This window comes from Paenibacillus sp. FSL P4-0081 (assembly GCF_000758565.1).
Lineage (GTDB): Bacteria > Bacillota > Bacilli > Paenibacillales > Paenibacillaceae > Paenibacillus_AQ > Paenibacillus_AQ phytohabitans.
In genome coordinates, this window is the sequence record NZ_CP009280.1 from 5,822,148 (window position 1) to 5,937,490 (window position 115,343).

A 115,343-nucleotide genomic window follows, 5' to 3' on the forward strand; every position below is an offset into this window, starting at 1 on the left:
CGGTAAGACTGCCAGTGCTCATGAATATCCTTCGGCAGCGTACTCTCATTCACTCCGTGGTTCATATAAGACAGAAGTGCCGTTCCGTCGATGCCTACCCAGTGGAACAAATCATAAGGGAACAGATTCGTATCATTCCAGCCGAGTTTGGTCGTCATGAAATAGCGGACCTTGCCATGCTTCAGAATCTGCGGCAGGGAAGCGCAATACCCGAAGGTGTCCGGCAGCCATTCAATCTCGGATTGCCGTCCGAATTCCTCCTGATAGAACCGCTGCCCATACAGCATCTGCCGCATCAGCGATTCCCCGCTTGGAATATTCAGATCCGGCTCCACCCACATACCGCCAACAAGCTCCCAGCGCCCTTCAAGAATCCGCGCCTTCACCTTCGCGTACAATTCAGGATCATTATCCTTCAGATAAGCGAACAGCTGGGGCTGGCTCTGGGCGTAGCGGTACTCCGGGTATTCCTCCATCAGCGCATGAACCGTCGAGAAGGTCCGGCTGGTCTTGCGAACAGTTTCCCTCGTGGGCCATAACCAGGCAATATCGATATGCGACTGCCCGACCATATGGATGAAGCCTTCGCTGTTGCCGCCGATTTCCCGGACTTTCCCGGTCAGCGCCTGCTCAATGTCTCTGATCCTGCCGCCGTCCCGTCCATTCTCAGGTCCCATAGACACATACGCATCCATCGCCTGATACAACGCCTCCAGGATACGGACGCGCCGGAAATCCTGTTCCGGCAGCAGCAGCGCCGAATCACGGATCACGGTAACGGTATACATCAGCGACTGCACCGGCAGGTTAACCCTGACGAGCGCAGCGGTTATAGACCGGACCGGCGGCTGAATCACCGCCTGCTTGTTCAGCGGATCATCCGGCTCGGGAATCGGATCGTAGAGTTCGATCTCAAGCTCCGGGTTTCTTCCGTCGGCAACAGGGTCAAGTGAAACGAAGGTATGATTGCGGTCCAGCCCCTGCCGTGAAGCTCCGCCTACACGCAGCAGCCCTTCTCCGCCGGAGTGGAAGATGATCCCTGTGTCCGCACCCGTCCAATCCGCCGGAATATCAAGCGTCGTGCGGAACATATAAGTCGTTCCCTGTACGCTCGGGAACAATCCGAAGGCTTCGCTGCCCGAATACGGCTGTAATTCGTCATACTGCCCCGGCTGCCGGTAGGTTGTGGAGAAGACCTTCCAGTCTTCAATCGCCCGATATTCCAGCCATTGCGCTTGTGAACATTCACGGATAAACCTGTCTATTCGTTCCACATCTAATCGTTTCATCCCTAATCCTCCATGACGGCAAGCTCTATATCGAGCGTATCGTTGACGTTCCTTCCTACTCCGATCCGGAAGATCCCCGGTTCAACGACCCGCTTGTACTCCGCCCCGATATAGCTCAAGTGTTCAGCACTGAGCCTGAAAGTGACCCTCTGCTTCTCTCCCGGTTCCAGAACAATCTTGCGGAAGCCCTTCAATTCCTTGGCCGGTCTGGTCACCTTACTGACCCGGTCGGAAATATATAACTGAACGACCTCCGCGCCTCCGCGTAAGCCTGTATTCTCCACTTCCACCGTAACTTCAGCACTTCCGTCCGCCTGGATTTCAGCAGGCTCTACCTGCAGCCCGCTATAGCTGAATTCGGTATAGCTGAGCCCGAAGCCGAAGGGATAACGCGGCTGCGAATCCCCTTCAAGATAACGTACACCCCGTGAACGTTTGCCCAGATAATAGACGGGCAGTTGTCCTACGTCCACCGGGAGCGAGAGGGTCAGCCTGCCGGACGGATTCACATCGCCGAACAGAATGTCCGCAATGGCATGGCCGCCCTCCTGCCCGGGATACCAGGCTTCCAGAATGGCATCCGCCTGCTCATCGATCCAGGGCTCGGCAATAGGACGGCCGTTGATATATACGACTACCACCGGCTTGCCGAGTGTCTTCAGCTCCTTCAGCAGCTCCAGCTGAACGCCGGACAGATGAAGCGACATCCGGTCGATGCCCTCGCCGCAATCCATATCGCTAAGCCCATTCCCTGTTACCTTCGAGGCACCGGTCCGCAGATCAATGCTGCCCTCGCCAAAGTCTCTGGCGCTCGACCCGCCCAGTGCGAGTACGATCGTATCCGCCCAAGCCGCTGCCTGGAGCGCAGATTCGAACCCCTCGGTGGAACCGTCTTTGATCCGGCAGCCGGGCGCATAACGTACCCGCTCCGGCTCAGCGGAGAGCTTGGCCCGTATTCCGGCCAGCACCGTCGCCACCCGGTCACGCGGCTGCGGGGAGGTGTAATCCCCGAGCTGATTGTAGCCGGTATCCGCGTTGGGTCCGATGACAGCCACTTTTCCTGTGGCCGCAGACAAGGGGAGGATACCGTTATTCTTCAGCAGTACGATCCCTTCCGCCGCAATGTTCCGTGCCAGCTCCGCATGTTCCGGGCTGCCGATCACCTGCTCTGCCCGGTCCGGATCGGCAAACGGCTGTTCGAACAGGCCCAGCCGGAACTTCAGCTCCAGCACACGTGCAGCCGCTTGATCCACCAGCTGCTCATCCAGCCGCCCGGAACGGAGCGCCTCCAGCAGATAGCCTCCGAACATGACGCCGGACATCTCCATATCAATACCGGCGCTTAGCGCCTGCACTGCCGCATCTTCCCCGCCGTCCGCTGTATCATGGCCCGAGGCCAGCATGTCGATAGCGCCGCAATCGGTAATGACCATGCCCTTGAATCCCCATTCGCCGCGCAGGATATCCTCCAGCAGCTCCTGATTGGTTGTGCAAGGCACTCCGTCAATCTCGTTATAGGCTGGCATGATGGATACCGCACCGGCTTCCACCGCTTTGCGGAACGGGTACATATCGACCTCCAGCAGCTCCCGCTTGCCGATATGCGCCGGACCTGCATTCCTGCCGCCTTCCGAGCTGCCGTAAGCGACAAAATGCTTCAGTGTCACCCCGACACTGGACCCGCTGTCAAGCCGGTCGCCCTGTAGTCCTTCCACAGAAGCTACGGCGAATTCGCCTATGAGATACGGGTCTTCCCCGTAGCATTCCTCGGTCCGGCCCCAGCGCGGATCACGCACCACATCAAGCACAGGCGAATACGTAACTGCACCGCCTTGAGCCCGGGTCTCCAAAGCTACTGCCCGGCACATCTCCCGGTACAGATCGACATTCCAAGTGCTGCCAATCAGCAGGGGAACCGGAAATACCGTCGCCCCGATCGCCATATGCCCGTGGGAGCATTCTTCACCGATCAGCAGCGGGATGCCCAGCCTGGAATGCTCCAGCACATAACGCTGGATGGTGTTCACCGCTTCGGCTCCGGCCCGCGCCCCAAGTCCGCTCTCCAGGGTGACCCCTGTCCAGGGATCTGCCCGCAGTGTGCCATATAATGCGCCGATGCCGCCTTCGCGGATCTGGCGTTTGAAGTCTTCTGTCAGTTCTATCGTTCCTTCTGTATGATCATAGGTCTGCCACCCGAATAGCTGAACGAGCTGGCCAACCTTCTCTTCCGGCGTCATCAGCCCCAGCAGATGTTCAGTCCGCTCCTTGACGGGCTTCGCAGAGTCTTTATATAACATTTTGGCTCCCACACCCTTTCTCCTGTTGTACTCCTATTCTTTAACGGCACCCACGGTAAGACCCTGGATGAAGTAACGCTGGAAGAACGGATACGCAAAAATAATCGGCCCGGTAGCCAGTACCACCATCGCCATACGCGAGGTATCCTGCGGCATGTTGCGGAGGGCTTCCAGACTTAATGAACTGTTCTGCGAATTCTGCATAATGAACTGCATACTGGTCTCAATCCGCATCAGCATCGACTGCAGCGGCACCAGATTCGGATTATCAATATAGAGCAGGGCATTGAACCAGTCATTCCAGTACCCCAGGGTGCTGAACAGCCCGATCGTAGCGAGGCCCGGCAAGGACAGCGGCAGCACGATTCCCAGGAAGGTGCGGAACTCTCCGGCGCCGTCAATTTTGGCCGACTCAATCAGGGCATCCGGCACGCTGGTAATGTAGAAGGTCCGCAGGATCATAATGTAAAAAGCATTAACGGCCAGCGGCAGCACCAGCGCCCAAATGGTGTCCTTTAGACCCAGCATCTGTGTCACCACAATATAGGTAGGAACCAGCCCGCCGTTAAACAGCATGGTGAAAAACGCAAAAAACGCGAAGAAATTGCGGTATTTGAAGCTTTTACGTGAAATGGCATAGGCATAAAGTGAAATAATGATCAGGCTGACAAGCGTGCCAATGACCGTTACGGCAATGGTTACCCCATAGGAACGGAGCAGCGTGTCCCCTGAGCCAAATACATATTTGTAAGCTTCCAGACTCCATTTGGCCGGGATTAACTGATAGCCGTCCCGCGCAAGCGCCCCTTCGTCAGTGAAGGAGATGAGGACTACGAACAGGAACGGGAAGATACACAGTATGGCAAAGCCTCCGGCAATACAGTTGAAGATGATATTCCACACGGACGACAGCCGGTGAAAATCGCGCGATTTCACAGGATTAGCATTAGCAGACATTTGGATGACCTCACTTTCCTTCTTTTTCCCTAGAATAATGCACTGTCCTTATCGAATTTACGCACGATGTAATTGGAGGTAAGCACCAGAACGAACCCAACCACCGATTGATATAAGCCTGCAGCCGTACTCATTCCAATCTCGCCGGTAGTCTTGAGTCCACGGTACACATACGTATCGATTACGTTGGTCACACTGTAGAGCGTCCCCGAATCTCTCGGCACCTGATAGAACAGCCCGAAGTCGGCATAAAATATCTTCCCTATAGCAAGCAAGGTCATAATGGTGATGATCGGCTTCAGCATCGGCAGCGTAATACCGCGGATCTGCTGGAATTTGCTCGCCCCGTCGATCATGGCCGCTTCATAGAGGGACTTGTCTATACCCATAATTGCGGCGAGATAGACCACGCTGTTATAACCGACGGCCTTCCATAGAAATACGAATATAATAATGAACGGCCAGTATTTCGATTCCGAGTACCAGGAAATATTGCTGCCGAACATTGCGTTGAGCAGCCCCCGCTCCGAGCTAAGGAAGCTGAACGCGAAGTATCCCACAACGACCCAGGACAGAAAGTATGGCAGGAACATGCCTGTTTGATAGAGCTTGGCAAGCTTCTTGTTGGCTATCTCGGACAGCACCACCGCCAGCAGCACTGACAGGATCAAGCCAAGGACAATGAAGGCTATATTGTATAAAAGAGTATTGCGTGTGATCAGATAGGCATCATTGGTGCTGAACAGAAACTTGAAATTATCCCAGCCGACCCATTTGCTGTTGATGATGCTGGCCCAGAAGCCATCCCGGCTGAAGCGGTACTCCTTAAATGCAATTACCGTACCCACCATCGGCAGGTAGGAGAAGAATAAAAACCACAGCGTGCCCGGGAGAACCATAAACAGCAGCACTTTATTTTTCAACACATCTTTGGCGGACTTCCCTATTTTCCCCATACTCTTAGTTCCTCCTATGCCGGAAAGTTCTTCCGTTGATACAAAAAGACCAGGCCAAGTCTAATCACCCGCCCGGTCTTAAATTGAATGCTACTTATTGTTCGCTGCTTTCCAGGCGTCGATCTGTGATTGGGCTTCTGCGATGATTTTATCCAAACCGGCGGCTTTTAATTTCTCATTGGCCTTGGTCAGGTACTCTTCCGAATCTACAGATCCGGTCATCAGCGGTGCCCAGAATTCTTCCTTCACGTTCTGAACGGCGGCGATTTCGTTCGTCACCTTGGAAGTATCGAAGTTGAAGCCAAGCAGTGGTGCATTGATACCGGCATCATTGAACTTCTTGAATTCTTCCCATTTGTTCTCAGGGTCGCCTTCATTCAGATAGTTGATCATAATGTTGCCCAGGGAGAACGTCGGCATATCGTAGTTCTTCGCATCCGGGAGATTCTTGATCATGTTGTCGCTGATTTTCTCGTAATGTACGCCCTCGATGCCTGAGTCAATCATGTTGCGCAATACAGGGTCTGTATTCAGCAGGTTCAGGAATTCCATGGCTTTCTCAGGATACTCAGAGTTGGCGGAGATCGCCTGCATGGAGCCCATGACGGACCAGTTGTAGATATAAGGCTGACTGGCTGGTGTCGACACAACCGGATACCCGTAGCTTACTGACCACAGATTGTCGGCCATCGGCTGGGTGGAGGCACGGTCAGTAAACCATTTGCCGGCTTTGTACAAGTCATCCACCGAAGATGTAGTGGCTACTTCAGGAGAGATGTAACCCGCCTGATAGAATTTGCGGACGGTCTTAAGCGCTTCCTTGATCTCAGGAGTCTCAAGGATGTTGATGACCTTGTAGTCCTTGGTGTCCATATATACAGCCATCGGCATCTTCTCGATCACATAGTCAAATGGCATAATCGGCATGAAGTCCTTGACCATAGCGTACGGGGTCACTCCAGGCTCGTTTTCCTTGATGGTTTTGAGCAGCGGCTCCAGATCGGCCATCGTTTTCACGCTGGTCAGATCCAGCTTGTATTTGTCCAGCAGCTCTTTGTTGAAGCGGAAGACTTCTTGAGCCGGAAGCTCTTTATTGGCAGGAATGGCATAGTTATGGCCGTCCACCTTGGAGCCTTCCAGGAACGCCGGATCAATAGTGTCCACAATTCCCTTGCCCTGGTTCTTCAGCAGATCATCGAGCTGCAGGAACGCGCCCTTACGTGCATTCTGCACATAATCGAAGGCCCAGGAAGAGGTGAACAGGATGTCCATAGGCTCGCCCGAAGCAGCCATGACCTGCATTTTTTGCGTATAGTCCCCGAAGTCGAGCATTTTGATATCGAGTGTTGCGTTAATTTTTTCAAGCGTGTATTTATTGACTTCTGTGAGCACCTTATCCATATCCTTCTGCGGTGGCCCGATAGTGTACCAGATCAGCTCTACAGGTTTCTCCGTAGACTCGGCAGCTTTGTTGCCTCCTGAAGCCGCTTCCCCGCCTGCATTGTTCTTACTGTCCCCCCCACATGCGCTAAGCGCCAGTGAAACGGTTAAAAGCGTTGTCAACAACAAGGAGAAGTGTTTCTTTTTCTTACTCATTTGCCGTACCCCCTTTTAATTAGCCGTCCGGAAATCCAGGCCTGCCGGGCCTTCCCGGCTGCAGGTTTCCATGAGCTATACCTTTACTTTATAAGATGAAAGCATTTTCAAATAGAAGAGAAACTATATATATTCAGGTATGAAATAAAGAAATTAACCCCAAAACATAACATATATCTATCAATAAGGAGCTGCTTAGAGCAGCCCCTTGAATTCTGTCGGTGAGATGCCAACGTATTTCTTAAATTGTTTATAAAAATAGCCCATTTCCCAGTAGCCGACACTGCGTGCGATCTCATGTACCTTGTTGTTTGTCGAACGAAGCTGCTCTTTTGCTTTCTCAATCCGGTAACGGTTCAAATATTCTGCAAAGGAATCACCGGTCATTTTGTGAAACAGCTGGCCCAGATACACGGGGTGAATATTAAACATGAAGCCCAGCTTCTTCAGTGACAGATCCTCACTGTAGGATTTCTCAATGTAATTCAGCACCTGGTTCACAACCGGACTCTTCAGCTCACGGTCCAGCAGTTCGATGATGCTTCCGGCCGTCTGCATGACTGCGGCGGACAGACCCGGCAGCGAATTCGCCCTGTGGATCTCGTTCAGCCCCTGCGCAATAAGCTCCCGCTCCATTTCACTGCGGATCTCTTTAATCAGCATGCGGAAATACAGAATCCATTCCAGGGAAATCTCCCGGAGCAGCTCAGGGGTCAACCCTTCCATACATTTCGCAGAGAAATACAATTCGAGCCGCTCGGTCAGCGCCGGAAGATTCTTGGCCATAATTAATTTCGAATACTCGCTCCAGTCCTCCGGCAAAGCGGCTTCAATATCCTCCTTGCGCTCCTTCAGCTGTTCATAATAGATCAGGCTGCGCTCCGGGTAGATCTCCAGAAATTCCTGAGCCTGCTTCGCCTGCTCATAGCTGGCCGGAGCAGCCTGCACCCCGTCCATGACGGCTCCAACCGCAGCGCGCAGCCGCTGGCCGGGAGAGCCCAGGCCGGTGATTTCCTCCAGAATGGAAGCCATCTCTTCCTTCCCTTTGCGTTCGTCCGCGAAATTATGTATGAGCACCAGATCATTGTCCGAGTCCCAGAACATGAAGAACGAAGCGCGGGTACCGAGGAGAGCGGCGGCATTCTTCCGGAAGGCTTCCGTTTCCGGGTCTGCCTGGACCAGAGCAACCTCCACATACCGGCTGCTGATTGACAAGCCCAGGAGATTCAGCCGTTCGGACAGTTCGTCCGGGTCAATCTGCTTCCGCAGCCAGCGGAGCAGCACATTATCCTTCAGTACGGAGTTCGTATACTCCGACCACTCTGTATCCAGCCTGGAGACATTCAGCTTCTCGGCAATCGTCTCCAGCGTGCTCTGGAATTCCTCCAGATTGATCGGCTTGAGCAGATAATTCTCAATCCCGAGAGCCAGGCCTTCTTTGACATACATGAATTCATCATATCCGCTCAGCACAACCACCTTCAGCTCCGGACGGAATTCCTGGACCGCACGGATCAGCTCCAGGCCGGTCATCACGGGCATGGAAATGTCGGTTATGAGAATATCCGCAGGCACCTCCCGCAGCTGCTCCAGCGCCTCCTGCCCGTTCTCGGCTTGTCCCACAATCGTAAGGCCCAGCTGCTCCCAGTCCAATATATCCTGCAGGCCGCTAAGAATGAACGGCTCATCATCGACAATAAACACCTTATACATGATCTGTCTCCTCCTTGACGGGATATGGAAAAGTAATAGTGACCTCGGTTCCGGCCCCCGCTTCACTGGCCAGCTCAACCCCGTACGGCTTGCCGTACATCAGCCTTAACCGCTCATGAATGCTCCGCAGCCCGAACGACTCTGATCCGGACAATTCCCGGTTATCCTCCAGTCCCAGCCGGAGCTGGTTCAGCTTCTCCCCGGCAATCCCCAGGCCGTTGTCCGTGACAACAACCCGTATATTGTTGTGATCATCCGGATGGACCCTGATGCTGATCACGTTGCCGGTTTGTCCGGTGCGCATGCCGTGCAGAATATAATTTTCGATCACGGGCTGAAGGGACATTTTGAGTACAGGAATAGGCTCCAGCTCTTTACTGCATTCAATGGTATAGGAGAACCGGTCCTTGTAACGGATCCGGAACAGCTCCAGGTACATGCGGCAGGCTTCCAGCTCATCCTTGAACGTATACTTCACCTTCGGACGGACATACGATTTGAACAGCACAGACAGGCTGTAGATCATCTCGCCCACATCCTTCGCGCCGCTCGAAATAGCCCGCATCCGTATAACCTCCAGCGTATTATAGAGAAAATGCGGATTCACCCTTGCCTCCAGGGTAGCGATTTCCGTATGCTTCTGCTTGATTTCAGCTTTGTACACCTGATCAATGTACTGGTTCAGTTCATCCAGCATGCTGTTGAAGCTCTTGGCAATCTGGCCCAGTTCATCCTCACGGTTGTCTATAATCCGGGTGTTCAAATCCCCGTTTTTCACTTTGCGGGTGAAGCGGATAATGCGGTGCGTCCGTTTGGCAAAATTCGAAATAAACATCGCCGGCAGCAGCACGGCGAACAGAATACAGACGAGGGCAATCGTAACAATAGTATTGCGTGCGCTGCTATAGGTTTCGGCAAGCTCCTTCTTGGAGATCAGGCTGACCACCGTGTAGCCGGCCTGGCTCTGGGTCAGGCTGGTGACCAGCATTCCGCCCATGGAGATTTCCTCCCCGGAGTTCGCCCCTTGCAGCTGCAAATATTTGCGGCCGTACCCTTGACCCGAAGTGTCAAAGATGACTTCATTCTGGGCAGAGAGCACAAGAATCTCGCCTTTGAAATCCTGCTTATAATTATTCATCGCCTGCCAGATCGATTCGGAATCGAAGTAGACCAGCAGCTGGCCGATATTGAGCAGCGATGACTTATTGGTAATGGGAATCTTCACCGAGAACATAGGGGTTCTCTGCATGCCGATGCTCTTCAGCACCCAAATATTCGGCACGGACACCAGGCTCTCCTCATCCAGAACCATCGAATCCGGGACAAAGGAATGGGCCGCGTTGGTGGATACCCGTTCAAACTGCCTGCGGTTGTCATAATAGTACATCACCTGCTGATTGGCACTGTACAGCATCAGGCTGCGGATATCGGGATCATCGTCGATCTTGTTCTGGAAATACTGTACGGCGTTAGAGGTAGTCTGATCCCCGAGCAGATAGCGGTCCAGCCGGTGCTCGACATATTCGCCGAAGGGATGCTCCAGCAGAAATGTGGTGTTGCTCGCCAGACTCCCGTCCCGGTAGACATCACGCATCATATCCTGGACGGACTGGTATTTGTTCTCCACATAGTTGCTGATGCTCTCCATCGTCTTGCGCTGGATATCCATCTGCCGCTGCACCGCAGAATCCGAGATCAGCATCAGCACCAGATACGAGAAGGCAATAATCGTTGCAATGAAGATACAGGAGACAATAAGGGTGAAGCGCATAAACATATTATCTTTAAAATACTTGCGGTACAGGGAATTACTCCGCATAGTCCACCTCCCTAAAGTTTGTTAGCCTACTCTTCCGTGAAACCACTTCGTACAAACTCACTTCGGAAGCATTGGCTTCAAGTTTGTCAGCCTACGCTTATCATTATGATACACAAGAAGCGCTCCCCCCTAAATACTGTTCAGGGGGTGAGCGCCTTGTTTATGGCTTGAGCCGGCGGTCTTTCCTTACCGCCCGTCAGGCTTATTTCAAATAATTCAGCAGCATCTGCGCAGCTTCTGCCCGGGTGGCGGGAGCTTTGGGCGCGAAGGTTCCGTCAGCCCGCCCTTTCACGAGGCCAAGCGCAGCGGCTTCAGCCACCTGATCCGCTGCCCAGCCGGAGATGTCTCCAGCATCCTTAATAGACAGGCTGCCCGTTGCGGCCGGGATTGAACCCTGCTGCAGCCGGTAAGCGCGCATCAGAATGACGGTCATCTCCTCCCGGCTGATTGCTGCGGCCGGCTGGAAGGACTCCGGCGTACGGCCGGTAATCAGACCGGCCTGAACCATGCCGGAGAGTGCCTGCTGATACCAGGCGCCTGCCGGAACATCACTGAAGGAAGTGGTGCCGCTGCCGCTTAGCTGCAGCGTGCCGGCCATCAGCTGCACGAATTCAGCCCGGGTAATATCCCGGCCCGGCTGATAAGCCTGCTCCGATATCCCCTTGATCAGATGCTTCGCAGACAGCTCACGCAAGGCTTCGAAGGCCCAGTGCGTAACCGGAACATCGTTGAACTGCTTCGTATACTCCAGCAGTGCGTAAGTGCCGTTGCCGTCAAGTTCGGCTGTAAGACTGCCGGCCGCAGCAGATCCTCCCAGATAAGTGAGTGTACCGTCACTTCCTACACGGTACAAGCCAAGCAGCTTCGGATGAAGTGCTTCACCGGCTGGCCAGCTTATACTAACAGGAGAAGCGTAACTGCCGGGACGCTTAACGGTTCCATCTGCCAGGGACAGTCTCAGATCATAGTCCAGGAATTGTCCCTTAAGCGATACACCTGCTTCCGTCTTCAGCGAAGCTTGCGCAAGTGTCTTGATTTCTGCTTGCAGCACGATCTTTGCACCGTTACCCTGGGCAGCAGGTACGGCTTCGGCCAGCTGCTTCAGCAGCTCCGGTGCCAGTACCAGCCCGATTCTGTCTCCTTGCACACGCAGGGAATTCGTTCCCAGCAGCTCACCGGCGTTAACCGGAAGCTCAATTGTGACCGCTTGCTGTATCTGCACGGTAACTACACCGTTCACTGCCTGACTGCCCAGCTGTGCGGCTGATATCACTGCAGCTGCAGTCGCAGGCGCCGGTGTTGCAGCCGGTACAGGTGTTGCCGTTGGCAGAGCAGCCACCGGAGGATTGGTTGCCGTCAACGGAGGATTAGTTGGCGTCACCGGCTGTCGGTTTACATTCAGAGTAATAACCTCTGTATCCGCAGTATCCACATAAGGGCGGCCGCCAACGATGCGGGTATTCTCTACACGCGCCTTATAAACGCCCGTATCAGAAAGTTGCGCCTTGGCAATGGTCAGGCTGCTGCCAAGAGCATCCTCTATAACCAGATCATCTTTGAACCAGCTGTAGCCCAGTTCACCATATACAGAATCGGCAACAACTGTAAAGGTCACATCGTTACCTTCCATTACCGATTGGCTTGTCGCTGTAAATGAAGCAATCGCCGGAGCTTCATGCTGCGGATAGACCTTCAGTGCCAGTGGTGAGCCAACAATACGCACCGGGTCTGTGGCCTCTTTGCCGGTCAGCACAACACGATAATTCGTTCCATCCTCTTCGAATAATGGATTGAACCGGTATACCGCGCCGGTAACGTTCGGAACCGTCTGCCATTCCTCATCGGCAGCACGCTTCCTTTCCCACTCAATCGAGGCAATATCTCCTGATGTATCGACGGCAAGCGCGATCGGCTCCCCGGCAACCGTCTCAAGTACCGATGGCAAGTCCATCACAAAGGCCGGGGTCATCCATTGGATTTCCGCCGGAAAGACCTGCAGGTTATATTCCTTCTCTGCGGTTAAGCCGCCTTCGCCGGTCACAATGACCTTATAGCGGTAACCGCTCATAACTTCTGTCAGATCTGTAAGTGTCAGCGTATCGCCAGCGGCAATAACTTCACCGTATCCTTCTCCCTGATCGGCATACCAGGCATAGACTAATGTGCCGGAACCTTTACCAACAGCGCGAAGCACCCCATCCTGTCCTGCCCGGAACGAGCCTTCACTGACCACCTGTACATCCGGCGGCAGCGCGGTCCATTTCGCCTGCAGCGTAAGCGGACCATTCACCGTGTCAGAGGCAAAGTGCCATCTCGCATTACCGTTATACCAGCCTTCCAGCACATAACCTTCTCTCGCTACATTCGGTGCAGTCACAAGCGCGCCGTTCATAACCTGAACAACCTTCGCTTTCGGCTGGCCGCCGTTACTGTTAAAGGTTACATTGTACCGCTTATCCAGCTGCAGCGGCTGGGATTTGTTCCCGCTGTAATCCTCCATCACCACTGTTACTGCTTTGGTCGACGTAAAGCTAAGGCTCGCCTTCGTGGTGCGGCCGCGGATAATCATCGGCTTTTGCGCTGCTGCCCCTGATAAATAGGTTACCGCAAAAGACTTAGGAACTCCGTCTTCATAGACGTACATGTACCTCCAGTCCCGTGTGTTCGGCATTGGCAGGCTCAGTGTATTTCCATTCCAGGACCATGCTTCCGCATAAGGCTCCGACAGCTTATCAATGAACGTACCATTATAGGTTACAATATCCGAGTTGCCTGCCTGGATGGTTACAGTGAACTCGTCCCCATTAATTGGCATATCGCTGAACAATGCCGAGGTTGTCCCTTGCGGCAGGATCAATTGTCTGGAGACAGGCTCTGCGGTTGTAATCCAGTTTACCGATTTCACCGTCACCTTAACGTTCCCGGCAGCGTCTGAACCGGACCACTTGACCAGGAGATCGCCGTTCTCGGTTGATTCGGCTTCAATACCCGATACCGCCGAGTCCAAATTAAAGGACACTGTAGCCGCTTCCCCTTCTACTCCGTCCGCTCCTACAGGAATGACTTTAATTATACCGGATTTGGCTGGCAGCTGTTTGATGTAGAACATTTCGTCATATTTGCCGCCCATAAAGATGTCGTTCACATATACATTGTATTGCTTCACCTGGGAATAATCGCTGTTCAGATCCCACTTCAGAATCATTTCATTCGTATTCGGCAAGGCCTGCGAAACCACCAGATGGGTTGGCGCAGCCGGCTTCACGGCTGAACCGTCAGAGATGCGGATTTGGCCGATGTTTACCTGATAACCTGGGATTGTGCTTGCACCCGGTGTAAATACCAGGCCAAAGGCCGCGATTTCTTTACCTGCGTAAGCCCCCAGATCTACCTCTGCCGTTGCCCAGCCCATGGTTTGTTTGCCGCTGTTCTCCACAGGTACCTTGACTACCTTAGCCGGATTGTCCTTGAAGATCAGGCCTGCACTCAAGACAGAAGCATCGTCGGCTGAAGACTTGTTATAAGCAATCGACAGCTGGGACGTTGCCTGTACAGACAGGTCGCTCTTGTACAAGCGGAGGAAATTCTCCTTGTCCAGCGCCCCGTTCACAACCAGTGAACTGCCTCCGTTGAAGCCGCCGATCTGCTTATAGCTCATGCGTGAATTGTCTGTCATTGTATATTCCGGACCGTAGTCGTAATCAACCGTCAAGCGGTTGCCCAGGGTATCCTGCCACCATTGCCACGTTACAGGAATATCCTGAAGGCTCATGTTGGACCATTCTTCCTTATTTGACTTTTCCCCGTTAACATAATAGGAAATACCATGCCCGGTATTGAAATTCGTATAGAAGTTGGAATTCTGAACCACGGAGCGTTCCGCAATGACCGAAGAAATTCCCGGCCAGTAGCGGTTATCCGCATAGACATCCGCCACCGTATTCGCGGGCGAAACGGTTGTATTGCCGGGGTTCACATTCGGACCTGACCACCAGAGCTGCTCCCGCAGATGGGTCATCCACTGGTAATCATTGTCGGTGCGTTTGGAGACAGGCCACGCTTGTCCCATATCCTCGTCAAGACCGGCATGGACGAAATCAGCTCCGAGCGTAGCGATGCTTAAACGCGGAGCTCCGCCTGCTGTCAACTTGTCTTTCAGAGCTGTTCCCTGTACGCTCTTGAAACGGTCACGGCCTGCTTCAAGTCCGGCAAAGCCAATATCAAACAGATTGTAATTTGTCCCTTCATCCTCATTCATTCCAGCCAAATAGCCTATAGCTGTATTAATATGGGTACTATTCACTCCGTAATCGAAGAAAAAGGAGTTTGAGACCGGCTCTTTTGCCGTTTTATCATACAGCATCGAAATATTGTTATTACTAAAGGTTCTTGTAAAGGTATTGGAGCCGTTGTTTGTAGTTAATGAATCGTACCACTGGACATATAACCCGCCTTGTTGCAGCACCTTCATGAAAGCAATGTAATCGGGAATATCGGCTGTAGCAACATTCGGGCTCACCTCTTCCTGATTAAGGAAATAGCCGTCGAAGCCGAAGTAATTTGCCATTTCAATCATTTTCCTGGCGACCGGGAAGTCACCGTTCTCATCCTTCACAATCATTTGTTTGTAGGTTTGCTGTCCGCGGTCATTGTTGGAGAAAAACACACCGGCCAGCGACATGACACCATTCTTATGCGCGGCATCCGTATAGGTTGGATTCGGAATATTAAGCATGCCGAACTCAAACCACTTCTGCTGCCAGTCGGACTGGGCCAGATCATCGTAATATTCCGGCGGCGTATATGCCGTTGCAGTACCATGCCAATACGAATAATAATCAACATACTGCCAGAAATTGAAGTGATATTGGGCAAACTTGTTGGTATAAGGAGCATTTTCAATGAAGGCATTTCCATAATCGCCTGCGACATTCATCATCTTGACATCCGGACTCAGCTTAGGATTGGCCTGTGTAGCCGTGAAAGATGAAATCCGCTTCTGTAAAGGCACGCGGGAACGAAGCAGCTCCGCATCCGGATCGGTCTCAGGACTCCAACCCGCGATTTGATTGCTGGTGTAGCCATGTATACTCGGCTGGTTAGCTCCATGCGCGCTGTCCCCTTTGAACGGCCAGGTATCTCCGGCCAGAGCGGTCTGCGGCAGCAAGCCTGCAAGTAGCGCCGCACTTATTACGGTTGAAGTCAGTCTGCGAAGTTTGCGTGTTTGGGTATGAGATATCATTGTCCACTCTCCTCATGTAATGGGGATGATCTTCGATACTGCTAGTTCAAACGGTGTATTATTGGAAACGCATTCATAAAAAATCCTGCTGTACCCCCCTTTTATTCTTTATCCAAATTTAATATATAGCAGGAGCTGCCGGTCCAAGTAGAAGCGAAATTAAAGATACACTGGCCAAATTAAAGGAAAGTCTGCAACAGCCCATAACCAAATAGAGCATAGCTCCAATAGTCCTGAGACATGCTCTGTTTAAGTTGACGGTACATCTTACTTTTTTACTGTCAAGATTCCCTTCGGGCAGAAGCAGGAGCAGCTTATTTTATAAAATCCTGCACCAAATACAACATTTCCCTCACTATCCCGGCACAAATCCGAAATTGTTGTACAAAAGGCATCATTTCACTGCCTCCAGACGGTTTAGCAGGATAATTGCTGTATTTCGTACAACAATCCTGCCAAACACGCGGATTTTCAGCTATCGAAGTTGTACTACGTACAACATTAACGCGAATACGATGTGAACTTAAGAACCTCAGCGCTGCCGGCACGAATCCGCTGTAAGAAATCAGTAGAGCCTCCTTATCTCGATCACGTGAATCGGCAGCTTGTCCGGGCTTATTCTAACGTGCTAACGTGCGGTTCACATTGCCGGATTATTCAGTCTACATACAGCAAAAAAGCAGCCTCCGCGGGGAAGCTGCCGTTTGTTCTGCTGTCAGGCTGCTGTCATACAGGCTGCTGTACTGCAAGCTGCTGAGCCTGCGGATTACTCCGCTGATTCAGCAGAAGCCGGGTATGGATCAATCTTCTGAATTGTTCCGTCTTCATTATACTCAAGCTCGGTATATTTCACGCTGCGCTTATGGTTCACGCCGCCTGATAACGAGCTGTCGTGATAGAACAGATACCACTTGTCCTCGAATTGAACAATCGAATGATGGGTGGTCCAGCCAATGACCGGAGAGAGAATCTCGCCCTTGAAGGTAAAGGGACCCTGCGGATTCCGGCTGACGGCATACACCAGCGTGTGCTGTGTTCCTGTCGAGTAAGAGAGATAATAATACCCGTTGTACTTGTGGACCCAGGGTCCTTCGAAGTATCTCCGCTGCTCATCACCGGCAAGAATCGGGTTGCCCTCTTCATCCACAATTGAGATCTCTGCAGGCTGCTCCTGAAAAGACAGCATATCTTCGCTCAGCAGAGCCACTCGCGGCCCAATCGCCGGCGCATCCAGAGCAGGCCCTTCCGCATCCGCCACGAATGTGCCAGTCTGCCATTTCTCCAGCTGCCCTCCCCAAAGACCGCCGAAATAGATATAAGCCTGGTTATCGTCATCCACCAATACAGCCGGATCAATACTATAGCTGCCAGCGATGTAATCGGGCTGCGGGTCAAACGGGCCTGCCGGTGAAGCAGAGGTTGCCACACCAATCCGGAATATTCCGTCGTGATCACGGGCCGGGAAGAACAGATAATAGGTATTATTCTTATAGGCTGCATCCGGAGCCCAGAGCTGCTTGGAGGCCCAGGGGATCTGATCCAGATGGAGCGCCTGGCCGTGATCCACTACCGGCGAATCAAAGTTATCCAGTGACAGAATATGATAGTCTTCCATTGCATACTGGTCCCCGTTATCATTATCCGGTCCATCGTGATCCAGGTCATGGGAAGGATAAATGTAGATTTTCCCTTCATAGACATGGGCGGACGGGTCCGCAGTATAGATGTGGGTAACGAGCGGTTCATTAGGTTTCGGCAAATGTGTCATAAGACATCTCCTTTTGTATTTGTGTAATAGAATTCTGCAAAATAACCCGGAGCCGCAGCATCCGCACCCTCTCCCGAGGCGTGAAGTCCCAGGCAGACACCGGTGAATCCGCCGTTCACCTCAGGTGACAGGACGGATACATGTACCTTCTGCTCTGCGTCATGCCAGGAGATGCCATCCTCAGAATACGAGCAGGTATAGACCTCTCCGTCCGAACGGAGGCGGAGCCGTACCTCTCCGGTGCTCCCCGCCGGGTAATGATATATCTGCTTCTGGTCCCCGTCCTTGACGGTAAGCTCCATAACCCGTCTGCCACTCCGGCTGGCGAGTCCCCAGAAGATGTATCCCCGGTTGTTCAGGCGGGCGGCCAGTCCGGCATACTCCCCATCCTTCGCGGGATCAAAATCCAGACTTACGCCTATCTCCATCCGGTGATGCTTCTGGCGGATACAGGCCAACACTGCCGGCGCCTCATCATCCAGCGTGTAGGCATTCCCCCGGACGGCAAGCTTGCCATCGCGCTCTGTCCAGGAATACCGTTCCTCCTCATAGCTGCGCAGAAAAGCCCATTCCGGGCCGAAGCCTCCGCTCAGCTCCATACGCTGAGCAATGTCATCCGGACTGGAATTTTCAGCGGAGACTACGGTTCCTTCATTGTTGTCAATCACCGGCCAGCCTTCTTCCGTCCAGGTCACCGGAGCCAGGAAGGTCTCTCGGCCCAGCGGAGAGTATTTACCTTCCACCGGACGCATGCCCAGAAAGACCGCCCACCACTTCCCGGACGTATCCTCTACCAGATCCGCATGGCCCAGGCATTGAACCGGATGCTCCTTCAGCCCGCGGTGGGTCAGTATAGGTTCAGGCTTATCCTCAAACGGCCCGTAAGGGTTGCTGCTGCGGGCAATGATCTCCCGGTGATCCCGGGCGGTGCCGCCCGATGCCGTCATCAGGTAGTAGACGCCTTTGATTTTATACAGATGCGGCCCTTCTACCCATGGTCCCTCATCCCCCCGCCAGATCTCCACAGGCTCAGACAGCACTTCACCGGACTCCGGATGAATCTCGTACTGGATAATATGGGATTCATAGCCGGCTCCATTCTGCACAGTCACGTAAGCGCGCCCATCCTCATCGAAGAACAGGGACGGATCAATCCCCCCATAAGGCAGCAGGACCGGCTCCGACCAGGGACCTTCCGGCTTGTCCGCTGTCACGAAGAAATTACCGATTCCCCTCACATCCGTAGTAATCATATAAAAGCGGCCTGCATGATGGCGTATCGTAGCGGCATATATACCGTCAGAGCTGCCGCTTGTCCGCAGGTCCACCTGGGACTTCCGGGTCAATACATGTCCTATCGGCGTCCAGTGAATCAGATCCTTGCTATGGAAGATAGGGACGCCGGGAAAATACTCAAAAGAGCTGTTAATCAAATAGTAATCATCATTTACGCGGACTACACTTGGATCTGGATAGTAGCCGGAGATCACGGGGTTCCTGACATTTATTGAGTGCATAATAGCCTCCCTGAAATTGTGCGCAAGCGTTTACAATCCTCAGTACCATTCTACAAGCCGATATTATTTTTTCCCATACGCAGAATAAAGGACTTACCCCGAAAATTATGAGAATTGCCATCCTACTGAAATTGTAATTTAAACAAAGAGCCGCTGCTCGCCATTTTACTTGAAGGATTGGTCATTTTTTGCGGAATGTTTATCAAATGTTAATGAAATCTTTATGGCCTGTTCAGATTAGACTGGGTGAACGTTTATAACGGGCCGCTAGAATGAGAGAAAGCCGGCAGACACTTTAAGTACATAGAAATCTAATGAGGTGGGAGAACGCATGAGCGAATATGTGCTACAGGCACACCAATTATCCAAGCATTACAAGCATCACCCAGCACTGGACCGTGTCGACCTGTCGATACGCCGGGGCAGCATCTATGGGTTCATAGGCCAGAACGGCGCCGGAAAATCAACTCTTATGCGGATAGCGGCAGGACTGTCCAGGCCAACCTCAGGCCAAATCGAATTATTCGGATATAAGGAAGGCGCACAGCTTGTGCAGGCGAGAAAAAGGATTGGCACGACTATTGAGACACCCGCCCTTTTCCCTCATCTATCAGCCGCAGAGAACCTGGAGGTATTCCGGCTGCAAAAGGGTATCCGTGACAAAACGCAGATCCGCCAAACCTTAGCACTGGTAGGACTGGAGCAGGCCGGCAGCAAAATCGCTGCCAACTTCTCATTGGGTATGAAGCAGCGGCTGGGTCTGGCGGTTTCACTGCTCGGCAACCCTGAGCTGCTTATTCTTGACGAACCTACCAACGGACTCGATCCTGTGGGGGTTGTTGAATTAAGAGAATTATTGCTTCATTTAAATAGGGACAAGGGCATCAGCATTCTGATTTCCAGCCATATTCTGAGTGAGCTGCATTTGCTGGCAACGGATTACGGGATTATTCACAACGGGCGAATGCTGGAGCAATTGTCTGTAAGCGAGCTTCAGGCCAAGTGCAGGCAATACCTGCACATCAAGGTAGATTCACCAGAGAAGGCCATAGGAATTATACAAGAAGAATGGCAGACAACGGAATATGAACTAGATGCTGATGGTATCATCCGCTTGTATGAACCGTTCGGCCCTCCCGGCGCGCTCTCGGCTAAGCTGTTTGCAGCAGGTCTGGAAGTCCAGCAGTTCATGCCGAAGGGCGAAAAGCTGGAACGGTATTATACCAAGCTGATTGGAGGGGCGGCAAATGGCAAATCTGTTACGGTCTGAGCTGTACAAATTATACAAAGAGCCCTCGTTCCGGATTCTCTGTTTCACTTTTATCTTCGTGGCGGTCATCTTATCCGGAGTTATCCATTTTATGGGCTCAGGTCAGAAGGTTTTCAGCGGGATATCAGGGTTCGGCCAAGGTGTACAAGTGAATATGCTTGTGCTTAAAATCTCTTTAGCCGTAGTGGGAGGCTTCTTTCTCTCGGGTGAGCATGGCCTTGGGATTATGAAAATCTCGGTTGCTTCGGGGTACAGCCGCAGACAGATTTATACTGCCAAGCTGACGGCCTATTCTATCGGAATCATCATTTTGTCTTTAATCGTCCCTGTCATATGTGTGATAGCCGGCAGTTTGCTGAATGGCTTCGGAAGCCTCCCGGAAATTCCTGCCGCCCTATATTTATTTCGTACACTTGCCTTCACGATACTATATGCAGCTGCCTTTGCCTCCATGGTTGCCGTGTTCGCTGTCACAACAACAATAAGCGGCGTAACGATTGGCGCGGTGCTGCTGGTAATGCTATTCTTCGACACCCTCTCAGAGTGGCTGAGCGGCAAATGGGCCGTGTACAGAGAATTTTATGAGCATTCCGTATTTAAGCTTGTGATGGATATCACCATCCCACAGCCGACAACGTATCAGCTTACTCTCTTAATTTCGATTCCCATTGCAACCATTCTCGTATTTGCCTGGGTGGGGATCATGAGCTTCCGGAACATGGAAATTAAATAATCAATAAATTAAATCCAAGGAGACCTGACTATGAAAAAACGTATTCTCTATCTGTTGATCATTGTTGCTGGCGCAGTATTGATTTTATTCTCCATGATCGGTTTTGAAACGTCCTGATTTACGGAAATATCCAAATCATATATGATGGTCACTATATAAGATGCACTAAAGATATAAACAAAAAGCGAAAGAAGCGGAGGGGAAATTTGGAACTGTAGGAGCGGTAGCGACCGCCTTTGTCAACGGATTTCAACCGCGAACAGCGGATTAGATCAAGAAATCTGGTGACAACAACGGCCGGAAGTCCAAATGTTCACCGCAGTGACGACTAAGCTTCAAGTTCAAACCATAAGTACGTCTTATATAGAACTATATCCTACAAAAAACGGGTGTGTCCTTACTATGGCAAGTGAACGGATTATGATTGTCGAAGATGAGCTGGAGATCGCCGAGCTGATCAAGGATTATTTGGAGATCGAGCGGTATGAGGTGATCATCTGCCCTGACGGTGAAGAAGCGCTCCGGGCTTTCGGACAGTTTCATCCGCAGCTGGTAGTCCTTGATATTATGCTGCCGCTGCTTGATGGAATGGAGGTATGCCGCAGGATACGTACGGAGTCCGATGTTCCCATCATTATGCTCAGCGCAAAAAAACGGGATTCCGACAAAATCCTGGGGCTAGGTCTGGGAGCGGATGATTATGTGGTAAAGCCCTTCAGTCCAGGTGAAATTGTGGCCAGGGTTAAGGCTCAGCTGAGGCGTTTCAACGGATTAACCTTACCTTCAAAACAACAAAGTACAGTCGTATATCCCGGCCTGGAGCTTGATCTCAAAGCCTATGAGGTCCGGGTACGCAAGGAGACCGTTCATTTCTCAGCGCGGGAATTCGAGGTACTCCGCTTCCTCGCGATCCATCCCAATCAGGTGTTTACCCGTGAACAGATCTTCGGGAGTGCCTGGGGAATACACGAATACGGGGATCTGAATACGGTAACAGTGCATGTCAAAAAGATACGGGAAAAAATCGAATTAGATCCGGCCAATCCCCGGTACATTCTTACCGTTCGGGGTATAGGCTATAAATTTTACGGGGGGAACTAAATGAAGAAGCCGGGCCTCCGCTTTACGATGGTTACTTCGATGGTTATCATTATCCTGCTTCCGCTGCTTCTCGTTTGCTCTGTAGCAGTCGGCACCGGAAGCAATACCAGCTCATCCGCAGATAAATTTTATAATGAAATGATTCCTGTGGTCCTATTGGTGCTCCCGCTGATCTGCTGTACAATTTGGATGACCCGAACGATAACCCGCAAAATTCTGCTGCCTCTCCGGGAGCTTACACTCGCGGCTGAACAGATTGTGCAGGGCAACATGGATTGCCCGATCACATACCGGGCCAATGACGAAATGGGCAGGTTCAGCACTGTGTTCGAGCTAATGAGAACCCGTCTGCTGGAATCCAAGGTGAACCAGGACGCTTATGAACAAGCACGCAATGAACTCATAGCGAGCATCTCTCATGATCTCCGGACCCCTCTTTCCTCCATCAGGGGATATGTGGAAGGTCTGCAGGATGGCGTCGCACAGGATAAGGTCAAATTCGAGCGTTATTTATCGATCATCCGGGACAAGACAGACAAGCTAAACGATCTGATTGAGGATTTGTTCCGTTTCTCGGAGCTGGAGTCGGGGCAGCTGCAAATGAACTACGAAGAGATCGAATGCGATCTTCTGCTGGAGTCCATCGTGCGGCCGCTGGAATATGAATTTACTGAAGCCAGGGCCAGATTAACTGTGGTCCGTCCCTTTCCGGCTGGAAGGGTGCGGGCAGACGCGGTCCGCCTCACGCAGGTATTTAACAACTTAGTCGGCAATGCCATCAAATACGCTGGTGAAGAGGCACATATAACTATAGCCGCTTCCCATACCGGGAAGCGGCTGAAGGTTAGTGTGAGTGATAACGGTACAGAAATCGCACCCGAGCACTTGCCCCATCTCTTTGAGCGGTTCTACCGCGGGGATAAATCACGCTCCAGCCAATGGGGGGGAGCCGGCCTGGGGCTTGCCATCTGCAAATACATTATTGAAGCACATGGCGGGGACATCGGAGTTCACACCTTGCCGGGGGACGGCAATGTGTTTTTCTTTACGTTGCCGTTAATTACCTAGGCGCTCGTTTCAGACATATTACCGCCGCACCCGTCTGGCAAAATCCACGAACTGAAACTTATCCAGCCGGTGTCTGGATTCGGTATATTGGAACAGCACCGTATTCTCCAGATACACATAGTTCCGCACTACGACAATATGTGTATATTTCTTCAGATCAAGCAGGCGGTGATCCTCCTCCGTTGCAGGCTCAACGGATATCAGCTTCTTCGCATAACTGATTTTCAGCCCCAGCTCCACTTCCAGATATTCATAGATAGAGCCTGCCGCGATCTCTGCGCTTAAGAACGGCACAATATCCGCCCGGAAATAATCCTTGTCCAGAATGATCCGTTCTTCTTCAATCTCTCTGGCGCGGATCACCTTCCATACCGGGGTATCCTCCGGAACCTGCAGCTGTCTGGCCAGCGCAGAGCCGGCCGGCTCCATCACCGTTTCCTCTACCAGTGTCCGTGAGGGAGCACCGAGAGTACCTGCCATTTCCTTGAACGAGATCAGGCCGGTAACGGGAAAATCCATCCGGGTCATATCCAGCACAAACGAGCCTCTGCCTTTGATTTTGTGAATATAACCCTCACGAAACAGCAGATTCAGCGCTTTGCGCACCGTTTCCCGCGAAGTGCAGTACGCCTCGGCCAGCTCACTTTCAGAAGGCAGCTTGGTCCCCGGCAGCAGCTGGCCGGAATGGATCTGGCTACTGTATTCTTTATAGATTTGCAAATATATATTTTCTCTCATTATAGATCACCGCCCTATATTGTATCACGCCGTGGCTCTGGACGCATGGATTCAATTCGGGGGCGGGCCGGATCAACCCTTAAGATGAATAGTCAAAATACTGGTCTGCTTTGCCGCCACTGGTCCCGTCTTCTCCTCAATCTTCTCCACCATCTCCTGCCCCGCAGGAATGATGATTGGGGTAATCACCGGGTAACCGGCTGCACGGATAGCATCCATATCGAATTCCAGCAGAAGCTCGCCGGCTTTCACCTTATCGCCAATATTCTTAAGCTGGGTGAACCCGCTGCCCTTGAGCGACACCGTATTTATCCCTACGTGAATAAGTACCTGCACGCCGCTGGCATGCTCCAGAATAAGCGCATGTTTGCTCTTGATTACATGGGCGACTGTCGCATCAAACGGTGCATATACTTTCCCTTCGGAGGGTTCAATTGCAACCCCCTGACCCATCTGCCCCTCGGCAAAAGCAGGATCGGGTACCTGCGCAAGCGGTACTGCCGTACCGCTGAGCGGTGCAGCCAGCTCCAGTATGTTCACCGGCTCCTGTGAGCCTTGAACGGACTGGCGGCTGCTGAGTTCATCTTGTACGGCCGGAGGGCTGACCGTTGTTGTTCCGGCTGCTGTTGCGCCTGCGGCTACAACTGAACTCTTCTCGGCACGGCTGACGACGGCACGGCCATACAGCACAGTAGCCACAAACGGCACGATCAGCACAATCGCCATACCCACGAAGAATACGCCCCACTGGTTCGGGAAGATGGACAGGAAGCCGGGAACCCCGCCAACGCCAATGGAAGAGGCGCGGACCTGGTTAATCGTGAGCAGAACCCCGCCCAGTGCAGAGCCGATCATCCCGAAGATGAACGGATAGCGGTAGCGGATATTGACCCCGAAGATCGCCGGTTCCGTGACTCCGAGGAAGGCAGAGATCGAAGACGTCACCGCAAGTCCCTTCGTCTTCTGTTCTTTGATGACGAACATCATCGCCAGTGCCGCTGCCCCCTGTGCAATGTTGGAGAGAGCGAGCATCGGCCAGAGGAACGTGCCGCCTTCACTTCCGATAAGCTGAACGTCAACCGCCAGGAAGGTATGATGCATCCCTGTGATGACCAATAGCGCGTAGAATCCGCCATAGATTAAGCCGCCTAGAATCGCGAAATGATCGAACACATAGACCAGTCCGGAAGTGATCGCATTGGCAATGCCGAAGGTAACCGGTCCGATGATTGTGAACGCCAGGAAACCTGTAATCAGCAGAGTCACTGGCGCAACAACCAGCAGTTTAATCGAGTCATGTACCCTCTTGTTCAGGAACTTCTCAATACCGGCCAGAATATAGGCCGAGACCAGCACCGGCAATACCTGTCCCTGATAACCGATTTTCTCCAGATGCCAGCCAAACAAATTCCAGGTTGGAACCGTTCCTTCCGTAGAAGCACTGGCATAACCGTAGGCACTTAATAAATCCGGATGAACGAGAATAAGTCCGAGCACAATCCCGAGCAGCGGACTGCCGCCGAACCGGGTCACTGCCGCCCAGCCGATCAGGGCCGGTAAGAACGTGAAGGCTGTGCTGGCAATCGTATTGATAATCGCTGCTATATCTTTCCACTGCGGATAGACATCGACCAGCGACTGGCTGAAGAAGATACCCGGGCCTGTCAGTATATTATTGATCCCGAGCAGCAAACCTGCGGTTACAATGGCCGGAAGGATCGGAATAAAGATATCGGCCAGCGTCTTAATCGCCCGCTGCAGAGGATTCTGCTTACGGGCTGCTGCCGATTTCACCTCATCCTTGGAAGAACGGGCACCGCCGGTCAGCTGAATCATTTCGTCATACACTTTATCAACGGTTCCCGGACCAATTACGATCTGGAACTGGCCCTGGCTGGAAAATTGTCCTTTGACAAGGTCATTGGCGTCCAGCGCTGCTGAATCGACCTTGCTCTCGTCATAGAGCGAGAATCTTAGCCGGGTTACGCAATGCGTCGCGACCTCAATATTCTCCTTGCCCCCAACCGCCCGTACAATATCCTCTACATTCTTGCGGTCAATAGCCATATCATCACTCCTTAAGTATTAGATGTTGTTAACCACATATAGGAAGCATAAGGACTCAGCTGAAGCTCTTGTGTTAATGCAGGTGCATCGGCTGTATTACCGGTTAGAAGCTTGTCCTTACCCGCTTGGCTTAAGTCTGCCCAATGCTTGTCCGCGAACCGGAAGCTAATCTCCTTACTGCTGAAGTTCGAGACCACAACAAGGGTCTCCCCTATCCCTGTCCGGGCATAAGCGAACACCTCGGGATGACCTTCATCCAATCTGCGGAATACACCGTCGATAAATACAGCATGCTCTTTGCGCAGCGCAATCAGCGTGCGGTAATGATGGAGGATCGAATCCGGCCGCTCCAGTTCTTTTTGCACATTAATGTCCGGGTACCGCTCGTCGACCTTAAGCCAGGGCGTACTGCTGGTGAATCCGGCATTCGGACTGTCATCCCACTGCATCGGCGTACGGGAATTGTCGCGCGAACGTTCCTGCAGGATGCTGAGGGCCGCTTCCGGGCTCTTGCCCTGTTCCTGCAGAATGCGGTACATGTTCAGGGACTCAATATCGCGGAATTCTTCGATGCCCTTCCACTTCGGATTCGGCATGCCGATCTCCTCGCCCTGATAGACATATGGTGTTCCTTGAAGTCCATGCAGCGTTGTAGCCAGGAGTTTCGCGCTTTCTTCGCGGTAGACATCATCATCGGTGAATCTGGAGAGCGCCCGCGGCTGATCATGATTGTTGAAGAATAAAGCGTTCCAGCCTCCGCCCTGCTGCATTCCGGTCTGCCACTCACTGAACAGCCGTTTCAATGCCTCGAAATCATAGGGCATCAGCTCCCACTTCCGTCCGCCCGGATAATCCACCTTCAGATGGTGGAAATTGAAGGTCATGGAGAACTCCCGCTCTTCAGGGTTCGAGTAGCGGATACAATGTGCAAGGGTAGTGGAGGACATCTCCCCGACCGTCACCATCTCAAACGGGCCGAATACCTCTTCATACATGTCTTTGATGTATTCATGAACCCGTGGTCCGTCTGTATAGAACTTCCGTCCATCCCCTGGCGGTACACTCCCGTCATCATTAGGGAACTGCTGGTCCTTGGAAATTAAATTAATGACATCCATCCGGAACCCGTCCACACCCTTGCGTGCCCAGAACAGCATCATATCGCTGACCGCTCTGCGGACCTCCGCATTCTCCCAATTCAGATCGGCCTGAGTCTTGTCGAACAAGGTAAGATAATATTGTCCTGAAGCTTCATCGAACTGCCAGGCAGGCCCCCCGAACTTCGATTGCCAGTTATTCGGCACGCCGCCGTCTAGTGCCGGGTCCTTCCAGATATAATAATTACGATACGGGTTGTCCTTGCCTGAAATCGACTGTTTGAACCATTCATGCTCCGTCGAGGTATGATTGACTACGATATCGGTCATCAGCTTCATGCCGCGCCGGTGCAGCTCCTCTATCAGCTCATCGAAATCCTCCATCGTGCCAAAATCAGGGTTAATATTCTCATAATCCGCAACATCGTAACCGTTATCATATTGGGGCGAGACATAGACCGGCTGCAGCCAGACGATATCAATCCCAAGCTCCTGCAAATAATCCAATTTCTCAGTAAGGCCTTTTATATCTCCCGTTCCATTGCCTGTCGTGTCCTTGAAGCTCTTCGGGTACACCTGATACACTGTGGACCGGCGCCACCATTCTGAATACCGGGACTGGGTCAAATTAAGCACCTCCAAAAGAATTGCTGTATTTCAATCATTAAACTTGTATATACAAGGTCAAACACTTCACACAGTTTAAACCTGTATATACAGGTTGTCAATAGCGCTTATCCGTTAACGGTGTGCGGTGTGCCGTATGCGGTGTGCGTAAGACAGATGTTTGCGTAGTACAGATAAATGATATTAAGACAGGGGGAAAGGTATAAGGGGGAATGTAGCGGCAATAGCCGTGATTGCGATGATATTGAAAGTGTAGCGGGAACTGCACTAATAGCGGTGATAGTTACTGAATAGTATCTTTAACACTAATTGGCCGCGTCACTCCAGAGAGTCTCTCGTTATGCATAAGTAACAGTAATATTGGGTTAAAGCAAGGGTGCGTGAGCAATCTGCAGCGGGAAATTGTACATATATCGCAGTTGTGGCTCATTTTGATAAGTTTGTCTCTAGTCCAATATTAATTAAGTGGAAAATGTACATCTAAATTCCAATAATCAAACAGACTATAAACAATAAGTGGATAAAGAGCATCTAATTACTCCATTTCTCTAGTGAAAGGTAGATTCGGCAGAATTAATTGTACTTTTTCCACTTATTATCCTATTTCTAATATTGGATGAGAAAATAAACGTCGTTTTTCCACTTATTACGATTGGTCAGCATCGGAGGCGCGCGCGATAAGGTACAGAGCAGGTTAGTCGGACGGCTGGCGCGACAAGGTACATACCAGGGTAGCTGAGCCACGCACGAAAACGGCGATTCATCCCCATAACCCGGGGACAGATCGCCGTTTTTTGACTATACAAGCTACCTTAACTACTCCAAATAACCCTTAACCAAACCCAGCGGCAGCAGCTTCGGCTGCTCGCAGCTGGTTGCCAGCTCCGCATAGCGCTTAGTGTCTGAGCTGGTGTGGAACGCATGCATGATCTCGAGCACATGATTCGCCAGCTCACCGTTCGCGCGCGGGGTGTCTCCTGTCCCGATGCAGCGGGCCATATCCGCTACGCCAATGCCGCGGCTGTTCCCGGCATAATTGTAGATCAGCGGAATCTCCTGGAATTCCGTGCTGTGCGCCGGCCGCAGCAGGACCGGCCCGCCGAAGGTGTTCGGGTCGGGTACGATCAGTGTGCCGAGCGAGCCGTAGATTTCGATCCGCGGCAGCGTGCTGTGCCAGACATCGAAGCTCGTAATCATCGTAGCCACGGCACCGCTCGCGAACTCGATGGTTCCGGCCACATGTGTAGGGACTTCGACATCAACCACCTTGCCGAACTTCTTCTCACTGGTGATCGTCCGCGTGGCGAATGAGGTTTTGGTGATCCCGCATACCGTCTTCGCCGGGCCGAGCAAGGATACCAGCGCCGTAAGATAATACGGCCCCATATCAAACATCGGTCCGCCGCCCGCCTGATAGTAGAACTCAGGGTCCGGATGCCAGCTCTCGTGACCATGGCAGAGCATGAAGGCGGTTGCGGCAACCGGCTCTCCGATATAGCCGTCCGCAATCAGCTTGGCGCAGGTTTGCAGGCCGCCTCCGAGGAAGGTGTCCGGCGCGCAGCCGACGAACAGATTCTTTTCTTTTGCCAGCTTAACAAGCTCGGTTCCATTCTCTAGCGTTAGTGACAGCGGCTTCTCCACGTACACATGCTTGCCGGCCAGCAGAGCCTGCTTACAGACATCGAAGTGGAAATTAGGCGTTGTCAGATTCACGACAATCTCTATTTCTTCCGAAGCCAGCAATTCCTCTGTCGTCCATACATGAGGAACTCCATATTTCTCCGCTGCCTGCGCGGCCCGCTCAGGGTCCAGATCGGCACAGGCGTAGACCTCCGTATCCACAAAGGTTCCGGTCAAATTCTCAAAATAAATGCCGCTGATATTCCCGCAGCCGACGATGCCTACCTTCACTTTATGCACAATGAGTCCCACCTTGTCTCGGTTTATTTTGCTGCCCAGATGAAGCCTTTACGCATCAGTTCCTTGGCTTCCGGAATATCGAAGACATCCGCATGATGTCCAAGCGAATTATAGAATACCTTGCCCTGGCCCCAGCGTTTCGTATAAACAACCGGCATGGTGATCACACCGTTCGCCGAATGGTCGCCTTCGCTCAGCACAAAAGTCGTAGTAGCCAGTACATCTACCGCCGGATCTACATGCAGATAATACTGCTCGGACTTCACCTTGAAATCCGGGATGCCTTCCACAATCGGGCTGGAGCCGGATCTTACGATGTTCACTTCATAATCCACTCCGTCGTTGAAGGGATGCGCCACCCACTGTGACCCGGTCAAAAATTGCCATTCTGTATTGTTACGGAAGGAGTCGCACATCCCGCCGTGACAACCGGCAATGCCTACCCCGGAAGCCACAGCCGCCAGCACCGCTGACACCTGTTCACCCGCAATTTCACCCATTGTCCATACCGGCACAATCAGGCTTAATTCCTTAAGCGCCTCGGCATTGTTGAAGCTGTCCAGCGTATCCGACACCTCTACCTCGAACCCTTCAGCCTCCAGAATGCCGGCAAAAATCGCCGCAACCTCATTCGGTTCATGACCATCCCATCCGCCTTTTACAATCAATGCCTTCTTCGCCATATCAAGTTCTCCTTTTTATCCTGAAATCTAATTTGTTTTGGATTGAATAGCACGTCTATACCCTGAAGAAATTGTAATCCAAACCGGTGGCGGATGCTCGCCATTTTGCTTGTATGGATGGTCATTTTTTGCTATGTTTAGATTTAAATAGCGAAGATCAGAACAGGAGATATCATGAGAGCTTTTCACGAGAACAGAACGTATGGAACAGCTTTTCCCTTCACTGCATTTGTGAGTCACAATATAGATTTCCTGGCCCACTGGCATAATGATCTGGAGATCATCTATGTACTGGAAGGCTCGATCCGGATGGGGATCAACTCTGAAACACGGGTGCTTCAGGCAGGCGATCTGGCCGTATGCAGCAGCGGAGATATTCACTACTATGACAGCAAGGACAACACATCGAAGCTTATTCTTGTCATCTTTAACCCGGCGCTGATCGGCTTCCCTGCAGGCTGGCCCCTGAATCTGCGGCTCACCTCCCCTTTCCGGGAGAACCGGCCGTCTACACCGGAGGATGAGGTCATTAACCGGCGTCTGTCCGCGATTATGCAGGAGCTGCTGCAGGAGCATCTTCTGAAGCCTCCGCATCACGAGCAGCTGATGACCGGCCTTTTGCACGAGCTGTGCGCATTGATTCTGCGGCATATGCCGCTGGGATTAGTCAATCCTCATAAGGATAAACGGCGCATTACGAATATGAAGATCATGCAGGAGGTTCTGGAATACCTTGACGTCAATTACATGCATCCCATCACCCTTGCCGACGCCGCCAATCACGCCAACATGAGCCTGTTCTATTTCTCCCGCTTCTTCAAAAGCATCTCGGGCATGAGTTACATTTCGTACCTCAATAGTATCCGGGTCAATCAGGCCGAACGGCTGCTGCTGAATACAGACACAAGCATACTCGATATCGCGCTGGAATGCGGTTTCTCCAACATCCGCACCTTCAACCGTGTATTTAAACAGGTCAAGCAGCGGACACCAAGCGAGCTTCGTTGATCATGTGTTAATGCTGCGGTTGCAGTTCTGCTAATCATCGCTTGCTTATTTGCCGGGAAGTCACTACAATACACTTATTACAACTCTTTTAATAATAGGATTATAATCATCCGGGAGGAAGGTTGCGCTATGGTAAATCCGTCTCATAACACACAGCTGGTGAAGAAAATAAACGTGGAACTGGTTAAAAATATACTCCGCACATCCGGCACAGGCACCAAAGCCTCCATCGCCGGGCAGACCCGGCTGAGTGTAGCTACCTGCGGCACCATTCTCAATGAACTGGTTCAGACCGGGGAGATTCTGGAGCTTGGGTGGGAGGAATCCAGCGGAGGCAGACCGGCACGGAAATATCAGTTCAACGCCAATTATTCCCTCATGATCTGTATGATCGTGCGTTCGGAGGGCGGGATTCAATCCATTAGCTATGCGCTGGCGAATCTGAATGGTGAGATCATGGAGCAAACGGATAAGGTGCATGAGCAAATTACCATAGACACCCTCACGGACTGGCTGGATCAGATTATTGAGGTACACCCCAATGTTCAGGCGGTCGGCATCGGCATTCCCGGTGTAGTCCAGCAGGACCGGATTGGAATCTGTGATGTTCCGGCGCTCGCAGATCAGCCCCTTGGCATTCTGCTGAAGGAGCGCTATGAAGAGGTTGAGATTATTATCGAGAACGATATGAATCTGACGGTTTACGGCTTGTATCAGCGGCTGTTTCCGGATGCGGAGAGCCATTTTGCCGTGCTGGCCTTCTCCAAGAACCATTTCCCGGGAGCCGGCTTTATGGTGAACGGACGATTGCTTAACGGGAACAGCTTCTTCAGCGGAGAAGTGTCTTACCTGCCTTATGGCATTCCGAGGGAGCAGCAGCTGCAGCTGCTGAAGAAGGGCGGAGATTCCGGCAAGCTGGCTATACATGCACTGGTATCCATTATCAGCATCATTAACCCTGCTACGATCGTCGTCACCGGTGACAATATATCCCCAGAGATGCTGGAGGATCTGCGCAGCGGGTGCCGGGAGATTATTCCGCCTGAGCATATGCCAGAGCTGATCATCCAGAATGATACCCGCCGGGAATACATGGCAGGACTGATTACAACAACCATGGAAAGCCTGACCTACCGGTTCCAGCTGGTGGAACGGAAGTAAGCCAAATATTATATTATTTTATCATCATTCAGGAGGCATCACTTTGAAGGCTCAAGCACGCAACTCTGCTGGCAAACGTAACACTATCTATATTATGCAGCTCGTAACCATTTTTCTGGGCTTTGTCGTCTTCGGAATCTCGGAAAATATTAAAGGACCCGCAATCCCGCGGATTCAGCTCGCTTTCAACCTGGATGAAGGACAGCTGGGTACACTGCTCTCGCTGAATGCGCTGGGCTACCTGATCGCCTGCTCGTTCACTGCTATTCTCGTCCGCAAATGGGGCATCAAGGCGGTCAGCATTATTTCATTTGGTTCAATGGTTCTCTCCGGAGTACTGATTTTCCTGTCGCATACCTACCCTCTATTCGCTTCCTCCTACTTCCTGATGTACATCGGCAACGGGATGCTGGAGATTGGCCTGGCGATTCTGGGAGCACGTATTTTTGTAAAAAACACGGGGATGATGATGAATTTATCCCACTTCTTCTATGGGCTGAGTTCGACTATAGCGCCGCTGCTGGCCACCGGGGTTATGTCGCTGAGTGTGTTTGGACATATGCTGGACTGGCGGGGGATGTATCTGGTGATGCTGTCGCTCTGCCTGCTGCCGATTGTGTCGGCGCTGCGCAGTACGTTTCCCGGGGATGATCTGCCGCATGAGGACCGCACTTCCTTCAAGACCTTGATGCGCGATCCTGCGCTCTGGATGATGGTAATGATCCTGTCCTTCGGGGTTGTCTCCGAGCTCGCCGTTGGCGGCTGGCTGGTTAATTTTCTGGAAAAAGCTTACGCCTGGGATACCGTAAAGGCCTCCGGCATGCTGTCCGCCTTCTTCCTCCTGTTCTCGCTGGGAAGACTCGTTATCGGACCACTGACAGACCGGATCGGCTTCGTGCTCTCGCTGATTATTTTCTCAATGCTCTCGGCAGGTTGTACCTTTGTAGCGCTGGCCGGCGGGGAAAGCCTGGCTTTTCTGTTCGCCTTGTCCGGCGCAGGGATCGCGATCATCTACCCTACCGTCATGGCCTTTATTGCCCGCCGCTATCCTAACGGGAGTGATACTGCGATTACTTTTGTAGTCACGCTGATGGGTCTCGGCAGTGTTATCGGGAACTATATTATCGGCTGGGTGATTGAACTCGTTAAGACGGTCTATGGCCGTTCAAGCGAGCTTGGTCTGCTGCGCGGCCTGCAGGCGGGCTATGGCTTCATCGGGTTATGCGCTGCGGTCTGCTCCGTGTCGGGAATTGTGCTGTATGTGTATTTGAAGCGGAGAGGGGAACTGATCTAAGGGCAGTGGTATAACTGAACAGCGGCTCTCCTGCTCCAGAGGACCGCTGCTTTGCATTCTATCCTACGCTTATAGATATTCTTTTAGATTATTAAGGACCACCGCGTAACCATTCGCATACATATGAATCCCATCCATCGTGTAATCTTCCTTCAGATTCCCTTCCTCATCCGTCAACCCTTCATTCACATTAATGAACGCATATCCATGCTGCGCTGCTAGCTTCTCCACTTCGGCATTGGCTTCGCGTAACGCGGCATTTGTTCTGGTGCTGAACATTCCCGCCTTCATCTCTTGATCCACTCCGCTGAAATCAGCCTTAGCATTCACCGGATAGTACGCCATGACATACACCTTGCATTCCGGCAGCCTAGCTCCGATCTTCGTCAGAATCTCATTATAGTTCGCAAGCAGATGCCCGACTTGATATTCGCCGTCTGCTGAGCTGATGTCATTGGTGCCAATATTAATGAACAGCTTAGAAGGCTCCAACTCAACAATACATTCCTCCAGGGAATTTAACAGCTCACTGGTTACATAGCCTGCAATTCCGCGGTTGTAAATAATCGTCTGCTTCTCCAGCGTCTGCTGTAATTCATTAACCGGAAAATACTCCATCAGTGAGGAGCCGGCCATTACGGTCTGTCCTTTCTTGGCATATGTATTCAGAATCTTATACTTTCTTACTTTCTCTTCTTTCTCTCTTGTCATATTATTGTTCATAATCTCGTGGATAAGTTCTTCCTGCCTCAATGTAATCTCCTCCATTCTACTATTGTTATACACTATAACTGAGCTTGCAGCTCCCTCCAAATTGTGTCGGAAATATGGTAATTGATCTCAGTAGAACTAATTTGTTCTATGCACACGTGTTCCGAATATCCTATATATCGGGTGCGGGCAGAGGTGCACATCTGGTCAGGACACCTGCAAGATACCGGTTCGCCGGATCTATACTCTACAGTTGAAGGGCGGAATATTATTGAAAAAGGTTGTGGGCTTACTCCTGTCGGTTGTCATGTTGTCTTCGTTCTATGTTGCCAGTCCGGCCAAGGTATCCGCTGCAACGCCAATTGTTGTCAGTACAACGATTGTTGTTCCAGCAGGAGAGACCTTTAACGGCAATGGCCAGACTTATGTCGCCAATGCCAGTACACTTGGAGATGGAAGCCAGGCAGAGAACCAGAAGCCAATCTTCCGGCTGGAGAAGAATGCTACACTCAAAAATGTAATTATCGGTGCTCCCGGCGCAGACGGGGTGCACTGTTATGGAAACGCTACAATCTCTAATGTAACCTGGCAGGATGTGGGCGAGGATGCATTGACGCTGAAAGCCTCCGGTACAGTCAATATTACGGGCGGAGGTGCATATAAAGCTTACGATAAAGTGTTCCAGGCAAACGCTGCGGGCACAATCAACATTAAGAACTTCAGAGCAGACGACATCGGCAAGCTGGCCCGCCAGAACGGCGGAACCTCCTACGCCGTGAACTTCACACTGGACAGCTCTGACATCTCGAATGCCAAAGATTCCATCTTCCGTACAGACAGCAGCAGCAGCGCCGCAAAAATCACCAACACCCGCTATCACAATGTGCCCACCTTGTTTAAGGGCTTTGCCTCAGGTAAAACCAGCCAGTCGGGCAACACGCAATATTAAGGTGAAGTCAGCTGGCATAATTGCAACTGAATAATCAATCCAACACTTACCTCCTCTATCCATAGAAGCCAAGCGCTATAATTGGATGAGGAGGTTGATTATATGTGTGGACGCTTTACCATTACGGTCACCCTGGAAGAACTAATTGCGCACTACTTAATCGATGACAGCAAAATAGCTACGCTGAAACCCAATTATAATGTAGCTCCTATGCATAATGTTCCAGCGGTAATTGCCAGTGACGCGGGGAAACGCTTGGGGGAACTACGTTGGGGGCTGGTACCGTTTTGGGCCAAGGATGAGAAGATCGGCAGTAAGATGATCAATGCACGCGCGGAGACAGTGGCCGATAAGCCTGCCTTTAAACGGCTGCTTAAAACCAAGCGCTGTATCATTCCGGCTGATGGATTTTATGAGTGGAAGAAGGACGGGACCAGCAAGCAGCCCTATCGGATCCTCATGAGTGATGGCAGCCTCTTCTCCTTCGCCGGATTGTATGACACCTGGGAAGATCCGGAGGGAAAGAAACTAAGTACCTGCACCATCATCACCACTACCCCGAACAGTTTGATGGAGGATATTCATGACCGCATGCCCGTGATCTTGCGTCCTGAGGATGAAGCTGATTGGCTGGGGAGAGACAATGACGATGTCGAGTCCTTATTAAAACTGCTGAAGCCTTACGATGCAGCGAAAATGCGGGCTTATAAAGTCCCTTCGGCTGTGGGGAATGTACGGAATAATTCTAAGGAATTGCTTGAGGATATAGGATGACAAACAAACCCACCGAGTGTTAAGCCTGGTGGGTTTGTTTTGTCATACTGTTTTATTCTTCTGCTGCGTATTCATCTACGTTGAAGGTTAGGATCTTATCAAATACTACATACTCTGTGCGTTTAATAAACGGCCCTTTATTCCAAGCTTTGATGAAAGCATATTTGGCCGTGCCCACACCTGCATCTTTTTGGTCATACCAGTCTATAAAGGCATTCACTTCGGTCATGGACAGATCGTATTCTTTTTCGGTTCCGTTGTTAAGATAAATTGTTAGGATTGCACGCCCATTATCGGGTACTGTAGCTGCCAGTGGTATAGCCGATGTTTCATTCGAACTGATGCTTTCGCCCGCTGCATTCACTGCGGTTACTACATAATAATATTTAACATCACTGGTAACGTTAATATCAGTATAAGTAGCATTCGTTACGTTAGAAGCAATTGTTTCATAGAGCCCACCCGTTGTTGTCGATCTTTTAACATTATAACTCGTTGCATTTGTGACTGCAGTCCAACTGAGATCAATTTTCTCGATTGCTGCCGCCGCAGAAAGGTCTAATGGAGACGATAAGTTAGTATTGATTAAATAACCTGTATCATCTATATCAATAGCATCCACAATAAAATTGATACGATTGTGCCCTACTGTAACATTAACAGTGTGAGCTCCAAGGGGTAAACCGGTTTTTTCGTAAACTAGCACCTGTTTGGTGCTAGTGGTGCTATATTCAGTAAAAGTCTCGGTTACACCATCTATAGTGATAGTATTGTCAGAGTGTCGATCTGTATTGCGGTCAGCAATAAGTCTAAGTTCAGTTCCATAAAACGAAAATGAGACGTAGTTGTTATCAGCGGCCTTGGTAGTTACTTTTGCACTTCCGTTATAATAACTTGTACCTGTTGCAGTATACCAACTCCCCGTATACTTAAGCCCTGCATGTGTATCATCATACCTTTTCCAACCAGCTTCAGGAGAAGTAAGTTGGTCACCTACAGCTGCAGCGTATGTACTAGTTTGTACTGTGAAAAACAGTATTCCTGTAAAGATAACCAATATTAGTTTTGATGCTATACTCTTCCATTGTTTCACAAAATCCATCTCCTTTAATATGTATACATCAAGCCTACACTATATAAAGGCGAACAAACAGTCTGTTTTTCGACAGTAATTTACAATACACTTAAGGGTTATTGAGGAAATATGTGGATGTAATTTATGAAAAAAAGCCCTCCGGCCCGCTTAGGTCGATGGGCTACTTTATGTATGCTCTAAATTCAAATTGCCGAACAAAACGGGCAGCGGCTATCTTATTGAATTGCGACGTGTGTCCCTTTACTACTCCGCCATACTCCATGAAGTCGCGAATAGAGTACGGATCTCCTCGGACCAGACAGATACTTTGGATTGAGCCAGCGCTGCCGCTAGAAAGTCAATGTCACTCCGTAGGACTTTGTATGTATTATTCGTGCTCTCCTTTTCTCTTCTTTCGATATTTGTAAATCCAGTAAAACAAAATTAACACCAACAATAATAAAAAGAATCCGATCCACAAAGCTGCTGGATGCCAAATCATAAAGTATGTATCTCTATATTGATAATTTTCATTATTCATAAATATAGAATAATTCATTTGGAACATTATGTATATGTGGGTAAGGAAAACTTTCCTTCATTAAAAAAAACACCCTATCATCGCAGGCAGGGTGATCTAAGCAAACATACTATTCCACAGAATATTCATCTACACTGAAAGTAAGGATCTTATCGAAGATCACGTAATCCTTCCTGCTGCTGAAGGGTCCTTTATTGTTCTCGTGCTTATCAATCGCATAGGATGCTGTTCCTGTACCAGATTGCTTATTCTCATACCAAGCAATGAAAGCATTTACTTCTTCCATGCTAAGATCAAACTCTTTCTCAAGGCCAGTGGTCATCGTTACAACCAGGATCGCGCTGTCGCCTGTCGGTAGTTCTGGTGTGGGTGTTACTGTTGGCTCCGGAGTTGCTGTCGGTTCAGCTATTGCTGTAGGCTCAACGGTTGGTTCAGGCGTTGAGGTTGGCTCTAAAGTCGGTTCTGGAGTAACGGTTGCTGCTGGTTCAGGTGTTGCCGTTGGTTCGGTAGTCGGCGTAGATGTCGGTTCTGGTGTAGCGGTAGGCTCTGGAATTAATGCTCCACTATTATTTATATCAAATGCGCTTAAAACAAAATCTGTAGAAGTCCCTTTTTGATAAGTTATTGTTACCTGGTGAGCTGTATTATCTAATCCAGTTCTTTCAAATAGTAAAGTATCTGCTTGAGCATTTCCTTTGGCGGAGAAAGTATATGTAACTTCATCAATCTGTATTTTCATAGTTGTTGACTTATTTGTATTCCTCGATCCAATAACTCTAATTTTATCCCCCTCAAACCAAAAAGATGCCGATGATCCATCAACTAATGTAGCATGTGCTGATCCTGTACTGTATGCAGTATCGGTGTACTGAATCCATGTCCCTGTATAAGTAATTAGGGGATTCGAATCAATCACTCTCTTCCATCCGGCTTCAGGCGCTTTTAATTGGCTACTACCAACAGTGGCAGCAAATGTATTTTTTTGAATTCCAAAAATGATATAGCTATAATTAATATAAGACCACAGAATCCCAATTTTCTCTTCCTATTCTTCACAAACTTTCATCTCCTTTAATATGTATGCATCAAGACTACATTATAAAAGGGCGAACAAACAGTCTGTTCTTCAACATTTATTCACATTACACTTAAGTGTTATTTAGGAAATATGTGGATTTAATCTAATTGGAGTTCTGCATCTAAGGTAAGGAAACTTTTCCTAAACTAAATACTTGAGGTGTATAATAATCAGAAAAGACCCGTGGTATGGTCATGGACAAAAAGCTTAAGCAAAGCTTGAAGATCGCAGCTGTAAGACGAGAATGATAGTTGTCTGGCTATTAAATAGGGATAAGATAAAAGGGAATGCGGAGATATCTGCAGATCCAGAGCGAGTAAAGATCAATGCGATCAAGGGTCAGTTTGGGTTCCATACATTGACGTGGAGAGTATTTCACGAGTGATAGGACTACGGGTTGAAGGAGAACCGGATAAATGAAAATCCCCCACCTTCATCGGTAGGGTATGGAGTTCCATTGGGTTTATTCTACATTATTCACAAGCAGCCAACTGTAAACGGAAATTCATTTGAGGAGTTAATCGTGGGAACCCACTACGAGTTCATTCAATAATATCTCCACCTAATTTCCGCTGTAATTCTTTAACATGTTCGATGTCATCCATTTCGATATAGCTTACTAACAATTTATAATCTTCTAAATCGTCTCCTGAATAAATGTCTAGACATTCGTTAATAAATTCCGCTGATTCAGAAGAAGTATCTTTGCTGTTATGTTCGTAGTTAAACAAGTATTGAGTCGTTTCAGCTAACATCAAATCTCTACCGGCTGCATCGGTGTCACTTTTTTCATATGTATCAGAGCATCCGGCGGTTATTAAAACAGTGATTAATACTAATAAAACTGTTATACCTTTCATATTCTTCCCCCTACATATTTTACCTAAAGGTTACCATGGTACCGTAAAAGAAATAAAGATATACAGAACAAATAATGGTACGCGGAGCATTACACTGCCGATTCCTCCGTCTCGTGTAACTTACATAGGATATCAAATCCTGGGCTTTGTGTATGTGACGATAAGAAAAATTTCCCGAACGAAAAAATTACCCCACCATTTCTGGCAGGGTTAACTATGAGAAGAAGTTATTCTGCTGAATATTCATCTACGCTGAAAGTAAGTATCTTATCGAAGATCATATAATCCTTCCGATTGGTGAATGGCCCTTTATTGTTATCATGCTTATCAATGGCGTATGAGGCTGTACCTGAACCGGACAGCTTATTTTCGTACCAAGCAATGAAAGCATTCACTTCAGCCATACTCAAATCGAATTCTTTTTCAAGACCGGTGCTCATCGTTACTACCAGGATAGCCCGGTCGCCCGTTGATTGCTCTGAAGTTGGTGAAGGAGTTGGCAAAGCCGTAACCGTTGGTGTTGGCTCAATGGTTGCTTCTGGAGTTGCAGTAGGCTCTATGGTTGGGGTAGCTGTTGGCTCTACAGATGGAGTTGCAGTCGGTATCGGTACAATGTTATACAGATTAAACTCGGCAATATTGTAGGAAACTGCTGAATATTGCCAAATTACAACTGTTTTTACATTGGTAATAGGACTAGAAAGCGGATATATATTATTATCACCCGGAATCACTGAATGAGAGATACTTTGTGCAATAGTAGTTCCGTTATTATCAATAAAGAATATAGATACTTGTCCACCAGTGTAGTTAGATAAATAAAGTTTGTAAGCATTGATATCGACTGGAGTGCTAAAGTTATAGAACAAGCAATCTTTGATAGTACTATTGCTGATCTCAGGGACCATAGAAAAATAGGTTGATTCATTATTATCCGTAACGGCAGTTGTAGTACCTAATTTGTTATTCTGGTTCGAACCTATATTAATTACCAATCCATCTAATAACCCTACAGGTTGTTCTGCTGCTTTTGTTGCTCCTGGTATAAGGATAAAGAATAGTGTACACAAAACCAAAAATCCAGCTATTTTCTTCTTCAAAAACTCCATCTCCTTTAATATGTATGCATCAAGCCTACACTAAATAAAGACGAACAAACAGTCTGTTTCTCGACAGGAATTCACAATACACTTAAGGGTTATTGAGGAAAAATGTGGAAAGATATAGAGGTCATGAATCTTCTAGGGAAAATTTTCCTGATGCCATATTATGAGGTGTATAATAATCAGAAAAGACCCGAGGTTCGGTCATGGATAGAAAGCTTAAGCAGAGTTTGAAGGTTGCTGCAGTAAGGAGGGAATTGATTGTTGTATGGCTTTTAAATGGGGATAAGATAAAGGGCATTGCGGAGGTATCAGCAGATCCAGAGCGAGTAAAAATCAATATAATTGAGGGTCCGGTCTGGGTGCTTTACATTGATGTGGAGATTTCACTAGTGATTAGTCTTCGATTGAGAGTGAAACGAAAGAATGAACCGTCCCACCCCGCTACATCATTTTTGTTTATAAAGCTTGCCATCAAATGATTATTTTCTAATAGCTAAGTGAAATCAATTTGCGAGCAACGCTGCTTGAATATCTGAAACCACAATCCGCTCCGCTTCTCCCTTGTCATTAAATTCAACCGAAATAAGATAACTTTGATTTGTTTGGTCAGAATCGTATTTCACCTCTTTCAGATATTTTTTATTGAATGAGTCATAGGCAAAAGTAAGACTTCCTGACGCTTCTATAGCATTCTTTTTGTCATAAATCTTATATAAATCATTTTTGTTCATATTAACCTCTAATCCACCTGAAGTTATGAAACTTCCTTTTGAATCTTCATTCATAAGAATAGCAACCGCAGAATTCTCTCTGTATAAGACCCCGACACCATTATTATAAAACATCATTCCTCTGGACCCATCGTTCTCAGCTTCTCCAAGAACTTTTTCAACATTTGCGCGACTCATGCCGTATTGAACAACCGCTTTTTCATCGCCAACCTTTACGATTTGCTAGATCATCTGCGGTTAGCCCACTCTTTGAAGATCCACAGGCAGTCATTAAAGCCAAAAATAGTAAAGACAAAAAGATTTTACGCATGTCCATCCTCCGATATAATTTACCTAAAGTTTACCACGGGACCATAATTGAAAATAGATATACAGAACAAATAAAGGCGTACAAAGAATCACACCGCCAAATCTTCAGTCTCTTGTAACTTACATAGGATAACCAATCCTGGGCTTTATGTATGTGAAGATAAGGATAATTCCCATGAAACGAAAGTAAAGGATCCCACTAGTATTTGGTACGAATCAACCAGTTCAATCTTTATAAGCAATGCAAAATACTATTTCGTTTTATTCGTTTATTTTTTTCGTTCACGACGATTATTTGTCTTAGAATAGAACAACTTAGAATACATAAATGATCCTACAAAGATTAAAATCACTATTACCGTAAAACCAGTAATGTAGCCAACAGCTTTTACTGAAAAAGCCTCTATATTGAAGATATGAGCATATCCTATCGTAAACCAAGTTAATAAACAAACACTCATAGCGAAATCAGATACGAATTTAAGCGTTCCTAATAAATCGATAAATAGTGACTTTAATGGTTTGAAGTTGTGATCTTTGTATCGATTATGCTCTTTATATATGATATCATGGGCATCCCAGAATTCTTGATCTATCATAACTTCAAATTCTTTAAGACATTTCAAAAACTTCGCTTCGTATGCATCAGGTTGATGCTTAAATGCTCTAAATAGAGCATTTAATTCAAAATATGTATTTAGCATATTCACCGATCCGATTAAATGCCCTTTTGAACTACCTAGACCATAGTCAGTGAAAAGTTTGTTTATTAAATCATTTCGTTCCTCACTTTGTGGAAGTTCGTTTATTTCTCTTATTACGAACAAAATAGGAGAGTAAAAATCGTTGTAACTCTTTATAAGCTCAGAATGAGCCATATCTCTTTTCTTCTCTCTAAGCCTAAATTGATAACCAACAAACGCTGTGAAAACAGCTACAATAAGAACAGATGTCTGAATTCCAAATAACAATAGAATCACTCCGTAATAAAAATTTGTTAATTCGCTTCATTTTAATCCATTTTCCACTTTATGTATGTGACGACCAAGCTTGGGATGGCGGTTTGCAGCATGACGGCTAACCGGCAGCTGAAGGGTCCCATTGTATCCACACTCAAAATATTCAGCTTCACCGACGCCTTAGTCTCCATCGTAGTCACTCAATACACCCTGCTGACTATGCAGCACTCCCCCGGAGCCCTGGACAGCAGTGCTTTGCTCGGGATGGGTTTCAGCCTTTTCTTTGTATGTATAGGTATGTATATGGCTTGCACAAAAAAAGCACGCGAAAAATAATCTTCGCATGCCTTCTTTATATACAGGTAACAGAAATCGCGGATTGCGCTGCTTCTTACTCCTGCTGCCCGCCCTGATATTCGGTTTCATCCTTGCGTATTTCCCAGCCCTCCGCCTTCGCCTGTTCGAGCAGCTCCGCCGCATCATCCTGGGGCTTGTATCCGATCAGCTCCTCCAGATAACCAATGGTATAATAGTTGTCACTATTCGCCGAGGTCCCGTACAGATTCAAATATTGCAGGTCCTCATCCGCCTGAATACAGCAGTTGACCAGCTGCAGCAAATCACGCTCCGAGATCCAGATATGCCCTGCCCGCTCCGAATGGGGACGGTCATCCCCGGGGAAGTTGCCGATCCGGATATTCAGTGAAGAAATCTTGCCCTGATCTGAGTACAGGCGGCCGAGCAGCTCGATATAACATTTGCTTAATCCATAGAAGCTGTCCGGCCGGTAAGGGTCAGACGGTCCCGTTGTCTCATCCGACTTATAATAACCGGTCGCATGATTGGAGCTGGCGAATATAATGCGCCGCACCCCATTCTGCACCGCCGCCTCAAACAGCTTATACGCACCCGCTACATTCCCCTGAAGCACCTTACCGAGGAAATCGTCTTCATCCTTAATCCAGGCAAAGTGAAGCACCGTATCGACATCTTTAGTAAGCTCCGCCAGCCGTGCTTCATCATTTATGTCCAGTTGGGCGATCCCCTGCTCTTCGTCTGCCTGTATATCTGCGCCGGTAACCTCGTATCTGCCGTCTTCGTTCAGCCCTTTGAAGAGTGCATTGCCGATCCTTCCAGCCGCTCCGGTCAGTAAAAGTTTGCGTTTCATTCATCCCTTGCCCCTTTCCAGCCTGCTAGTCCTAAGCATTATTAACCGCTGGAGGGGAAAAGATTACAAACGGCTTGAATTTTACAGATCAAAATAAAATAACTCTTCAAATTTCATGTCCAAAGCAATACATAGAACAAGCGCCAGCTTAGCAGTAGGATTGAACTGTCCGGTTTCAATCGAACTTATCGTATTCCTTGAAACACCCACCATTTCTGCCAGCTCAGCTTGGGATATTTTTTGCTCTGCCCTTGCCTCCCGCAGCCTGTTTCTCAAAATCAGCTTATCATTCATGTTGACTCCTATCCTGCAATTAAAAAGTACTTTACGAAAAAATAGATGCTTAATACAGGTCCTGCGATAGCTTTAATTAAATCTAATTTCTTTTTAGTTATACTATAGATTCCGATACTTTCACAGCCTAAATACCCATAAATACCGCTACTAATGCAGTATTCGTCTCTTGATGATTATCGTATAAATTATAAACAGCCAGGATGCTAAAAATAATCAGCATACCCAGGACTCCAAATTTCCTGCCTCTATTATGAACAAATTCTCTTCCTTCGTCGTTCTTCTCTTGTCTGCTTTTTTCTAATATCAGTTCCTTTTCCATTAGAAATCCTCCTTTGATTGCGACAAGTAAACTTGGCATCTTCATTATAATACGCCAAGTTTACTTGTCAATAATCAATCCGAAATTTTACAATATAGACCAGTCAAAATAACATAAGAAAGCTAAAAATATAGCAAGAACACCAGGCTGCTCTCCCCGCTCCTTCTCCGGCTAAGCCAATCCCTCAAAATATCGCAAAACATGATGCGGAAAAACAGTTCCGCTCTTATTTTATAATGGATGCGTAGCGCTGCAATTATTGGTAAGCGGTTTCAAAAAAAGCAGGGTCATATCTTTGCGGAGGAGGGCAAGTGAACATAACTTTTGTCAAAATGATCAGAAATTGCTTAGAAAAGGAGATTCATATGAGGAAAAAAAGCTCAAAGCTGCTCCCCCTGGTGTTGATACTTTCTTTACTGCTGTCAGGCATCTCTTACGCGGATGTAACTTCTAATTACGTTAACCCGCTTATGGGCGGTGCTGATCCTACCGTGGCCAGGGCTGCTGATGGTTATTACTATTCTGCATCTTCAGGCGATAATAACATCACCTTGAAGAGGCATGAAACCATTCTCGGCGTATCTACGGCCAAAAGCAAAGTGGTCTGGAAGAAGCCCGATAACTTCGGCTATGTGTGGGGTCCATATGTCTACCGGCTGGACGGCAAGTGGTATCTGTATTTCTCTTCCGGCCCGGAGGACAGCTTCGGATATGGGCATCCAAGCTCCTACGTTCTGGAGAACGCATCACCCGATCCTTTTGAAGGAACCTGGGAGCTGAAGGGCGAATCTGCCAATGAAGACAGCGACGGCCAGGTTACGGTCAAGCAGGGACTGCTGAACACGGAAGGCTACGGTTTGGCCTGCGGCGTGGTTACGATTAAAGGGGAACCCTACTTCACCTATACCAAATACTATTATTTCGAGGACCCGCAGAACCCTGAGAATACGAAATTCGATGAAAGTCCGACGATTGTCAAAATGAAGAACCCGTGGACCCTGGAGGGCCCGGAAGGTACGGTGGCCAAACCGGAATATGATTGGGAAAAGAAAAACGATAATATCAACGAAGGCGCTGCGGTAGTCGAGAGAAACGGTAAAATTTATTTTGCCTACTCGGCCAGCAGCTTTATGAATGATAACTATGCAGTTGGCGTATCCGTTGCGGATGCATCCTCGGATGTGATGAATGCGGATTCATGGGTCAAATATCCTGAGCCTGTGATGAAAAGATCGGATGAGAACAGCTCGTATGGCCCCGGCTCTCCCCTGTTCCTGAAGTCCGAAGACGACAGCGAGGATTGGATTCTGTATCACGGCATACCGACCCACGGGCAAGGCGGCGGGAACCGAGGTATAAGAGCGCAGCGGATTCACTGGGATGATGATGATTTCATCAATCTTGGCATTCCTTCCAACCCCGGCACAGTCCTGAACAGACCTTCCGGAGAAGAGCGAAGCGAAATCTATGAAGCCGAGGAGGCAAAGCTGTCGGGAGTAGCGAGAATCCCCGGAGGGACGGCTTATGCTTCGGGCGGCGTATATCAAAAATACAATAACAGCAGCACTAATGACTATATAGAGTTTACAGTAAACACTACTGCTGGCGGGACCTACTCGCTGGATTTCAGATACAACAATAACACCGCGAATCCGGTTACCATGAAATTAGGCGTTAATGGGGGAGCAACCCGCGATCTTTCCTTCCCTTCGAATGCCGGATTTGAGGCGAATTTCGATCTGAAATCCGTTTATAACCTTCCGCTTAACGCCGGAAGCAACACAATCCGCCTGTCCGGCAAGAGTGCTTTGGCTCTGGATGCCATGATTATCAAGCGCAGCACCTTGTATGAAGCAGAAAATGCCGTGCTGTCCGGAAATGCAAAGGTTGATGCAGATCATCCGGGTTACAGCGGAACGGGATATGCCGGAGGGCTCTGGACCTCTAGCTCTGCAGTTTCCTTCAAAGTAAATGCCGCTGCTGCCGGCAGCTATTCGGTTAAGCTGGGCTACAGCCTGGGATTCAACGATGACCGGACGCTGACTATGTATGTGAACGGGCAAAAGATTAAGCAGGTCGATTTCTTCAGCCTAAAAAGCTGGGACCGCTGGGCCGACCGCTATGACAATGTTTTCCTCCAAGAAGGGGAAAATACAATCACTTATAAATATGACGAAGGCGATACCGGCAACGTCAATCTGGACTTTATAACCGTAACAGAAGCCACTACCTGGCATTATGGAGCCGAAGATGCCAAGCTGGCTGGCGGGAACGATGCTGCAGTGGTTTACACCAAAGACGGCAATCTGGGAACCGGTTATGTTACCGGGCTGTCCAAAGCGGGTTCGTCCGTGGAGTTTGCGGTAAATGTTGAGAATGCAGCCTCTTATGATGTAAAGCTGAGATATGCCAAAGAAGCAGCAGGCACAACTTATGGCCTGTACTTGAACGGCACGAAGATTAAGAATATTCCCCTCCCTTCTACCGGCGGACTTACCGTCTGGAAGGAGCAGCTTGACACGTTAAGCCTGAAGGCGGGTAAAAACACAATTACTTATAAGAATGAAACAGGAAACTCCGGCATTCTAAGTATGGACAGTATTCATCTTAACAAGCGTACTCCGTGGAGGTATCAGGCCGAAGATGCCACCCGGCAAGGAAGCCTCAAGGTTGTCAGGGATCATTTATGGTATGAGGGCAACGGGTTCGTAGGCGGATTCGAGCAGACCGGGGACACGCTGAAGTTTGAAGTAAACGTCCCTAATACGGCTGACTATACGTCGACCTTGCGGTATTCCGGTGTACAAAGTTCGAATATTACCATGTCAATGATGGTCAATGGACAGAGAATCAAGCAAGTGTCTTTAACTCCGACGGCGAATTGGGATATCTGGGCTAACAGTACGGAGTCCTTGAACCTCAAAGCCGGTAAGAATACGATTGAATTCATCCGCGAACAAGGAGATACCGGCAGATTCAATGTCGACAGTCTCACGATTGATAAGACAAGCGGCGGATTTATGAGCTCGATTGCGGGCAAGATCATTCCGGAGAAAATGGTCAAAATCCAGCCCAAGCACAGCGGAAAAGCATTGGATGTGGACAGAGTCTCCAGTGATCCGCTGGCGGTGATTAACCAGTGGTCTAACGGTGACGGTAATAATCAGCTGTGGAGATTCCTGGATCTCGGCACAGGCTATTACCAGATTCAGTCGGTTCAAAGCGGCCATGTGCTCGATATTCTTCCCGGTTCAGCGATCCAGCAGCTTTGCCAGAATATCAAAGCTGCTGGAACGATACCGGATACGCAGCAGTGGAAGCTGGAGAAAGACGGAGATTACTACAAGATCATTAACAAAAGCAATAATAAAGTAATCACTGTAGAAGGGGCGTCCAAGAGTGACGGTGCAGCAGTGAGAGTAGCAGATGATCAGGCAAAGGATAACCAGCGGATGAAAATTGAAGTCCGTAACCTCAGCAATAGTGAAATCAGTGCTCTGACCGAGCTGAACGGACGCTATGATATTACTTTTGACGCGAATGGCGGAAGTCCGGGACAGACAGTCGTTCAGGCTGCATACGGCGAACAGTTAACGGCTCCGGCTGTAATGAATAAAGGTTATGTGCTGGAGGGCTGGTACAACGATTCAGAAAAATGGGATTTTGCCAATCAGACCGTGCCGGGAGTAATGACGCTGACGGCGAAATGGAACCAAAAGGCGCCAGAGGTGCAGATTGTCAGTGAAGGCTTGATGCGGGCGGGTTCAGCTGGAGTACTCCGTGCCGCCGGTAAAGGAGAAGGAACCCTGTCCTTCACCTGGTACCTCGACAAGGGCGATGGCTATGGTTATGGTGAGCCGGTCGGTTCGGGCGACAGCCTGACGCTGGCGGCGTTGACAGAAGCGATGAGCGGCTACCGTTATAAGGCGGTTGTGGCAGACGATAGCGGCTTAACCGGCGAGCAGGAATATATATTGCAGGTGCTCCCGGCTGCGGTAGAGTGGATTACCCCTTCCTTCGCGGTAGATTTGCCTTCTGCGATGGACGCCGTTGAGGGGGAACCCTTGACGCTGCTCGTTGATGCAACAGGTGACGTGGAGTCTATCGGTTGGGAAGTAAAGCGTCCGGACAGCGGCGATTGGCTGCCGCTGACGAGTGTTACCGGTGCAGTATACCGTTTCACGCCGGGAATGGAAGAGAACGGTACAGCTTACCGTGTTGTGCTGACCGGCAAAGCGGAGGTGAATCCGGAACGTATCACCGGAACAGAGCTGGTGCTCAAGGTCTATCCGGCACATGAAATTCCGGTGATCCAGTCGTTCACGGCAAGTGTAAATCCGGTAAAGGAAGGGGCTTCAGTTACCTTTAACGTTGTAGCCAATTCTGTGTATGGAGAGCTTAGCTACCGCTGGCTGAAGAACGATCTTGTGCTGGACGGTGCGGCCGGGAGCAGTCTGACACTGGATAAGGCTGCTATATCTGATGCGGGGGCATACAAGGTTGAGGTTATGAACACCCGTATGATCGGGGAGTATGCTTATGTGGATGCGGTCCCTACAGAGACGATTGAGCTGACTGTCAGCCGTCGGCAGGTAACACCAACAGATCCTCCGGCGACACCAACGGACCCGCCGGTGACAGCAACAAGTCCGCCGTCATCTACGGCGAAGCCTGCGGCAACACCACAGGCTAACGCAACGCCGAGTCCTTCGGCTGCAGTCATTACTGCCACTCAGCTGAGCAGCCCTGCGGTGAACGGTGTGGTTACAGTGCAGGTAGGTCAAGCGGCTGCGGTTGAGCTTCCGGTGAATGCCGGGACGCTGCTGGGAACCCATTCCCTGCGTGTACAGGGAGACGGAATAGAGCTGGTACTGGCGCCGGAGCTGCTGAAGCAGCTGGCCGAAGCCCTGCCTGCTGGCGGGAGCAGCGGTGCCAAGATTGTGCTGAAGGCGCAGCCTAAGACACTGGATGCTGCGAAGCTGAAGACAGAAGCTGGCGTAGCGCTGGCAGGAAAGCTGATGGATTATGACCTGAGTCTGGTAAGGGCAGACGGGACAGCGCTCCATCTGGAGGATTATCCGGTTCCGGTAAGCGTCAGCTGGCCAGCGGATGGACTTGACTCGAGGCTGCTTGGCCTGTACCGTGTGAGCAGTGACGGTACACTCACTTATCTGGGCGGAGCAGCTGAAGCGGGCGGGCTGACGGGACTTCTTGACAGCAGCGGCACATACGCGCTGCTGGAGTATTCCAAGCAATTCAGCGATGTTCCGCTTACACACTGGGCCTTCGAAGCCTTACGTGAGCTGTCTGCGAAACATCTGATCAAGGGAATCTCGGAGCAGGCTTATCAGCCGGGCCGGAATATTACCCGGGCTGAATTCGTGCAGCTGATGGCCGGTGCGCTGCAGCTGGGCGGCAGCGGTAGCAATAGTGGCAACGGCATCGGGAACGACGGCATGGGCACCAGCGGGAATGGCGACAGCGACACCAGCGGCAACGGCATCGGGAACGACGACAGCAGTGGCAGCGGGAACGACAGCGGGAACGGCGGCAGCAGTGGCAGCGGGAACGGCGACAGCAGTAGCAGCATCGCATTCGCTGATGTTCCGCAAGATGCCTGGTACAGGGATGCTCTATCCGGCATGGTGCAGGCAGGGCTGATTACCGGACGGAGTCCGGTGTCCTTCCAGCCGAATGCAGAGATCAGCCGCGAAGAGATGACTGTCATTCTGATGCGGGCTTATAAGCTCCAGCATGGTGCAATCCCGGCCGCTGTAGACATCACTTCTATGAAGGATGCTGCGGACATCTCCGGCTGGGCAGCGGATCAGGTAGCCGCAGCCGCTTCGCTTGGCTTCGTGAACGGACGGGCGGATGGAACCTTTGCTCCGAAGGCTGCCGCCACCCGTGCAGAAGCTGCGCAGATTCTGCTTAATTATTTGAAATAGGCTTTGCGCGGAAGCGGATATTGCCGGCTCTGCAAGGCATAAACAAGGCGCTCCCCCTGGAACAGTATCCGGGGGAGCGCCTTTTGTTTATCCTGCAATTATTCGCCTGTAGTTTCACAGAAGCACATTGTATTCGGTTTTTCGCATACATTCGGCCCTGATACCCTCGCAGGAGCACATTGTATTCGGTTTTTCGCATACATTCGGTCCTGATACCTTCGCAGTAGCATATTGTATTCGGTTTTTCGCATACATTCGGCCTATTTACCTTCGCGGTAGCACAGATTGTATTCGGTTTTTCGCATACATTCGGCCCGTTTACCTTCGCGGTAGCACATTGTGTTCGGTTTTTCGCATACATTCGCAATCGGCCCTGATACCTTCACAGTAGCACATTGTGTTCGGTTTTTCGCATACATTCGGCCCTGACACCTTCGCAGCAGCACATTGTGTTCGGTTTTTCGCATACAATCGGCCCGGTTACCTTCGCGGTAGCACATTGTGTTCGGTTTTTCGCATACATCTGCCCGTTTACCTTCGCGGTAGCACATTGTATTCGGTTTTTCGCATACATTCGGCCCTGACACCTTCGCAGCAGCACATTGTGTTCGGTTTTTCGCATACATTTGGTCTAGTTACCTTCACGGTAGCACATTGTATTCGGTTTTTCGCATACATTCGGCCCGGTTACCTTCGCGGTAGCACATTGTGTTCGGTTTTTCGCATACATTTGGCCTGCCATATCTCGCAGCAGCTGTCTAAGCAAGTAACCTTTGAGCAGAAGCCGAACCTGGCAGAAACCAAAAAAATAACCAGCCGCCCGAAATCTACCGGCGGCTGGTTATTTCTAGTTTCATTTGAAAGTGAACGGTGTCTGCGCTCCCGGCATACACCCATCACTTTGCTGCGCTACGGATCATGTGCGCAAGGGTTGTGATTTCCTTCGGATCACGCGAAGCCCCGATGATGATCCAGCCGATGCTCTGGCCGCGGGGGCCGATATAGACCACTTCGCCGTCTATCGTTTTTTGCTCCAGTGAATTGGGTCTGGTCTTGCAAGGCTCTAGCGCATACATCCGGTCAGTGACCGCCCGCTTGGCGATTAGTGACCGGGGATAACATTGCAGGGAACGAATGACATAGGCAGCCGTATCCTGCCCGGCGTTCACCAGCATCTCGGCCGTGAGCTGCTCCCCGCCCCCGTCTGCGCAATAGTCCCGGACCTGCGGCAGATCCGCAAGCCCCTCTACCGGCTCAGGAACGTATTGATAACAGCGGATCGGGTCCAGCCTGGTTTCGGAATCGTAGACAGCTAACGGGTCCACCTCAGGCGGGGCAGAGTCACGGAGCAGCATTTTTGCGGTGGAGACCGGCAGAATATAACTTCCGCCTCCCGACATATAAGCTCCTGCCAGCTGAATATGGTACCCGTCATCCACTGGCTGCGCAACCTCCGTTAAATTCCGTACCGTGTCTTCCCGGAACAGGTTGGCTGCCCCGTAGCGGGTTACGATCCGGACTGTTTTGGCATACACAGGCAAGGGCCCGTATCCCCTTACCGGAACATTACCCTCCAGGCAGATCTGCTGCTCATCCCAGGTCAGCCGCACCGATTCCGGCAGCGCCGGGGAATAGGACCCCGTCCCGTGGACGGTTCTTACCTCATCCGGGGTACCGAATATTTCCGGCCCAATGGCAGCCACCGCTGCATAGAAGCCTGAATCCCAGCCCGAATGCTCATTGTCGGATAGATCTACATGATCCGGATGGAGCAGGTACCGCTCTTCACGCTCCCAGCTGATTTTCTCCGCATCCAGCCTAATTTCCCCAATGTCCATCCCCCGCTCCAGTATCACGGTAAATACAAGCCTGCCATTGGATATAGTCAAAAGGTGTAGGTGCGAGCCGAAGGAGTCTGTAACAAGCGTCAGGGTGACAAAGCCTCCTCCAGGCAGCACCTGGGGAGTGCCCGGCTGCAGCTGCTCCAGCGTCAATTCGCTTATACGCTGATTGCTATTTTGCTCATCACTGTTCGGCTCATTGCTTATTCGCTGATAGTTCTTTTGCTCGTTGCTATTCGTCTCATCACTTATTCGTTTATTACTTACTCGCCCTTTGCTTATTAGCTCATCGCTTATTCGTTCATCGCTTACTCGCTCATTGCATATGCGCTCATCACTTTTCCACTCATTCCTCATTCGAACAATCCCCTTTTCCGCTGTCACCGTTCAAACCAATGTGGCTAAGCAGGAACACGGGGTCAAGCTGTTCAAAGCTGGCGATGGTAAGGTCGGCGCGGGCAAGCAGTGCCCCGTCACCGACACCAACAACCCGCATGCCCGCCCGGATCGCCCCTTCTACACCGGCGTCCGCATCCTCAAAGACAAAACAAGCGGCCGGGGCTACTCCAAGCAGCCTGGCTGCTTGCAGGAACACCTCCGGGTCCGGCTTCGCCCTGCCGATGGTGTTCCCGTCCGCCACTGCGTCGAACAGCGGTCTGATGTTCACTTTCTCCAGAATCAGCGGAGCATTTTTGCTCGCCGAGGCAATCGCTGTTCTGACTCCGCGTGAGCGCAACAGCCCAAGAAAGCCGCTTACACCGGGTAATACATCACCCGGAGTAAGCGTATCGAGCAGCTCCTTGTACCACTCATTTTTGCGGGAAGCCAGCTCCTCCTTACGTTCCGCCGTCAGATCTGTGATTCCGCCGGAGCGCAGCAGAAGTTCAAGCGATTCCATACGGCTGACGCCCTTCAGCTGCTCATTGCTGCTCTCGCTGAAATCGAAGCCGAGCTCACCGGCAAGTCGCTTCCAGGCCTGATAGTGAAATTTCGCGGTATCGACAATGACACCGTCCAGGTCAAAGATAGCTGCCTCAAAGGGTTGTGCCCGCAACATAGCCCCTCCCTTCCAGCTTGTGCACTTCATGAGCATCCGGATGAATCGTGATCCGGTAGCGCTCCCCCTGCCAGGCAAGCTGGAAGCTAAGCTCCGTCCAGCCCTCAGGCAGCCGCGGCGCAAGCTCAATGTCCTTGCTCCACATCGCACTCTTCAGACCGGCTAACCCGTAGACGATCAGCTGCCACAAGCCGCCGCAATTGGCGATATGAATCCCCTCGGCAGCACCCTTCTTCTCCAGCGAAAGGTCGATAGCCATCACCCGCTTCAGGAAATTCGCCGCCGCTTCCGGCTGATTCAGCCAGGAGGCCACAATGCCGTGAACCGCCACGGACAAGGAGGAATCATGGGTAGTGATCGGCTCATAATAATCATAGGAGGCCTTCAGCTGCTCCTTGGAGAATTCCTGCGGGAACAGCAGCATGAGTTCCAGCACATCCGCCTGCTTAAGCGCCTTGGAGCGGTAATTGCGCTCCTGGGAGATGAAGTGGCCGAAGGGTCTGGATCTGTCAGTCCAGATCCTGGCAAAATCCACATCCGCATAAGAAGCAAAATCGTCAGACTGCGGAACAATTTCCGTCCCGCTGTCATAGGGCAGCCGCAGCTTCTCCGCCGTGTGCCGGAACAGCTCCTGTTCCTCCGGGCGAATACCCAGCCGCTCTACAGCAGCTGCATAGCTGTCCGGTTTGCTGCCTTGCAGGCTGTCCAGACAGGTTACGGTCTGCTCCAGACTGAATTTGACCATGCGGTTGGTGAAGGCATTGTTACGGGTAAAGGGCAGATATTCGTCCGGTCCCATCACGCCGAGCAGCTCGCCCACTTCCTCCCGGTTCCAGTCTACCCGGTCACACCAGTACCGGGCCGTCTCCACCAGAATATCAATGCCGTAGTGCTCCAGGAAATCTTGATCGCCTGTTGCCCGCACATAATGGTAGAGAGCATACACTATATCCGCTGTTATATGAATTTCATGGTCGGCGTACTGCCAGTTGGCACATTGCTCATCCCCGCTTAACGAGGACTCCCAGGCATACCTTGCTCCCCGGTAGCCATAACTCTGCGCATTGCGTCTGGCTCCGTCCAGTGTATTGTAGCGGAACAGAAGCAGATTGCGGGCCGCCTGCGGGTTGGTGTGCAGGTAAAAGGGCAGCAGGTTGATCTCCGTGTCCCAGAAATACCGTCCGAAATAGGCCTCGCCGGCATACCCCTTGGCACAAATCGCCACCCGGGCATCCTCCGGTGCATTGGCACGAAGCAGATGATAGAGTGAAGCGCGGACATTTAATTGCGCCAGATCATCTCCCTTGATGAGGATATCGGCCCCCTGCCACTTGCTCTTCCAGCAAGCTGCATGCCGTTCATATAGCTGGTCCCAGCCTATCTCACGTGCACGGCTAAGCTGCGCAAGCGCTCTGCTGCCTGCTTCGCCTTCCTCCATATCCCGGTCCGTGGTCACCGCCGTCAGCTTGCTGACAGTCAGCCGGTCCCCGGTCTGCACAGCGAATTCACCCCGGAGCGCAGCCGTAACCTGGCTATTCTCCTCCTGCCAGATCACCGCTTCAGAGGCTTCCAGCGCAGAGTGCATGAAGATCCGGTTCCCCTGTTCCGTCAGCGTTTCAAGCGACAGGCTGCCCCCAACTTCCGCCGTGGGAACTACACTATCAAAATGATTCATCCCATTGGTGCGTACATCTCCCCGGAGAGAAGCAGCAGCCTCCAGCCTGCCTTCGCCTGCCAGCACCTCAACCTGTATGCGCTGGATACACAGATGGGTATCCGCCATACTGATGTAGCGCTCGAAGGTGCACTGTAGCTGCATGCCCTCTGCTGTCTCCCAGATCAATGTACGATGAAGGCTTCCATCGCGCAGATCCAGCCAGCGTCTGTAGCCGCTGATCCGGGAGCGGTCCATATCCAGGCTCTCGCCTGCAGAGCGCAATTCAAGCCCCAGCATATAAGGAAGATTAACAATCTCCTCCTTCAGCAGCGGATGCCGGGCGACAATGCCCGGGATGAATGTCCCCTGCTTGGACTTCGGATGCCGCGGCTTCTCCAGCGTGACGTTATCCGGAAAACGCAGATATTCCTCATCCTGAGGGGCATCGCTGCATCCCTCTTCAAAGCTTCCACGGGCATGCATATAGCCGTTCCCCTGGGTAAACAGCCCCTCATAATGCTTATGCAGTCCGGCCTCATACCCGTTTTCTTTCAGGCACCACAGGTGTTCCTCATTCATCTGCAACCCCTCAATTCTCCGGTATCTTTCCATGGCGTTCCCGTCAACTCCGTCATCCCTTGACCGCTCCCGCAGCAAGTCCGGATACTACCTGCTCCTGCAGCAGGATATAGACTACAATACTCGGAATGATGACGACCATCGTAGCGGCAAACATGACGCCGTAATCACTGGCAAACTGGCTTTTGAAATAATAGAGCGCCAGCGGCAGGGTCCGGCTCTGATTGCCTGTCGTCAGAATGATCGCGAATTGAAATTCATTCCAGCAGAGCAGGAACTGCATGACTCCCGCCGTGCCGAAGCCCGGCTTCGAGATCGGCAGTATAATCCGGAAGAAGGTCTGAATGAAGCTGGCACCATCCAGGTAAGCTGATTCCTCCATCTCCTTGGGTATCGTCAGGAAGTAGCTGGATAGAATGTAGAGCGAGACCGGCAACCCAAAGCCGGTATAGACAATAATAAGTCCGATCAGCTTGTCATATAGCCCGAGCGCGTTAACTGTTAAGTACAGCGGCTGCAGCATCGCAGCGCCGGGAATCAGCAGCGAGAGGGAGAAGGCTCCCATCAGCAGCTTTTTACCGCGGAATTGAAAGCGCGCCAGTACATAAGCTGCCATTCCGAGCAGAAGCAGATTGAGCAGTGTTCCAAAAATCCCTACAATTACACTGTTGATGTAGAACCGGGAAATCGGCGCGATCTGGAAGGCCTTCGTGTAATTGGAGAAGCGGAAGCTGCTTGGCCAGCCGAGGGAATTGCTCAGAATCTCGGCATTCGTCTTAAACGATGCCAGCAGCACCCACAGGAACGGACCCAGCGACAACAGGACAATCAGGATTACAAATCCATACTTAAGTACACCCAAACTTTTTTTCAACATTCTCACCCCATCCGCTCCATTCAGTTTTGGGAGCTGCCTATTCTGAACAGATTTCGGCATAGCAGGACAAAGATCAAGCCAAAGCCGATTAGGAAAACGCCCACTGAGTTGGAATAACCGAAGTTATTGTCCATGAGAGCGGTTTTGTAAATGTAAATGGGTAAATTCATCGTTTGATTGCCGGGTCCGCCGCCTGTTGTCATTAGAATAATATCCATCTTCTGCAGCATGCTTGTTCCCGACAGAATCACGCAGGTCCCGATAATGTTGCGCAGCATAGGAATGATGATGTACAGGTTGATCTTGAAATTGCTGGCCCCGTCGATACGTGCCGATTCGAACAGACTTTCCGGAATGGCCGCAATCTCGGCCAGAATGAGAATCGTGACGACTGCCGCATACGGCAGCCAGGTCATCGTAACGGATAGAAAAGCCGTGGCATAATCCATGAACCAGTTCTGGGAGTAATCCGCATTGCCGAATAAACGGACGATACTGTTCACCGCACCGAATTCAGGATTGAGCATGCACAGGAACAGCATACCTACGGCTGCACCCGAGATAATATTAGGAAACATGTACACCGTGCGGGCAAACTTCCAGTAGAATTCCTTCATACTGAGAATAACCGCGAACAGGGTGCCGATGGCCACGTGGACCGTAGATTGCAGCACGACCCAGATCCCCGTATTCAGTGCGCTTTGGCGAAAATCGGCATCGTCCGTGAACAGCCTGATATAGTTAGCGAGACCGATGAACACCGGGCTGCGTCCTGCCGACCATTCCGTAAAGGATGTGCCGAACAGAATGACAAGTGAGACGGCATAGACAATAATAAACAATGCTACAGTCGGCAACAGGAAAAGCGTGATATACCCTCTATTTTTCCTAACCATCCATATGGTCCTCCCCAATCCTCGTCATGCAATATAAGCTAAATTTAAGATGGTAACTTAAAGTTCAGTCGTCACTGCGGTGAATATTTGGACTTCCGGCCGCTGTTGTCCCCAGATTTCTTGATTCTATTACCGCTGCTAGCGGTAGAAATCCGGTGACAAAGGCGATCGCTATCGCTCCTACAGTTCCAAAATCCCCCTCCGGTCCTCTCACTTTTTGTTATTTTCTTTTATTCAGCTTATATTGCTCTTTATTTATTCTTAGCGGCAATTTCCGTCAGTTCCTTGGCAATCTCTTCAGCCGTTGCCCGGCCCGCTGCCAGCTTCGGATACAGGTTCTTCCAGGCATCTGTTACGTTCGGATAGACGATGGAGTCCAGGGTCCGGTAATGCAGCTGTGACTTTTGAGCGACTGTGATCGATTCGACCATGATCGGATATTTCTCTTTCAGTGCATCTGATGGCTGAACTTCACTCGATACCGGCATAACATTGCCGTATTCAAGAGCGAGGGTCTGTCCTTCAAGCCCTGTTTTGAATTTGATGAATTTCTCAGCAGCATCGCGGGTTTCCGGCGTTTTGGCTCCGATCATATAGCCAACCTCATAAGTGGAAATCAGGCTGTTATTCGGATACGCTGCCACACCCACTTTTGCATCGAAACCTTCACTGGATTTGGTCGGATCGCTGAAGTCTCCGATCATCCAGGGACCATTAGCAATCATCGCTGCCTTGCCCTGGCTGAACGCGTTCGCTGCATTGGCATATCCCGCTCCAAGCGCATCCTTCGTTGTATACTTCTCCAGCAACTCCTTCATCATATTAAGCGCCTGAATCATTTCGGGCGTATTGAAGTCGGTAGGGTGCAGGGTGTTCATGAACGTCTTGCCGTTCTCCCCGTTCGTACCGATCATCGCGGCAAGAATCAGGTTGGATGTCCAGGCATTCTCCCCGGTCATCAGTGCGAGGGGAACGAAGCCTGCAGCCTTCAGCTTCTCGTTGTTGCTCATGAATTCATCCCAAGTCTCCGCCGGCTTAATGCCTGCCTTCTCAAACATTTCTTTATTGTAAAAGTAGCCGATATTCTGCTTCTGATCGCTGATCGACCAGATCTTCCCGTCCCGGGTATTGGAAGCAAGTGCATCTTCTCCGATAGCTGCCTTCCATTCCGCATCCTTGTCTAAATAATCATTGAAAGGGGTTGCAAGATTCCCTTTGATCAGGACATCATTAATTCCGTCCTTGCCCATTACGACATCCGGCACATCCCCGGAGGCTGCCAGAATCTTAATCTTATCCACGTATGCGGCATCACTTGGAATCTCTTCAACCACAACCTCTACTTCATTGCCATATTTGGCATTGAACTGCTTGATCTGCTCTTCCTCCATCTTGGCTGATGCATGCGTGCCGACCCGGAACGTAAGATAAGAAATTTTGACCGGCGCTTTAGCCGCAGGCGCTGCTGCATTTCCTGAGCCTGCCGTTGCGGCCGCTCCATTATTCTCTGCTGAATTCCCTGATCCGCATGCCGTAATGGACATGGTCAGCATCAGCATGCCTGCTAAGGTACAGCCCGCTTTGTACAAAGACTTTTGCACAATAAATCCCCCTTTAGAATGATGGCTTAAGCCAGGGTATCACCCTGCAGCCAATTACAGTTGTTTACAGCTCTCATTGTAGAACATAGAAAAAAAGTTATGAATTCGTTTTTCCGCATGATCTTTTATAATATCTTGAGCAAATGTGATTTGGCAGCGGGGCGGGTGTAAGGGTTTTCAGATTTCTTTAACTCTGTATCGTTTTCTTTACCATCTGGCCGGAAACGGCCCGATTTCACCCGGCTCTGCTATTCGCTGCCAAGAAATGAATATATAATGGCTGTACTACAGACTCATCAGCAAGGAGCAACCAACATGTCCAATCAGCATATCCTGAAGCGGATCAGCCTTCGTCCCCTACTCGGACGTTTCTCCCTAATTCCGGTACGAAATAAAATGGTCATTATTATCTTCCTGCTAATTCTGCTTCCGATGACGTTCGCCGGCTGCTACTTCTATTGGAGCATCTCCCAGATTCTAACGAGGAATGCCAATGATAATCTGTCCCTGCTGATCCGCCAGACCAACGACAATATCGAGAAGTCCTTTCAAATTATCGATAATACCTCCCTGCATTTCCTCTCTACTAAAATGTTAAGAAACTGGTTAATCGACGATATGTCGCTGAGTGATGACTTCTACAAGAAATTCGTCAATAAAAGCGAAATGGAAGAAGATTTGAAGTACAGCCTTATGTTCAACAATGCTTGGAATATCAGCCTGCTGTCAACGGCCTATGTATTTTTTGATAACGACAACTATGTATCCGTTCTGAAGTCCCCGCCTAACATTGAGCAGATTAACCGGAACAATCTCGCAGTCTATCAGTCGGTTAACGGGAGAATGGTCCGCGGCAAAGAAATCCTGACGCCAAGTCCCGGCGATCCCACGCTCTATTTCACCCGGGTGATGTCCAATATTAATCTTCCCGAGCAGCGCCTGGTGCTGATCTTCGGCACGAATGAAGCTGATTTAGCAGAGGAATATGCCGGACTGCTCGAATACCCGGGCGCCATAGCCTACATTATTGATAACCAGGGAGTCATCTATTCTAGTGCGGGTAAGCAGGAATTAGGTTCAACTGTTCCTCCCGATGTGCTCGCGCTGAGGGATCATACGGAAGTAAGTGAGGTCAAGCTTAATCAGGAGACTTATCTGGCCGCTTCCCGCAGCATCGGTACTACCGGGCTTACCTTCATTGCCGGCATTCCGAGGAAGCAGGTACTCGCCAAATTATCGGGAAGCATGCACAATTATATCTGGTTTATCGCACTGATTGCGTTCGTCTCGCTTGCAGCAGGTGTCCTGCTGTCGCTCCGCTTCACCCGGATTATCCGCGATCTGCTGCGGAGTATCCGTAAGGTCAAGAAAGGGGATTACAACACCAGAATGCCCGCTTTCAAGGATGCAGAGCTCAACCAGCTCAGCTCTACCTTCAACAACATGACTGACGAAATCAATTATCTGATCAAGGAAGTCTATGAGAAGCATCTGCTGGTCAAAGAGTCAGAGTTCAAATTTCTGCAGGCTCAGATGAATCCGCATTTTCTGTTCAATACGCTGATTACCATCGGTTATAAGGCAAAGCTGTCCAAAGATGAGACCGTTTACAAAATGGTAACATCCCTCACTGAGCTGCTGCAGGCAAGCATCTATTCCAACAGCCTGGCCAAAATCCCGATCCGGCAGGAGCTCGATTTCATCAGATTCTATCTGTATCTGCAGAAGGAAAGGTTCGAGGACAAAATGGAGTACACGATCCAGATCGAGGATGAGGCCATACTGGATCTGTTGCTGCCCAAGCTCAGTGTTGAACCGCTGGTCGAGAATGCTGTGGTGCACGGGGTGGAGCGGAAGCTCGGCAAAGGAAACATCAACATCCGCATTTACCGCAAGAATGATTCGGTGTATTTCGAGATTACGGATAATGGCAGCGGGTTTGAGCATGTGCCCAAGAATTGGGGTCATTTCGAGAGCGACACGATGCGCAAGCAGGGCCACAACAATATCGGCCTGATCAACACGCATAAACGGGTTAAGCTGCTCTACGGCGAGCCTTATGGCATTGAGGTCGAGAGCGAGCCTGGGACAGGCGCGAGAGTCACTCTACATATACCGGCAGATCAGGGGGAACTAACACATGTATAAGGTTATGATTGTAGACGATGAGCCTGTGATCAAAAAAGGGCTGCAGTGCTTCATCGATTGGAGTATTCTTGAGTGCGAGGTTGTTTGTGAGGCGTCGAACGGGCTGGAGGCGGTCGAGCTGCTGGGCTACTACGATGTCGATATCGTTGTCACGGATATCCGCATGCCGGGAATGGATGGCCTTGCCTTGTCGGATTATCTGCACCAGCACTTTCCGCAGACGAAGGTTATTATACTTACGGCCTTCGCGGACTTCTCTTATGCCCAAACGGCCATTCAATATGAAGTCGTCGATTTTGTAGTCAAGACCAATCCCACAGAGCAGATTCCCCGGGCGATTGAGAAAGCCACACTGCTGCTGGAAAAAGAACGGGAGCAGAAGCAGAAGGTCCGGCAGCTGGAGAGCAAAATCAACGATAATCTGTCCGAAATCAGCGAAAAATTCCTCCGGGAAGCCGTCTATGGCCTGATTAGCGATGAAGCCGGTCTGTACAGCCGCTCAAGCGAGCTGGGGCTGCAGCTGGAGGACTATTTCGCCATCTATATGGAGGTAAAAGATATACCCGGACCCCACGGCTCTGCCGGGAGCCCGGCGAATGACCATTACCGCTTCCTGGCCTCCATCCGCCACTTCCTTGCCCTGGCCTTCGGGGAGCATCCCTCTTATATTATGGCCATGGAGAAAAACACCCTGCTGGCGCTTGTCTCCATGACCGGCGGCAATACCGCGGTCTCCACCCAGGCCCTGCTCACGATCAGCAATGAAATCCTCGCCATGGCGGAGAACTTCAGGCAATACCATGTCAATATCGGCATCAGCCTGCGGCACCGGGATATATCAACGCTGTCAACGGCCTATCTTGAAGCGAGAGAGGCGCTGCAGGGCAGCTTTTATAATGATAATTATGTGGCTGTATATATCCCTCATGCGAACCAGGCCCTTACGCCTGCAGCCCCTCCCCATCATGCCGCCGAGCAGATTGCCGGACATCTGCAGCAGGGAGACAGCGAGTCGGCCATCCGTCAGCTGGACCAGCTGCTGGAGAACTACAGAAGCATTAAAGAGCCGATTGAGAATGTGAAGGTAGCCTGTCTGCTGATCAGCTCCTATTGCTTCCGCTTGCTGAGCACAAGCCAGCCCTTCGCACCGGAGATGGAGGAGAGCCAATCCGCCGTGTATAAGCAGATTCAGGAGAGCAAAAGCATCCAGCTGCTGGCAGATATTCTGGGGCGCCTGATTCTAAGCTGCTCAAGGGCTGTGGCGCGGAGTGACAGACAGCCTAATTACATCGTAATTGAATGCCAGAAATATATACGAGAGCACTACAATCAGAACCTGAGCCTGCAGATTATTGCCGACCATATCCATATCAACAGCAGCTACCTCAGCCGCCTGTACAAGAAGGTCACCGGTGAGTCCATCATCGATGTGATCAACAAATACCGGATTGACATGGCCAAGAAGCTGCTCCGGAACCCGGCAAGTAAAGTATTCGAAGTCGCGGAAGCCGTCGGCATTGAGACTCCCGCCTATTTCACTCATGTGTTCTCCAAATACACAGGGATGAGCCCCAAGGAATATAAGCTGAATTATTCACAGACCGAACTGGGATAACCGGAAGATTACACCAGACTGTTGATCATATTGTCCACTCCGGAGCCTTGAAGGCCGAACATAATCCTTCGCTCCGGTAGTACGCAATGGCTCCGTTCAATTCCTCCAGATCGCATTCAATCTCTGCCTTAGTCATTTCCTGCACGATTTTTTGTGCCTTCTCCACGGCATTTGCCTTGACGTAACAGTGCAGGCATTCCAGATACAGCCGGGGCTCTTTCTGTGAAGCCTGCTGCAGATAAGCCCCCCACTCATACCAGCCGTCATCATTAAGATCCGCAAAATTCTCAATTGGAGCATAGGAGGTGAAAGAGGGATAGGTATCCGCCAGCATGAAGCCTACCCGTTCCGCTACGGCCCGGGAGCCGCGGTTGGTGGATACACACAGCCACTCTACACTGCCATATCCTTTGTCCCAGCATTGCTGGACAACTGCCGAAACGACCTGCTTGGCCAGGCCCATTTTGCGGTAGCTGCGGGCTGTTTGAATGCCAATAGCCACTTGGCCTCCGTTATAGCAGTCGCTTAACGACCAGCTGACAATCTTGTCCAGATGACGGATATAGCAGCCGCAGCCGGCAATAGCGAAATGTTCATCGCTCCCCCACTCCGCAGCCCACTTGTAAATTTTATCAGCATTCTTATAGCTCTTCTTCCGCAGCTCCGGCAAATCTATCTTCTCCGGCACATACCCCTCAGGCAGCGATAGTTCGATTGGCGTGAACGTCTCACGGGTTACAATGTACCGGTGTCTTGTATACTCCCGTATGTATTTGTTGGGATGAACCTCTGGTATCTTCAATCTCCACTCTTCATTATCCGGTGTGACCTGTTCCCAGAACCCCAGTGATTCTGTGAGCGCCTGGTTAAAGGCATCGTTATCTGCACGTCCAGCCAGCAAAGTAGTCTCACTGGACTCGATCATCAGGACTTGCGGATGTTCTGCCGAATCCACATGAACCTTGCCCCATCAGCCCTTCCAGAACCGTGAACACTGACAGCTCATTGTGACTGGTTACCAGTTCCTTTGCCTTGCCGTATTGCTCATTCTTCAATTCTATCACTTATGACATTCCTCCTTATTTCAGGCCACCTGTGTACCTGTTACAGGAATCGTATCAGATTACGAATTGAGATAAAATGGAAAAAATAAATAAAGTAAGAGTCTGCTGAGCGGCATGCTTTGATTTATTTTCGACACAATTGTGTTCCCCTACTCTATCGACAGTAACTCACATGATATGTTATTATGATAAACTGATAACGTATTAACGAACTAAAGCACAGGCTGCTGCGTGTAATCTACTAGGGGGAATAGAGAGATGAAGAGACAAGGGATATTGGGTTTATTGGTAATTATGGCGATTGCTATAATAGCCGGCTGCTCCAGTTCTGGAGGCAATGACGGTAAGCTGGTGATCGGTATAGATGATAAGTTTGCCCCGATGGGCTTCCGGGATGATAACAATGAAATTGTCGGGTTCGATATTGACTATGCGAAAGCGGCTGCTGAGAAAATGGGCAAAGAGGTTACCTTCCTGCCGATTGACTGGTCTGCCAAGGAATCTGAGCTGAATAGCGGACGCATTGATATGATCTGGAACGGCTACACCATCACGGACGAGCGCAAGGATAAAGTGTTATTCACCAAACCTTATCTGGAGAATAGCCAGGTTGTAGTCGTGCTTGCGGATTCAGCGCTGTCTACGCTTAAGGATCTGGCCGGCAAAGAGGTCGGACTGCAAAGCCTCTCCTCTGCTGCCGATGCCCTGGATGCTAATCCGATTAAGGCGGAGCTTAAAGGTGTCTCCGAATTCACCGATAATGTGCTTGCCCTGACAGACCTGAAGTCGGGACGTCTGGATGGAGTAGTCATTGATGAAGTGGTGGCCAGATACTACATATCCAAGGAGCCGGAGACTTACAAGCTGATGGATGAATCGCTGGCCCCAGAGCAATATGGTATCGGGATTAAGAAGGGCAATGAGGACCTGCTGACGGAGCTGCAGAAGGCATTGGATGCGCTGAGCAGTGACGGAACGGCGGCCGAGATTTCCACGGAATGGTTCGGAGAGAACAAAGTACTTAACTAGATGGTTTCCTTTAGGAGTCGGGTGAAGACATGAATATTGACTATATTATTAAAATTTCCGGACCGATGCTGGAGGGGGCACGGACAACGGTATTGCTGTTCCTGATCGTGATCGTATTGTCCATTCCGCTCGGGATGGTGGTCACACTAATGGCCAAAAGTTCCGTCAAGCCGCTGGCCTGGATCGCACATACTTATATTTATGTGATGCGCGGCACTCCGCTGCTCTTGCAGCTGTTGTTCTTCTGCTTCGGCCTGCCGCAGATCCCCGTGATTGGGCAATATCTGGTCATGGACCGTTTCGTTGCGGCCAGCCTTGGATTTATTCTGAATTATGGTGCCTATTTCGCTGAGATCTTCCGCGGGGGAATGCTCTCGATTGATAAAGGCCAGCATGAGGCGGCCAAGGTACTCGGGCTTAGCAAATGGCAGACCCTGCGCAAGGTGATACTGGCCCAAATGTTCCGGGTGGCGCTGCCTGCGGTAGCCAATGAATCCATTACCCTGGTTAAAGATACTGCCTTGCTGTATGCCGTAGCGGTACCTGAGCTGCTCAATTTCGCCAAAACGGCGGTAAACCGTGATTTCACGGTCACCCCTTTTGTCGTAGCGGGCGTAATTTATTTGCTGATGACACTGGTGCTTACGCTATTCTTCAAGACACTGGAGAAACGTTTCAAATTTGAGTAGAAGGGCTGTTTCGCTATGAGTAGTATGATTGAAGTATCGCAATTGCAGAAATCCTTCGGCAGCCTCGATGTGCTGAAACAGATTACCTTTGACGTTAACCCCGGGGAAGTCGTTGCGGTGATTGGACCTTCCGGTTCCGGCAAAAGCACCATGCTGCGCAGTCTTGTGCATCTGGAAGAGGTTACCGGCGGAAGTATCCTGATCTGCGGCCGGGCGCTCGTGGACAAAGGCAAATATGCCAGCGGTGCGGAGATTAGGGAAATCACCTCAACCATGGGCATGGTGTTCCAGCACTTTAATCTGTTTCCGCATCTCACCGTAAGGGGTAACCTGGAGCTTGCCCCGAGAACGCTGAAGCGGGAAAGTGTTCAGGATATTACGGCCAAAAGCGAGGCGCTGCTCTCCAAAGTAGGTCTTGCCGATAAAGCAGACGTGTATCCCTCCATGCTGTCCGGCGGGCAGAAACAGCGGGTCGCAATCGCCAGAGCGATGATGCTCAGTCCGGACATTCTCCTGTTCGACGAGCCGACCTCGGCGCTCGATCCCGAGCTCACCGGCGAGGTACTGCGGGTCATCCGCCAGCTTGCCGAGGAGCATATGACGATGATTATCGTCACGCATGAGATGAATTTTGCCCGCGATGTGGCCGACCGCGTCTTCTTCATGGATAACGGCGAAATCGCCGAGTCCGGCACACCGGAGGAGATCTTCGGCCACCCGCAGCTGGAGCGGACCCGGTCATTCCTGAACCGGGAATAACGGGAGTAAACAGATCGGATTCTAATAAGGGACAGTCCCATTAGCCATACAATGGCCACTTGGGACTGTCCCTTTTCTCTTTTCTCTTTTTCGTTTGCTCTCAAAGTGGCACATTGTACTCGGTTTTTCGAATACATTGGGTTCGTTACCCCTCGCAGCGGCATATTGTATTCGGTTTTTCGCATACATTCGGGTCGATTGTCCTCGCAGTGGCACATTGTATTCGGTTTTTCGCATACATTTGGTTCGTTACCCTTCGCAGCGGCATATTGTATTCGGTTTTTCGAATACATTGGGTTCGTTACCCTTCGCAGCGGCACATTGTACTCGGTTTTCCACATACATTCGGGTCGTTTAACCTCGCAGTGGCATATTGTATTCGGTTTTTCGAATACATTGGGTTCGTTACCCCTCGCAGCGGCATATTGTATTCGGTTTTTCGCATACATTCGGGTCGATTGTCCTCGCAGTGGCATAATGTATTCGGTTTTTCGCATACATTCGGCTCGATTGTCCTCGCAGTGGCATAATGTATTCGGTTTTTCGCATACATTCGGGTCGCTTGTCCTCGCAGTGGCACATTGTATTCGGTTTTTCGCATACATTCGGGTCGCTTGTCCTCGCAGTGGCACATTGTATTCGGTTTTTCGCATACATTTAGCTCGTTTACCCTCGCAGTGGCACATTGCTCGATTGTACTCGGTTTTTCGCATACATTTAGCTCGTTTACCCTCGCAGTGGCACATTGTACTCGGTTTTTCGCATACATTCGGGTCGCTTGTCCTCGCAGTGGTACATTGTATTCGGTTTTTCGCATACATTTAGCTCGTTTACCCTCGCAGTGGTACATTGTATTCGGTTTTTCGCATACATTCGGCTCGTTCCCCCTCGCATATTACCCACTTCCGGCGGATTCAGGGGCACTTATGCTACTCATTCCAGCAGTTTGCCCACTTCCGGCGGATTCAGAGGAATCCCTCTATATCCGTAACAAAAAAACAGCAGCCCGGGAATTCCAATTCCCGGCTGCCGCTTTTATTCCCTTGATTCCCTTGATTCCTTAATTCCTTGATTCCTTAATACCTTAATTCCCTTAATTCCCTCGATTCCCCCGAGTTCCTCAATTCCCCGTAACTATCTTCGCTCCGAGTCCTTCCACTCCGCATCAACTGGCGGCAGCTCATCACCGGTGGTCAAGTAGATCCGGTCGATCCGCAGCTGCGACTTTCTGGCCAAGACGGAGAGCACATGCTCACCGGCGGTGAGCGCAAGGTCAGATATCGCACACCAGTAATATACATACGCGGTGTTGTACGTATGCAGCGTACCTCCGCCGAACTGTTCGGATATCGGCTGCACCTCGCCATCCAGCGCCAGATAGCAGGAGTCCGACTTGTCGTTATAATGCCGGAGCAGCATCCATACCTGATAAGCTCCCGGTGTGCTGACGCTCAGCCGGTAATGCATCGCCGGAGCCTGCTCCGGATGATCCCAGCGGATTCCCGGCATGGCAACGTGCATCGCCAGCCCGGTCCGTCCGTTCGTTTCCGCCTGCAGATGGCTCCAGCTCAGGCCGCTTCCGTCCGCAGCCGTTGTAAGATAAGCATTCGCTGAATTCTCCAGGGCATACTCCGCTTCAATCGCCAGAACCCCGTCCTGTTCAACGAAGACACCCGAACCAAATTCCTGAAGCCAATCCTTACTCCCGTCATTTCCGCTGATATTAGCATAACGCGGCTCACCTAGCTCAGTCTGCGGGGAATTCACAAGCGTATTAAAGATCTGAGTGTTCATCGTCTGGAAGAACTCCCGGTCCGCATACAAGACATTGGGAGGCGGAACCTCATCTATACTGGTTAAGTATAACCCGCTACGCAACCGTTCCAGTTCATCCCACTGCACATCTGGACCCTCCAGTCCATACGCGGGAACCAGTGTTTCGCCATGTCTGCTGTAAATTGGACCCAGATTACTTCCGCTCTGCTCGGTCATATAGAGCACAACTTTGGTAAGGGTCACATAACGGTCCACCATATAAATTTTTAGGGTATGGGCTCCGGCAGAGAGGAACGGAAGCTCCACCATGATTTTCTCGCCATTATCGAACACAGCTTCCTTCCAGTTGCCGAGCCATTCGTCACGGGTCTCACTCTCTACAATAAAAGGCTCTTCTTCATCCATGCCGACGCCGAAGCGGATCTGCCCCGTGGAATCCAGTGTGAGGAAACGGTATATTTCCAGCTCAAACTTCCCGCTATGCTGCAAATACAGATCATATTCCAGATGAGGATTCTCCTTGTCCAGGCCATCCAGCGGACGGAGCCCAGAATGCCAGGCCATTACCGCATCCCCTTCATGTCTTCCGAGGCCCGGCACGGTTATCCAGCCGAACTTCGCTTCATCCCCTGCTACACCATCATGGAAAATATTCCGGTCATAACCCGCTGCCGGGATGGATACATACCCGTCCGCTTCAATATAAGCGGCAGCTCCTTCGGGTAGCTCTACGGCTTCCTCAACCTGAATCTTAACCGGAATCACACTGCCGTCCCTGTGATCATGGACATTAATAACTCTCTGCTTACCCGCATGCTCCGCAGGGTTCAATACCGATACGAGAATTCTCTTCTCGGTATGGATCGTCCCTTCACTCTCAGAGAGGGTAATCCAGTCCTTACCTTCAGTGACTTCGATAGAATAAGGAATGCTGCCTGCACCCTGGTTACCAAGCTCGATCCACTTCTGCGTCATCCCATAAACTGAGAATGAGAGCACCTCATCATCATTCCACAGATTCACCTTTACACCGCTTCCGGAAATACTCAGGGCAGGCTTTCTTGCCGGAAACATCGCTATCGGCGGCGGCGGGAAGCTCTCAGGCGTGAGGATGCCCTCCCATTTCCCCTCGCTCATCTTATGATTGTAGTAATGCAACATGCTCCGCTTGTAATCAAGCATTTTACCGGATAGCTCCGTGTACTGGTCTGCTGCCTGCATATTCCCCCGCGCGTAGGAGAGGTTACTCCGGTCAGCATAATAGAACTCATGGTTGGTATAGTAGGATGCGTGAATCTTCATCAGGAACAATTGGAAGAATGCAGCACGCTCCTCCGGCGGCAGGCTGTCCAGAATGGCATTTCCCCGTCTATAAATATCCTCAAGCTTCATCAGCCTCCGTCCGGCCTCATCACCCAGCACCGTTTGCGTGAAAACATCCGAATTCATATGTTCAATCTTCCGCACATTGGTTACCTGGGCAAAAACTTCATATAACTCAGCCGCTACAGCACCGTGATTACCGGAGAAGTTCGTATTGATCCAGTGCTCGGTGAACTGCCTGGTGTTCCTGGTGATTCCCGTTTCTTTCCCTGCTTCCCAGCCGTAGCGGACGAAGAATTCCATATCCTGCTCCAGCGGCTTGAGCCCGCCGATATTCTGCACCCATATATTGCGGATTCCCGATTCATAGGACTTCTGCAGTTCATTGCCGGTGTGGGCCAGGGGGATCGAATTGATAAACAAATAGCTCATCGCTGTTCCCCCGTGCGCCCAGTAGGATGAATGGTAATACAGCCCGTGCCCGCCGCTGCGCCCCCGTTCCGCCTCATTCGGATAACGGCGCACATGCCCGAAATTGTCGTTCGCCCAGATCAGTGTGACATCCTCCGGCACTTCAAGACCGAGATTGTATAGATCCAGCACCTCTTTATAGGGGACAAAAGTCTGCAGCACCTCCGCCCCTTTAGCTTCCCCGAGTACTTTCGTCAGAATTTCCCGCTGATCTTTAACAATCTCACCGAGCAGGCGAACCTTAGCCGCAGTCTTCTCCTCCGCGCTTAAGGAATCATCTTCATCGATCGCCTTCGTATGAAATCCTGAATCATGAATCCCGCGCATGCCCATCGTAAAGCTGACTTCGTAATCCTTATTCTGTTCCACGCTTTCCTGCCAGTAATCCAGTAGAATCTCGCGGTTTCTGCCTTCAATAGAGTAGTCATATACGGCATCCGTATACCCTTTGCTCATGATCCACGGTGTCCATTCGTTCTGGTTGCTGCGCAGCAGCATATCACAGTGGGAAGTCCCGACAACAATGCCCATTTGTTCAGCAAGAGCACCATTCTCCAGGTTACCGTTAAAATAATTCACATGCATCGCCGGCCAAATGTAATTGGCTTTCAGGCGGAGCAGCAGCTCAAATATTTTCTCGTATGCCTCAGGGCCAATCGTATCGTCAGCGGTATGCAGCTTCGCCCAATCGTTCAGCTCCTCTTCATCATTCAGAAAGATGCCTCTGTATTTCACAGACGGCCAATCCGCCTTGGAGTAATCCGCAGGGAGACTGAAGGTGTCTTTAACTTTAACCGGAACATCCGCCCAGTAATACCACGGAGAAACGCCGAGTTGCTCACATAAATCGTATATTCCAAAAATCGTTCCTCTTCTGTCTGCACCGATGATGTACAATACACCGTCTACAAGCTCCTGTAGAAAACCCTCCCAGCGGTAAGCGCCTTCAGCTCTAAGCTTGTCAAGCGATAACCGCTTCCCTGAAATGTTCTCAGCCACCGCCTCGTTATCTGCCGTCCCGATTACAATACTGCATTGACCGATCTCTTGGGAAAGGACCGCCTTACAGCCGCATACCGCCGCAATATCCCGAATCAGATTGTTAACCGCTATATGTACCGCGCTATTCTCTGTTTCGGACATGTAGATTTGGATTGTGGTGTTTCTCTTAACTAATTCGTACGACAAGTTGCTTGCCTCCTATATCAACTCTATATTTATTGACTCGAATATACAGCAAATCACAGCAATAATCTTTTAGTATATTGTTCATTTCACGATTTGTTGTATTATATTGCTATAGATAAGGGAGGCGTCATTATGAAAGCTGATTTATATCAAGCCCATCCGTTATTCTCCATGGAATACGAGAAACATGACTCCAACTACGAGATGCCGGCGTTCCACTATCACAACTCTTATGAGCTATATTTTCTTGAAGACGGCTATCATCATTTCGTGGTCAATGACGCCTTGTATGACATCACGATGCATGACGTGGCCTTATTCAAGCCCAATTCCTTTCACAAAAGCCGGGGCAACCACTCCTGCGCCAGGACCTGCCTGTATTTCACCGACCGTTTTCTGCGGCTGCACTTCACGGACCGTTCGATTCAGTCGCTGCTGAGCTGCTTCGACAAAGAAATCATCTTTACCAGCAAAGAAACTTTTCCGAGAATTAAGAAGCTGCTGCTGCTGCTCGACAAGGAGAACATTGATGATCCCTCTAACCGGATTTTCATCTATTTAGCGGATATCCTGAATATCCTGAATGAGAATGTAAGATCACCCAGAGTGGAGCATGTGCCTGCGGCCTACGCAAACTTCGCCCCGATCCTGCTATACATCAGTCAGAACTATAACCGGATCAGCAAAATCGGAGAAATCGCCGAAGAGTTTTTCATGTCCAAATATTATTTATGCCATGTCTTTAAAGAAGCGACTGGTCTCACCCTGATCCAATACCTGAACAATATCAAGATCCAGCATGCCTGCAATCTGCTTGTGAATTCCAATCTGTCCATTCTGGAGGTCGGGAATGCCTGTGGCTTCAACTCCTCCATGTATTTCTGTAAAATCTTCAAGCAGGCACTATCGGTAACGCCCAGCGAGTTCAGAAAACAGGCCGCGGGTAGCGTCAAGAAGTTTGTGTAAGAGAGTAGAAGTACCTCCCCGGGTTACGGGTTGGGGGTGCAGGTGTTTCTGGGGGTCGGGGGAACCCCGACCCCCAGAAACTGGATTCATCCGCTATTCTTCTTCGGGTGTGGGCAAGGAAGGGTAGCGTGCTTCAAATAACTCGTTTAGCTTCTTTTTGACGGGTTCCATCCCAAAGCCAGGAACGACCCGCTGCCCATGACGTTCATTGTAGTCAAGCATTTCGAGATACACGATTTTCTCTGCCGCATCCATATTCGTCAAACTGTTCATCGGTTTAAGGCGTTTGCGGATTTCCTTGTTCATTCGCTCAATCGGATTCGACGTATAGATCGCTTTGCGAATGGGCTCCGGGTACTTGTAGAACGTCAGGAGTGTGCACAACTGCTCCTCCCAGGACTTCATTTCTTTCGAATACAGCTTGTTCCACTTGGCTTTGACCGTATCAAAGTTAGCCCGGGCCACGACCTCATCCGGTGCGGTATACACGGTCTTCAGGTCTTCAAGGACATCGGTTTTGTGCTCGATCCGGATTTTGGGGAACGTGGCCCGCACCTTGTGCACCACACAGTGCTGCACATCCGCCTGCGGGTACGTCTCTTTAAACGCCGCATCCAGCCCGGGAAGCCCGTCAAACACACCGAGCAACACTTCCTGCGCTCCACGGTCGTACAGGTCTTTAAGGACCTCACGCCAGCCGTTCGAACTCTCTTGACCGCCGACGTAGAACCCTAGGATTTGACGTTGTCCCTCTTCGTCAATCCCCATCGCAAAATAAACGACCTCACCGCGGACCGTACCCCGTTTGAGCTTCACGTACAGCCCATCCAGGTAGATCACAGAGTAGCGCTTGCTCAGCGGCCGTTTCTGCCACTGGTGGATGTCGTCCAGGACGGTAGCCGTAATGTTGCTAACGGTCGTTGGAGAGTAATGGCTTCCAAACATACTTTCAATAAACCGGGCCACATCCCGCGTCCCCATGCCGCTTTTATACATCTGGATGACCGCTTCCTCCAGCCACCCGTCCCGCCGCTGGTACGGCTCAAACATCTGAGTTTGAAACAATCCTTGGCGGTCGCGGGGGACCTCCAGGTCCTCTAGATTGCCGTATTTCGTGTGCAGGTTTCGGGTGTAGTATCCGTTACGGCTATTGCGTGTACCTGCTTCCTCGCTCGCCATGAACGCCTGCATTTCTGCACGCATGATGGACTCCAAGTGGTCTTTCACAAAATCGTTAACAAGTTTTTCAAATAGATTATTCAGTGAGCTTTCGGGTAAAATAGTCATTGGTAGGGTTCCTCCTTGGTGGTTTCGCAATCCTGAGGATACCCTACTTTTTTGTTGCCTGACTAGGCTCCAAATACTGGTACACAACTTATTTTACGCCATCAGGCCGCGCAGTAAGCGTTATGAATTTCCGGCGCTATTAGTGGGATTTATCCCTCTATTTTCACCATTCGGGCCATTTCCAGCGCTATTAGTGGGATTAATCCCTCTATTTTCACCATCCGGGCCATTTCCGGCGCTATTAGTGGGATTTATCCCTCTATTTTCACCATTCGGACCATTTCCGGCGCCGTTAGTGGGATTTATCCCTCTATCTCTCACCATCAGAGCCAATCCCGGCTCAGTTACTAAGCATCATCAAGTCCAAAAAGACCGGAAAGCCTAAAAACGGCCTCCCGGTCTTACCCGCACACAGCTTAATCCCCCGCTTCCGCAGGCACCTCCGGTTCCTTTTCCCAGCGCTGCCGGACAAACAGCTGATATAGCTTGACTGTGATAATCTTCAGCATCATGTAGACGGGAATAATCAGCAGAATGCCGATAATTCCGCCGAAATCGCCGCCCGCCAGGACCAGAATGATCGTGGTCAGCGGATGGATATCCATGCTTTTCCCGAAGATATAAGGCGCCACCAGGTTATCCTGAATCTGCTGCGCCACCAGCACAACTACAATCGACCAGATGGCCGTGGACGGCGACTCGATCAGACCGAAGATGAAGATCGGCACCGTGGACAGAATCGCCCCGATAAATGGAATGAAGTTCATCAGCACAGCCACCAGTGTCAGCAGCAGCGCATACGGCAGCCCAATCAGCAGAAAACCGAAATACATCAGCACGCCCAGCGCCAGATTGACCAGCACCCTGCCGACGATGAAGCTGCTCATCACCCCGTCGATTTCAGCAACAACGGACGCACCTTCCTCATGATAACGTTTTGGAAAGAAGCTAACGAGCTTGTCGCCGAACTTCCCGCCTTCCTTGAGCATGTAGAACAGCAGGATCGGAAAGGTAAAGAGTACAATGGCGAAATTGGAGACGAAGGAGAATAGCCCCGACACATAGACCGTCAATAGCGAAAAGCCTTTATTCAAATAATCCATCAGCTGGCTGGCCGGATTCATATCCGCAGGAATCAGCTTCGACAACAAATCGCTGTCCTCCAGCTTCGTCAGCTGCTCTCCCACGGCATTGAATACGCCAGGCATATTATTAGCCAGATTCACCAGCTGATTCTGCAGCGACGGCCAGACGCCTACCGTGAATCCCAGCAGCAGCACCGCGATAACCAGATAGACCAGCAAGATAGCAACTGTCCTGTTCAGCCTGCGGGAGGCCAGGTAATCAATCAAGGGACGCAGCAGATAATAGAAGAAGACGGCCAGCATTAACGGCACAATGACAACACTGAACAGCGAGATAATAGGTGTGAAAATAAAGTCCACCAGTGAGCTTACATAGATAATTCCCAGCACCAGCAGCACTGCAATACAAATGCGGATAAACAAATTCAGTTTGGCCATGAGTGACTCCCGTTTTCATATTTGAACCGGCGGTTCTTTTCCCTATAATATAGTGCGTCATTCTTAATTCAGACTAAATCGAGTCTAAAGAAAAGCTAAAGATTTTGTCTTTAGCCTTTTTTTACATTAGAATGATGGGGAAACGCGGTCAAATCCGACAACCTTTGGAGTGAAACCATGATAAAGATCCTTGTTGTAGAAGACGATAAGCATGTACGCAAGCTGATGAACGCTGTGCTGAAACGGGAAGGTTATGAAGTGGTCACGGCCGGGAACGGAAAGGAGGCCCTGGAGGCTCTTGAAGTCCAGCATATCGATCTGATTATTCTGGATATTATGATGCCGGAGATGGACGGGTATGAATTTGCCGAAGAGCTCAAGGAAGCGGACAATCGAATTCCCATCCTAATGGCCACAGCCAAACAGCTACCTGAGGATAAGAAAAAAGGCTTCCGGCTCGGAACCGATGATTATATGACCAAGCCTGTGGATTCAGAAGAAATGCTGCTGAGAATCCAGGCCCTTCTCCGCCGCTCGCAGATTGCGAGTGCCCGTAAGCTGGTGATCGGCAGGGTTCATCTGGACTATGACACATTAACCGTGACCCGGGACGAGGACAAGCAGACGCTTCCGCAGAAGGAATTCTATCTGCTCTATAAGCTTTTATCCTATCCGGAGCGCATCTTCACCCGCATCCAGCTGATGGACGAGATTTGGGGGATGGACAGCGAAAGCACGGACACCACGGTGAATGTGCATATCAACCGCCTGCGCAAACGTTTTGAAGCCTATCCGGAGTTCGAGCTGGTCTCTGTCCGCGGGCTCGGATATAAGGCGGTGAGAACATGAACATGATCAAGAGGCTGACGGGTAAAATCGGCCTGTCGCTCTACTTCTCGCTTGCTGTATTTATCATTTTCCTCATTACCGTGCTGATTACCGGTGTATTGGTCTATCTGTTGACGGTCTTCGGTGTGCTCAATGAACGTATCATTCAGGATTTCAAAGTCCTTACCTTTATCACATTAATTGCCTGCATCATGATCGGCACCGTCACCTCGGGTCTGGCCAGCCGGAGGATGCTGAAATCCATCCGTACCTTCATCGATGCCACCAACCAGCTGGCAGGAGGAGATTTCACCACCCGGCTGCGGCTCAATAATCCGCCCGAATTCAAGATTCTCTCTGCTAATTTCAACCGGATGGCGGATGAGCTGGGCGGCATTGAGATTCTGCGCACGGATTTCATCAACAATTTCTCGCATGAGTTCCGTACCCCGATTGTGTCGATTAAAGGGTTCGCCGAAATTCTCAAGGATGATGAGCTGAGCAAGGAAGAACGGAATGAATATCTGGATATTGTCATTGAGGAATCCACCCGTCTGGCCGCCCTCGCCTCCAACGTCCTGAGCCTGTCCAAAGTGGAGGCCCAGACGATATTAACGGGCCGCGAGCCCTTCAACGTTGGCGAACAGATCCGCCAATGTGTCTTACTTCTGCATCCCAAAATGGAGAAAAAGCATATATCCATCACAGCCAACGTACAGGACTATGAGGTGCCGGGGAATAAAGAGATGCTGAATCAGGTCTGGCTGAATCTGCTCGACAATGCCATTAAGTTCACTCCGGAGCATGGCGAAATCGAAGTTTCGATGCGGCAGGCCGAAGACAAGATCGAAATCAGCTTCCGGGATAACGGTGCCGGGATCAGTGCGGCTGCACTTCCCAGGGTGTTCGACAAGTTCTATCAGCAGGATACTTCCCACTCCACCGCCGGTAATGGGCTGGGGCTTACCATTGTCCGTAAAATCACTGAGCTGCACGGCGGAACCGTCACCTGTGATAGTGTTCCGCTGCAAGGAACCACCTTTACCCTGCTGCTCCCTGCCTCAAAGAAGCTGCCGTCCACCAAATAAAACATCCCCACAAAGTGGGGCCTTATCTTCGATGATTACTCAACAAAGGGCGGTCCACATGACCGCCCCCCTATTAGCCGATGGTATCCACTACCTTGCCCTCCTGGTCTTTGATATACGTCTTTCTCACCCGTATCATCAGTTCTTTGGCAGTGGACAGCTTGAACTCGCTTTCCTTAGGCTTAAGCTTCGATTCCAGCTCCAGAACAGCAGCTTCACTTAGGCTGATGCGGATGTTCCCGCCGTCTTCCTTGCAGCCAGTCTCTTGTGCCGGTTCCAGCACAACCTGCAGCTTAGGGCTGGTGAGTGTCAGCTTCCTGCCCTTCAGCAGACGGCCGCGCAGCAGCCTGGCTACCGTTGCTGCCTGCTGTGCCCCCATGGCCAGGACGGCTGGCGCTTTGCTGAGCAGACGATTTCTGCCAGGCTCGAAGTCCAATTGATCCACATACAGGATGCCTGTCTGGGACCCGTCACGTTCAATCCCCTGCCGCACTGCATCCTCTATTACCGGAAGCCGCAGCAGTGAATCCCGTCCAAGATCGGTGATAAATGCAGGTAGTACTTCTTGGCTGGCCTGCAGGAATGCGTTGGTATTCCAAGACATCATGGCTTCAAGTTCATCGGCGGTAATCCCCACCATTTGCAGAAACTCTACCCGTCCATTCGGGGTATCCATAGCCGGAAGCTCCGGATCACCGGTAAAAGCCAGAGCGGTCAGTCTCGTGTCTGCACCCAGACAGATAGGACCGTTCGCATCCAGATAATGTCCGGAAGCAAAAACATTGCCGCTGCTGAACACATATCTGGCCATGTTCTGCAGCAGGTTCATCGCCCAGGCCGGAGGCTCCTCTTCTCCGGCAGTACGTGCCAGCCGGAAGGTCAGCTCAAATCCGTAGCCGCTGTATTCCGGGTCCTCTGATTCCTTGTCATATAGCTCAGAGAATCCGAAGGTTACAAAGTGCCAATGGGGATAAGGCAGCTCCGCCTTATAGGCACTGATTCCGTTCAGCGGGTCCTTTCCCCCCAGCATGTAAGGCAACAAGGCAGCATAATGCTTCGGCTCCTGTTGTCCATACAAACCCGACATCTGTTCCTCAATGGCATCCCAACCGGTTGCTTCCACTTCTTCTTCGCTCATTATGTTCCCTCCGGATTCAAATTTATGTATAACTGGCCCATTCAAGCCCTTAATCTCCCGTTCATTACCCGGAATTTCTCTATCATAAGCAGCTATAACCAGTGCAATGTTCAACTGCCTCCAGGTGATTGCCCTGATTAACCCACCGCTCTTGTTCATGTTACACTAAATCTACAAGACTTAAGGGGGGCTACCAGAAGATGAATGTAGAGTCGTTGTTTGAGATTTGTTACCAGAAGCATCCGGGGGCGCCTCAGCCTGAGCTGACACGCTTCGCTGAGGAGTGGCACAAGCCTTTGACGCAAGAGGAAATCGCGGAGATTACCGGACGGCAGCGGAATCCTTTTCCGGTTACCGATCCGCTTCATGCCGTATACCGGCCGTTCGATCCGGCACTCTGGACCATTCCGGACATGCCGTTGCCTGCTGACTACCTGCATTTCCTGCGTTACTCCAACGGCGGAGAATTCGGCAACGGTGAACGGTATGTCCAGCTGTTCGGTACGGACCAGTTACGCTCCATGATGCTTGCATACGAATTCCCTGAATACATGCCGGGCGGGGTTCCCTTTGCCATGGACGGCAGCGGCCATCACTATATCTGGGATATGCGCACGGCCCGGGAAGACGGTGCCTATCCCATCCTCATCGCCCATTCCGGCAACCTGGGTTATGACGACGCAGCATGGATTGCCGGCAGCTTCGAAGAGCTATGCCGGGGAACCGTCTCGGCGGAAGATGTCCTTTATAATTCTTGAAGCAGTGAGGTATAAATCGCATCGCCGAACTTGCTAATTGTTGTACAAATTGCAACTTTGATCCCAAGAACCACAGGTGTTCAGAAGGATTGTTGTATGAAATACAACAATTATCCCGCTACAACGCTTAAATGGAAGTGGAATGTTGTATTTTGTACAACAATTTCGAATTTTGGCCGATTTGACGAGGGAATTGTTGTATTTTGTACAGGATTTTGATGACTCTTACCAGACTAGAGGCTATCCCAAGCTGAACGGCCACCTCATGGCGGCTCCTAGGATGGTCTCTTTGTCATAGCAAGTCTCATGGCCGCTCCCGAGACGGCCTCTTTGTCATATCCGGTCTCATGGCCGCTCCCGGGACGGCCTCTTTGTTATATCCGGTCTCATGGCCGCTCCCGGGACGGCCTCTTTGTTATATCCGGTCTCATGGCCGCTCCTGGGACGGCCTCTTTTTCATAGTATTTTCAGCTTGTTTCAGCAAAAGTTAATTTTCAGTTTATCATTCTCCGGTACGATCATAGCAACAAACACGCAAAGGAGTCATTCTTATGTTGAAATTACTGAAGAATCTGGAGCCCAAAGAATGGTTCTTATTCGGCATCAGCCTCATGTTCATTATCGCGCAGGTCTGGCTGGATCTCGAGCTGCCCGGCTACATGAGTGATATTACCCGGCTGATCCAGACCCCGGGTAGCGAAATGAGTGAGATCATTACGGCCGGAGCCTGGATGCTGCTCTGTGCGCTCGGCAGTCTGGCGACCTCGATTGTCGTGGCAGGGATTGCCGCCAGAATCGCGGCCGACCTGTCAGCCAGATTACGCGCCAAATTGTTCGATAAGGTGCAGTCCTTCTCGATGGAGGAGATCAGCAACTTCTCGACCGCCAGCCTGATTACCCGCTCCACGAATGATATCACCCAGGTCCAGATGCTGATTGTTATCGGCTTGCAGCTGCTGGTCAAGGCGCCAATCCTTGCCGTATGGGCTATTCTTAAGATTACGGGTAAAAGCTGGCAGTGGACGCTGGCGACAGGGGCCTCTGTTGGGCTGCTGGTGCTGATTGTCGCCGTCTGCATCACTCTCGTTCTTCCTAAATTCAAGAAACTGCAGCAGTTAACCGACAATCTGAACCGCGTATCCAGAGAGAATCTGAACGGTCTGCGGGTCATCCGGGCTTACAATGCCGAGAAATACCAGGAAGAGAAATTCGCCTCCGCCAACAACGAGCTAACCAGCACCAATTTGTTTGCCAACAATGTAATGACAACGCTGATGCCGAGTATTTCCCTGATTATGAGCGGACTCAGCCTCTCCATCTATTGGATTGGTGCTGTAATTATTCAAGCAGCCGACGGCACCGCCAAGATGGGCTTGTTCTCGGATATGATTGTCTTCTCATCGTACGCGATGCAGGTCGTTATGGCTTTTATGATGCTGATCATGATCTTCATTCTGCTGCCCCGCGCCCAGGTATCGGCCAAACGTATTAATGAAGTGCTGGAAACCGTGCCTAGCCTGAAGAACGGATCAGTCACTCATTTCCCTGTGAAGCGTGAGGATGAGCTTGAATTCAGAGGGGTTAGCTTCAAATATCCGGACGCAGAGGATTATGTGCTGGAGAACATCAGCTTTACCGCGAAGCAGGGCGAGACGGTTGCTTTTATCGGCTCAACAGGCTGCGGCAAGAGTACGCTCGTTAACCTCATTCCCCGTTTCTATGATGCTACCGAAGGCGAAGTGCTCGTGAACGGCATCAATGTCAAAGAATACGACCAGCAGGTGCTGCGTAATAAAATGGGCTATGTCTCCCAGAAAGCGGTACTGTTCGGCGGAACGGTGGCTTCGAATATCGCTTTTGGCGAGAATGGTGCCGGTCAGGTGCTCAGCTCCGATATTGTAGATGCGGTGTACACATCCCAATCCTCTGAATTTGTGGAAAAGCTGGAGGGCAACTATGAGGCCCACATCGCCCAAGGCGGCTCCAATCTGTCCGGCGGACAGAAGCAGCGGCTGTCGATTGCCAGAGCGATTGCCCGGCGCCCGGAAATTCTGATCTTCGATGATTCGTTCTCGGCGCTTGACTATAAGACGGACCGCAAGCTGCGCAGCGAGCTGAAGAAAGACGCTCATGCGTCCACGATGCTGATCGTTGCCCAGCGCATTGGCACGATTAAAGACGCCGACAAAATCATCGTGCTGGAAGCCGGGCAAATTGCCGGTATGGGCACGCATGACGAATTAATGCAAACCTGCGCCGTCTATCAGGAAATTGCTTACTCACAGCTGACCAAGGAGGAGCTCGCCTAATGAAGATGAAAACCAAAGCTAAAGGACAGAATACCTGGAGCAAGCTGCTCCGTTACTGCCGTAAATACGTTCCGGTGATCGTCATTGCGCTGATCTGCGCGGCGGCCGGAACCGTGCTCACCCTGCTCGGTCCGGATATGCTCTCCGAGATTACGGACAAAATCACTGCCGGTCTCGCAGGCGGGATCGATATGGACGGCATTGCAGCCATCGGCATTACCCTCGTCGTGATCTACGCCATCAGTGCGGTGCTCTCACTCTCGCAGGGCCTGATCATGTCGAATATTACCCAGAAGGTCTCCAAGAAATTAAGAACCGATCTGGCTCATAAGATGAACCGGCTTCCGATCTCCTACTATAATAAGTCGGCCACAGGGGACATCCTCTCCCGGGTAACGAATGATGTGGATACCATCGGCCAGGCAATGAATCAGAGCATAGGTACAGTCGTAACTGCCGTAGCCATGTTCATCGGTTCGATCATCATGATGCTCCGGACCAATGTAATTATGACCCTTACCTCTATCGTAGCGACAATCATCGGCTTCGGCCTGATGGCGGTTATTATGAAGAAATCGCAGAAGTATTTTGCCAGCCAGCAGGAATTCTTGGGCAAAATCAACGGTCATGTTGAGGAAGTCTATACCGGACATAACGTTGTAAAAGCCTACAACGGTGAAGCGCAGATGCGCACCACCTTCCAGGAATTAAATCAGGGATTGAAGAACAGCGCCTTCAAAGCGCAATTCCTCTCCGGACTGATGCCGCCGCTGATGGGCTTTATCGGTAATCTCGGTTTCGTCGCCGTCTGTGTCGTTGGCGCTGTACTGGCCTTGGATGGAACTATCTCCTTCGGGGTTATCGTCGCCTTCATTATGTATGTTCGTTACTTCACCCAGCCGTTATCCCAGATCGCCCAGGCCGCGCAGAACCTGCAATCGGCATCAGCCGCAGGCGGACGCGTGTTTGAATTCCTCGAAGAAGCAGAAATGGAAGACGAGACCCGCAAAGAGAACACACTGGCAACAGCGGCAGGCAAAGTAAGCTTTGACCAGGTGAAATTCGCTTACGATAATTCCGGGAACCTGGTGATCAAAAACTTCTCGACAGAAGTGAAGCCGGGGCAAAAGGTGGCCATCGTCGGCCCGACCGGCGCAGGCAAAACTACGCTCGTCAATCTGCTCATCCGCTTCAACGAGCTGACCGGCGGAGAAATCTACATCGATGACACACCGATCAGCAGTCTGACGAGGGAGAACATCCACGATTTGTTCTGCATGGTGCTGCAGGATACCTGGCTGTTTGAAGGCACAATCAGGGAGAACCTGATCTACAATCAGCAGAATATCACGGACGAGAAGCTTGTAGAAGCCTGCAAGGCGGTTGGCCTGCACCGCTTCATTCAGAGCCTTAGCGACGGATATGATACCGTCCTGAACGATAAGGTCAACCTGTCCGCCGGACAAAAGCAGCAGCTGACCATTGCCCGCGCGATGCTGAAGGATGCACCGATGCTCATTCTTGACGAAGCTACCAGCTCCGTGGATACCCGGACTGAGCTGCTGATTCAGCAGGCGATGGATCAGCTAATGGAGGGCAGAACCTCCTTCGTCATCGCCCACCGGCTGTCCACGATCAAGAACGCCGATGTGATTCTGGTCCTGAAGGACGGCGATATCCTGGAAAGCGGCAGCCATACAGAATTGCTGGCGAAGAACGGATTCTATGCAGAGCTGTATAACAGCCAGTTTGAGCAGGCTTCCTAAGCGGAGCTTGCCCTGCAATATGGAGCTTCCTTCACATAAAAACCGCAAAACAACGGCAGGCTCGTAAATGAGCCTGCCGTTGTTTCGTGTTCATTCAGCGATAACCGTTCGGTTCCTCCCCCCGCTCTTTGCCAGATACAGCGCCTGATCCGCCTTCTCCAGCAAGCCCTCCTGTTCAGGGGAATGCGATGGATAATGCGCGACGCCCTGAGAAACCGTAACCTGCACAGGAACCGGTGCCTCGCTTTGTTCTACTGCCCGGCGAATGCGTTCAGCTGCGTTAAAGGCTTCTTCAGGCGTGGTGCGGGCCAGGAGAATAACGAATTCTTCACCGCCATAGCGGTAACAGATATCGTCCGGGCGGAGAGAGGCCGCCACCACCCTGGCAATATGTATTAACACTTCATCACCACTGTTATGGCCATAGGTGTCGTTAACAAGCTTGAACTTATCTACATCCAGCATGACAAGTGAAAAGGGTAAATCTGCGGTTATCCATTGATTTATCGTTTGTTCAAGGGATCTCCGGTTCATCAGGCCTGTCAGAGCATCCGTCGCAGCTTCCTGGGTCAGTTGATCGGTCTGCTCCTGAATATTGGCCAAGGCTAGCAATACACCATTGGTCAGCAAATAGGCTTCCCGGCTCCAATACTGCTTCGCTTCCCGTAATTCTATCTTTTCCTTCCCCATCTTGCTCACCACATTGGCCAGGTAGACAAAGGGGCTCGCAAACTTGCGCGCCAAGAGAATAACGCCCAGCAGCATGATGATAAACGGGAATAAGGAATACCCGATCAGGATACGAATGTGGCCGATCAGTTCCTTATGGATTTGACCAATCGGTGAGACAACCACTATTCCCCATCCATTGGACGGAACGCTCGAGTAGCCGGCAAGCAGCTCGGTGCCCCGGGTATTCCGCACCTGTTGCTCCCCGCTCTCCTTATTCATCAATCTTTGGACAACTGCATTGCTGCTGACACTCTCTCCGATAAGCTGCTTGTCCGGGTGATACACCAGATGCCCGTCCGAATCCACAATATAATAATAAGCGCCGGAATCCTCCTCCTGGCCGTTGTCAAAAATTTCAGACAGGACATTATTCTCCTGCAGATAGATCGTGCCGCTTAACATTCCGAGATATGTACCGGTGTTACCAACGATCGGTTGGCTCAAAAACACGATCAGCCGCTTAGTGTTTGCTGTCAGATACGGGGAGGATATATACGGTTTTTGGACCGCTAAGGCTTCCAGACTATTGCTGGAGGTGATGTGCTTACCTGCTGTTCCCAAGCTGACAGGTGATACATTGCGGATTAATCCGCTTGCTTCGACCACTGTCATAGAATTGAAGAAATTGCTGCTGCTGCGCATCAGATCTAAATATTCATTCACTTTCTCCGGTGCCATGGTCTCGATACCGGACAATATACCGGCATTGTATTTCAAGCTGCCCTGCATGGATAGAAATAAGGAATCCATCGTCCTCGACATACGGTCAGCATTAATATAATTCAGATGGAGCGTCGTCTCCGTCAATGATCGTTTCTTGGACTCATATGAACCCACCAGAAGAATACCCGAAGTTAGCAGAATTACCAGCGTCACGAGCCCCGTTAGCAGCGTTGTGAGACTCAGCTTATTACTTATGAGAAGCGCATTATTTAACCTATTAAGCAACCTGCAATCCTCCTTGGTGTCTGAAAACATAGTTACTTAATATTACAATGAATTATAGTATTGTTCGGGAATGGATTATTTGCAGGAGAATTAATGATTAGTTTCAGAAAAAAGACAACAAAAAACAGCCCGTTCACAATGGTGAACGGGCTGTTGTTCATCTCACAACACCATAAATGCATGCAGTGTCCGGTCGGCAAGATACGGAAGGTACTCATGGCCGTATTCGTGATATACCAGAAGTTCCTTGTCCGCCGTGATTTTATTATATGCAGCAAATTGGGTCGAAGGAGGACAGATGGTATCTGTCAGCCCGGTTACCCACAGCACCTTAGCCTGCACCCGGTCTGCCAGATTCTGAATATCGATATAGCCCAGGCGGCCAAAAATTTCTTCCTCTCGCAGATGATGCGGGTCGAAGAAGCGGAAATAATAGTTCAGCTCCTCATAGGCAGAGGTTGTAATATTCGTCTCCCAGGCCCGCTTATAATCGGAGAGGAACGGATATACAGGTACGGCCACCTTAATGCGCGGCTCCAGCGAGGCACAGGCAACAGTAAGCCCGCCGCCCTGCGATAACCCAAAGGCGCCGACCCGCTCCGGGTCAACCTCCGGCATGGCCATCAGGATACGCGCGGTCTGGGCGGTATCGAGAAATACATTGCGGTAGTACAGATGATCCGGGTCCGGATCATCGATCCCGCGGATGATATGCCCCCGGACCGTTGTGCCCTGAACGCTCAGGTTATCCTCGGACAACCCGCCCTGGCCGCGGCAATCCATGGCAAGTACGCTGATCCCGTGGGCGGCATACCCCACCTTCTCCAGCCAGTCGCCGCTGTCACAGGCGTAGCCGTGGAACATGACCACTCCCGGACCGCCCTTCCCGCCGGATAGGGTCTTGGGCCTTACATATTTACAGTGTATTCTGGCTCCGCCGACACCGGTGAAATACAGATGAAAGCAATCCGCCAACGGGCTCGTAAATTCCGCCGGCACCAGCTCATAACCCAGCGGCTGCGCATCCAGCTCGCGCAGCGCGCGCTCCCAGTAGTCCTCAAAGTCCGCGGGCCTCGGGCTGCTGCCTTCGTATGCCTGCAGTTGCGGCAGTGATCTTTCGTTCATGCTGACTCTCCTTAGGGTTGATGATGTCCTAGATCTTGCCCAGGCCGGCATCATCGCCCACTTCCTCATGGGTGTCGATGACGTAGTTCACAATATCCTGCACAGTGGTGTAAGCTACGCCTACATAGGTATCAGCAGCGCCGTAGTAGATGGCGATGCGGCCGGTTTCGGCGTCGGTCAGCGCTGCACAAGGGAACAATACGTTGTTAACGAAACCTCTCTCCTCATACCATTCTTCCGGGGTAAGCACGAAGTTTCTCGAGCGGTATTTGACTCTCGACGGCTCGTCCTTATCCAGAATCACCGCACCCATGCTGTACACGAGGCCGTTGCAGGTTCCTGTAACCCCGTGATAGAACATCAGCCAGCCTTCGCTCGTTTCGATGGGGGCAGGACCGCCGCCGATCTTGGTGCTCTGCCACCAGCCTTGTCCGCCCTTGGTCATGACATGACGGTGTTTGCCCCAGTATACGAAGTCCGGGCTTTCGCTCAGGAAGACATCGCCGAACGGCGTGTGTCCGCTGTCGCTCGGCCGGGACAGCATCACGAAGTTGCCATTCAGCTTCTTGGGGAACAGCACACCGTTGCGGTTGAAGGGCAGGAACGGATTCTCCAGGCTGATGAACGTTTTGAAATCCTGTGTCTTGGCTACCCCGATGGCAGCACCATAGAAATCTGTACACCAGATGATGTAATAGGTGTCTTCCACCTTCACCAGACGCGGGTCATAGGCATAACGCGGTGCATACGGCTGGCCCGCTTCGTCTATAAACTGAATCGGCCCGTCATCGATTGTCCAGTCCAGACCGTCCGCACTATGGCCCATCCGCAGGTGAGGGCGGGTAGTGTTGTCCTCTACACGGAACACGCCGAGAAAGCTGCCCTCATAGGCAATAACGGCACTGTTGAAGATCCGGGCAACGCCTTTGGCCGGATTACGTTTGATGACCGGGTTGTCACTGTGTCTCCACACCGGATGGTCATTGCCTGCGGGTCTGTCCTGCCAAGGCATGTTCGGGATATTCTGGTCAGTAGTCAGCTTAACTTCTTTCAATGTAGGATTCCTCCAAATGTTTTTTATTTTACTGAACCTTGTGCAAAGCCGTTGTAAATGTACTTTTGCAAGGAGACGAAGGCAACCAGCGTCGGAATGATCGCAATCATAATCGCCGCACAGATGACTTCCCACTGCGAGCCGTAAGGCCCTTTAAATTTGAACAGCGCGGTGGAAACGACCTGCAGGCTGCTTTTTGGCATGTACAGGAAAGGCGTGTAAAAGTCATTGTAGATGTTAACGCCCTTCACGATAATGACCGTAACAATGGCAGGGCTCAGCAGCGGCAGAATAATTCTCCAGTAAATCGTCCAGTACGATGCCCCGTCCAGCATGGCCGATTCATCCAGCGACTCGGAAATCGAGTCAAGGAACTGCATGAAAATATATACGGCGATAATGTCTGTTCCAAGATACATCAGAATGGGCGCCCAGCGCGTATTGAACAAATCCAGCGAGTTGATGATCTGGAAGGTAGCAACCTGTGTGGTTACCGCCGGAATCAGGGTTGCCAGCAGAAAAGCGCCCATCAGCAGGCTGCTGCCTCTGAATTTGAAGCGGGCGAGAATATAAGCCATCATCGATCCGGTCAGGGTAGCGCCGGCAATGGAGATCAGTACGATGATGATGGTGTTCATGAAGCCCAGCAGCATTTTGCCGTCGACAAAAGCTTTGGTATAGTTGGTGAAATTCAGCCAGTTCTCCGGCATGGTAAGCGGTCCGGTGCTGGCATACTCCGCATTGGTTTTGAGCGAGGCGAAGAAGACGACAATGATCGGAATTAGGGCGGCAAGCGCGCCTAAGACTAAGGTGAGGTACTTGAAGAAAGAAGCTGCGCTGTATTTGAATGGTTGCATCTCTTACTTCTCCTCCTTAATCAGCACACGCTGCAGAATGGTCACGACAATAACAATACCCAGAAGCACTACAGCCATTGCCGAAGCAAGACCCAGCTTGCTGTATTTAAAGGCCACATCGACGGTCTGAATGACAAAGGTACCGCTGCCGTTAGAGCCGCCGGTCATGACATACGGAATTTCGAAGACACCGATCGCTCCGCTCACCGCGAGGATCAGATTGAGCTGCAGAATACGCTTGATGCTCGGGATGATAATATGTCTGAACTGGTGCCAGCGGTTCGCACCATCAATTTCCGAAGCTTCATAAATATCGCTGCCGATCGAGGAAATCGCTCCGAGGAAGATGATGAAGTTCATCCCCATGTATCTCCAGACGGAAGCAAAGGCGAGGGAAATATTGATCAGATGCGGATTCAGCAGCCACTTCTGCTGCCATGCGCCGAGTCCAACCAGGTCAAGCAGTGTATTAAGGGTTCCCTCCGGCTTGAAGAAGAACAGGAAGATGAACCCGATGGCTACCCCGTTGAGCAGTGTCGGGAAGAACAGAATGCCTTTGAACCAGTTCTTCAGACGGACATTGAAGCTCAGGATGGTCGCGAAATACAGGGCCAGTCCCATTTGCACAAAGGTGGCGAAGAAATAATACAGACTGACCTTAAACACGGCGAAATACTCCGGTTTGGTGAAGATCGTCTTATAGTTGTCGAAACCGACATAATCCATTTTCTTGCTGAAGCCGTCCCAGCTTGTGAAGCTGTACTGGAACATTTTGAATACGGGTAAATATGAGAACGTCAACAGCAGCAGTACCGGAACTAACGAGAACAGCAGGATGATCAATATCCGCTGATTTTTATAGCTTAAGTTGGACAATCTCTCCACACCTCCTAAGAACACTAGCTTTATTACTCCATATCCATACCCTGCCTGTACCCGCAAAAGCGAAGGGGAAAATGCGCTGACGCATCTCCCCGTTCTCTTGAATCTGTCTTCACTCTGCGAGGTTTAAAGCTTATTGTGCAGTTGTAATCTTAGCTCTTGCCGCTTTCCATTTGTCGTTCAGGTCCTTCATGATATCGTCATAGGAATCCTTGCGGTTGCCGATGGCGGCTTCAATGATTACCTTCTTGAAGTCAGGCTGCCAGAGGCCGATCTCTGCCTCTTTATCGATTGCATCCACCCAGCCCTCTTCACCGGCTTTGGCGGGTGCAAGGGTGTCGAAGGTTACGTCCGTGCCTTCAAATTGCTTGAGGATTTCCGGAAGCTCAGCGCCCTTAACCGGGCTCATGCCTCCGCCTTCAGTGGTCGGATAGCCGGATTCATTAATGAACCAGTCTACCCAGGCTCTTGCCGCTTCCTTGTTCTGGCTGTGGATGCTTACACCCAGGTTATAATCGTCGGACAGGGGAACCAGAATTTTGTCTGCGTTGGTAGGGAAAGGCATGAAGCCGACATCATCCGGATTGGCAGCCAGGCCTTTGATCTGGCCGATGGCCCAGGAGCCGAGCATCATCGTCCCGATTTTACCGTTCGCCAGATCAGCCTTGGAGGATTCCCAGTCCGTAGTCGTAGGATCTTCTTCAATCAGTCCGTTCTTCGCGGCGTCGTACATTACTTTGTACAGGTCGTAGTGGGGTTGTCCCGGCACGAAGTTATCATCCGAGGCAACCTGAGCGATATTTACATAATCGCGGTCTCCGGCAACCGTAGCCAGATCGGATTCCCATTGGGTGAGCGTCCAGCCTGCTGCATAGTTCGTGTACAGCGGAACTGCATCCGTCTTGTCTTTGATGCTCTGCAGAGCGGTCTGGAACTGTTCAAAGGTTCTTGGAACCTCAGTGATACCCGCATCTTTGAATACCTGCTTGTTGTAGATCACACCGGAGAAGTTAACAGTGACCGGAATTCCGTAGGATATGCCGTCAACCGTGCGTTCCTCCAGGCCCGTATATTGCTGCTCCAGATCGGACATTTTACCCAGCGGCTCAAAAAACTCCGGCAGGTCCTTGATCGCCACGCTGGTTGGCAGCAGCAGCACATCACCGTAATCGCTCGTGCTCATCCGGATTTTGATCTGGTCCTCATAGTTCGACAGCGCTTCAAAATTTACTTTGACATCCGGATATTTCTCGTTGAACTTGGCTGCGTAATCCTTGAATACGGTATCAACGATATCCGTTCTTTGGGTGATTACCGTGATTTTGCCTTTAATATCCTTGGCTGCATCTCCCTCAGGAGCAGCAGTAGCCTCCGTGCCTGTCCCCGTATTGCCTGCGTTAGTTGCTGCTGCATTATCCGCATTGTTATTGCTCGAACAGCCTGCGAATAAACCCGCCATCAGCGTCAATGCTGCTAAACTTGTAACTGCCTTTGTCTTCTTCATTGCTGGTTAGACCCCTCTCTCCGATTCACAGATCATAATAACAATAAACTAACAAACTTTCACGGGATTAAAGATTAATTCACCACACAAGAGCTTAATTAATGCCTATTCTCGTGAAAAAGAGTGTTGGTATCGCTTACAGACTAATTATAGATCGTATCCAACCCTAAAACGATGGTTTGAATTGTTTTTTCTGGTCTTCAATTTGTTATTTTTGTTTTTATTAATTTGTTATTCAATACAAAAAAACGTCAAAAAAGAGGGCTTTCGCCCTCCGCCATTCATTTCATCCTGTTAACATGCAGTTATCCGTACCGCTTATTCTTTGGGAATTCTGCAGCCGCTCTTATAATCCTTGGGAGTCATGCCGCATATTTTTTTGAACAGCTTGTTGAAATATACAGGATCATTATAGCCGACCCGTTCAGCAATTTCGTAATTCTTGAGTTCAGGCTGCGCGGTCAGGAGCTCCTTGGCCTTCGCAATCCGTATACCAATCAGATAATCGGTAATCGTCTGTCCGGTCTTGTATTTGAACAGGCGGCTGATATAGCTGGCATTCATTCCGACCGTCTCCGCCAGGCGCTCCAGCTCGAAGTTATGGCTGTATTCCTTCTCCAGGATCACTTTGGTCTGTTCGACCACGTGATGTTCCCTGCCTCCCGGAGCCTGCAATACCGGCTGTTCCGTTCCGGAAGACTTCAGCAGCCTGTTCTCCTCTACCCGCTTCAGCAGTTCGTATAACTGGGCTTTCTCGATTGGCTTCAGCAGATAATCCATCACACCGAAACGGATCGCCCGCCGGGCGTATTCGAAATCGTTGAACCCGCTCAGTACCGCAATGGGCAGATTCTTCATATGGCCTCTGGCTTCTTCAATCAGCTTAAAGCCGTCCATTCTAGGCATCTTGATATCCGTAATCAGCAGATCAAGATCCCCTGATGACATCGCTGAAAGGTGATTCCACGCCTCCAGACCGTTACCATACGAGCCGATAACCTCCACTTCCACATCCATTCTGGAAGTAATCTTCTCAAGCCCGCGGCGAATCACTTCCTCATCATCCGCAATCATGATTCTGATCACTTGGCAAACCGCCTCCAGCCTTATTATCGCTTGCACAATGATTGCGTTACCATTTCAATTATAGGCTTCATCCCGGCAATATAAAATGTGCTGTATTGCTTTTTTATAGTCTTCTCTTTACTTTGTGTCCGTTAAAGCGCGTGCTTCCTCCCACTTCTCATTCAGTCCGTCAAAGGCCTTCTGTAAATCCGGCGCGGCAATCAGCTCCTGGATATAGTCTCCGGAGGCAAAGGACAGCTTCGAGCGGTTGGCCATATCAATAAAGGTGTCCGTCTGTACGGTCGCCTCTACCAGCTCAGGCTGATAGGAGAGAAATTCACGGTATTGTTCCATGGAAGGCTCTGCGTTACCGTCCAGCGGAAGAAATCCTTCTGCGGTATAAGAGGTTTCATGGACCAGGAAGTCCACCCAGGCCATCGACAGCTCCTTGTTTCTGCTGAATTTGCTGACGCCGATGAACCAGTCGGGATTCAGAGGTGCATAATGCTTCAGCCCGTTATCATAGGGAAACGGGAAAAAACCGATATCCTCCGGAGCCGCTCCGGCATCGAGGATCTGGCGGATCGTCCAGTTGCCGCTCAGGAACATCCCGGCCTCCCCTTTAGCCAGCTTGGTTTTGGAAATCTCCCAATTATTCGAGAACAGCTCATCCTCTGCATAACCGCGGGCGATGATGGTACGGGTAATTCCGAGTAATCGGCCCCATTCATTATCAAGCTGCCAGGGAGCATTCTCATGAACCATATCGTTCAGGTAATCGGGATTCCCGGTCATGTAATTAACCATATTATTGCCCCATTCCCGCAGAGGCCAGACTGCACCGTAATTCATATAGATCGGCGTAATGTCCGCTTGCTTCAGCTTGGCGCAGATGGCGTAGAATTCATCCAGCGTCTGCGGAATTTCCGTGATGCCCGCCTGCTTGAACGCCTTTTTGTTGTAGACAATCCCGCTTGTCGTTGTCCCGGTAGACAAGCCGTATCTTCTGCCGTCATAGGCAGCAAAGGTAGTGAACCTCTCCCCCGCAGACATCTCCGCACTAAGCGGCTCAAAAAAATAATCCAGCTCCTTCGCCGGCAGATTGACCGGCAGCAGCAGCACATCACCGGCATCCTTGGTGGAGAGACGCACCATAATATCGGTCGCATAGTTGGATAAGCCTTCGAATTCTACGCTTGCTTCCGGATACTTCTTCATAAACTGGTCGGCATACCCCTGCATTGTACCGTTCTCAATAAGATCAATCCGGTTCGTCAGCATGAGAATGGTACCGGACAGGCTCTGCTGTTCATGGTCTGCTGCAGGCGTTGCCGGAACGGCCGGCTGGCTGCCGGAGCTGTCACAGCCCGCAGACAGCAGAAGCAGCACTAATAACATTGCACGCAGAGGCCGGTGTGCGTTCGTCTTTTTCAATCCGGTTGACTCCCTTCTGTCTCTGATTCACTGGCCGAGCGGTACGGGGGAAGCGGCAGCGAGAGGATAACATCCGTCCCCTCGCCTAGCTTACTGAACACCTCAATGCCATAAGCCGCCCCGTAGTTCAGCTGTAACCGCTGATGCACATTTTTCATGCCGATCCCGCCATTGATGCTTTTCTTCGGAGGCGATTCCCGTTTCAGATCATCGTTCAGCTTGTCCAGGGTCGCCTGCTCCATCCCGCAGCCGTTGTCGCGGATATGGAAGAGCAGCTTCTGGCTGGTGATCTCGCAGCTGATGCTGAGATGCATATGCTCTTTACTGTCATCAAGCCCATGGTACGCGGCATTCTCAATAATCGGCTGGAACACCAGCTTGATGATCGAATAATGATCCAGCTCCTCAGGTACATCTATCTGCAGCACGAACCGTCCCGGATAACGGCAGCCCAGAAGCTCAACATAGTTGCGGACATATAACAGCTCCTGCTTCATCGTTGTCCGGCCTGACAATTCACTGGTGCTATACCGCAGCAGCTTGCCCAGAATTGAGATCATATCGGCGGCTTCTACATCATCGTTAATCTCCGCCGTCATCCGGATGGACTCCAGTGTGTTATAGATGAAATGCGGGTTAATCTGGCTCTGCAGCGCATGCAGCTCCGCTTCCTTCTTCTGCTCCTCGATCCGGTATATATCCTGAATCAGCTGCCGGATGCGGGCCAGCATCCGGTTGAACTGATGGCCGAGCAGGCCAATCTCATCCCGGCGTTTCACGCGGAAGTTAACATCCAGATCACCGCCCTGCACCCTTTTCATCAGCTGAATCATTTGTGTCAGCGGTTTGGTCAGCGCGAAGGACAGCACAATGGAAATGAACAAGGCCAGCACAATAATAATGAGTGTCGCCGCCAGGGTTGCGTTGCGGGTCAGCTTCACATCACGGGTTAATTCATCGACCGGAATGGAGATAATCACCTTCCAGCTCGTCTTGGAGGAGCTGGAATAAATATTCAGCCGCTCCTTGTCAGAGACTGTATCATAGAAGCTTCCGGCCGTGCCCTGAGCGCTGCGGAATAGCGGAGTCTGCGAGATATCCTTCGTCAGCAGCTTCTGGTCACTGTCATAAATGACCTTGCCCTTCTCGTCCACGATCAGCGATGTACCGCGGGTTACCCGGTCAAGCTCCGCTACCTGGGTCTCCATATTGCTGATATTAGCCTCCACCGCAATCAGTCCGACCGGATTCCAGAGACTGTCGACAATTTTGCGGACAACGGTATAAGCATAACGGGTGCTCTGCAGATTGGTAGTGTAGGCCTGTGTGCCGAATAGCAGCGCTTCACCGCTGGAATCCTTGGCCTGCTCGGTCCAGAAGGCATAGCTCTGATCCAGATCAAGCCGCACGCCGCCATCCTTGGCAGAGTAATAACCGTTACCGTAGGCGTCAAAAATATAGACGGAGTTCGTCCCCCGCTTGATATTGTTAATGAAGGAGATGTTGCCCTCTATTCCCCTCTGGATAGACAGCAGCAGATCGAAATCACCCGGCGCTACCCCGGCGTTTCCATGGTCCCCCTGGGTCATTTTCTTCTGTTCATAATACCGGTTGGACGCGATCAGATTCTGCTTGATATCGTTTACATAAGCCGGCATTGAGGATATCCTTTTCATATCTTCTATGTAGTCATCGATCCCGTCCATCATTTGATCAATCAGCTTCTCTGAATAAGCGACGGTATTCGCTTGAATCGACTCGGAATAGCTCTTAAAGCTGATGATGCTGATAATAGAAAGAGGCAGCGTGATAATAACCAGAAAGACGAGCAGCAGCTTACGCTCCATGCCCATGTCCCTGATAAAAGACCACCTGCTGTGTTTGTGTTGATCCATCATTCGGTCTTCCCCTTCATCAGCTTTACCTAACTTTTTACAATAAACCATAACATTTAACTAACAAAACAATTATACTTGTTAGCTTTGGCATACACAAGGAAAACTGCCTGCTGCTTCTATTAACTAGTAATGCCGCGGAAACATTAATAAATACCCTTTCACTTCTTAGCGGGAAGTGAAAGGGCAGCAAAGTTAAAGCTCACGTGATTAGGATTGCGGTTCTATTCCCTGTAAATAATTATAAAAACAAACTAAATAATTGTCATGAAAGCGATTTATTATTATTTTATCAGCAGATTCTTTAATGAACAGGGGCTGTGTTTACATTTATATAACTGTATTTGTATTCCATTAAAAAAAGCTGTAAAAAATAAAGACTGCAACCCGCTAACGGGTATACAGTCTTTGAGTGGTGAAAGATACATGAATGGCCGTTACTTAATTGTCTGCTGCTGCATCAAAAACCGCAGCCCGCTTCGAGGTTGCTCTGATTCCGTCCGGCCCGTTGATGAGCGCATTTCCTTGTTCGGTGTAGCTGGTTCCTGCCCAGTCATTGGACATATCCAGATACTCCAGACCGGGGCCATTTCCTTTCCACGACCATCCGAGATACCCGACGCCTTTTTGCCGGGAATAGCTCATAATAGCCGCTTCATCGACATCACCATTCGTATGTCTGATTCCGAACTCACCGATAACCAGCGCCAAATTCTTGTTCAGCACATTATCAATATTAGTCTTAACCGTTGCCGCGTTCCCGCCTGCGTATTCATACATATGAATCGAGAACATCGTATTTTTCAGGGGATCCGCATTAAATACCTGTGTTCCATAATCAACTATGGATTGCGGATATTGCCCCCAGCCTGCTCCGTCAACCATAAGGGTATTCTGGATACCGGCATTTCTAAGCTTCGGTATTACAGCTGTATATCCTTTAGCCCAGTTAGCCCCATCCCACGTGCCGTACCACTCATTGGCGATGTTGAGGATAACCGTCTTTTCTTTACCGATAAGCGCACTCTTCATTTCAATCCAATAATTCGCAATATTATTCAGAACAGTCTCGCTGTCCGAGCCGGTTCCATCATGGACTTCAAGGACGGCTACCAGTTTATTCTGTTCACACAAGGTAATCAGACTCTGGATAGCTGCCAGATTGTCTTTCGACCACTGCTGCCCATCGGAGAGAACAATTCTTACCGTATTTGCTCCTGTCCGCGCTATTGCAGGGATGGCAACGGCGTCCTGGCCTTTGTACCAGGTGTAAGCATGGTTAATTCCCCTCATCACAAACGGAGTTCCGTTAGACTCATACAAGGTCGTTCCTTGTATATAAAATCCCTTGTTAGCGGAAGTCGAAGCGGTGGTTACGCTCAAAACTGTGCTTGCCGGAGATACATTCCTTGCTGCGTCCTTCGCCTTGACTGTGAAACTGTATGCTGTATTGGCAGTCAAGCCGGTTACCGTATAGCTTGTGGTTGTACTCGTTCCGGCCAGAGCCGTTCCATTATAAATGTCGTACCCTGCTACTCCCGCGTTGTCTGTAGATGCTGTCCAGGTAAGGCTTACGCTGGTTTCCGTTTTTGAGGAGCTCTTGAGATTTGTTGGTGCAGTTGGCGGAGTGGAGTCCGGGGTAGTTACGATCTGTGTAAATTTCCATCTCTGTTGTGCGTTCCCGTTATCTGTCCATTGCTGTACATTAGCTCCATCTGCAGATGAGCCTCCTTCTACATCCAGGGCTTTACCGCTGCTTTTGGATATTAACTTGTAATATCCGTTGCCTGCAGCAATAATGCTCCACTTCTGACTGGCTGCATTGTTGTCCGTCCACTGGCGGACATTGGCTCCGTCTGTATTTGCAGGGCCTGCGGCATCCAGCGCCTTGCCGCTGGATTCGGCGATCAATTTATAGGCCCCATCCCCCGCATCAATCACCTTCCACCTTTGATGGGGGGTGCCATTATCTGTCCATTGCTGCACATTGGCTCCGTCTGCAGCTGCACCTCCAGCCACATCAAGGGCTTTGCCGCTATGACGGGCGGTAAGCTTATACACCGCTCCGGAAGTAATGCCGTTATCTACGGGGCCGCTATCCGAATAAACCTCGAAATCCCAGAGGGAATACCCGTACTGGGTTGCCCGCTGCGTTCCATACATTCTCACATATCTGGCACTTCTGGCTTCAAATGAAATTTGATCAATCCCGCCGTCTCCTGTTGTTGTCGAGTATACTGTACTCCAGCTGCTGTTATCTGTGGAGACCTGAATTTGATACGCTTTAGCGAAGGCAGCTTCCCAGTTTAGCCTAACTCCATTTACATTGTTTGCGCTTCCAAGATCAACGCTGATCCACTGCGGATCTGCATAAGCAGAGGACCACCGGGTGGAAGAATTTCCGTCAACGGCCATATCCGGTGTTTTTGTTGAATCCTCGCTTGAGCTTGCAGCTGCGGTTGTGTTCCCTGCAAGGTTGGCCGTTGCACTTGCCTCCAAGGGCGGTACCACCCCAATAAGCAATCCGAACACCATAATTAATGACAACATTTTCTTCAAGCAACATCCCTCCCGTAATGGATAATCCCTGCATTAATTCCACTTTCGTTTGAATGGATTTAGACCCAGCCCCGTCCTCCTTTCTCGTAATGGATTCAGTAGCCCTCTAACGACTACAGAATATTGTTTTGTTAGCATAACTGTCAATGGTTTCAATAACATAATTATAACTTTTGGTTCTTTCCGCCTATTTATTTTGTTATCAAGATGAACATTCGCTTAATAGCAAATTATATACACAAACCCAATTTCTTCTTATAAAAAAGCAAAAAAATAATACATCTCCTCCTTATTATTTCGATTAACGGAAAATGAAGGACAACTTCTCCCCTTTTTCGCCGCTTATCCCGATACATGAAATTCAGCCCATTCCTTATGGGCGCTGTCATTGACGGGAAAGCAAATCCTTTCTATACACAAGAGCTGTAGTTTAAGACACTCATTTTGCAACATTTATATAAATATTAGATTTTTGTTAGTATGACTGGATTACATTTTTTCAGCATCCGGGACTTTGTACTCACCTTAGGAGTGTGGAATACGGAATTGCGTGCGGCGTATACCATGCGCTCAAAATAATCCTATTAGAGAAAAATCACCCTAACGGGTGAGTAACGTTTGCGGTCAGCACTTCCCGCAGGCTTCCTGCGGGTGCTTGGCCAAGACACCTCCAGTGACCCCGGCGCTGACTCCGGCTCTAGCTCTAGCTTGGCTCTAGCTCCGGCTCCGGCGCTGGCGCTGGCTCCGCAAATATTAGTTGGAAAAACGTATCTTAATTCAGAGGTTTTGGATGTTTTAAGGTAATTAGTTGTATAAACGTCATTTAATTTCATGCTTTCACCCTACTGGGAGTGATTCCCGGCCTATTAAGTGCTGTTTATCCAACTGTTGCCCGGCAAGGGCGCCTCCGTTCATAAGCAAGTTCCTCTCCACATTTCCGGAAACTCTACAATCTCCTTAACAATAAAAAGAGGCTATCCCAGGCAGCCATTTCATGGCTTTCTGGGACAGCCCTTTATAGGAGATGCAGTCTCCGGACTTCGGCTACTGCCGTGCCTGCAGAATTTCATCCACCCGCTCCTTCGCCCCCTGCCAGGAGGTCATCAGCGGGAAGGCATATTCCTCCCGGGCCCGCAGGTTCCAGGGATGCGGGATACAGAGCACCTTCTTCCCTGCCTGTACAGCGGGCAGCAAATTATGCGGACCGTCATCAATCAGCAGATCGAAGCCGATCAGATGCTTGCGCTTGCAGGTGAAGAAGTTCTCGGCCGGGATATACGGCATGTGCTTTTGCAGCCAGTTCCATTTCTCAAGCACCGTTTTGGGCACAGCGGCTGTAACAATAATGACATCATACGCGTTGTGAAGCTTCTCCATCTCTTCGGTCACATATTCATCGAACAGCTCCAGCTCCTCGTACAGACCGGGTCTGCCGAAGAAAAGGTCCATCGTGCTGTCCGGATGGCGAAGGTGGTCTGTGTTCCAGTCCATCATATCCTCGTAGCGGAGCGGATGCGTAGGAAACTCAATGTTGTTGTGGTATATCGCACGTTTGACGAGATGGCAGATGGTATCATCCATATCGACGGCGATGATCGGCTTATTCATTGATTCTCCTCCAGGGTTGCATAGTGATTACATTATAGGCATCCGGAGGGGACGTGTCCAGACTTGCCGGAAGCAGGACTATTCCTTAAGGTCTCCTCTGCGGGAGAATTCAAGGATTACGCACGAAAGCACGCGTCCCTATGAGGGTACCGCGTGCTGGTGTGTGAACTGTTTAATTAAGTATTTGAACCAGCTCTTGTTTATGTCCTGTTAACTCCGGGATCGTCCCCGGAACAGGTTAATCACAAACAGTACCGCAGCGACAAATAGCAGAAGGTGAATCAGATTGCCCATAACATCAAAGATAAAGCCGAACAGCCATACTACGACAACGAGTCCGATTAATCCCCACAGCATAAGCTTACCGCCTTTCTCCTCGAGGGGTGTTTCTCTCTTTTTACCCTTCTGGAAGGAGGTTCAAACGGCCGCTAAGCAGACCGGAGGCCGTGATCCTGTGCCCAACCGGCAGATGCCGCTCCGCATGGTGCAATTCCCATGACCCCGTAGCTTGCTTGAATAGCGGGCATGCTGTTATACTGTTTTAAATAATACAACTGTATTAAAAAGGAGATTTCTGAGTGTACTCGAAGAGAAGTCTTAACGCACCTCGAACCGCCCGAACTCAGCGTAGCCGTTCTCCGCCGCAGCGTTAACCGGACCGCAAGCTAGCGCGAACAGGCCGAACTTGGCACCTACCCAGGCTCCTTCGCCTTCCTTCAACCGGAAAGGAGCTCCCATCTCTGTGTAAGCTTCTCCGTCAAGACTGTACGCCAGGCGGCATTCCGCTTCTTCCGAGACCATAAGCTGAAGATATACAGCGTCCGAGTCCAGCTTCACAAAATCATCCGTAAACGCACACTCCTGCTCTGCTTCTTCCTCCGGGCTTGCCGGCAGGCTCTCGAACCGGCCCAGGCATAGGCCGCCGTCCTCACCGGAGAACAGGCTTAAATGTACCGCTTTATGCCCAAGCACTACCAGGCCTGCGCGTTCAGATAATGCTCCGAAATGCGGTTTGATCTGTACCTGCGCCGTGAATGCAGGCGCAGCGAACTTCTGCATCAGGAGCTGCGGCGCATCGTATAACCGCTGCGCTCCGAGCGGCGCGCAGCGGAGCCGGAGCCCCGGACCCGGGTGGCCGGAGGCAAGCCAGCCGTCCTGCGGATTGGCCTGCCACTGCCACTGCAGCCCCGGACGCCCGTCCGCGAAATCATCGGAGGTCCGGGGAGCCGCCGGCAGCGCTGTCCCGGTGCCGGAAGACCCCGGCTTGCACCATTCGGATACCGGCACTCCGGTCAAACTTCCCGCAGACTGCTTCCCCATTACCGGCCAGCCGTCAATCCATTCTACAGGCTGCAGATGGACAATCCGTCCGTAAGCCCCCTTGTCCTGGAAATGCAGGAACCAGCTTTCTCCTTCCGGCGTCTCTACCCAGCCGCCCTGATGAGGACCATTCACCAGGGTACCCCCTTGTTCCAACACAATCTGATCCTCGTAAGGGCCATAGATCGACCTGGACCGGAAGGCAGTCTGCCAGCCGGTGGACACACCGCCTGCAGGGGCAAGAATGTAATACCATCCGTCCCTCTTGTACATTTTGGGACCTTCCAATGTCGGATGATCGACCGTTCCGTCAATAATCAGCCGGCCTTCATCCAGCAGCTCCCTGCCGTCCGGGCTCATCCCGCACACATGCAGAATATGCTTGATGCCGCTGCGGCTCTTCGCGAAGGCATGGACCAGGTAAGCCTGTCCGTCCTCGTCCCAGAAGGGGCAAGGGTCAATCCAGCCTTTGGCTGCTTTGACCAGATGGGGTACAGTCCACTTCCCGAGCGGGTCCCCGGCCTGCGTCATGAAGATTCCTTCATCCGGCGTACCGAAGAAGATCCAGAACTTCCCGTCATGATGGCGCAGGCTGGGTGCCCATACGCCTTTACCGTGCTGAACCTGGTCATATCCCGGCAGATCCAGCCTGTCCAGCGCGTGATTGACGATCGTCCAGTTCACCAGGTCACGGGAATGCAGAATCGGCAGTCCCGGCATGTGGTTGAAGCTCGACGCTGTCATATAATAATCATCCCCGGCCCGGATCACATCCGGGTCGGAATAATCTGCATACAACACCGGATTGCGGTACCGGCCGTTGCCAAGGTCGGATACCCAGGGCGTATTAATTGTCTCCATTGAATAACTCCTTCAGCGCCGGACGCCTACCGCCCGGGCAGTTTATTGTGCCGCCTTCTCCTGTTCCAGCAGCGATGCCCATTGATCCAGCATTTCCTGTGCGGTCAGCTGCTTGGCCATTACCTTCTGGATCAGCGGTTCCACCGATTTCTGCACATTGGAATATCCCGCGAGATAGTATGGCACATCGGAGAACTTCGTCTCCTGGCTGTTCAGCAGATCGGAGGCCGATTTCATGTAAGGCACGCTCTGCACCCATTCATCGCCGGCAGCTTCTGTATTGGCAGGAATTTCGCCATAGAGCTTGCCGTATTTGCTGTTGATATCATGCGACAGGTAGAAGGTCATGAATTTCCAGACCGCATCCTTGTTCTTCGCCGATTTGCTCATCGTCAGCCCCAGCGGCATAAGGCCAGGGTGTTCGCGGTAGCCATTCACGCTCTTTGGAAAAGGTACAGCTTCGAACTTCGTATAGTCACCGCCGAAGGCTTTCTCATGGGAGCTGGCCGAGCCTAAGTTATGCACAACGATTCCGGCTTTGCCGGACTGGAAGGTTGCAGCCAGTTCACTCCAGCCTTTATTGAGGTCATCCTCAGGTGTATAGACATTGTAAGAGCCCAGGTATTTCTCTACAAATTCAACATTAAGCGGGTCATTAATTGTTGCTTTGCCGTCTGCCGTGAAATAATCGGTAATGCCGGAGTAAGCATACATCAGCATTTCGAGCGTATTGGCACTGCCTGCGCCGCCGCGGATACTGAGCCCGTAACGGTCTTTCGATTTATCCGTCAGCTTGGCGGCAGCATCGAAGAATTGGTCCCAGGTATCGGGCAAGGTCAGTCCGGCTTCCTTGAACCAGTCCGGACGAACCCACAGATTCCAGGTTTGTGAGCTGTATGGCAGCGCATACAATTTACCTTCTGCCGTATCCAGCTTGCGGTTACTTGCAATCAGTTCCGGGTTGAGCAGGTCCTTGTCCGCCCACTGCTCATAATAGGTGTCCAGCGGCTCCAGCACCCCCCGGGCCAGCAGATCGGATTTGAAGTCATTCATCACATCCGGCGCCTGATCGGCAGAGATGGCCACGTTAACCTTTTGCTCATAAGCCGCGAGGTCTCCCGGTACGCCCAGATAATCCACGTCGATATCCGGATTCTCCTGCTCGAACTGCTTCACGATCTCTTCGAAGAAGGCATTGCGTTCTGTGGTTACAGCTGCAGCCCAGAAGCTGATTTTGGCTTTCTCTCCGCTTGCTGCTTTACCTGCCCCGTTATCCGCCGCTGCCGCGCTGTCCCCCCCGTTATTCCCGCCATTATTTCCGCCGCAGCCGGCCAGCAGCAGCAGCAATGCTGCCGATACTAGCGCCGTGCGTTTCGCTTTGTGTTTCCCCATCATTCTGTGATCCTCCCTAATTGAATTTCTTGTATATACCTCAAAGGACGAACCCGGCGTATTCTGCCTGGCCGTGTCCGTCCTTGCGATACCGGACACTAGCCTTTGACTGCGCCGCCCAGTCCTTCGACCAGATAACGCTGGATGAACATGAAGAGCAGCACGGGCGGAATCAGCCCGATAATACTGCCGGCCGCCAGCGACGCGTACTGGACGCTGAATTCGCCAACCATGAATTTGAGGCCGATCGGGATGGTGAAGCGGTCCGGCGTCGTAATGAACGAGAAGGCAACCAGGAATTCATTCCATACCCCGATGAAGGCGAATGCGCTTGTTGCTACTATTCCCGGCAGCACGATCGGCATAATTATCGCGAAGATAATCCGGAATCGTCCGGCTCCGTCGACCATCGCCGCTTCATCGATTTCCTTCGGTGTCGAGGAGATGAAGCCGCGCATCAGAATCGTGTTGAATGGAACCTGAAGCACGATATAGAACAAGATGAGCGCGTACGGCGTGTTGATCATCCCGAGATTCTTGAAGATCAGGAAGAGCGGAATGACAAACAGAATGACCGGCATCATCTGGGTCGCCAGCAGAACCAGCATGAAGGCCCCTTTGCCCTTGAACTTGAAGCGGCTCATGGCGTAGCCGTTCAATACGGACAACACCGTAATTGCCACTACAGACAATACAGACACGAACACACTGTTCATGAAATATTGCGAGAAATTGTTGTCATTCCACACATGTACGAAGTTCTCGAAGGTCGCCGGACTTGGAATGTACCGGACCGTGCCGCTAAGTACATCCCCCTCCCGCTTCAGCGAGGTGGAGATGGCCCACAGGAACGGAACCAGCACGAACACCAGTGTCAGAGCCAGCGGTATGTAGAACAGCAGCTTCGAACCCAGCTTGCGGTGCCATTTGCTATTCATCCTGCATCCCTCCTGACCGGTTCAGTCTGAGGTACAGGACAACGAAGATCATCAGGAACGCGAAGGTGACCACACCAATGGCGGAACCATAGCCATAGTTTCCTTCGAGGATGGAAGTCTTCATCATATAAATCGGCAGCGTGGTGGTCATATCCATCGGTCCGCCGTTCGTCATCGTAAAGATCATATCAATGGAGTTGAACTCCCAGATGGCACGCAGCAACGTTGCGAACACAATACTTTCCTTCAGGAAAGGCAGTGTGATGAAAAAGAGCTTCTTCACGCTCCCCGCACCGTCCACCTCACAGGATTCATAGACCTCGTGCGGAATGGTCTGCAGCGCCGCCAGCAGCGTGATGGCGAAGAACGGAATGCCGCGCCACAGCTCGGCGACAATCACAGAACCAAAGACGGTATGAATATTGGCCAGCCAGGCGACCGGCTCGGAGATCACGCCCAGCTTCATCAGGATATCGTTAATGATTCCTATATGCTGGTTGAACATCAGCGACCATAGCATGGTGGTCAGTACACCGGACACCGCCCAGGGAACAAGCACCAGGGAACGGACCAGACCGCGCAGCCTGAACGCCTGGTTCAGCAGCAGCGCAACCACGAGTCCGAATACGAGCTGCAGCACTACTTCTATCAGCACCCATTTCACCGTGATCCACAGTGAAGAGTAGAACATATCGTCCTGCGTGAATATATTCTTGAAGTTCTCGAGTCCGATGTAACCCGCTTTCTGCAGCCGGGTGAAATCATAGCTCTGCACACTGAGGTCGAACACCCTGAAGATCGGGAAGACCAGAAGTCCAGCGATCAGCAGGACTGTCGGTGCGATCAGCAGGTAGGGAAACCAGCGGTCGCCCATTTTTTTGCGGGAAGATTTAGATTTGACGGACATTGTCTTGCCGCCGGTTGATTGGGATAATTCCATAACAGCACCTCCACGCTTATCTTAAACCAGCGCGTGAACATGCTGAATACACTATCTTTCGAAGATTGTTTGTTTTCATTAACTCATTTGTTTGCTCTATTAATGCTGCTGGTCCCTGCGGTACTCCGAAGGCGATTTGCCGTAATGCTTCTTGAACAGCACGCTGAAGTACTGGGGATTGCGGTAGCCCACCTGCTCCGACACTTCATAGGATTTCGCATCTGTGGTAGACAGCAGCTCCGCTGCCTTGTCTATACGCAATTGAATGAGGTACTCGCTTAAGTTCATGCCTTTATATTTCTTGAAGAGCGTGCTGGCGTACGCGGATGAAATATGGACATGGTCCGCGATGGCGGTCAGGTTCAGCTCCTCCTCATGAAAATGCATCCGCATATACTGCTCCATCTCCTTCAGCAGCGTATGATGCGAATTCTGCGAATGGCGGATCTCACCGCTGACGAATACACCGGCTCCGCCGATGATCGGCTTCAGCTGGGCAGCGTTCAGAGCCTCGCTGTAGGAGATTGCGATGCGCTCAATCCCTTCCCGGCAGCTACCCAGACCAATACTGACCTGAAGCTTCAGACAGTTCTCCAGCGTCCGGCGGATCTCCTCCAGATGTTCAGTCAGGTGTTCCGCAGTGCCTTCACGGCCTGCCGGAGCAGGCAGGTTAAAGAGAAGGTTGACCCGGTTGTTATAGACTGCCGAATACCGGTAAGGAAATGGCTCAGACACAAGCTCCGAGCAGATATTGTGGATGGAGAAGAGCAGCAGCTCCGCATTATCCCCTTCTCCGGAGCGGGCGAAGCGGCGGTTGTCCTCCGGCTGAATCACCGCTACCCGGAAGCAGGCCTCCGGCGCAGCTATGCCGAGATTGTCCAGTTCCTGCCGCGCCCACTCCGGGTTGGCGCAGCCCTCGAACAGCTCTGCGAAGAACTTGTTCTGGATCAGCGCCTGGCTCTTCCGGGCTGTCTCGGCCCCCCTCTTCTCGGCCAGCAGCGTGCTGGCGGCAGAAGCAACCGCATTTAGAATCACTTCATTATCCTCATATTTCAGAATGTAATCGGCCGCCTGCAGCCGCAGCGCCTGCTTGGCATACGAGAAGTCATCGTAGCCGGTCAGGAAGACGACCTTGGTTCCCGGATAGTCTGCGTTAATTCGTTCAGCCAGCTGCAGCCCGTCCAGAAAAGGCATCTGGATATCGGTCAGCACCAGATCCGGCCGCAGCTCCTCCATCCGCTTCAGCGCTTCTTCCCCGTCAGCGGCTGTGCCGGCTACCTCAATGCCGGCCTGCTCCCAGCGGATATTGCGCCGCAGGCCTTCCCGGATCCACATATCATCATCCACAATAAGCAGTTTAATCATGGGAATCTCCTTTCTTCTGCACCCGGGGCAGCTGTACCGTGACCCGGGTAAACTTCATCTCTTCGCTGTCCAGGACAAGGCCGTAGACCGGCCCGTATTGCAGCACCAGCCGGCGGTGGGCGTTCCACAATCCGAAGCTCAGCGCATTGTCGCCTGTGCTGTCCGCCTGCAGTGAACTGCGCAGCTGCGCAAGCCGCTCAGGGCTGATGCCTTGTCCGTTATCATATATCTCCAGCACTGCGGCAGCTTCATCTGCATAACCCGTTATCGTCACCATTCCTTTGCCGCGCTTGTTCTTGATGCCGTGATAGACGGCATTCTCCACGATAGGCTGCAGCGTCAGCTTCGGGATGCGCAGCGGCAGCAGCTCTTCATCCACTTGGATGGTATAATCGAAATCCTGGTTATACCGGATGTTCAGAATCAGCAGGTAGCTGCGCACATGCTCAATCTCTTCCGCGACAGTAATCAGCTCGGCGCCTTTGCTGATGCCGATGCGGAAATACCGGGTCAGCGCTCCCACCATCACAGAGGCCCGCTCCCGCTCCTCCAGATCAATCAGATGCTTGATTGAACCGAGCGTATTGTACAGGAAATGCGGCTGAATCTGCGCCTGCAGCGCCCGCATTTCGGCCTTACGCTTCTGCTCCTGCTCCTCGCGCACCTCATTCAGCAGCTGCTCCACCGAATCGGAGAGCCGGGTCAGTCCGGTGGCCAGGACGCCGATTTCATTGCGCTGGTCAATCTGGAAGCTGACACTGAAATCCCCGCGCTCGAACCGCTTCACCTGCTTGGACAGGTAACGGATCGGATTGCTCAGATTGCGCGCTGCCAGCGTCGCGGCTGCCAGGGCCAGCACGAGGATAACCAGCGTGACCGCCAGAACGATCCATTGGATGCGCGACGCGCCTGCGAGGATATCCTTCTCCGGCACAATAGCGGCCAGCACCCAGCCGTTCAGCGGCAGTGTCTGATAGGCAATATCCAGCTTCTGGCCTGCTGTACTGTCCACAGCAAGGCTGCCGTTACCGCCTGCCAGCTGCCGCAATTCTGCAATAGTATCCGGCTTCACCCCATAATCCTTCTTCAGGGATTTGGAGAACAGCTCCCCGTCCGGGCTGATCAGTGCCAGCGCGCCGTTCGGGCTGATCTGTACATTCTGCATAATCTCCAGGAAGTAGCTTTCACGCAGATTGATCAGCACAATTCCGCTGGAGGAGGAAGTCGGCGTGCCGATCATTTTGAAGCTGCTGAGCACCCGCCTGTCCTCCACCGTATCGAAGATGGCATCCTTGTGGCTGTTCAGCCAGTAGTAGCCTTTATCTGAATGGTTGTACCGTTCCTGCCACGCCGGAAGATCGATCGAGACGCTCCGGGGCACGTATTCCTGCTGGAGGTTGAAAGAACGGCCGTTGTTGAAGGCAACATAGATGGAATCGACCATGGCATTATAGGAGTGGTATACGCTTTCAAGACGGTTATGAAGTTCAATAATGTCATTGAATTTCTGGGGAGTGTCACCCTGATCGTTCACGGACAACAGATTGCGCAGCGAGGTGGTATCCTCCAGATTAACCAGCTGTTCGAAGATCGTCAGAAATTTATCGTCCAGGAACAAGGCGGTCTGATAGGTTGTATCGGCCAGCGAATACAGCGAGTTCTTGCGGAGCTGGTCACTGGCGGACCAGTAGGAGAACGAGCCTGTTGCAATAACCAACAGAATCATGACCGGCAGGAAGGTAATCAGCAATTTGGTCTGTATGGGCTTATCGAGAAAATAACGTTTCATGGACTCTTCCTCTCCCCTGTCTCGCAGCACAGCGGATGTTTTTGCCTGCTGACGCAGATGTAAGGGCTTTAATAAAGACTGAGTCTAGCACAGAACCGGGCAATTGGAAACATAACTTATCACCTGATTACACGGGGAAGCAGGAACGCGCAAGCTCTTGCGCCAGCAGGAAGCGAAGCGTCCGCGGCACTATTCGGAGTGTTTAAAAGCCGAACAAACAGGAGCTTACCGTTATTTCCCTGTAATGGCAATTGTGCTAACCCTGGGATGCATGTACAATATACGAAGCTATCGATTGCAGCCCGGACAGGAGAATGCGGATGAAGAAAAGAAGAAGCAAATGGCTGGGCAGCCAAAGTGTATTGCTGACCTGGACCTTATCTTATATGGCCGTTCTGCTGCTTCCGGTCATTCTGAGTTCTATCGTTTACTTTCAGTCCAGCAAGATGCTCGCTGACGAGATTCATCTGGCGAACAACTCCTTGCTTAAGCAGCTGCGGGAGAATATGGATAAACAGCTGGAAGCGGTCAACCGGCTCAACTTCGAGCTGAATTGGAATACCAAGTTCAGGGAACTGGTCGATCAGCACAAGTACTCCATTTTCCCGGAAGATTATATGTATGATCTGTACGACGCGACCAAGGATATGTCCTTATATCAATCGGCTTATGCCGAAACCGGCCTGTTCTATATCTATCTGGCCTCACGGGATACGATTCTGCTCCCCGGCGTTTACCGGAATACGAGATTCGCCTATGCCGAGCATAACGCCTCCGGCAACTTAAGCTATGAAGCATGGTTAGATATCCTCCGCCAGAACAAATTCAAGGGCTATGTACCGATGAACCGTACAACCGAGAACGGCACTTCCGTGAAAGCGCTCGCATATGTCAGCACCTATGACTACGAGGACGGCAAGCCGTCCGGAGCCAATGTGATCATGATCGACAACGACCAAATATTATCCTCCCTCATGAATATTGAAGCGTTCAGCAAAGGGCATGTGCTCATCACAGACTCCGACAACCAGGTGCTGGTATCCAGCTCCAATACAGATCTTCCGGCACAATTGCCCTTCGGCAAGCTGACCGGTGACAGCGGAATGTTCCTCTGGGAATTCGGCGGGGAGCGGTATGAAGTCTTCTCGATCCAGTCTAATGAATCCAATCTCCGCTATATTTCCATGATTCCTAGTGAAGTCTATTGGCAAAAGGCGGAGCTGGTCCGCAGGCTGACGCTGCTGAGTATCATGGCCAGCCTGCTGGGAGGCGGGTTCTTGACTTATATTTTCCTGAGGAAAAACTATAATCCGATCCAGCGGATTGTACGTGCCTTCAGCAGCAAGACAGCCATCCGGGAGAAAGGCTCCAATGAATTCCTGTTTATCCAGCAGGCTGTGGACAGTACGCTGAGTGAACTGGACCATATGCTGCTGGAGAGGAAGCGGCAGAATTATTCGCTGCGTTCCAATTACATCCTGCGGCTGCTCAAGGGCAGGCTGGACGATGAGCTTCCTTTGGCCGAAGCCTTAAGCGCCTTCGATATTCAGCTCCTCTCCGGGGATTGTGCGATTCTTCTATTCTACCTGGAGGATCTCGATGTCTTCCTGGAGCGTGTCCAGGGCAAAACCGCCGCCCAGAAGCTGCAGCTGCTGCATTTCATTGTGAATAATGTAATTGAAGAGCTGGTCAACGTTAAGCACAGGGGCTATATGGCCGAAACGGATGATGCCATGCCTTGTCTGGTCAGCCTGTCTCCTGTCTCACCGGATGAGCACAATAGCGATCTGCTGCAGGTGGCCCGTTCCGCTCAAGAGTTTCTTGCACAGACGTATAATATCTACCTTACAGTGTCGGTCAGCCGGGTTCATCACGGTATTGATCAGATTCATCAGGCTTATCAGGAGGCATTGGATGCCATGGAATATAAGCTGGTGATGGGCAAACAGGAGATTCTGTCCTATGAAGAGATTGAGCGGAACAACATCCGTCCCGATACGGATTCCGGTTACTTCTATCCCCTTCAGCTGGAGCAGCAGTTAATCAATTATGTCAAAGTGGGCGATTTCCAGTCTGCCGTAACCTCCTTGGACGATATCCTGCAGATGAACCTGTCGAAGCACCCGGTGAAGGTACCTTTAGCCCGCTGCCTTATGCTCGACCTGGTGGGAACTTTGATCAAGAGCATCGGTGAACTCGGACCCGCGCAGGATAATATCCTGCTGCAGAATCCGAAGCGCATTGACAGGCTCTCTTCTGCAGAGACGTTAGCTGAAATGCAGGAGCAGCTGAAGTCCATGCTTAAGGAAGCCTGTGAATATGCCGGGGCCAGACGGCTGCAGAATGTTCAGGAGAACCGTCACCGCGCCTTGAATGATTTAATCAGCGGGGTATCTGCATTTATAGACGAACATTTCACGGATCCGGGCTTGAACGTCTCCCTGCTGGGGCAGCATTTTGATATGAAGCCTACTTATCTGTCGAAGCTGTTCAAGGAGCAATCGGGGGAAGGGCTTCTGGATACGATCAACAAGCGGCGGATTGACTGGTCCAAGCAATTGATTCAGCAGCAGCGGCTGACGATCAACGAAGCGGCCGAGAAGTCAGGCTTCAATGATGTTGGGACCTTTATCCGCACCTTCAAGAAGATCGAAGGAATTACACCCGGCAAATACAAAGAAACCATCGAAGATTAACAATGCCCTGCCCGTCACCCCACCGTGGCGGCCGGGCTTTTTTGTTGCGCAGCAAGGGCTTAAGCCGCTCCCGCAGAGCAATCGCCTATCGTTTTGTGCATTTTGCCGATACCCGCAGCGGCTTTTTCAATTACATTGGATGTACTGCACATATACACCAAACCGGGGCGGACCGTATAGTTAGGGCATGAACCCGGCAGCACAGCAGGTTCTTACAACTACTAATGGAATCATTTGAGGAGGTTAACAGGAATGAGGAGAACAAGCAGAAAAATAATGTTTTCGCTCATGGCATCTCTGCTGGCAGGCAGCACGCTGGCAGGATGCTCGGAGAACAAGGCAGGGAACAATTCCCCATCCGGCTCAGACACAGCATCAGAATCAGCAGCGGTATACCCGATGCAAACGGACACTGCACTCACTTATTGGGGAGCATTACCTAATAATCTGACGGGAGTAAAATCAGCGCATGCGGAGGTTCCCTTTTACCAGGAATGGCAGAAACGTACTGGGGTTACAGTAGATTTCACCGCCCCTCCGGCTAACCAGATCGACGAATCCTTCAACGTGATGCTCGCCTCCGGTGAATTGCCTGATATGCTGGAGTACAACTTCTTCAACTTCCCGGGCGGTCCGGAAAAAGCAATCAAGGACGGATACATCTTGGAGCTGAATGACCTGATCGACAAATACGCCCCGAACTACAAGAAATATCTCCAGGAGCATCCCGAGGTTGAGAAAATGGTCAAGACAGACAAAGGAAGCTATTACTCGTTTCCTTTCATCCGCGGGGATGAATCGCTGCTTACCTTCCAGGGGCCGGTGATCCGCAAGGATTGGCTGGATGAGCTGGGTCTGCCCGTACCTGAAACCATCGATGAATGGACCACTGCTTTGAAAGCGTTTAAAGAGAAAAAAGGGGCTGCTGCACCGATCTCCTTCGTCGCCAAACCGCGTGTATTCAATGAACTGGGCAATGGCGCTTTCATCGGGGCGTTTGGCGTTACCCGCGACTTCTATCTGGAGGACGGGAAGGTTAAATTCGGTCCGGCAGAACCTGGTTATAAAGACTTCCTGAGCTTATTCCGGGGATGGTATGCGGACGGACTGCTGGATAAAGATGTGGCCACCGTCGATTCCAAGGTGATGGATGCCAATATTACTTCGGGCCAGACCGGGGCAACCTGGGCCAATGCTGGCGGCGGTATCGGGAAATGGCAGCCGATCCTTAAGGGAGCCGATCCGCAGGCTTCCATTGTCGCGGCTCCTTATCCGGTGCTGGAGAAGGGCACTTCACCAAAGTTCGGCCAACGGGATTATGCCTTCTCCACCGGCGGGATGGTAGCGATCTCGGCGACGTCCAAGAATGCGGAGCTGGCGGTCAAGCTGCTTGATTATGGCTACAGCGAAGAAGGCAATAAGCTGTTTAACTTCGGAACAGAGGGTGTCAGCTACACGATGGAAGACGGTTATCCGAAATTCACGGATCTGCTGATGAGCAATCCCGACAAGCTGGCCCCTGCACAAGCCATGTCTCTATATATCCGTGGCAATACGATGGGTCCCTTTGTCTCCGATAACCGGGTCTCCGAACAGTACCTGAACCTGCCGGAGCAGCAGGCCGCGATACCTATCTGGCAGAAGACGGACATGGCCAAATACCAGATTCCGCTGGTAACTCCAACTCCGGAGGAAAGCGCTGAATATGCCAACATCATGGCGGATGTGAACACGCTGGTCGATGAAATGACACTGAAGATTATCCTTGGAACGGAGCCGCTTGAGGCTTATGACAAGTATCTGGAGAAGCTGAATTCCGTCAAGCTCCCGCGTGCCATTGAGATTAAACAGGCCGCACTGGAGCGGTACTTGAAGCGCTAAATTACAGTCAAGCCGGGAGCAGATCGTTGATCGGCTGAAGAGCTGCTCCCGTAAGGAGGAATAGAGAAACCATGTCCAAATTAGCTCCTATGACCGGCGTTCAAACTTCTGTTAACAACAGCTTTAAGCACCGTTTCCTCCGGGATTTCAAGCTGAACAGACTGCTGTATATCATGATGATTCCGGTCATCCTCTACTATGTCGTATTCCATTATGCACCGATGTATGGCGCGATTATTGCCTTCAAGGATTTCTCGCCGATGAAAGGGATTCTAGGCAGTGACTGGGTAGGACTCCAGCACTTCAGGGATTTCTTCTCCAGCTATTATTTCTGGCGGATTCTGAGTAATACCGTGATTATCAGCGTGTATTCGATTCTGTTCATGTTTCCGGCCCCGATCCTTCTGGCTCTGCTGATCAATGAAGTGAGAAATCAGAGCTTCAAACGGATAGTCCAGACCTTCTCGTATATGCCCTACTTCATTTCACTCGTCGTCATTTGCGGGATGATTACCGATTTCACCAACAGCAACGGGGTTATTAATACACTATTCTCCTGGCTCGGGTATGACGGAACCGCTATGCTGCAGAAGCCCGGCCTGTTCCGCCCGGTCTATATCCTGTCCGAAATCTGGCAAAAGATCGGCTGGGAATCGATTATTTACATTGCCGCCTTGGCCGGTATTGACCAGGAGCAGTATGAAGCCGCCCGGATTGACGGTGCCAGCCGTCTGAAGCAGATGCTGCACATTACCCTGCCGGGAATTCTGCCTACGATCACCATCATGTTCATCCTGCGGATGGGCAATATGCTGAATGTCGGCTTCGAGAAAATCATTCTGCTCTACAATCCTGTAACCTATGAAACAGCTGACGTCATTTCTTCCTTTGTGTACAGAAAAGGCTTGCTGGAATTCGGCTGGAGCTATAGTTCAGCAGTCGGCTTGTTTAACTCGGTTGTGAATCTCATTCTATTGATCTCGGCCAATTACATCAGCCGCAGAGTTAATAAAACCAGCCTTTGGTAGGAGGAAACCGTTATGCATGCCGACACCGGCCTGAGAAATAAAATCTTTGATTACACCATTAACACCGTGCTGATTCTACTTGTTATCGTAACGTTATATCCGCTTCTATATGTACTGTTCGCCTCCTTCAGCGATTCCGCGGAGCTGGTTGCGAACAAGGGATTCTTGTGGAAGCCGCTGGGCTTCAGTCTCGAAGCTTACAAGAGCGTGTTCAGCAATCCCGGCATTATCAAGGGTTACGGCAATACACTGTTCATTCTGGTCTTCGGTGTCACCCTTAACATGCTGCTGACCGCAATAGCAGCCTATGTGCTGTCCAGAAGAAATGTAATGTGGAACAGCGCCTTCACCCTGCTGATCGTGTTCACAATGTTCTTCCACGGCGGCCTGATTCCGATGTACCTGATCGTCAAGGGTGTCGGATTGATTGATTCCATCTGGGCAACCATCATACCGTTCGCTGTCAGCACCTTTAACCTGATTATCATGCGCACCGCATTCTCGGCGATTCCCGAGAGCCTGGAGGAATCGGCCAAGATCGACGGCGCTAACCATTTGACGATCCTGTTCCGGATCGTATTGCCTTTGTCCAAGCCGGTTATAGCCGTAATGGTGCTCTATTATGCCGTCGAGAAATGGAATGCGTGGTTCTATGCATCCATCTTTCTGAGGGACAGAGACCTGTTCCCGCTGCAGCTGATACTCCGGGAGATCCTGATCGCCAATTCGACAGACAGCATGTCGGCAGGAGCAAGCTCGGCGGATCAGTTCATGATCGGAGAAACGATTAAATACGCCACCATTATTGTAGCAACGGTGCCCATCCTGTGTGTGTATCCCTTCGTCCAGAAGTATTTCGAGAAGGGTGTAATGATTGGTGCGGTGAAGGGGTAGTCTCAGAATATGCGCAAAAAGCCCGCCACAATGAACACTGCATAAATCGCAGGTGTACATTGTGGCGGGCCTAATGCTGTGTGTATCAAGCTTCCATTATTTCGGCTTATACCCGAAATCCGGGATAGCCGTCCATCTCTTGCGCAGCTCATGCGCTGCCGCTTTGGGCTTGCGTTCCCGGGTGAAGATCCCCTTCTTGTTGCCTTGGACCCGGATAATACCCTGGCCCGTGGCAAAGTCTGCGAAATTCCAGACCTGTTCGCCGACGAAATCTTCAAATTCGTCGAAGATCCCGTGATTGGCCCTGTAGAACTCCACCTGATATTCTTCCGTGAACATGATCGGCTCCACATCATGCAGTCCGGCTACGGTATCTGTTCCGTATTCAGTCATCATCATCGGTTTACCCGGACAACGTTTGGTCCAGGCCTCCAGTTCAAGCCGCAGCTTGCCTTTGGCCGATTCGAGATCGCCTCCGTCCACATACCAGCCATAATAACGGTTGAAGCCGAGCACATCAATCAGCTCGGAGATCTTATCGTTTAAGGGCGAAGCCTCTATATGTGTCACCAGGGTAACCGGGCGGTGCTGCGGATCTTCATCCCGCATCTGCTCGATCAGCGGCTTGAAGTACTCGTATGCTCCCTCTTCATAGGATGCCGGTTCATTAGCCACATTCCACATCACTACACAGGCATGGTTCTTATCCCGGTTAATCAGCTCCCGGATGACCTGCTGGTGATGCTCAAAGGTTTGGACTTCCTTCCACGTCTCTTTCTTCGATCCCCCGGATAACATCACCAGGAAATTAAGATCCAGGCCTACCGCCGGCGTCTCATCAATGACAACGAAGCCTTCACGGTCGGCAAGCCGCATCACTTCTTCGGCATAAGGATAATGCGCGGTACGGAAGGAGTTGGCTCCCGTCCACTTCATCAGGTTGAAATCCATGATATTCGCTGCTTCATCTAAGCCCCGGCCATGAAACGGGGTATCCTCATGTCTGCCGTAGCCCTTGAAGTAAAAGGGCTGGTTGTTGATCAGGAACTGCCCCTCCCGCACTTCGACTGTCCGCACGCCAAACGGCAGCCCGTAGACATCCAGCACCTGCTCGGCTTCCAGCAGTTCAATCTTCAGGGTATACAGGTAGGCATTCAACGGCTGCCATAGGGTAACACCGGGAATATCCAGCCGGCCGGAGCTTCCGGTCCCCGAGGAGACTGCGTTTCCCTCTTCATCCAGAACAGTGACCCGGATATCTGCTTCTCCGCTGACATCCACGCTGTAACGGACAATCCCGTTACCGCCGTGATAATCGGTTACGACAGTAATATCCTGCACGAAGGTTTGAGGCGTAGAGTAGATTTTCACCGGCCGCTGCAGTCCTGCAAAGTTGAAGAAATCGAAGTTCGGCTGATTCTTCAGCCTGGTCTTCCCGCCGGGTTCTTCAGTCTCTGTGTATAGACCTACAGGCAATGTCGTGTAATCCACAACATTATTGACGGCAACCGTCAGCCGGTTCGATCCAGTCCGGATATACTCATTAATCACGGCCTCGAAGGGCAGAAATCCGCCGGAATGCTCTATCACAAAGCTT

Annotated in this window: 81 protein-coding genes and 1 pseudogene (2 of these 82 cut by a window edge); 26 read left to right on the plus strand and 56 right to left on the minus strand. The window is 50.8% G+C overall.

Annotated features, from left to right (window positions below):
• The 10 genes from P40081_RS24980 to P40081_RS25025 all read right to left on the minus strand — a co-directional run.
• Positions 1-1,274, minus strand: partial view of an alpha-mannosidase gene (locus P40081_RS24980; protein WP_042141423.1) — the start only. Its footprint begins 1,924 nt before the window's first position; only the first 1,274 of its 3,198 coding nucleotides appear in the window; its start codon is at positions 1,272-1,274; its stop codon lies off the left edge, out of view.
• Positions 1,275-1,291: 17 nt separating this feature from the next.
• Positions 1,292-3,586 carry a glycoside hydrolase family 3 N-terminal domain-containing protein gene (locus P40081_RS24985; RefSeq protein ID WP_042141424.1) on the minus strand — a complete coding sequence of 765 codons (2,295 nt, stop codon included), beginning with the start codon at positions 3,584-3,586 and terminating at the stop codon, positions 1,292-1,294.
• Positions 3,587-3,619: 33 nt separating this feature from the next.
• On the minus strand, positions 3,620-4,543 hold the full coding sequence (locus P40081_RS24990) for a carbohydrate ABC transporter permease (protein WP_042138935.1): 924 nt from the start codon (positions 4,541-4,543) through the stop codon (positions 3,620-3,622).
• Positions 4,544-4,572: 29 nt separating this feature from the next.
• Positions 4,573-5,499: an ABC transporter permease gene (locus tag P40081_RS24995; RefSeq protein WP_042138936.1), complete on the minus strand. Its 927-nt coding sequence runs from the start codon at positions 5,497-5,499 to the stop codon at positions 4,573-4,575.
• Between the two features lie 90 nt (positions 5,500-5,589).
• Positions 5,590-7,095 (minus strand): ABC transporter substrate-binding protein, encoded by a 1,506-nt coding sequence (locus P40081_RS25000; RefSeq protein WP_042138937.1) that lies wholly within the window; start codon positions 7,093-7,095, stop codon positions 5,590-5,592.
• A gap of 195 nt (positions 7,096-7,290) precedes the next feature.
• Positions 7,291-8,808: a response regulator transcription factor gene (locus tag P40081_RS25005; protein WP_042138938.1), complete on the minus strand. Its 1,518-nt coding sequence runs from the start codon at positions 8,806-8,808 to the stop codon at positions 7,291-7,293.
• A complete protein-coding gene (locus P40081_RS25010) occupies positions 8,801-10,627 on the minus strand; it encodes a cache domain-containing sensor histidine kinase (RefSeq protein ID WP_042138939.1) in 1,827 nt (608 codons plus the stop codon). The genes P40081_RS25005 and P40081_RS25010 overlap by 8 nt, the downstream gene beginning before the upstream one ends.
• Positions 10,628-10,829: 202 nt before the next feature.
• A complete protein-coding gene (locus P40081_RS37075) occupies positions 10,830-15,869 on the minus strand; it encodes an endo-beta-N-acetylglucosaminidase (protein ID WP_063779805.1) in 5,040 nt (1,679 codons plus the stop codon).
• Positions 15,870-16,635: 766 nt separating this feature from the next.
• Positions 16,636-17,637, minus strand: coding sequence for a glycoside hydrolase family 43 protein (locus P40081_RS25020; RefSeq protein WP_042138940.1), 1,002 nt, complete (start codon positions 17,635-17,637; stop codon positions 16,636-16,638).
• Positions 17,634-19,154, minus strand: coding sequence for a glycoside hydrolase family 43 protein (locus tag P40081_RS25025; RefSeq protein WP_042138941.1), 1,521 nt, complete (start codon positions 19,152-19,154; stop codon positions 17,634-17,636). Before P40081_RS25025 ends, P40081_RS25020 begins: the two co-directional genes overlap by 4 nt.
• A 331-nt stretch (positions 19,155-19,485) precedes the next feature.
• Here P40081_RS25025 and P40081_RS25030 point away from each other — a divergent pair, with 331 nt between their 5' ends.
• The 4 genes from P40081_RS25030 to P40081_RS25045 all read left to right on the plus strand — a co-directional run bounded on the left by P40081_RS25030 (position 19,486) and on the right by P40081_RS25045 (position 23,326).
• Positions 19,486-20,424, plus strand: a complete 939-nt coding sequence (locus P40081_RS25030; protein WP_042138942.1) for an ATP-binding cassette domain-containing protein — start codon at positions 19,486-19,488, stop codon at positions 20,422-20,424.
• On the plus strand, positions 20,402-21,157 hold the full coding sequence (locus P40081_RS25035; protein ID WP_042138943.1) for an ABC transporter permease: 756 nt from the start codon (positions 20,402-20,404) through the stop codon (positions 21,155-21,157). The genes P40081_RS25030 and P40081_RS25035 overlap by 23 nt, the downstream gene beginning before the upstream one ends.
• 402 nt (positions 21,158-21,559) lie before the next feature.
• Positions 21,560-22,258 carry a response regulator transcription factor gene (locus tag P40081_RS25040; RefSeq protein ID WP_039302528.1) on the plus strand — a complete coding sequence of 233 codons (699 nt, stop codon included), beginning with the start codon at positions 21,560-21,562 and terminating at the stop codon, positions 22,256-22,258.
• Positions 22,259-23,326: a sensor histidine kinase gene (locus tag P40081_RS25045; RefSeq protein WP_052421985.1), complete on the plus strand. Its 1,068-nt coding sequence runs from the start codon at positions 22,259-22,261 to the stop codon at positions 23,324-23,326.
• An 18-nt stretch (positions 23,327-23,344) separates the two neighbouring features.
• On the opposite strand, the gene treR is transcribed toward P40081_RS25045, so the two are convergent.
• From treR to P40081_RS25070, 5 genes are all read right to left on the minus strand, one after another.
• Positions 23,345-24,064 (minus strand): trehalose operon repressor, encoded by a 720-nt coding sequence (gene treR, locus P40081_RS25050; protein ID WP_042138944.1) that lies wholly within the window; start codon positions 24,062-24,064, stop codon positions 23,345-23,347.
• Between the two features lie 72 nt (positions 24,065-24,136).
• Complete coding sequence (treP, locus tag P40081_RS25055; protein WP_042138945.1) at positions 24,137-26,131, minus strand: PTS system trehalose-specific EIIBC component; 1,995 nt, start codon at positions 26,129-26,131, stop codon at positions 24,137-24,139.
• 11 nt (positions 26,132-26,142) lie between these two features.
• Positions 26,143-27,855: an alpha,alpha-phosphotrehalase gene (gene treC / locus P40081_RS25060; RefSeq protein ID WP_442950217.1), complete on the minus strand. Its 1,713-nt coding sequence runs from the start codon at positions 27,853-27,855 to the stop codon at positions 26,143-26,145.
• An 816-nt stretch (positions 27,856-28,671) separates the two neighbouring features.
• Positions 28,672-29,775 carry a Gfo/Idh/MocA family protein gene (locus P40081_RS25065; protein ID WP_042138947.1) on the minus strand — a complete coding sequence of 368 codons (1,104 nt, stop codon included), beginning with the start codon at positions 29,773-29,775 and terminating at the stop codon, positions 28,672-28,674.
• A 23-nt stretch (positions 29,776-29,798) separates the two neighbouring features.
• The gene (locus tag P40081_RS25070) at positions 29,799-30,458 is read right to left on the minus strand and encodes a ThuA domain-containing protein (protein ID WP_042138948.1); all 660 of its coding nucleotides are present in this window, start codon (positions 30,456-30,458) and stop codon (positions 29,799-29,801) included.
• Between the two features lie 174 nt (positions 30,459-30,632).
• Between P40081_RS25070 and P40081_RS25075 the strand changes: the two genes are divergently transcribed.
• From P40081_RS25075 to P40081_RS25085, 3 genes are all read left to right on the plus strand, one after another.
• Positions 30,633-31,466 carry a helix-turn-helix transcriptional regulator gene (locus tag P40081_RS25075; protein WP_042138949.1) on the plus strand — a complete coding sequence of 278 codons (834 nt, stop codon included), beginning with the start codon at positions 30,633-30,635 and terminating at the stop codon, positions 31,464-31,466.
• 129 nt (positions 31,467-31,595) lie between these two features.
• Positions 31,596-32,627, plus strand: a complete 1,032-nt coding sequence (locus P40081_RS25080; protein ID WP_042138950.1) for an ROK family protein — start codon at positions 31,596-31,598, stop codon at positions 32,625-32,627.
• A gap of 94 nt (positions 32,628-32,721) precedes the next feature.
• Complete coding sequence (locus P40081_RS25085; protein ID WP_042141428.1) at positions 32,722-33,921, plus strand: MFS transporter; 1,200 nt, start codon at positions 32,722-32,724, stop codon at positions 33,919-33,921.
• A gap of 69 nt (positions 33,922-33,990) precedes the next feature.
• Here the strand turns inward: P40081_RS25085 and P40081_RS25090 are convergent, their stop codons facing one another.
• Positions 33,991-34,674 (minus strand): GDSL-type esterase/lipase family protein, encoded by a 684-nt coding sequence (locus P40081_RS25090; protein WP_197074264.1) that lies wholly within the window; start codon positions 34,672-34,674, stop codon positions 33,991-33,993.
• A 265-nt stretch (positions 34,675-34,939) separates the two neighbouring features.
• Here P40081_RS25090 and P40081_RS25095 point away from each other — a divergent pair, with 265 nt between their 5' ends.
• Both P40081_RS25095 and P40081_RS25100 read left to right on the plus strand, forming a co-directional pair.
• Positions 34,940-35,581 (plus strand): pectate lyase, encoded by a 642-nt coding sequence (locus P40081_RS25095; protein ID WP_197074405.1) that lies wholly within the window; start codon positions 34,940-34,942, stop codon positions 35,579-35,581.
• A 102-nt stretch (positions 35,582-35,683) separates the two neighbouring features.
• Positions 35,684-36,355 (plus strand): SOS response-associated peptidase, encoded by a 672-nt coding sequence (locus tag P40081_RS25100; RefSeq protein WP_042138951.1) that lies wholly within the window; start codon positions 35,684-35,686, stop codon positions 36,353-36,355.
• 52 nt (positions 36,356-36,407) lie between these two features.
• Here the strand turns inward: P40081_RS25100 and P40081_RS25105 are convergent, their stop codons facing one another.
• The 4 genes from P40081_RS25105 to P40081_RS39485 form a co-directional block, all read right to left on the minus strand.
• On the minus strand, positions 36,408-37,448 hold the full coding sequence (locus P40081_RS25105) for a fibronectin type III domain-containing protein (RefSeq protein WP_052421987.1): 1,041 nt from the start codon (positions 37,446-37,448) through the stop codon (positions 36,408-36,410).
• Positions 37,449-38,080: 632 nt separating this feature from the next.
• Positions 38,081-38,887, minus strand: coding sequence for a bacterial surface protein (locus P40081_RS39480; RefSeq protein WP_231575190.1), 807 nt, complete (start codon positions 38,885-38,887; stop codon positions 38,081-38,083).
• A gap of 704 nt (positions 38,888-39,591) precedes the next feature.
• Positions 39,592-39,909: a hypothetical protein gene (locus P40081_RS25115; protein ID WP_042138955.1), complete on the minus strand. Its 318-nt coding sequence runs from the start codon at positions 39,907-39,909 to the stop codon at positions 39,592-39,594.
• Between the two features lie 227 nt (positions 39,910-40,136).
• Complete coding sequence (locus tag P40081_RS39485; protein WP_063779806.1) at positions 40,137-41,009, minus strand: PT domain-containing protein; 873 nt, start codon at positions 41,007-41,009, stop codon at positions 40,137-40,139.
• Between the two features lie 209 nt (positions 41,010-41,218).
• Here P40081_RS39485 and P40081_RS25125 point away from each other — a divergent pair, with 209 nt between their 5' ends.
• A complete protein-coding gene (locus P40081_RS25125; RefSeq protein ID WP_042138956.1) occupies positions 41,219-41,494 on the plus strand; it encodes a hypothetical protein in 276 nt (91 codons plus the stop codon).
• 24 nt (positions 41,495-41,518) lie between these two features.
• On the opposite strand, the gene P40081_RS25130 is transcribed toward P40081_RS25125, so the two are convergent.
• The 5 genes and pseudogenes from P40081_RS25130 to P40081_RS40125 all read right to left on the minus strand — a co-directional run bounded on the left by P40081_RS25130 (position 41,519) and on the right by P40081_RS40125 (position 44,843).
• Positions 41,519-41,923 carry a hypothetical protein gene (locus tag P40081_RS25130; protein WP_156118684.1) on the minus strand — a complete coding sequence of 135 codons (405 nt, stop codon included), beginning with the start codon at positions 41,921-41,923 and terminating at the stop codon, positions 41,519-41,521.
• A 401-nt stretch (positions 41,924-42,324) separates the two neighbouring features.
• Positions 42,325-43,026 (minus strand): hypothetical protein, encoded by a 702-nt coding sequence (locus P40081_RS25135; RefSeq protein ID WP_042138958.1) that lies wholly within the window; start codon positions 43,024-43,026, stop codon positions 42,325-42,327.
• Positions 43,027-43,405: 379 nt separating this feature from the next.
• Complete coding sequence (locus tag P40081_RS25145; RefSeq protein ID WP_042138959.1) at positions 43,406-44,182, minus strand: NAD-dependent epimerase/dehydratase family protein; 777 nt, start codon at positions 44,180-44,182, stop codon at positions 43,406-43,408.
• A gap of 81 nt (positions 44,183-44,263) precedes the next feature.
• The gene (locus P40081_RS25150) at positions 44,264-44,476 is read right to left on the minus strand and encodes a helix-turn-helix transcriptional regulator (RefSeq protein ID WP_042138960.1); all 213 of its coding nucleotides are present in this window, start codon (positions 44,474-44,476) and stop codon (positions 44,264-44,266) included.
• 8 nt (positions 44,477-44,484) lie between these two features.
• Positions 44,485-44,843 (minus strand): annotated as a pseudogene (locus P40081_RS40125) (DUF6442 family protein).
• A 320-nt stretch (positions 44,844-45,163) separates the two neighbouring features.
• Between P40081_RS40125 and P40081_RS37795 the strand changes: the two are divergent.
• Positions 45,164-50,746: a CBM35 domain-containing protein gene (locus tag P40081_RS37795; RefSeq protein ID WP_042138962.1), complete on the plus strand. Its 5,583-nt coding sequence runs from the start codon at positions 45,164-45,166 to the stop codon at positions 50,744-50,746.
• 896 nt (positions 50,747-51,642) lie between these two features.
• Here the strand turns inward: P40081_RS37795 and P40081_RS25165 are convergent.
• The 6 genes from P40081_RS25165 to P40081_RS25190 form a co-directional block, all read right to left on the minus strand.
• Positions 51,643-52,944, minus strand: a complete 1,302-nt coding sequence (locus P40081_RS25165; protein ID WP_081970086.1) for a DUF4432 family protein — start codon at positions 52,942-52,944, stop codon at positions 51,643-51,645.
• Positions 52,934-53,644: a beta-phosphoglucomutase gene (pgmB, locus tag P40081_RS25170; protein ID WP_052421989.1), complete on the minus strand. Its 711-nt coding sequence runs from the start codon at positions 53,642-53,644 to the stop codon at positions 52,934-52,936. Before pgmB ends, P40081_RS25165 begins: the two co-directional genes overlap by 11 nt.
• Positions 53,622-55,880, minus strand: coding sequence for a glycoside hydrolase family 65 protein (locus P40081_RS25175; protein WP_197074265.1), 2,259 nt, complete (start codon positions 55,878-55,880; stop codon positions 53,622-53,624). The genes pgmB and P40081_RS25175 overlap by 23 nt, the downstream gene beginning before the upstream one ends.
• Positions 55,881-55,932: 52 nt before the next feature.
• On the minus strand, positions 55,933-56,757 hold the full coding sequence (locus P40081_RS25180) for a carbohydrate ABC transporter permease (protein ID WP_039308352.1): 825 nt from the start codon (positions 56,755-56,757) through the stop codon (positions 55,933-55,935).
• Between the two features lie 20 nt (positions 56,758-56,777).
• Entirely contained in the window at positions 56,778-57,653 is an 876-nt protein-coding gene (locus P40081_RS25185; RefSeq protein ID WP_042138964.1) for a carbohydrate ABC transporter permease, read from the minus strand.
• Between the two features lie 251 nt (positions 57,654-57,904).
• Positions 57,905-59,254, minus strand: coding sequence for an ABC transporter substrate-binding protein (locus tag P40081_RS25190; protein WP_197072964.1), 1,350 nt, complete (start codon positions 59,252-59,254; stop codon positions 57,905-57,907).
• 315 nt (positions 59,255-59,569) lie between these two features.
• Here P40081_RS25190 and P40081_RS25195 point away from each other — a divergent pair, with 315 nt between their 5' ends.
• Positions 59,570-61,402 carry a cache domain-containing sensor histidine kinase gene (locus tag P40081_RS25195; protein ID WP_081970087.1) on the plus strand — a complete coding sequence of 611 codons (1,833 nt, stop codon included), beginning with the start codon at positions 59,570-59,572 and terminating at the stop codon, positions 61,400-61,402.
• The gene (locus P40081_RS25200) at positions 61,395-63,017 is read left to right on the plus strand and encodes a response regulator (RefSeq protein WP_042138965.1); all 1,623 of its coding nucleotides are present in this window, start codon (positions 61,395-61,397) and stop codon (positions 63,015-63,017) included. Before P40081_RS25195 ends, P40081_RS25200 begins: the two co-directional genes overlap by 8 nt.
• A 25-nt stretch (positions 63,018-63,042) precedes the next feature.
• Here P40081_RS25200 and P40081_RS25205 read toward each other — a convergent pair whose 3' ends face one another.
• Both P40081_RS25205 and P40081_RS38680 read right to left on the minus strand, forming a co-directional pair.
• On the minus strand, positions 63,043-63,972 hold the full coding sequence (locus P40081_RS25205; RefSeq protein WP_042138966.1) for a GNAT family N-acetyltransferase: 930 nt from the start codon (positions 63,970-63,972) through the stop codon (positions 63,043-63,045).
• Positions 63,926-64,081 (minus strand): hypothetical protein, encoded by a 156-nt coding sequence (locus tag P40081_RS38680; RefSeq protein ID WP_156118686.1) that lies wholly within the window; start codon positions 64,079-64,081, stop codon positions 63,926-63,928. The genes P40081_RS25205 and P40081_RS38680 overlap by 47 nt, the downstream gene beginning before the upstream one ends.
• Before the next feature lie 294 nt (positions 64,082-64,375).
• Between P40081_RS38680 and P40081_RS25210 the strand changes: the two genes are divergently transcribed.
• The 3 genes from P40081_RS25210 to P40081_RS25220 are packed head-to-tail and all read left to right on the plus strand — an operon-like array spanning position 64,376 to position 66,558.
• A complete protein-coding gene (locus P40081_RS25210; RefSeq protein ID WP_442950231.1) occupies positions 64,376-65,110 on the plus strand; it encodes an amino acid ABC transporter substrate-binding protein in 735 nt (244 codons plus the stop codon).
• Between the two features lie 29 nt (positions 65,111-65,139).
• The gene (locus P40081_RS25215; RefSeq protein WP_042138968.1) at positions 65,140-65,799 is read left to right on the plus strand and encodes an amino acid ABC transporter permease; all 660 of its coding nucleotides are present in this window, start codon (positions 65,140-65,142) and stop codon (positions 65,797-65,799) included.
• A gap of 15 nt (positions 65,800-65,814) precedes the next feature.
• On the plus strand, positions 65,815-66,558 hold the full coding sequence (locus P40081_RS25220; RefSeq protein WP_042138969.1) for an amino acid ABC transporter ATP-binding protein: 744 nt from the start codon (positions 65,815-65,817) through the stop codon (positions 66,556-66,558).
• A gap of 1,134 nt (positions 66,559-67,692) precedes the next feature.
• Here the strand turns inward: P40081_RS25220 and P40081_RS25225 are convergent.
• Positions 67,693-71,316: a glycosyl hydrolase 115 family protein gene (locus P40081_RS25225; RefSeq protein WP_042138971.1), complete on the minus strand. Its 3,624-nt coding sequence runs from the start codon at positions 71,314-71,316 to the stop codon at positions 67,693-67,695.
• Positions 71,317-71,448: 132 nt separating this feature from the next.
• Between P40081_RS25225 and P40081_RS25230 the strand changes: the two genes are divergently transcribed.
• Positions 71,449-72,282: a helix-turn-helix transcriptional regulator gene (locus P40081_RS25230; RefSeq protein ID WP_042138973.1), complete on the plus strand. Its 834-nt coding sequence runs from the start codon at positions 71,449-71,451 to the stop codon at positions 72,280-72,282.
• Positions 72,283-72,375: 93 nt separating this feature from the next.
• Here P40081_RS25230 and P40081_RS25235 read toward each other — a convergent pair whose 3' ends face one another.
• Both P40081_RS25235 and P40081_RS25240 read right to left on the minus strand, forming a co-directional pair.
• Positions 72,376-73,569 carry an IS256 family transposase gene (locus tag P40081_RS25235; RefSeq protein ID WP_042133759.1) on the minus strand — a complete coding sequence of 398 codons (1,194 nt, stop codon included), beginning with the start codon at positions 73,567-73,569 and terminating at the stop codon, positions 72,376-72,378.
• A gap of 416 nt (positions 73,570-73,985) precedes the next feature.
• Positions 73,986-75,092: an AI-2E family transporter gene (locus P40081_RS25240; RefSeq protein WP_042138974.1), complete on the minus strand. Its 1,107-nt coding sequence runs from the start codon at positions 75,090-75,092 to the stop codon at positions 73,986-73,988.
• 177 nt (positions 75,093-75,269) lie between these two features.
• Here P40081_RS25240 and P40081_RS25245 point away from each other — a divergent pair, with 177 nt between their 5' ends.
• Complete coding sequence (locus P40081_RS25245; protein WP_042138976.1) at positions 75,270-75,941, plus strand: response regulator transcription factor; 672 nt, start codon at positions 75,270-75,272, stop codon at positions 75,939-75,941.
• Positions 75,938-77,008 carry a sensor histidine kinase gene (locus P40081_RS25250; protein ID WP_197074266.1) on the plus strand — a complete coding sequence of 357 codons (1,071 nt, stop codon included), beginning with the start codon at positions 75,938-75,940 and terminating at the stop codon, positions 77,006-77,008. The genes P40081_RS25245 and P40081_RS25250 overlap by 4 nt, the downstream gene beginning before the upstream one ends.
• A gap of 73 nt (positions 77,009-77,081) precedes the next feature.
• On the opposite strand, the gene P40081_RS25255 is transcribed toward P40081_RS25250, so the two are convergent.
• Positions 77,082-78,146 (minus strand): suppressor of fused domain protein, encoded by a 1,065-nt coding sequence (locus P40081_RS25255; protein ID WP_042141447.1) that lies wholly within the window; start codon positions 78,144-78,146, stop codon positions 77,082-77,084.
• A 200-nt stretch (positions 78,147-78,346) separates the two neighbouring features.
• On the opposite strand from P40081_RS25255, the gene P40081_RS25260 reads away from it, so the two are divergent.
• From P40081_RS25260 to P40081_RS25270, 3 genes are all read left to right on the plus strand, one after another.
• Positions 78,347-78,904 carry an SMI1/KNR4 family protein gene (locus P40081_RS25260; RefSeq protein WP_042138977.1) on the plus strand — a complete coding sequence of 186 codons (558 nt, stop codon included), beginning with the start codon at positions 78,347-78,349 and terminating at the stop codon, positions 78,902-78,904.
• Positions 78,905-79,455: 551 nt separating this feature from the next.
• Positions 79,456-81,213, plus strand: coding sequence for an ABC transporter ATP-binding protein (locus P40081_RS25265; protein ID WP_042138979.1), 1,758 nt, complete (start codon positions 79,456-79,458; stop codon positions 81,211-81,213).
• Positions 81,213-82,979 carry an ABC transporter ATP-binding protein gene (locus P40081_RS25270; RefSeq protein ID WP_042138981.1) on the plus strand — a complete coding sequence of 589 codons (1,767 nt, stop codon included), beginning with the start codon at positions 81,213-81,215 and terminating at the stop codon, positions 82,977-82,979. Before P40081_RS25265 ends, P40081_RS25270 begins: the two co-directional genes overlap by 1 nt.
• Positions 82,980-83,069: 90 nt before the next feature.
• Here the strand turns inward: P40081_RS25270 and P40081_RS25275 are convergent, their stop codons facing one another.
• The 18 genes from P40081_RS25275 to P40081_RS25355 form a co-directional block, all read right to left on the minus strand.
• Positions 83,070-84,659 carry a sensor domain-containing diguanylate cyclase gene (locus tag P40081_RS25275; protein ID WP_042138982.1) on the minus strand — a complete coding sequence of 530 codons (1,590 nt, stop codon included), beginning with the start codon at positions 84,657-84,659 and terminating at the stop codon, positions 83,070-83,072.
• Positions 84,660-84,821: 162 nt separating this feature from the next.
• A complete protein-coding gene (locus P40081_RS25280; RefSeq protein ID WP_042138983.1) occupies positions 84,822-85,784 on the minus strand; it encodes an acetylxylan esterase in 963 nt (320 codons plus the stop codon).
• 28 nt (positions 85,785-85,812) lie between these two features.
• A complete protein-coding gene (locus tag P40081_RS25285; protein WP_197074406.1) occupies positions 85,813-86,796 on the minus strand; it encodes a glycoside hydrolase family 130 protein in 984 nt (327 codons plus the stop codon).
• Between the two features lie 65 nt (positions 86,797-86,861).
• Positions 86,862-87,695, minus strand: a complete 834-nt coding sequence (locus P40081_RS25290; RefSeq protein ID WP_042138985.1) for a carbohydrate ABC transporter permease — start codon at positions 87,693-87,695, stop codon at positions 86,862-86,864.
• A gap of 3 nt (positions 87,696-87,698) precedes the next feature.
• Complete coding sequence (locus tag P40081_RS25295; RefSeq protein ID WP_042138986.1) at positions 87,699-88,580, minus strand: carbohydrate ABC transporter permease; 882 nt, start codon at positions 88,578-88,580, stop codon at positions 87,699-87,701.
• Positions 88,581-88,710: 130 nt separating this feature from the next.
• Positions 88,711-90,081 (minus strand): ABC transporter substrate-binding protein, encoded by a 1,371-nt coding sequence (locus tag P40081_RS25300; RefSeq protein WP_042138987.1) that lies wholly within the window; start codon positions 90,079-90,081, stop codon positions 88,711-88,713.
• 318 nt (positions 90,082-90,399) lie between these two features.
• Positions 90,400-91,167 (minus strand): response regulator transcription factor, encoded by a 768-nt coding sequence (locus P40081_RS25305; RefSeq protein ID WP_042138988.1) that lies wholly within the window; start codon positions 91,165-91,167, stop codon positions 90,400-90,402.
• 117 nt (positions 91,168-91,284) lie between these two features.
• Complete coding sequence (locus P40081_RS25310) at positions 91,285-92,580, minus strand: ABC transporter substrate-binding protein (protein WP_231575191.1); 1,296 nt, start codon at positions 92,578-92,580, stop codon at positions 91,285-91,287.
• Complete coding sequence (locus P40081_RS25315; protein WP_042138989.1) at positions 92,577-94,478, minus strand: cache domain-containing sensor histidine kinase; 1,902 nt, start codon at positions 94,476-94,478, stop codon at positions 92,577-92,579. Before P40081_RS25315 ends, P40081_RS25310 begins: the two co-directional genes overlap by 4 nt.
• Before the next feature lie 438 nt (positions 94,479-94,916).
• Entirely contained in the window at positions 94,917-97,025 is a 2,109-nt protein-coding gene (locus P40081_RS25320) for a cellulase family glycosylhydrolase (RefSeq protein WP_442950232.1), read from the minus strand.
• Between the two features lie 1,053 nt (positions 97,026-98,078).
• The gene (locus P40081_RS25325) at positions 98,079-98,642 is read right to left on the minus strand and encodes a 5' nucleotidase, NT5C type (RefSeq protein WP_042138991.1); all 564 of its coding nucleotides are present in this window, start codon (positions 98,640-98,642) and stop codon (positions 98,079-98,081) included.
• Positions 98,643-98,852: 210 nt separating this feature from the next.
• Entirely contained in the window at positions 98,853-98,999 is a 147-nt protein-coding gene (locus tag P40081_RS38685) for a lmo0937 family membrane protein (protein WP_144026097.1), read from the minus strand.
• Positions 99,000-99,239: 240 nt separating this feature from the next.
• Positions 99,240-100,823, minus strand: a complete 1,584-nt coding sequence (locus P40081_RS25330; RefSeq protein ID WP_042138992.1) for a glycoside hydrolase family 43 protein — start codon at positions 100,821-100,823, stop codon at positions 99,240-99,242.
• Positions 100,824-100,865: 42 nt separating this feature from the next.
• On the minus strand, positions 100,866-102,218 hold the full coding sequence (locus tag P40081_RS25335; RefSeq protein ID WP_052421990.1) for an ABC transporter substrate-binding protein: 1,353 nt from the start codon (positions 102,216-102,218) through the stop codon (positions 100,866-100,868).
• A gap of 95 nt (positions 102,219-102,313) precedes the next feature.
• Positions 102,314-103,153 (minus strand): carbohydrate ABC transporter permease, encoded by an 840-nt coding sequence (locus P40081_RS25340; protein ID WP_042138993.1) that lies wholly within the window; start codon positions 103,151-103,153, stop codon positions 102,314-102,316.
• Positions 103,146-104,093: a carbohydrate ABC transporter permease gene (locus P40081_RS25345; RefSeq protein ID WP_042138994.1), complete on the minus strand. Its 948-nt coding sequence runs from the start codon at positions 104,091-104,093 to the stop codon at positions 103,146-103,148. The genes P40081_RS25340 and P40081_RS25345 overlap by 8 nt, the downstream gene beginning before the upstream one ends.
• A gap of 99 nt (positions 104,094-104,192) precedes the next feature.
• Positions 104,193-105,458, minus strand: coding sequence for a response regulator (locus P40081_RS25350; RefSeq protein ID WP_042138995.1), 1,266 nt, complete (start codon positions 105,456-105,458; stop codon positions 104,193-104,195).
• Complete coding sequence (locus tag P40081_RS25355; RefSeq protein WP_042138996.1) at positions 105,451-107,247, minus strand: sensor histidine kinase; 1,797 nt, start codon at positions 107,245-107,247, stop codon at positions 105,451-105,453. The genes P40081_RS25350 and P40081_RS25355 overlap by 8 nt, the downstream gene beginning before the upstream one ends.
• Positions 107,248-107,567: 320 nt before the next feature.
• Here P40081_RS25355 and P40081_RS25360 point away from each other — a divergent pair, with 320 nt between their 5' ends.
• From P40081_RS25360 to P40081_RS25375, 4 genes are all read left to right on the plus strand, one after another.
• The gene (locus P40081_RS25360) at positions 107,568-109,943 is read left to right on the plus strand and encodes a helix-turn-helix domain-containing protein (protein WP_042138997.1); all 2,376 of its coding nucleotides are present in this window, start codon (positions 107,568-107,570) and stop codon (positions 109,941-109,943) included.
• 252 nt (positions 109,944-110,195) lie between these two features.
• On the plus strand, positions 110,196-111,824 hold the full coding sequence (locus P40081_RS25365; RefSeq protein ID WP_042138998.1) for an extracellular solute-binding protein: 1,629 nt from the start codon (positions 110,196-110,198) through the stop codon (positions 111,822-111,824).
• A 71-nt stretch (positions 111,825-111,895) separates the two neighbouring features.
• On the plus strand, positions 111,896-112,852 hold the full coding sequence (locus P40081_RS25370) for an ABC transporter permease (RefSeq protein ID WP_081970090.1): 957 nt from the start codon (positions 111,896-111,898) through the stop codon (positions 112,850-112,852).
• A gap of 12 nt (positions 112,853-112,864) precedes the next feature.
• Positions 112,865-113,746: a carbohydrate ABC transporter permease gene (locus P40081_RS25375; RefSeq protein ID WP_039297582.1), complete on the plus strand. Its 882-nt coding sequence runs from the start codon at positions 112,865-112,867 to the stop codon at positions 113,744-113,746.
• A 96-nt stretch (positions 113,747-113,842) separates the two neighbouring features.
• On the opposite strand, the gene uidA is transcribed toward P40081_RS25375, so the two are convergent.
• A protein-coding gene (gene uidA, locus P40081_RS25380) for a beta-glucuronidase (protein ID WP_042138999.1) crosses the window boundary here: on the minus strand, positions 113,843-115,343 show its 3' portion. Its footprint extends 299 nt past the window's final position; only the last 1,501 of its 1,800 coding nucleotides appear in the window; the start codon falls outside the window, past its right edge — the gene reads right to left on this strand; it ends in the stop codon at positions 113,843-113,845.

Bases quoted from the DNA above. Each gene is read 5' to 3' on its own strand.
- P40081_RS24985 (WP_042141424.1), bottom strand. From the start codon at position 3,586: ATGTTATATAAAGACTCTGCGAAGCCCGTCAAGGAGCGGACTGAACAT.
- P40081_RS24990 (WP_042138935.1), bottom strand. From the start codon at position 4,543: ATGTCTGCTAATGCTAATCCTGTGAAATCGCGCGATTTTCACCGGCTG.
- P40081_RS24995 (WP_042138936.1), bottom strand. From the start codon at position 5,499: ATGGGGAAAATAGGGAAGTCCGCCAAAGATGTGTTGAAAAATAAAGTG.
- P40081_RS25000 (WP_042138937.1), bottom strand. From the start codon at position 7,095: ATGAGTAAGAAAAAGAAACACTTCTCCTTGTTGTTGACAACGCTTTTA.
- P40081_RS25005 (WP_042138938.1), bottom strand. From the start codon at position 8,808: ATGTATAAGGTGTTTATTGTCGATGATGAGCCGTTCATTCTTAGCGGC.
- P40081_RS25010 (WP_042138939.1), bottom strand. From the start codon at position 10,627: ATGCGGAGTAATTCCCTGTACCGCAAGTATTTTAAAGATAATATGTTT.
- P40081_RS37075 (WP_063779805.1), bottom strand. From the start codon at position 15,869: ATGATATCTCATACCCAAACACGCAAACTTCGCAGACTGACTTCAACC.
- P40081_RS25020 (WP_042138940.1), bottom strand. From the start codon at position 17,637: ATGACACATTTGCCGAAACCTAATGAACCGCTCGTTACCCACATCTAT.
- P40081_RS25025 (WP_042138941.1), bottom strand. From the start codon at position 19,154: ATGCACTCAATAAATGTCAGGAACCCCGTGATCTCCGGCTACTATCCA.
- P40081_RS25030 (WP_042138942.1), top strand. From the start codon at position 19,486: ATGAGCGAATATGTGCTACAGGCACACCAATTATCCAAGCATTACAAG.
- P40081_RS25035 (WP_042138943.1), top strand. From the start codon at position 20,402: ATGGCAAATCTGTTACGGTCTGAGCTGTACAAATTATACAAAGAGCCC.
- P40081_RS25040 (WP_039302528.1), top strand. From the start codon at position 21,560: ATGGCAAGTGAACGGATTATGATTGTCGAAGATGAGCTGGAGATCGCC.
- P40081_RS25045 (WP_052421985.1), top strand. From the start codon at position 22,259: ATGAAGAAGCCGGGCCTCCGCTTTACGATGGTTACTTCGATGGTTATC.
- treR (WP_042138944.1), bottom strand. From the start codon at position 24,064: ATGAGAGAAAATATATATTTGCAAATCTATAAAGAATACAGTAGCCAG.
- treP (WP_042138945.1), bottom strand. From the start codon at position 26,131: ATGGCTATTGACCGCAAGAATGTAGAGGATATTGTACGGGCGGTTGGG.
- P40081_RS25070 (WP_042138948.1), bottom strand. From the start codon at position 30,458: ATGGCGAAGAAGGCATTGATTGTAAAAGGCGGATGGGATGGTCATGAA.
- P40081_RS25075 (WP_042138949.1), top strand. From the start codon at position 30,633: ATGAGAGCTTTTCACGAGAACAGAACGTATGGAACAGCTTTTCCCTTC.
- P40081_RS25080 (WP_042138950.1), top strand. From the start codon at position 31,596: ATGGTAAATCCGTCTCATAACACACAGCTGGTGAAGAAAATAAACGTG.
- P40081_RS25085 (WP_042141428.1), top strand. From the start codon at position 32,722: ATGCAGCTCGTAACCATTTTTCTGGGCTTTGTCGTCTTCGGAATCTCG.
- P40081_RS25095 (WP_197074405.1), top strand. From the start codon at position 34,940: ATGTTGTCTTCGTTCTATGTTGCCAGTCCGGCCAAGGTATCCGCTGCA.
- P40081_RS25100 (WP_042138951.1), top strand. From the start codon at position 35,684: ATGTGTGGACGCTTTACCATTACGGTCACCCTGGAAGAACTAATTGCG.
- P40081_RS25115 (WP_042138955.1), bottom strand. From the start codon at position 39,909: ATGAAAGGTATAACAGTTTTATTAGTATTAATCACTGTTTTAATAACC.
- P40081_RS25125 (WP_042138956.1), top strand. From the start codon at position 41,219: ATGGATAGAAAGCTTAAGCAGAGTTTGAAGGTTGCTGCAGTAAGGAGG.
- P40081_RS25130 (WP_156118684.1), bottom strand. From the start codon at position 41,923: ATGAGTCGCGCAAATGTTGAAAAAGTTCTTGGAGAAGCTGAGAACGAT.
- P40081_RS25145 (WP_042138959.1), bottom strand. From the start codon at position 44,182: ATGAAACGCAAACTTTTACTGACCGGAGCGGCTGGAAGGATCGGCAAT.
- P40081_RS25150 (WP_042138960.1), bottom strand. From the start codon at position 44,476: ATGAATGATAAGCTGATTTTGAGAAACAGGCTGCGGGAGGCAAGGGCA.
- P40081_RS37795 (WP_042138962.1), top strand. From the start codon at position 45,164: ATGAGGAAAAAAAGCTCAAAGCTGCTCCCCCTGGTGTTGATACTTTCT.
- P40081_RS25165 (WP_081970086.1), bottom strand. From the start codon at position 52,944: ATGAGGAATGAGTGGAAAAGTGATGAGCGCATATGCAATGAGCGAGTA.
- pgmB (WP_052421989.1), bottom strand. From the start codon at position 53,644: ATGTTGCGGGCACAACCCTTTGAGGCAGCTATCTTTGACCTGGACGGT.
- P40081_RS25175 (WP_197074265.1), bottom strand. From the start codon at position 55,880: ATGAATGAGGAACACCTGTGGTGCCTGAAAGAAAACGGGTATGAGGCC.
- P40081_RS25180 (WP_039308352.1), bottom strand. From the start codon at position 56,757: ATGTTGAAAAAAAGTTTGGGTGTACTTAAGTATGGATTTGTAATCCTG.
- P40081_RS25185 (WP_042138964.1), bottom strand. From the start codon at position 57,653: ATGGTTAGGAAAAATAGAGGGTATATCACGCTTTTCCTGTTGCCGACT.
- P40081_RS25195 (WP_081970087.1), top strand. From the start codon at position 59,570: ATGTCCAATCAGCATATCCTGAAGCGGATCAGCCTTCGTCCCCTACTC.
- P40081_RS25200 (WP_042138965.1), top strand. From the start codon at position 61,395: ATGTATAAGGTTATGATTGTAGACGATGAGCCTGTGATCAAAAAAGGG.
- P40081_RS25210 (WP_442950231.1), top strand. From the start codon at position 64,376: ATGGCGATTGCTATAATAGCCGGCTGCTCCAGTTCTGGAGGCAATGAC.
- P40081_RS25215 (WP_042138968.1), top strand. From the start codon at position 65,140: ATGAATATTGACTATATTATTAAAATTTCCGGACCGATGCTGGAGGGG.
- P40081_RS25220 (WP_042138969.1), top strand. From the start codon at position 65,815: ATGAGTAGTATGATTGAAGTATCGCAATTGCAGAAATCCTTCGGCAGC.
- P40081_RS25230 (WP_042138973.1), top strand. From the start codon at position 71,449: ATGAAAGCTGATTTATATCAAGCCCATCCGTTATTCTCCATGGAATAC.
- P40081_RS25235 (WP_042133759.1), bottom strand. From the start codon at position 73,569: ATGACTATTTTACCCGAAAGCTCACTGAATAATCTATTTGAAAAACTT.
- P40081_RS25240 (WP_042138974.1), bottom strand. From the start codon at position 75,092: ATGGCCAAACTGAATTTGTTTATCCGCATTTGTATTGCAGTGCTGCTG.
- P40081_RS25245 (WP_042138976.1), top strand. From the start codon at position 75,270: ATGATAAAGATCCTTGTTGTAGAAGACGATAAGCATGTACGCAAGCTG.
- P40081_RS25250 (WP_197074266.1), top strand. From the start codon at position 75,938: ATGAACATGATCAAGAGGCTGACGGGTAAAATCGGCCTGTCGCTCTAC.
- P40081_RS25255 (WP_042141447.1), bottom strand. From the start codon at position 78,146: ATGAGCGAAGAAGAAGTGGAAGCAACCGGTTGGGATGCCATTGAGGAA.
- P40081_RS25260 (WP_042138977.1), top strand. From the start codon at position 78,347: ATGAATGTAGAGTCGTTGTTTGAGATTTGTTACCAGAAGCATCCGGGG.
- P40081_RS25265 (WP_042138979.1), top strand. From the start codon at position 79,456: ATGTTGAAATTACTGAAGAATCTGGAGCCCAAAGAATGGTTCTTATTC.
- P40081_RS25270 (WP_042138981.1), top strand. From the start codon at position 81,213: ATGAAGATGAAAACCAAAGCTAAAGGACAGAATACCTGGAGCAAGCTG.
- P40081_RS25280 (WP_042138983.1), bottom strand. From the start codon at position 85,784: ATGAACGAAAGATCACTGCCGCAACTGCAGGCATACGAAGGCAGCAGC.
- P40081_RS25285 (WP_197074406.1), bottom strand. From the start codon at position 86,796: ATGCCTTGGCAGGACAGACCCGCAGGCAATGACCATCCGGTGTGGAGA.
- P40081_RS25290 (WP_042138985.1), bottom strand. From the start codon at position 87,695: ATGCAACCATTCAAATACAGCGCAGCTTCTTTCTTCAAGTACCTCACC.
- P40081_RS25300 (WP_042138987.1), bottom strand. From the start codon at position 90,081: ATGAAGAAGACAAAGGCAGTTACAAGTTTAGCAGCATTGACGCTGATG.
- P40081_RS25315 (WP_042138989.1), bottom strand. From the start codon at position 94,478: ATGATGGATCAACACAAACACAGCAGGTGGTCTTTTATCAGGGACATG.
- P40081_RS25320 (WP_442950232.1), bottom strand. From the start codon at position 97,025: ATGTTGTCATTAATTATGGTGTTCGGATTGCTTATTGGGGTGGTACCG.
- P40081_RS25325 (WP_042138991.1), bottom strand. From the start codon at position 98,642: ATGAATAAGCCGATCATCGCCGTCGATATGGATGATACCATCTGCCAT.
- P40081_RS38685 (WP_144026097.1), bottom strand. From the start codon at position 98,999: ATGCTGTGGGGATTAATCGGACTCGTTGTCGTAGTATGGCTGTTCGGC.
- P40081_RS25330 (WP_042138992.1), bottom strand. From the start codon at position 100,823: ATGGAGACAATTAATACGCCCTGGGTATCCGACCTTGGCAACGGCCGG.
- P40081_RS25335 (WP_052421990.1), bottom strand. From the start codon at position 102,218: ATGATGGGGAAACACAAAGCGAAACGCACGGCGCTAGTATCGGCAGCA.
- P40081_RS25340 (WP_042138993.1), bottom strand. From the start codon at position 103,153: ATGAATAGCAAATGGCACCGCAAGCTGGGTTCGAAGCTGCTGTTCTAC.
- P40081_RS25345 (WP_042138994.1), bottom strand. From the start codon at position 104,093: ATGGAATTATCCCAATCAACCGGCGGCAAGACAATGTCCGTCAAATCT.
- P40081_RS25350 (WP_042138995.1), bottom strand. From the start codon at position 105,458: ATGATTAAACTGCTTATTGTGGATGATGATATGTGGATCCGGGAAGGC.
- P40081_RS25355 (WP_042138996.1), bottom strand. From the start codon at position 107,247: ATGAAACGTTATTTTCTCGATAAGCCCATACAGACCAAATTGCTGATT.
- P40081_RS25360 (WP_042138997.1), top strand. From the start codon at position 107,568: ATGAAGAAAAGAAGAAGCAAATGGCTGGGCAGCCAAAGTGTATTGCTG.
- P40081_RS25365 (WP_042138998.1), top strand. From the start codon at position 110,196: ATGAGGAGAACAAGCAGAAAAATAATGTTTTCGCTCATGGCATCTCTG.
- P40081_RS25370 (WP_081970090.1), top strand. From the start codon at position 111,896: ATGTCCAAATTAGCTCCTATGACCGGCGTTCAAACTTCTGTTAACAAC.
- P40081_RS25375 (WP_039297582.1), top strand. From the start codon at position 112,865: ATGCATGCCGACACCGGCCTGAGAAATAAAATCTTTGATTACACCATT.